Source organism: Labilibaculum sp. K2S (genome assembly GCF_030372765.1).
GTDB lineage: Bacteria > Bacteroidota > Bacteroidia > Bacteroidales > Marinifilaceae > Labilibaculum.
The window spans coordinates 1-115,343 of sequence record NZ_JAUCMW010000005.1 but is presented as its reverse complement, the minus strand read 5'-3'; the positions used below and the strand labels follow the sequence as shown (position 1 = coordinate 115,343).

The 115,343-nt window shown below is 36.5% G+C and carries 67 protein-coding genes (1 of these 67 running past the window's edge); 14 read left to right on the top strand and 53 right to left on the bottom strand.

What is annotated here, in order from left to right:
- From wecB to QUH73_RS08830, 6 genes are all read right to left on the bottom strand, one after another.
- A protein-coding gene (gene wecB / locus QUH73_RS08855; protein ID WP_289530080.1) for a non-hydrolyzing UDP-N-acetylglucosamine 2-epimerase crosses the window boundary here: on the bottom strand, nt 1–922 show its 5' portion. It extends 314 nt beyond the left edge of the window; only the first 922 of its 1,236 coding nucleotides appear in the window; the start codon lies at nt 920–922; its stop codon lies off the left edge, out of view.
- 94 nt (nt 923–1,016) lie between these two features.
- Complete coding sequence (wecC, locus tag QUH73_RS08850) at nt 1,017–2,291, bottom strand: UDP-N-acetyl-D-mannosamine dehydrogenase (RefSeq protein ID WP_289530079.1); 1,275 nt, start codon at nt 2,289–2,291, stop codon at nt 1,017–1,019.
- A 17-nt stretch (nt 2,292–2,308) separates the two neighbouring features.
- Complete coding sequence (locus QUH73_RS08845; protein WP_289530078.1) at nt 2,309–2,836, bottom strand: UpxY family transcription antiterminator; 528 nt, start codon at nt 2,834–2,836, stop codon at nt 2,309–2,311.
- Nucleotides 2,837–3,535: 699 nt separating this feature from the next.
- Nucleotides 3,536–5,806, bottom strand: a complete 2,271-nt coding sequence (locus tag QUH73_RS08840; RefSeq protein ID WP_289530077.1) for an NADP-dependent malic enzyme — start codon at nt 5,804–5,806, stop codon at nt 3,536–3,538.
- Nucleotides 5,807–6,704: 898 nt separating this feature from the next.
- Entirely contained in the window at nt 6,705–8,558 is a 1,854-nt protein-coding gene (locus QUH73_RS08835; RefSeq protein WP_289530076.1) for a hypothetical protein, read from the bottom strand.
- Nucleotides 8,548–9,333 (bottom strand): ion transporter, encoded by a 786-nt coding sequence (locus tag QUH73_RS08830; RefSeq protein WP_289530075.1) that lies wholly within the window; start codon nt 9,331–9,333, stop codon nt 8,548–8,550. The genes QUH73_RS08835 and QUH73_RS08830 overlap by 11 nt, the downstream gene beginning before the upstream one ends.
- 584 nt (nt 9,334–9,917) lie before the next feature.
- Here QUH73_RS08830 and QUH73_RS08825 point away from each other — a divergent pair.
- The gene (locus QUH73_RS08825; RefSeq protein ID WP_289530074.1) at nt 9,918–10,688 is read left to right on the top strand and encodes a hypothetical protein; all 771 of its coding nucleotides are present in this window, start codon (nt 9,918–9,920) and stop codon (nt 10,686–10,688) included.
- Between the two features lie 587 nt (nt 10,689–11,275).
- Here QUH73_RS08825 and QUH73_RS08820 read toward each other — a convergent pair.
- The 3 genes from QUH73_RS08820 to QUH73_RS08810 form a co-directional block, all read right to left on the bottom strand.
- Nucleotides 11,276–11,560 (bottom strand): hypothetical protein, encoded by a 285-nt coding sequence (locus QUH73_RS08820; protein WP_289530073.1) that lies wholly within the window; start codon nt 11,558–11,560, stop codon nt 11,276–11,278.
- Nucleotides 11,547–12,272: a hypothetical protein gene (locus tag QUH73_RS08815; protein ID WP_289530072.1), complete on the bottom strand. Its 726-nt coding sequence runs from the start codon at nt 12,270–12,272 to the stop codon at nt 11,547–11,549. Before QUH73_RS08815 ends, QUH73_RS08820 begins: the two co-directional genes overlap by 14 nt.
- A 114-nt stretch (nt 12,273–12,386) precedes the next feature.
- Nucleotides 12,387–14,036, bottom strand: coding sequence for a patatin-like phospholipase family protein (locus QUH73_RS08810; protein WP_289530071.1), 1,650 nt, complete (start codon nt 14,034–14,036; stop codon nt 12,387–12,389).
- A 1,107-nt stretch (nt 14,037–15,143) separates the two neighbouring features.
- On the opposite strand from QUH73_RS08810, the gene QUH73_RS08805 reads away from it, so the two are divergent.
- The gene (locus tag QUH73_RS08805; protein ID WP_289530070.1) at nt 15,144–15,515 is read left to right on the top strand and encodes an endonuclease domain-containing protein; all 372 of its coding nucleotides are present in this window, start codon (nt 15,144–15,146) and stop codon (nt 15,513–15,515) included.
- An 881-nt stretch (nt 15,516–16,396) separates the two neighbouring features.
- Here the strand turns inward: QUH73_RS08805 and yidC are convergent.
- The 4 genes from yidC to QUH73_RS08785 form a co-directional block, all read right to left on the bottom strand.
- Entirely contained in the window at nt 16,397–18,250 is a 1,854-nt protein-coding gene (yidC, locus tag QUH73_RS08800) for a membrane protein insertase YidC (RefSeq protein WP_289530069.1), read from the bottom strand.
- Between the two features lie 93 nt (nt 18,251–18,343).
- A complete protein-coding gene (locus tag QUH73_RS08795; RefSeq protein WP_289530068.1) occupies nt 18,344–19,948 on the bottom strand; it encodes a CTP synthase in 1,605 nt (534 codons plus the stop codon).
- A gap of 270 nt (nt 19,949–20,218) precedes the next feature.
- On the bottom strand, nt 20,219–22,255 hold the full coding sequence (locus tag QUH73_RS08790) for a DUF349 domain-containing protein (protein WP_289530067.1): 2,037 nt from the start codon (nt 22,253–22,255) through the stop codon (nt 20,219–20,221).
- Between the two features lie 315 nt (nt 22,256–22,570).
- Nucleotides 22,571–23,005: an Hsp20/alpha crystallin family protein gene (locus QUH73_RS08785; protein ID WP_289530066.1), complete on the bottom strand. Its 435-nt coding sequence runs from the start codon at nt 23,003–23,005 to the stop codon at nt 22,571–22,573.
- A 263-nt stretch (nt 23,006–23,268) separates the two neighbouring features.
- On the opposite strand from QUH73_RS08785, the gene trmD reads away from it, so the two are divergent.
- On the top strand, nt 23,269–23,946 hold the full coding sequence (trmD, locus tag QUH73_RS08780; protein ID WP_289530065.1) for a tRNA (guanosine(37)-N1)-methyltransferase TrmD: 678 nt from the start codon (nt 23,269–23,271) through the stop codon (nt 23,944–23,946).
- Nucleotides 23,947–23,987: 41 nt separating this feature from the next.
- On the opposite strand, the gene rbr is transcribed toward trmD, so the two are convergent.
- Nucleotides 23,988–24,566 (bottom strand): rubrerythrin, encoded by a 579-nt coding sequence (rbr, locus tag QUH73_RS08775; protein WP_289530064.1) that lies wholly within the window; start codon nt 24,564–24,566, stop codon nt 23,988–23,990.
- A gap of 536 nt (nt 24,567–25,102) precedes the next feature.
- Here rbr and QUH73_RS08770 point away from each other — a divergent pair.
- A complete protein-coding gene (locus QUH73_RS08770) occupies nt 25,103–25,855 on the top strand; it encodes a hypothetical protein (protein ID WP_289530063.1) in 753 nt (250 codons plus the stop codon).
- A 215-nt stretch (nt 25,856–26,070) separates the two neighbouring features.
- Here QUH73_RS08770 and QUH73_RS08765 read toward each other — a convergent pair whose 3' ends face one another.
- A complete protein-coding gene (locus QUH73_RS08765; RefSeq protein ID WP_289530062.1) occupies nt 26,071–26,724 on the bottom strand; it encodes a 7-carboxy-7-deazaguanine synthase QueE in 654 nt (217 codons plus the stop codon).
- A 220-nt stretch (nt 26,725–26,944) separates the two neighbouring features.
- Between QUH73_RS08765 and QUH73_RS08760 the strand changes: the two genes are divergently transcribed.
- Entirely contained in the window at nt 26,945–28,390 is a 1,446-nt protein-coding gene (locus QUH73_RS08760; RefSeq protein ID WP_289530061.1) for a bifunctional metallophosphatase/5'-nucleotidase, read from the top strand.
- A gap of 53 nt (nt 28,391–28,443) precedes the next feature.
- Here QUH73_RS08760 and QUH73_RS08755 read toward each other — a convergent pair whose 3' ends face one another.
- Entirely contained in the window at nt 28,444–29,355 is a 912-nt protein-coding gene (locus tag QUH73_RS08755) for a hypothetical protein (protein ID WP_289530060.1), read from the bottom strand.
- A 262-nt stretch (nt 29,356–29,617) separates the two neighbouring features.
- Here QUH73_RS08755 and QUH73_RS08750 point away from each other — a divergent pair, with 262 nt between their 5' ends.
- Complete coding sequence (locus QUH73_RS08750; protein ID WP_289530059.1) at nt 29,618–32,404, top strand: TonB-dependent receptor; 2,787 nt, start codon at nt 29,618–29,620, stop codon at nt 32,402–32,404.
- A gap of 18 nt (nt 32,405–32,422) precedes the next feature.
- A complete protein-coding gene (locus tag QUH73_RS08745; protein WP_289530058.1) occupies nt 32,423–33,556 on the top strand; it encodes a phytase in 1,134 nt (377 codons plus the stop codon).
- Nucleotides 33,557–33,590: 34 nt separating this feature from the next.
- On the opposite strand, the gene QUH73_RS08740 is transcribed toward QUH73_RS08745, so the two are convergent.
- Both QUH73_RS08740 and QUH73_RS08735 read right to left on the bottom strand, forming a co-directional pair.
- Nucleotides 33,591–36,968: a PAS domain S-box protein gene (locus QUH73_RS08740; protein WP_289530057.1), complete on the bottom strand. Its 3,378-nt coding sequence runs from the start codon at nt 36,966–36,968 to the stop codon at nt 33,591–33,593.
- A 105-nt stretch (nt 36,969–37,073) separates the two neighbouring features.
- A complete protein-coding gene (locus tag QUH73_RS08735) occupies nt 37,074–37,538 on the bottom strand; it encodes an Lrp/AsnC family transcriptional regulator (RefSeq protein WP_289530056.1) in 465 nt (154 codons plus the stop codon).
- Between the two features lie 188 nt (nt 37,539–37,726).
- Between QUH73_RS08735 and QUH73_RS08730 the strand changes: the two genes are divergently transcribed.
- Nucleotides 37,727–38,701, top strand: coding sequence for an NAD-dependent epimerase/dehydratase family protein (locus QUH73_RS08730; protein WP_289530055.1), 975 nt, complete (start codon nt 37,727–37,729; stop codon nt 38,699–38,701).
- A 160-nt stretch (nt 38,702–38,861) separates the two neighbouring features.
- Here QUH73_RS08730 and QUH73_RS08725 read toward each other — a convergent pair whose 3' ends face one another.
- The 3 genes from QUH73_RS08725 to QUH73_RS08715 are packed head-to-tail and all read right to left on the bottom strand — an operon-like array spanning nt 38,862 to nt 44,358.
- Nucleotides 38,862–41,681: an alpha/beta hydrolase family protein gene (locus QUH73_RS08725; protein WP_289530054.1), complete on the bottom strand. Its 2,820-nt coding sequence runs from the start codon at nt 41,679–41,681 to the stop codon at nt 38,862–38,864.
- Between the two features lie 35 nt (nt 41,682–41,716).
- Entirely contained in the window at nt 41,717–42,532 is an 816-nt protein-coding gene (gene cysQ / locus QUH73_RS08720; protein ID WP_289530053.1) for a 3'(2'),5'-bisphosphate nucleotidase CysQ, read from the bottom strand.
- A gap of 44 nt (nt 42,533–42,576) precedes the next feature.
- Nucleotides 42,577–44,358, bottom strand: coding sequence for an SLC13 family permease (locus QUH73_RS08715; RefSeq protein WP_289530052.1), 1,782 nt, complete (start codon nt 44,356–44,358; stop codon nt 42,577–42,579).
- Nucleotides 44,359–44,544: 186 nt separating this feature from the next.
- Between QUH73_RS08715 and QUH73_RS08710 the strand changes: the two genes are divergently transcribed.
- Nucleotides 44,545–45,114: a DUF2284 domain-containing protein gene (locus QUH73_RS08710; protein ID WP_289530051.1), complete on the top strand. Its 570-nt coding sequence runs from the start codon at nt 44,545–44,547 to the stop codon at nt 45,112–45,114.
- 56 nt (nt 45,115–45,170) lie between these two features.
- Here the strand turns inward: QUH73_RS08710 and QUH73_RS08705 are convergent, their stop codons facing one another.
- From QUH73_RS08705 to QUH73_RS08690, 4 genes are all read right to left on the bottom strand, one after another.
- Complete coding sequence (locus tag QUH73_RS08705; protein ID WP_289530050.1) at nt 45,171–45,728, bottom strand: HDIG domain-containing metalloprotein; 558 nt, start codon at nt 45,726–45,728, stop codon at nt 45,171–45,173.
- Nucleotides 45,706–46,947 (bottom strand): isocitrate/isopropylmalate dehydrogenase family protein, encoded by a 1,242-nt coding sequence (locus QUH73_RS08700; protein WP_289530049.1) that lies wholly within the window; start codon nt 46,945–46,947, stop codon nt 45,706–45,708. The genes QUH73_RS08705 and QUH73_RS08700 overlap by 23 nt, the downstream gene beginning before the upstream one ends.
- 308 nt (nt 46,948–47,255) lie before the next feature.
- On the bottom strand, nt 47,256–48,038 hold the full coding sequence (locus tag QUH73_RS08695) for a toxin-antitoxin system YwqK family antitoxin (protein WP_289530048.1): 783 nt from the start codon (nt 48,036–48,038) through the stop codon (nt 47,256–47,258).
- Nucleotides 48,039–48,099: 61 nt separating this feature from the next.
- Nucleotides 48,100–51,363 carry a UvrD-helicase domain-containing protein gene (locus QUH73_RS08690; RefSeq protein ID WP_289530047.1) on the bottom strand — a complete coding sequence of 1,088 codons (3,264 nt, stop codon included), beginning with the start codon at nt 51,361–51,363 and terminating at the stop codon, nt 48,100–48,102.
- Between the two features lie 378 nt (nt 51,364–51,741).
- Here QUH73_RS08690 and QUH73_RS08685 point away from each other — a divergent pair, with 378 nt between their 5' ends.
- Together QUH73_RS08685 and QUH73_RS08680 are read left to right on the top strand one after the other, a co-directional pair.
- Entirely contained in the window at nt 51,742–55,638 is a 3,897-nt protein-coding gene (locus tag QUH73_RS08685) for a fibronectin type III domain-containing protein (protein WP_289530046.1), read from the top strand.
- A gap of 173 nt (nt 55,639–55,811) precedes the next feature.
- Nucleotides 55,812–56,210, top strand: coding sequence for a DUF6146 family protein (locus tag QUH73_RS08680; RefSeq protein ID WP_289530045.1), 399 nt, complete (start codon nt 55,812–55,814; stop codon nt 56,208–56,210).
- A 78-nt stretch (nt 56,211–56,288) separates the two neighbouring features.
- Here the strand turns inward: QUH73_RS08680 and QUH73_RS08675 are convergent, their stop codons facing one another.
- A complete protein-coding gene (locus QUH73_RS08675) occupies nt 56,289–57,173 on the bottom strand; it encodes a DUF3078 domain-containing protein (protein ID WP_289530044.1) in 885 nt (294 codons plus the stop codon).
- A 207-nt stretch (nt 57,174–57,380) separates the two neighbouring features.
- On the opposite strand from QUH73_RS08675, the gene mnmA reads away from it, so the two are divergent.
- Complete coding sequence (gene mnmA, locus QUH73_RS08670) at nt 57,381–58,553, top strand: tRNA 2-thiouridine(34) synthase MnmA (RefSeq protein ID WP_289530043.1); 1,173 nt, start codon at nt 57,381–57,383, stop codon at nt 58,551–58,553.
- A gap of 74 nt (nt 58,554–58,627) precedes the next feature.
- On the opposite strand, the gene QUH73_RS08665 is transcribed toward mnmA, so the two are convergent.
- The 8 genes from QUH73_RS08665 to QUH73_RS08630 form a co-directional block, all read right to left on the bottom strand.
- Nucleotides 58,628–60,727: a C13 family peptidase gene (locus QUH73_RS08665; RefSeq protein WP_289530042.1), complete on the bottom strand. Its 2,100-nt coding sequence runs from the start codon at nt 60,725–60,727 to the stop codon at nt 58,628–58,630.
- A 338-nt stretch (nt 60,728–61,065) separates the two neighbouring features.
- Nucleotides 61,066–61,731, bottom strand: a complete 666-nt coding sequence (locus QUH73_RS08660) for a hypothetical protein (protein ID WP_289530041.1) — start codon at nt 61,729–61,731, stop codon at nt 61,066–61,068.
- Nucleotides 61,732–62,235: 504 nt separating this feature from the next.
- Complete coding sequence (locus QUH73_RS08655) at nt 62,236–64,068, bottom strand: LTA synthase family protein (RefSeq protein ID WP_289530040.1); 1,833 nt, start codon at nt 64,066–64,068, stop codon at nt 62,236–62,238.
- Nucleotides 64,069–64,107: 39 nt separating this feature from the next.
- Complete coding sequence (locus QUH73_RS08650; protein ID WP_289530039.1) at nt 64,108–64,782, bottom strand: phosphatase PAP2 family protein; 675 nt, start codon at nt 64,780–64,782, stop codon at nt 64,108–64,110.
- A 19-nt stretch (nt 64,783–64,801) separates the two neighbouring features.
- A complete protein-coding gene (locus tag QUH73_RS08645; RefSeq protein ID WP_289530038.1) occupies nt 64,802–65,668 on the bottom strand; it encodes a diacylglycerol/lipid kinase family protein in 867 nt (288 codons plus the stop codon).
- A gap of 89 nt (nt 65,669–65,757) precedes the next feature.
- Nucleotides 65,758–66,480: a nucleotidyltransferase family protein gene (locus tag QUH73_RS08640; RefSeq protein WP_289530037.1), complete on the bottom strand. Its 723-nt coding sequence runs from the start codon at nt 66,478–66,480 to the stop codon at nt 65,758–65,760.
- A gap of 178 nt (nt 66,481–66,658) precedes the next feature.
- Nucleotides 66,659–68,098: a RapZ C-terminal domain-containing protein gene (locus tag QUH73_RS08635; RefSeq protein WP_289530036.1), complete on the bottom strand. Its 1,440-nt coding sequence runs from the start codon at nt 68,096–68,098 to the stop codon at nt 66,659–66,661.
- A gap of 129 nt (nt 68,099–68,227) precedes the next feature.
- A complete protein-coding gene (locus QUH73_RS08630; RefSeq protein ID WP_289530035.1) occupies nt 68,228–68,908 on the bottom strand; it encodes a DUF554 domain-containing protein in 681 nt (226 codons plus the stop codon).
- A gap of 302 nt (nt 68,909–69,210) precedes the next feature.
- On the opposite strand from QUH73_RS08630, the gene QUH73_RS08625 reads away from it, so the two are divergent.
- A complete protein-coding gene (locus tag QUH73_RS08625; protein WP_289530034.1) occupies nt 69,211–70,620 on the top strand; it encodes a M64 family metallopeptidase in 1,410 nt (469 codons plus the stop codon).
- A 189-nt stretch (nt 70,621–70,809) separates the two neighbouring features.
- Here the strand turns inward: QUH73_RS08625 and QUH73_RS08620 are convergent, their stop codons facing one another.
- The 9 genes from QUH73_RS08620 to QUH73_RS08580 all read right to left on the bottom strand — a co-directional run bounded on the left by QUH73_RS08620 (nt 70,810) and on the right by QUH73_RS08580 (nt 90,336).
- On the bottom strand, nt 70,810–72,159 hold the full coding sequence (locus QUH73_RS08620) for a BNR repeat-containing protein (protein ID WP_289530033.1): 1,350 nt from the start codon (nt 72,157–72,159) through the stop codon (nt 70,810–70,812).
- Between the two features lie 102 nt (nt 72,160–72,261).
- Nucleotides 72,262–73,428: a glycoside hydrolase family 88/105 protein gene (locus QUH73_RS08615; protein ID WP_289530032.1), complete on the bottom strand. Its 1,167-nt coding sequence runs from the start codon at nt 73,426–73,428 to the stop codon at nt 72,262–72,264.
- 109 nt (nt 73,429–73,537) lie between these two features.
- Nucleotides 73,538–76,663, bottom strand: a complete 3,126-nt coding sequence (locus tag QUH73_RS08610) for a glycoside hydrolase family 2 TIM barrel-domain containing protein (RefSeq protein WP_289530031.1) — start codon at nt 76,661–76,663, stop codon at nt 73,538–73,540.
- Between the two features lie 201 nt (nt 76,664–76,864).
- A complete protein-coding gene (locus QUH73_RS08605) occupies nt 76,865–77,740 on the bottom strand; it encodes a discoidin domain-containing protein (protein WP_289530030.1) in 876 nt (291 codons plus the stop codon).
- Nucleotides 77,741–77,868: 128 nt separating this feature from the next.
- Entirely contained in the window at nt 77,869–79,551 is a 1,683-nt protein-coding gene (locus tag QUH73_RS08600) for a RagB/SusD family nutrient uptake outer membrane protein (protein WP_289530029.1), read from the bottom strand.
- A gap of 28 nt (nt 79,552–79,579) precedes the next feature.
- The gene (locus tag QUH73_RS08595; RefSeq protein ID WP_289530028.1) at nt 79,580–82,579 is read right to left on the bottom strand and encodes a SusC/RagA family TonB-linked outer membrane protein; all 3,000 of its coding nucleotides are present in this window, start codon (nt 82,577–82,579) and stop codon (nt 79,580–79,582) included.
- Nucleotides 82,580–82,611: 32 nt separating this feature from the next.
- On the bottom strand, nt 82,612–84,495 hold the full coding sequence (locus tag QUH73_RS08590; RefSeq protein WP_289530027.1) for a RagB/SusD family nutrient uptake outer membrane protein: 1,884 nt from the start codon (nt 84,493–84,495) through the stop codon (nt 82,612–82,614).
- Nucleotides 84,496–84,514: 19 nt separating this feature from the next.
- On the bottom strand, nt 84,515–87,724 hold the full coding sequence (locus tag QUH73_RS08585) for a SusC/RagA family TonB-linked outer membrane protein (protein ID WP_289530026.1): 3,210 nt from the start codon (nt 87,722–87,724) through the stop codon (nt 84,515–84,517).
- Between the two features lie 83 nt (nt 87,725–87,807).
- Nucleotides 87,808–90,336, bottom strand: coding sequence for a family 43 glycosylhydrolase (locus QUH73_RS08580; protein ID WP_289530025.1), 2,529 nt, complete (start codon nt 90,334–90,336; stop codon nt 87,808–87,810).
- A gap of 353 nt (nt 90,337–90,689) precedes the next feature.
- Between QUH73_RS08580 and QUH73_RS08575 the strand changes: the two genes are divergently transcribed.
- Nucleotides 90,690–94,745 carry a hybrid sensor histidine kinase/response regulator transcription factor gene (locus QUH73_RS08575; RefSeq protein WP_289530024.1) on the top strand — a complete coding sequence of 1,352 codons (4,056 nt, stop codon included), beginning with the start codon at nt 90,690–90,692 and terminating at the stop codon, nt 94,743–94,745.
- Between the two features lie 714 nt (nt 94,746–95,459).
- On the opposite strand, the gene QUH73_RS08570 is transcribed toward QUH73_RS08575, so the two are convergent.
- From QUH73_RS08570 to QUH73_RS08525, 10 genes are all read right to left on the bottom strand, one after another.
- Nucleotides 95,460–97,799: a beta-galactosidase gene (locus QUH73_RS08570; RefSeq protein ID WP_289530023.1), complete on the bottom strand. Its 2,340-nt coding sequence runs from the start codon at nt 97,797–97,799 to the stop codon at nt 95,460–95,462.
- 34 nt (nt 97,800–97,833) lie between these two features.
- The gene (locus QUH73_RS08565; protein ID WP_289530022.1) at nt 97,834–100,008 is read right to left on the bottom strand and encodes a family 43 glycosylhydrolase; all 2,175 of its coding nucleotides are present in this window, start codon (nt 100,006–100,008) and stop codon (nt 97,834–97,836) included.
- A 17-nt stretch (nt 100,009–100,025) separates the two neighbouring features.
- Nucleotides 100,026–101,987, bottom strand: coding sequence for an alpha-L-arabinofuranosidase C-terminal domain-containing protein (locus tag QUH73_RS08560; protein WP_289530021.1), 1,962 nt, complete (start codon nt 101,985–101,987; stop codon nt 100,026–100,028).
- Nucleotides 101,988–102,004: 17 nt separating this feature from the next.
- A complete protein-coding gene (locus QUH73_RS08555) occupies nt 102,005–104,596 on the bottom strand; it encodes an alpha-L-arabinofuranosidase C-terminal domain-containing protein (RefSeq protein ID WP_289530020.1) in 2,592 nt (863 codons plus the stop codon).
- A gap of 25 nt (nt 104,597–104,621) precedes the next feature.
- Nucleotides 104,622–105,992, bottom strand: a complete 1,371-nt coding sequence (locus QUH73_RS08550) for a glycoside hydrolase family 27 protein (RefSeq protein WP_289530019.1) — start codon at nt 105,990–105,992, stop codon at nt 104,622–104,624.
- A gap of 749 nt (nt 105,993–106,741) precedes the next feature.
- Nucleotides 106,742–108,358 carry an alpha-L-fucosidase gene (locus QUH73_RS08545; protein WP_289530018.1) on the bottom strand — a complete coding sequence of 539 codons (1,617 nt, stop codon included), beginning with the start codon at nt 108,356–108,358 and terminating at the stop codon, nt 106,742–106,744.
- A gap of 148 nt (nt 108,359–108,506) precedes the next feature.
- Entirely contained in the window at nt 108,507–110,057 is a 1,551-nt protein-coding gene (locus QUH73_RS08540; protein ID WP_289530017.1) for a RagB/SusD family nutrient uptake outer membrane protein, read from the bottom strand.
- Nucleotides 110,058–110,069: 12 nt separating this feature from the next.
- A complete protein-coding gene (locus QUH73_RS08535; protein WP_289530016.1) occupies nt 110,070–113,399 on the bottom strand; it encodes a TonB-dependent receptor in 3,330 nt (1,109 codons plus the stop codon).
- A 129-nt stretch (nt 113,400–113,528) separates the two neighbouring features.
- The gene (locus QUH73_RS08530) at nt 113,529–114,572 is read right to left on the bottom strand and encodes a FecR family protein (RefSeq protein WP_289530015.1); all 1,044 of its coding nucleotides are present in this window, start codon (nt 114,570–114,572) and stop codon (nt 113,529–113,531) included.
- 94 nt (nt 114,573–114,666) lie between these two features.
- On the bottom strand, nt 114,667–115,343 hold a 677-nt coding region (locus tag QUH73_RS08525; RefSeq protein ID WP_289530014.1), incomplete at its 5' end, for an RNA polymerase sigma factor.

The following is a 115,343-nucleotide window of genomic DNA, read 5'->3' as shown; positions in this document are numbered from 1 at the left end:
AAACAAACGGCAAATAGTCAATCGGATCAATCAGGAAGATGTTTTTCGCACCGACTCCTCCGTTCACCGGATTTTTACCCAAAATATCGTAAACCGGTTTCTGCACATTCGGATTCAAATGAACCGGATACACAAAATCAACATCAGGATATTTCCCGGCTAAAGTTTTAATTGATTCGCAGATATTTAAAAATCCTCTCCCGAAATTTTCCCGGCGATGTCCGGTTATCAAAACCATTTTTCGCGCACGGTATACCCAGTCGGCCACTAAACTGGTAGGAATTCCTTTGGCCTGCAGCACATTAATAATATCCATTACCACCCGCGACGAACGGTGAATTTTGGTGAGGGTCAACTGCAAAGCATCGATAACGGTATTGCCGGTAACAACAATTCTGTTTTTGCTGATTCCTTCATCCATCAGGTTTTTTTGAGCCATAAGGGTAGGTGCAAAATGCCATTGTGCCAACCTTCCGGTAATTTGACGATTGCCCTCTTCGGGCCACGGCGAATACAAATTATTGGTTCGCAGACCTGCTTCGACATGCCCAACCGCTATTTGCTGATAGTACGCCGCCAAAGCCGTTGTTGAGGAAGTGGATGTATCTCCGTGAACCAATACCAAATCGGGACTGGCTTCTTTCAGCACATCACGCATTCCAATAAGCACCCTACTGGTAATATCGTATAAATCCTGACCGGACTTCATGATTTCAAGATCGTAATCGGGTTGAATATCAAACAAATCCAAAACCTGATCGAGCATTTCGCGATGTTGCCCGGTTACGCAAACAATCGTCTCAAAATCATCGGGATACTTCTGAAATTCTTTTACTAGCGGTGCCATTTTTATGGCTTCGGGGCGGGTTCCAAAAACCAATAGCACCCTGTATTTTCCATTCCCGTTCATAATTCGGTTCATTTAAAAGTGAATATTTTTTTACTGTTCCGCTCCTAAAAATGTGGTTGCTGATGAGCGGTACATTGGTTAGCAGCAACTAGTATGTAGTTACTGTTTACTGATGCTTCGAAGCTTTTACAACTACTGCTGCAGGTACAGCTTCACAATCTTCAGTTTGCTTGTTGGTTACGCCGCAAAAATCCAAAATCAACTTGCCCTTTGTTTTGGGCAGCGAATAAAATTCATTGTGTGCAACCAAATAAACTACCATATCGGCTGCATCAAAAGCATTTTTATAATCGGAGAGTTCATATTCAGGATGTGAATCAATATTTGGTTCAACAAGCAGGATTCCATTCTGCTCAGATCCAATTACTTTTTGCGCAATATATTTGGCAGGCGATTCACGCAAATCATCAATATTTGGCTTGAATGCCATTCCCATTAAGGCAATTTTTGGTTCGTATCCATGTTTCAGCTGAAATTGCAGACTGGCATTCTTAATTTTCTCAACACACCAAAAAGCCTTGTAATTGTTTATTTCTCTGGCTTTTCCAATGATCTGACTTTCCAAGGGATACTCCGAAACAATAAAGTAAGGATCAACAGCAATGCAGTGTCCTCCTACTCCGCAGCCGGGAGTTAAAATAGTTACCCGTGGATGCCTGTTTGCCAATTCAATCAACTCCCAAACATCAATACCTGCCTTATCGCAAATAATTGAAAGCTCGTTGGCAAAAGCAATTTGTACATCGCGGGATGAATTCTCAACCAATTTGCACATTTCAGCAGTTTTTGAATTGGTCCGGTGCAATTCTCCGATCACAAATTTTTGAAAGAATTCGCAGGCCCGTTCCGTCGATTCTTCATTAATACCACCAATTACCCGGTCGTTGTGTTCCAATTCATAAATAATATTGCCGGGCAGTACCCGTTCCGGACAATAAGCAATAAAAATTGTTCCTTCCAGATCCGGACGTTTTGAATAAATCAAATCTCTTACCTTGCCGGTTGTTCCTACCGGAGATGTTGATTCAATTATGAACAAATCCCCCGCCTTCAGTAAAGGAATAACAGCATTGCTTGCAGCAAGCACATAGGAAATGTCCGGTTCATGATTTCCTTTAAAAGGAGTGGGTACGGCAACAGTATACACATCGGCTTCAACGGGTTGCAGGTGAGCGCTTAAATAACCATCCTCCACCACTCTTTTTACCAAATCATCCAAATCGGGCTCAACAATAATAATCCGGCCATCGTTCACGGCTTCAACTACCTTCGGATTTACATCCACTCCATGAACTCTCATACCGCTGTTTGCAATAAGAGCAGCCGTAGGCAGGCCAATATACCCCATACCTATTGTGGTAACTATTTCCATTTTATTCATAAGATTCATCGGAATTTTTAGTGCATAACTGGTTGAACTTGTTTAATGGTATCCAGACTGATGTCTGTATAAACACAAGTTCCCAAAGAATCGAAGCGGATAACAATCCGATTCTTCCCTTTTATTTGTGAGATTTCGCCTTGAATGCCTTTTAGAGGACCTGCAACAACTTCAACTAACTCTCCTTTTTCCAGATGATCAGAACAAAGATCGACCTTGCGGTTTTTATCTTCTAAAAAAAGTCGAAGTGCTTCAATTTGTTGTTCGGGTATAGACACAGCTTTGCCACCGAAAGTTACATACCTAACTGCAAAACCGGAGTTAATTACATTGTAGTATTCTCTTTCGCTGACTTTCACAAATAAATAGGACCGCAAAAGGGGTTCTTCCACCCATTTCGTACGATCACTCCATTGTCGAAGCTCTTTTTGTAAAGGAAGATAGCACTCGATATTTTTCGAGCACAATTCTTGATAAAGTCTCTTTTCAGCCCGCGATCGGGTATAGATCGCATGCCAAAAGTAGGGCCTTTTGATGGCTTGCATGTTGGTTGAGTTAAGGTTGACAAGTGAATATCAGATCTGCAGGAAAATAGATGATAGTTGGTTGAAGACTATATGTATCTACTCTCGTGGAGGAGCGGTTTTCTATCGAATATGGCACAGCTTCGCTTCCTCGGTCACAGAAAGATGTTGTACCGTTATCTTTTTACATCTAATAATTCATCGAAAAGTAAAACTTTCGAAAAGCAATGATTTTGTTCATCAAAGAGAATCAGACTGCTTTTTTTCTTTAATACCATTCAATATACTCTCTGAACGGCAAATAAAATGTCGGGAGTTTTTTACTAATGAACAAATTTGGAGGATCTTTACTTAGAAAGAATCTAAACAATTTTGGTAAGGGGAGGCTATTAACTGACTAACGCATCTTTTTACCTGATATCCAATAGATAAGAAAAACTAAACAAATCTGCTTTGTTTAGTTTATTTTAATATCCAGTTTTCGCATCCCGATAGAATCCTGTATTGGTAATCTTAAACAAAGCGATTTCAGTCGCTTCCATGCATGGATTGAATAAAGAAAAAAAAAGTTATTTGTCGATCATTCATCCAATAAATGAATCGATTAATGGAAAAAGCTTCAGCCGAAAATCCTAAAATATTCAACTGAAGCTTCGCACTTATTTTGCATTTTGTTCCTTGCAGTACTAGTTACTTGTTCCTTTTTACTTGAAGTACTTGTCACTTGTTACTGTCCTGCGCATCCACCACAGCAATAGTAACCAAATTCACCAATTCGCGAACCGAACTTTCCAGGGGAACAATGTGAATTGATTTATTCATTCCCAGTAAAATCGGCCCGATTGCTTCTGCTCCCCCCAGCTCCTGCATTATTTTGTAAGCAATATTGCCACTGCTCAAATTGGGGAAAATAATCGTATTTACTTTCCGGTTCCCCAACTTCGAGAACGGAAACATTTTGGTTCTAAGTTCGTTATTCAACGCAAAATTCATCTGAATATCACCATCCGCAATAAGATCTGGATGATCGCGATGCAGAATCTTTACAGCCTCCTGCACCCTCACCGGACTTCCCTCACGTATCGATCCAAAATTGGAGTAGGAAACCAATGCAATTACCGGTTCGATATTGAATTTGCGAACCGCTTCGGCAGTTAGTAAGGTAGTATCGACCAAAGTTTGTGCCTCGGGCCGGGGATTCACCGTTGTGTCAGAGAAAAAGATGGGCCCCTTCTTGGTCATCATTAAATACATGCCGGCAATGTGATTGATTTCGGGTTTAATACCAACGGTTTGAATTGCGGGTCGAATGGCATCAGAATATTTCGAAGTCGATCCGCTGATAAAAGCATCCGCCTCTCCCATTTCAACCATCATCGCACCAAAATAATTGCGATTGGTCATTTTATCGAGAGCCTCCGAATAGGTTAAGCCCTTTCGGCTGCGTTTATGAAACAATACCTTTGCATATTCCTCTCTTCGGGTTCTTTCCTCTGCTCCCCGCCAATTAATAATCGGTGCATTTCCCAAATCCAGATCATTTTCCTGAATTAATTTTTCGATGTATTCCGTATTCCCCAGTAAAATAGGCTGAGCAATGCCTTCGTGCAATACCGTTTGAGCTGCTTTCAGAACCTTAAAATTAGTTCCCTCGGCAAATACCACCCGTTTCGGATTCCGCCTGGCTTTATCGGTTAAAGCCCTCATTAGTTTATTGTCGCGGCCCAAACGCTCTTCCAATTGCAGTTTATAAGCCTCCCAATTGGTAATGGGAGCGTGCGCTATGCCCGAATCCATTGCCGCTTTGGCAACTGCCGGAGCAACAACGGTTAGTAAACGCGGATCGAGAGGTTTCGGGATGATGTAATCAACACCAAAATTTAAATTCAATTTTCCGTAAGCGATATTTACCATATCGGGTACATCCTCTTTTGCCAAATCGGCCAAAGCCCGCACGGCAGCAATCTTCATGGCCTCGTTAATGGCCGTTGCTTTTACATCCAGTGCGCCGCGAAAAATGAACGGGAAACCCAGCACGTTGTTTACCTGGTTGGGATGATCGGACCGGCCGGTAGCCATAATTAAATCCTTACGGGTTTCCATGGCCAAATCGTAATCAATTTCGGGATTTGGATTGGCCATGGCGAAAACAATCGGCCTGGCGGCCATCGACATAATCATTTCGGGCGTAAGCACATCGGCTACCGATAAGCCCAAAAACATATCTGCCCCTACTAAGGCTTCCTTTAGTGTGCGAACATTTTTACGGGTAGCAAATTCCTTTTTAATAACACTTAAATCGCTGCGCGACTCGTGAATGGCACCCTTGCTGTCGACCATCACAATGTTCTCTTTTTTTATGCCCAACGAAATATACAGGCGTGTGCAGGCCACTGCAGCGGCTCCGGCTCCGTTTACCACCAGTTGAATATCACCCAATTTTTTGTTCTGAATTTCGGCTGCATTCAGCAAGCCTGCGGCCGAAATAATGGCCGTTCCGTGCTGATCGTCGTGCATTACGGGAATTGTCAATTCCTTTTTTAGCCGGTCTTCAATCTCGAAACACTCCGGTGCTTTTATGTCTTCCAAATTAATACCGCCAAAGGTGGGGGCAATTCCCTTCACAATCTTCACAAACTCATCCACATCTTTGGTATCTACCTCAATATCGAACACATCGATATCGGCAAAAACCTTGAACAGCAATCCCTTTCCCTCCATTACCGGCTTGCCGGCCTCAGGACCAATATCGCCCAGGCCCAAAACGGCCGTTCCGTTCGAGATTACCGCTACCAAATTTCCTTTTGCGGTGTACTTGTACACATCCTCAGGGTTCTTCTCAATAGCCAAACAGGGTACGGCTACACCCGGCGTGTAGGCCAGCGATAAATCCAATTGGGTGGAATGGGGTTTGGTAGGTACTACTTCAATTTTTCCGGGGCGTGTGCCTTCGTGATAACTAAGCGCATCTTCTTTGGTAAATTTAGCCATTGCTAATTTGATTTAGGAAATGAGATTGTTTATTGCGTATGAGAAGAGGGCTAAAAGACGGAAGCCTTTGCGGAACTTATTGCAATATACCCAACTTCACTGACTTATACACCAGAGTTTTACACCCTATAATTTCCGCCAAAATTTACTTAGAAGAAAGCTAAATAGGGAAAAACAAAACACCTCTCCCTACTCTTTACAAAATATAAAACCTCAACTGGTCCTTTTACAAAACACCTCTCCCTAACCTATCCGGTTTAAAAACCACAACCAAACCGTCCAGATCAAAATACCTCTCCCTAACCCTCTCCTGGAGGAGAGGGAACTGAAAATACGCAATCAGGAGAATGCCCCCCCTTCTACTTTAGGAGAAGGGGCTGGGGGATGAGGTGTTAAACCAGAAAATATTCATTCGGAAATCAAAAAATCTCTGTTTGGTATTTTCGAAATACCTCACCCTTTCCTACAGGAGAGGGAACTGAAAATGCGCAATCAGGAGAATGCCCCCCTTCTACTTTAGGAGAAAGGGCTGGGGAATGAGGTGTTAAACCAGAAAATATTCATTCGGAAATCAAAAAATCTCTGTTTGGCATTTTCGAAATACCTCACCCTTTCCTACAGGATAGGGAACTGCAGAACCACCGTCAGGGGTTGGAACCGCTGACAGGATACTATTCAAAAGGGGTATTCGCTCAATTTGGCTGAGATTGCCACAGCCTCATGCTTCGGCTTCGCAATGACAGTTTGAATGATGGCGGATATTCTCAGATGAAGGCATAAAAAAATCTCCTCGGGTGGGAGGAGATTCTTTTATCAAACAGGTAAATCCATAAAATCATATCAGATTAATTGAAACTATTCCTAAGTTGAAAACCTAATGAACCTGAGTAATTAAAGCTTATTTGCTTATCGCTTTTAAAATACGCTCTTCTTTAATCAAAACATCTTTCATTAATAGCTGAAATGGAAATTGCGGATGTCTGGAATTCTTAAATCCTTCTAAAATATTTACTAGTGAACTGGCAGTAATTAAAGACAAATTGATATCAAACTGAAGATCACAATCATTCACAAAATCATCGCTAAAGTCAGGAGCTACTAAAAGAGACTTAACGACATTCAATCCGCTACTATTAGCCAAATCCACATAAGATTTAATCTGTCTTGAAACCGAACTAAATTTATTGTATCCACTCTCCTTTACTGTTTTGCACTCAACAACAATGACATCATTACCCCCTAAATTAAGGATAATATCAATTTTATTTTTTGCGGTATTTATCGTCTTTTTTAAATTTTCATCAACATTAAATCCCAACTTCTCGAAAATAGTTTTAGTGATGTCTTCAAATTTTAATCCTAATTCACTTTCTTTTATAAATATTCCATTCTCCTTTAAAACAGTTAAATCCCGAGAACCAATCGATTCATAATTTTCAATCATTAAATTTTCAGCATCCATATATGCGTCCAAAATGTTTATTATTAGGTCTCCTCTGGATTTTAAATTATGTGTAGCAATAAATGCTTTAATTTCATCAATTGGAAGTATATCAAGAATATCCCTTGGTTTTATATTGTAATCCAATAACGTACTACTGTTGATTACAGTATCCTCATGCATTTCAAATTCCTTTAATACCAATTGTTTAAATGTCTTTAGAGTAACATCCAGATCAACAAGTAATTTCTCATAACCTTCAATTGAAATACCAACCTTGTCTTCTTTTTCAAGTTCCTCAAAATAAGAAATTATATTCTGAATCTTTTCTTCAACAGTTACTCCTTTTAATGGCAAATCTATTTTCAATCCATTATCCCAAATCTCGCTTAAAAATTTCTTTTTATCAGTTAAACTAGTGTTATCCTTATATAGCTCATTCCCTAGTAAATTTGAAAATGAAATACCTTCATTTATAATTTGTTTGATCTTTAACTCGTAATCAGATTCTTTAATATCTATATTGTGTTTGCGACATATAAAATTAATTTGTGGTTCCTTAAATGTTTTTAAGACACGACGAAAATACTTATCAGCAATTTCCTTTTTCCTAATTTTACGAAGAACTCTCACAACTTCATCCGCAACATAAACCAAATTATTCTTTTTTGAAAAGAAGATCAATCCAATATTTTTAAGAAATGTTATTACATTATCAATTGCTACTTTTTGAGGAGGAATAATTAAATAATTTATCAGCTTAACTTCTTCCTGAGATAATTCCAATTGATGAGTCAATGTCACCAAAATAGAAAGTTCATCATTTGTTATTTTTAAATCTCTATTATTTTCCGCATCATTGTTATAGGCCGTTGCAACACACGCTTTATATATGTTGTAATCCCGTTTTCGTTTATCATCAATTTCAGATTTATCTGATTCTAATTGAGATTTTAAAATTTGAGTTCTTTTTTTAATTTTAGCAATCTCAATTTCATATAAGTGAGCAAACCAGTCTTGTCTTAAAATACCGTTTCCATCTTTAATTATGATATCAATAAGTATGTCTAATTGGGACGTTGTATTGACAAATTCGGCATTTACTGTCTCTGCAAACTCATTTTCAATTAAATTAAACACTTTAGCAAGATTTATACTATCTGCATTTTTTAAATCGTAGCTAATATCCGAAAGGATTTTGTCGATTTCCTTACTATTTTTAGGACTACCTGATTTAATATTGTCAATAATTTTCAAAAATGAGTTCTTCTCTAAAGAATTAACGTTTTCTAAAATTTTTTCAAGTTTCATTATCTTCGAGTTTTTTTAATATTTCGGTCATCTTTATATTTAGTCCATCTATTTTCTTTTCAATACTATCGTTATTATCACTTACCATTGCATCAACAAAAATTGAATTAACAAGAGAAAGACCTATAATACCTCCAGTTATTACAACAAAAATGAAATAGAGGTAAATAAAAAACGAAACTGATTTTGGGTAGTTCCTGGCAATTAATTCTGGTATTTCAAACCAACCTTCAACTGTGAAAATCTTGAATGTTGAATAAAGAGAAACCGTTGGATCGCTAAAATAATCTGTTCCACTATTTTGAAATAGATAAAATGATAAGATACCAATGATGAAAATGTAAATAACAAAACCTAAAAGAACAAAAACAGATGCTTTTAATGCTCGTTGTACACCCGAAACTAATTGATCTACATCAGGTATGAATTTGAAAAAACGAAAAGCTTTAAAAACTCTTAATATCCTGAATACTAAAAGAAAACTAACATCAAAAATATTAATCTGAAGTAGAAATGAAATTAGAGCTGGAACAGAAAGTGAAATCAAGATAAAATCAACCCGATTCCAATTTGAATTAAAATATCCATTTATCCCAAATTCTTTGAATTTGATGAATAATTCTAAAATAAAAAGTATTGTTATAAAGTTATCTGTGATAGATAAAACTAAATTTTGTTGATCTGAAGATGAATAACCACCTATAAAAAGGATAATAGCATTTATCAGAATCAGACCTAGAATAAATTTATCGTTTAAAAATAGCTTTCTAATCATTTTTTATAGTGCTTCCAACTTTATTTTTACAATAAAATTGGCCTAAGTTTAATTTTATTTATTTCTTCTCATTCAGTATAGTTCTATACATCTAATATTTCTTCGCAACCCCTAAAGTAATCATATTTAAAACACATCAAAAGCTCACCGCCTTATTCATTTTCAATTAAAAGAAGACAAGTTGTTCCCAACTGCAAAGCATCCTGTTTTACCGGCGCAGCAAAGCAAGCACACAAGCAATTATTACTTTCGTTGATAAAATAAATCTCTTAATCAGAAGGAACAGGCCACTAATCACGAGCACAAAGAATTCGCACCGAAAACCCATTAATCATATTTTTCACGTTTTTTAACATTTTATATTCAATATGCCTGCATCCCTACTGTTTACTGAGGGTGCCGCAAGTTGACACTTTTCAGGATCATAATAATTGTGTGGTTTTCTGCACAAAGCGTTTTTACGTTTAACTTAAATTTTCTACTTTCAAAGCTGTTTTATCAAAAAACCCTTCGGGTTTAGCACCGAACAGAACAAAACATCAGTAAAAAAATTATTATTTTATTTACCCTTAAACCGAAAAAACATGTCGGAACAAGAAAATTACGACAGCAGCCTGGAGGAAATACAAGCTTCTGTAAAAAATGAAGAGATTAAACATTGCAGCATGCCTGTTGGGATGTATATCGCAGAAATTAAATCGATTATTCATGTGGCAAAGCAAGACCTGCCACAACTGATTTCTGTTGGCTATCAGTCCGAAAAACTGGAAAAACTGGAAATTTTAACGGGCGCTTTAACTGTTGCTTTATCGATATGGGCAACAGAGGCTACAAGCAAAGCCGAAGCTCTAAAAAAATGGCAGGAAAATGCACCGGCCATGCATGATCTGATTCGTGATTTATATGATAACATGAGGTTTGCCTTCCGAAACCATAACGATTTAATCCAAATTTTGGATGAAATTAATGAAGGCGATTCGAATTCCGATTCGGTGATGGATCTGGCGAAACTGGGCAGACTGGGTAATAATCATGCCGAACTTTTAACGGCAATTGGTTATGAAATGACGCAGTGCAGCAAAGCCTTGAGCGAATCGGAACGAATGGGCGCTATACTGGCCGAAGTGAATGGCTCTTTTTATGTTGATGATGAGAAGAAAGTGATACGCGACAAGTCGTACACTTTGGTAAAACGATATGCTGATGAATTGAAAGATTACGGGAAATTTGTTTTCCGAAAAGATGAAGATCATGCTCAGCTTTATACCAGCAAATATCTTCGCAACAAAAAATCGGAGTACCGAAAAAACAAAGAAAATGCAGCCGCTGACATCCCCGAAGAGACTATCAGTTGAATTGGATGATGAGAATTGCAGAAGGGAATCGGGAGGTTCCCTTTTTTATGCATGGCCACAGGGAAATTGCATCCTGCAAACCAAAAGCAATATCTGATTTTCTGTCTTGGAGGTTCTGATGTATGTCTTGGAAGCCCTTCCCTGTGTCTTGGAGCTTCTGCATCTTGTCTTGGAGTAAAGCTCACTGTGTCTTGGAGCATCTTCTGATTGTCTTGGCGAAGGAACCTTCTGTCTTGGAGCCGCCTCTGATTGTCTTGGAAAAGAACGGGAGCTATTATAACTGCCACGCAAAAGCGCGTGAGTGCCTAAATGCTCTGGCGGTGGTAAAATTACAAAAACAATTTCGGAGCAGGTAAAACCATCGTGAAGATGTGAAATCACTGACAAGGTCTTATTCAAACGGGGATTCACCCAATTTGAAAGGGATTGCCACTGCCTTATGCTTCGGCTTCGCAATAACGGCCTGGTTCTGTTCTCCCTTTTTTAAGGGAATCCCGAAAGTTTTCGGGACGATGGACAGGGTGAAATCCATTCAAACAGAACCGCCGTCGGGATGCAAAGCCGTTACTCACCGGCCTGTTAACAGGCTACAGTAAAGCGGCGAACTGTGGTATTTTCTTTGCAATTTTAACCGCAACATCTCCCAATTCTTTAATGTTATGGATTAATTGGGCTTGTGACAGATTGTCTTTCGATGCTTGATCAACCACATTTATAAGATCCAAATATATTTGTGAATCGGTGGTTTTAGGTACAAGAGCATCAATTTCTTCTTTCGATAATCCTTTTAATTCATTTAATTCCTGTTGGTATTTGCCGGTAAAAGCTGCATCAGCTTCAGCAAATAAATCATCAAATTTATTTTTCGCCATTGCTTTGTTTTTTATTGGTTATCTCTTTTATCTGATTCGTTATTTTCTGGATTTGTTTGTAGGCATCATCGCTTTGGGCATCGATTTTTTTCCCCGCTTCAACAGCCTTCTCAACCTGTTCCGAAACTTTCACCAATGAATTTGTAAGCAGACTGTCTGCCCCCTCCAAACCAATCATTGAAAGTGCTTCCTGCTGTGTTCCTTTTAATTTTCGCAACGACTGCAGGTAAGCTGTAATGGTATGATTGGCAGTAAGCGCATTTTCGTACGACTGATTGATTGATTTGGTAATTTCGGAATGCTGCTGTTTTATTGGCAGCAACAATTCATTTCTTTTACCGGATATCTGATTTTGAGCCGCTTCAAGAAATTCCTGCATATCATTAATTGCAGCTTTCGATTCTTCTTCTCCTTCTTGTTTTCCTGCCAGCTCAATTACACTGTATAAACATGGTTTTCCGTCCTTGTAATCCTGCAACTGACTTTTTAATGCATAATGAATTACAAAAGGAACATAAACATCATCAACAAAAGAATTAATATCATTTTCAATTTTTTTGAAATAGAGATCTGTAATATTGTTGTGCGATTGATGCAATATCTGCAGATCGCTGCCGAGGGTTTGAGATAATAGTACTGTCTCTTTTGGAATTGAGGCACAGGCGGTAAACAGAAACAATACTGCCAGTACTCCTATATTTTTCACTCTCATCATTTGGGTTTGTTTGTTTTGAAACTATTTAATTTGATAATTGCGGGCGGATACCTTTCGTGAATTTTTGACTTTCATTAAATCGCATCTGCCATTTAAGCGGGTGATAAATTGCTACACCATAAACAATGGATTCTTATTAAATTCTTTCCAATCTTTTTCGAGCAGCTTGTACATGTCATCTATTTCTTTCGAAGAGATATCACTCTCCTTCAGCTCCAAAATATAATTCATCAGGTTGTAGCAAGTGGTAAACTGACCGCATGCTATGAGAGAATCCATTCTGTCGGTAGAGACATCCTCTTTATCCCACCACAATGATGTTGGAGCTTCCGAGGCTATTAATGCAACCTGCTTCAGCTGCTTTCCAGGCTGGGTGATTTGTATCTTGTGCTTAAAATTGTTTTTGTACAATGTTTCTTTGCCATTCAGTTTATACACTGTAGATGTGATGATTTTATTTTTCAATTCCTCTTTGGAGTAAATCAAATTGTAATTTAACCGTCTGATTTGTTTCAGGAAAACATCACTTACCATTTTAACCCCCGATGTAGCTCTTTCAATCAGCATTCTTTTCACCAAATCAATATCCAATCTCTGAAAAGACATCACTTCGTCCAACAACTCCTCCGGAACATTTTTCGCGAATAGCGACATCACTTTTTTCAGCACATCACTCTTTAGATGCCCTGCCGCAAAACCGATTAAGGATAAACAAAAACCGATACCTGTTACTACTCCCCCTAACACATAGATGGATGGCCAGGCTCTCCCCTTAATCAATTCCAAAGAATTAATCAGCATCAAAACAATACCTGCCAACAGAGTTGCCCAATATGCCCAGTGAAACCGGAAGTAGTTTAGCCATTTCAGCACCATTTTCTGAACTGTTACCTGGGAAGAATCGGTAGAAGAATCGCCCAGCCAGGGAACCATTTTATAACTCCCCACATCGTTCACAATAATTAAATCCAATGATTTATCACGTTTCCTTTCCATGGATTTATTGATGTTCATCATGCTGCCAATCCCTTGATTATCGACGATTCCTCCATCCATGATACCAACACCTTTGGCAAATATGCCCAGCCTTTTTAAAGCTTTATAGTCTAAATCAGTCCTGTCTTTAAAGTAATCATCAGGAAATAGTAATGGTTCAAAACCTATCGGAAAACATGATGATGACGCTACAATATCTGCAAGGTCAATCTTTCCGTTCATCTTATTTAGCTCAGCACAATTCAATGGATTGTTTCCAAACTTTCCGGTACTTTGAAACCGAAAGGCCAATCCGAAAGAGAAATCAGTAGCATTAAAACATACATGCTTTAAATTTAAAGAGGTCATATTTTTAAACATTTCAAATTTCCCCTTGAATATATCAAGATCGGAATAGGCAAGCGCGAAGGCATTGATTAATGATCTTTTCTTGTACGAACAGTTCTTCCAGACTGAATTATCCTCCAATTTTGAAATGGCATTTTCGAGCAGCCGGTCTGCCCCGGGAGTAAATGTTGAATAAAAGCTGTCGTAAAAAGAATCGAATTTGAAATTGGAATCCTGAACTGCTTTTGCATAAGCCACTGCCAGCAACGTGCCGCCACTAACCGAACTAATGGCCTCAACATTGCTAAGGAGCGGCTTTTTCTTAAATTCTATTTTATTTAAATAAGATATTACTCCCAATGAAAAAAACGTGGCCCGGTATCCTCCACCACTAAAGCAAAGTCCAATACTTTCAAAAGCTTCAAATTTAGTTTCCATGCTTGTTTGTTTTTGATTTTAACAGATATAGTTTGTTTCGTGTTTCACAAATAATCAGGGGACAACATTTGGCTGTATTCAGTTTTCCCGTTTGTAAAATAGGCTATGAACGCAATCAAGTGATCCATACAACACCATTTATCCCGGTTCTCATTCAAATTAGTTTCGCTTTAAAGATATTGCTCAAACCAGTCTAAGGTGATTCATTTTTAGCAATACTTAAGTTAATCATATTTAATACAACCAAAAAAAATAATTCTTATTCCTCCTCACTTAAAAAAAGATGACTGACTCTTAATAACCACATCTCCTATCTAACGATACAAACAAATAACAATCAGCATTAACTATCGTGTTTATTTACAGAATAAATCATTTCATCTCAAATAACGAGATACTTACCTGTAAATAGTGAATTCACTATCGAATACCAGCTAATCATATTTTACATTTTTTTTTAATGATTTATATTCAACGAATCTACATCACCACGGTTTACTTAGGGGACCGCAACCTGACACATTTTAAAATCATAACAAATAAACAATCTTCGATTAAAGCGTTTTTTATATTCAACTTAAACTTCCTGTATTCTATCGTTTATTTATTGAATAACACACCTCACACCAAGCTTTCCAGACTAAAGCACCACCCTAGCCTATCCAGATTAAAGCACCTCTCCCTAACCCTCTCCTGAAGGAGAGGGAACTGATATACGTAATCAGGAAAGTGCACCGAGAGATGAGGTCTTAAACCAGAAAAGTATTTCATTTTCAAAATCGAAGCTTTTCCAAATAAAATACCGCACCCTAACCTTCCAGATTAAAATACCTCTCCCTAGCCCTCTCCTGAAGGAGAGGGAACTGTAAACCCACAATTAAGAGAATGAACCGAGGGATGAGGTCTTAAACCAGAAAAGTATTTCATTTTCAAAATCGAAGCTTTTCCAAATAAAAAACCACACACCAAACCTTCCAGATCAAAATACCTCTCCCTAACCCTCTCCTGAAGGAGAGGGAACTGTAAACACACAATTAAGAGAATGAACCGAGGGATGAGGTCTTATGAACAATAATCATTAAATTACACAATCCTAAATTTTATGAAATGGTAGATTACAAAGAATGCTTATTTTATGACGCTTCCCCCGAAATTCATCGTCGGGCAAAAGAATTGAGAAGAAACATGACTGAATCTGAGAAACTACTTTGGTCGGAAATCAGAAATAGAAAAATAAATGGTTTAAAATTCAGAAGGCAACATCCTATCAACATCTTCATTGCTGATTTTTATTGCCATGAAATAAAACTGGTAATAGAGCTTGATGGTAATATTCACGATTCTGAAGAGAACAAAGAATATGATCAAGGAAGAACAGCAGAATTAGGATATTTAGGAGTAAAAGTTATTCGGTTTGCAAATGAAGAGGTAATGAATTCAATGAATACAGTTTTGGCAAAAATAAAAACGTTCTGTTAGCAAGAGTCTTCTTAATTTCTCTGAAACACCTCAATCAAATCCTCTACTTATTACAAGACCTCTCCCTTTTCCAAATAAAACACCACACCAAACCTTCCAGATTAAAACACCTCTCCCTAGCCCTCTCCTGAAGGAGAGGGAACTGTAAACACACAATTAAGAGAATGAACCGAGGGATGAGGTCTTAAACCAGAAAAGTATTTCATTTTCAAAATCGAAGCTTTTCCAAATAAAATACCTCTCCCTAACCTTCCAGATTAAAATACCTCTCCCTAGCCCTCTCCTGAAGGAGAGGGAACTGTAAACACACAATTAAGAGAATGAACCGAGGGATAAGGTCTTAAACCAGAAAAGTATTTCATTTTCAAAATCGAAGCCTTTCCAAATAAAAAACCACACACCAAACCTTCCAAATAAAATACCTCACCCTAACCTTCCAGATTAAAACACCTCACCCTAGCCCTCTCCTTCAGGAGAGGGAATTGCACATGCGCAATCAGGGGAATGCTCCCCTTCTACTTTAGGAGAAGGGGCTGGGGGATGAGGTCTTAAACCAGAAAAGTATTTCATTTTCAAAATCGAAGCCTTTCCAAATAAAATACCGCACCCTAACCTTCCAGATTAAAGCACCTCTCCCTAGCCCTCTCCTTCAGGAGAGGGAACTGTAAATACACAATTAAGAGAATGAACCGAGGGATGAGGTCTTAAACCAGAAAAGTATTTCATTTTCAAAATCGAAGCTTTTCCAAATAAAATACCGCACCAAACCTTCCAGATTAAAGCACCTCACCCTAGCCCTCTCCTGAAGGAGAGGGAACTGCAAAACAAAAAAAAAGAGCTCCAATACTGGAGCTCTTTCTATATATCAATGTTATATGATCTTATTTTTTGCCTCTTTGTTTTGCGGCTTCTTCCAAACGTTGTTGGAATTTCGATTTCTTAACCGGCTTTTTCTTATTTGCTTCCAACATGGCCAATACTTTATCGTCATCAACCATAAATTTACGAATGGCTATGGTTTGAAGAACAGTAAATAAAGTTGCAATAAAGTAGTAGTAAGAAAGACCTGATGCGTAGTTATTGAACCATCCTAAGAACATTACCGGCATTAAATACATCATGTATTTCATACCCGGCATCTGATTCGAGGATTGCATTTGTCCGTTCATACTGGTGTACACTAAGTTGGTACCTGCCATCAACAAACAGAACAAACTTACGTGATCGCCATACCAAGGAATATTCCAAGGCAATGTTAAGATAGAATCGTATGATGACAAATCCTTTGCCCAAAGAAAACTTTGCTGACGCAATTCGAATGATGCAGGGAAAAAGCGGAACAAGGCAATCAGGAATGGGAACTGTACCAACATTGGCAAACATCCCCCCATTGGGTTTACTCCTGCTTTTTTATACAAAGCCATGGTTGCCTGCTGGCGTTCCATTGCTTTATCTTTCGGAATTTTCTCATTAATCGCATCAATCTGAGGTTTCAACACCTTCATTTTTGCTGTAGACATGTACGACTTGTAAGTCAATGGAGCCAAAAGCAACTTAATGATGATGGTTAAAATCAGGATAATGATTCCGTAATTACTAATAAATCCTTCCAAAAAGTTAAAGATTGGAATCACGAAATACCTGTTTATCCATCCAAATATCGACCAGCCTAAATTAATCAGCTTATGCAATTGGATATCATGACCATCTAAATTCTTACCGTACTCACGTAAAGTATTGAATTTATTGGGGCCAAAATAGAATTTCATTGGATGTGTTTCCAATTGTGTTCCTTCATATGGCAATGAAATTTCGGCAGAGAAATTCTTTAAAATTGGAGAATTTTCATCCATATCAACAGATTTCAACTTCACTCCTTTAAAAGCGTCATCAGCAATTAAAACAGATGAGAAAAACTGTTGCTTAAATCCAATCCACTTTACTTTTGTAGCTAAATCTTCTTCTTTATCCCCTGTAATAGACAAATTATCAACTTCATCTTCGAAAAATTTGTAGTACAAAGCTGTGTATTGGTTTTCGAACTTGCGTCCTTTTTCCTGTCTTGGGATATCTTCCTGCCAATTGAAAGTAACGAAATTTGAATTGCGTGAAATCACATCCTGCATTCCTACCAGATTCACAGTAAAATCAACCATGTAAGAATCGGAAGCCAAAGTATATTTATACTCAATGTACTTATCATCTCCAACCATCAATCTCATACTAACCCCTTTTTCCGAGGTAGCCGCATTTACAGAAGTGGCACCATTTGCTTCAACAAAAAACAAGTCCTGAGTACTCATCGGCTTGTTTTCGGAATAGAAGGTTAATCCAAACTTGCTGTTTTTCTCAGCCCATAATAACAATGGCAAAGAATCGTGAGTTTGGAATTCCTTCAACTGAACATTCTGAATTCGTCCCCCTCTGGTATTCAGAGTTAGCTTTACCAATTTATTCTCAAGAGTAATGAATTCTTCCTTCTGATTTACCGCACCTGAAAAAGCACCATAGGTTTCTTTCGTTGCAACAGTGTCCTCTTTTACTTCAGCATATTGAGTCTTTAAGCCTTCCAGTCTGGCTGCTTCGATCTCTTCATTGTGCAAGCGATCAACCCGCGCAATTGAGTCTCTGGTGTTTATGGCCTTGATTTCCTCTTCAGATGGCTTTGTCAGGTAAGTATACCCAATCAAAATCGCTCCGATGATCAACAAGCCAAAAATCGAATTTCTATCCATTTTATATTTTTTTAAATCTTATGTTCTTAAAAGTAACAAGTACTTATGCTGCTTAAAACACCTCCTGGAAGGTTCTTAACATTAATGATGCTCTTATTTTTCCTCCATTGCCACTTTCACAAACTCTACGAATAAAGGATGTGGCTTGATAACAGTACTCTTGTATTCCGGGTGAAATTGTACCCCAACGAACCATTTGTGTCCTTCCAACTCAACAACTTCAACCAATCCTGTATCAGGATTCATTCCAGTCGCTTTCATTCCGGCTGCTTCGTATTGCTCTAAATACTCATTGTTAAATTCGTAACGGTGACGATGACGTTCTGATATTTCCTTTTGTCCGTATGCTTTTAATGCTTTCGAACCATCTTTCAAAATACAATCGTAAGCACCCAAACGCATCGTTCCGCCTTTTTCAGTTACGTTTTTCTGTTCTTCCATAAGGTCGATTACCGGATAAGGAGATTTAGGATTCATCTCTAAGGAATCAGCATCTTCCAACTTTAATACGTTACGGGCAAATTCAATTACCGAAACCTGCATGCCTAAACAAATTCCAAGGAAGGGAATATTGTTTTCGCGGGCATATTTAGTGGCCAAAATCTTTCCTTCTATACCTCTATGACCAAAACCCGGAGCAACTAAAATTCCTTTTAGGTCTTTCAGTTCTTCCTGATAATTTTTATCAGTCAATTTTTCGGAATGAATCCACTGAATATTTACTTTGCATTCGTTTACCGAACCCGCATGTAAAAACGACTCTGCAATTGATTTATATGCATCATGTAACTCAACGTATTTTCCTACCAAACCAATTTTAACTTCTGATTTTGGGTTTTGTAAACGATTCAGAAATTTAGTCCATTCAATTAATTTAGGCTCTTTTCTTAAATCCAAACCAAGCTTTTCGCAAACAATTACATCGAGTTTTTCCTCTCTCATTTTCAAAGGAACCTCGTAAATTGTTTTCACATCAATCGACTGAATAACTGCATTTGGTTCAACATTACAAAACAATGCTACCTTTCTACGAACATCAGTAGGCAATTCGTGTTCTGTACGTAACACCAAAACTTCCGGCTGTACTCCAGTTTCCAACAATGATTTTACAGAATGCTGAGTAGGTTTGGTTTTTAGTTCGCCCGAAGCAGCAAGGTATGGTACCAATGTTAAGTGAATTACAATAGCATCGCGCCCCAACTCCCATTTTAACTGACGAACAGCTTCGATATATGGTAAAGATTCAATATCTCCAACAGTACCACCAATTTCAGTAATTACTACATCAAATTTATGCTTGGAACCAAGCATTTTGATGTTTCTCTTAATTTCGTCGGTAATATGAGGAATGATTTGAACTGTCTTTCCTAAAAAATCTCCTTTTCTTTCCTTATTAATAACGTTACGATAAATTCTACCTGTTGTAACATTATTAGCCTGAGAGGTAGGAATGTTGGTAAAACGCTCGTAATGTCCCAAATCCAAATCGGTTTCAGCCCCATCATCGGTTACAAAACATTCTCCATGCTCGTAAGGATTTAATGTACCCGGGTCTACATTTAAATAAGGATCCAGTTTCTGATTGGTAACAGAATAACCTCTGGCCTGTAACAATTTAGCCAATGATGATGCTATTATTCCTTTTCCTAATGAGGAGGTTACCCCACCTGTAACGAAGATGTATTTGGTTGTTGACACTTGCTGAACGTTTTATGAATTATTAAAGGTGCAAAAGTAGTTAATTTATGCATTTTTAGGAAACTATTTCCATGTTTCGCAAGATCAAATTTAGAGAATCAGACTTTTCAGATAGTTTCCAGATAACAAAAAAGAAAACACAAACGTTTTACTCTTCCTTAAATTCGACTAAAACACACTTGACAGTTAGATCTTTAAATGCTTTTGTGTTCAATCAAAAAATCCTCCACTTTAAAAATGGAGGATGATATTTATTCCGATCAATTTATTCTACGAAACCAATCCATCAATAACTTTCAATTTTTCCTGAAGAAGTTTCAAGTTCTGTTTTCCTTTTTCGATTTTCTCTTCAATTTCCTGAACTATAGAATCAGATGTTTTTGAGGCAGAAAAGAATCCAACGTTATTTTCCCATAAGCCTATATCAGTTTCCAATTGCTTAATTTTTCCGGCAATTTTATTTCTCTCACCAATAATTTTGTCTTCGGAATGATTCATGCTTAGGAAATTATCAATTTTCGATTGAAATTTCTGAACTTCCTTATCCCCTGTTTCCAAGTCCATCTTGTCGTAAACAGCATTTAATGCTCTTCTAAAATCCTCCTGAATTTTATCTTTCTTCTTAAAAGGAACATGACCTATTTGTGTCCATTCTTTCTGAAATTCGCGAAGTGCTGCCAAATTCTCATCATCATCCTCGCTTAATTGGAAATTTTGAATCTTGTCAATCACTTCCTCTTTACGTTTCAAATTTTCAGTATGATCAGTATCTACATGATCAAAATGTTTCGATTTATCACTGAAGAACTTATCACATGCGGCTCTGAACCGAACCCACAATTCTTCTGAAATCTTCCGGGGCACCGGCCCTATCTTTTTCCATTCTTTTTGGATAGCGATTAATTTATCTGTTGTTTCTTTCCAATCGGTACTGTCCTGAAGACTCTCAGCAAGCTCGCACAATTCAGTTTTCTTCTCCAAATTATCCCCAAGCTTATCCTTCAGTTTCAAATAAAACTTACGTTTTTTATCAAAGTACAGATCGCAGGCACTTCTAAATCGCTGATAGATTTTATTATTGTCTTTTTTAGGTGCAAAACCAATCGTTCGCCACTCTTTTTGCAATTCCAAAATCTCCTTAGAGCTTGCATTCCAATCTTTATGAGATTCAATATTTGAATTAGCAATTAATTCCACTTTATCACACAGAACCTCTTTTTTCTCAAGATTCGTTTTTTGCTCTGACTTTAAGCCTTCGTAAAATTCCTGGTGATTTCGGTTAATTATTGTTGTGGCCTCCTTAAATCGTTCCCAAATCTCTTCTTTTTGTTCACGGGGAACCGGTCCAATCTCTCTCCACTGTTCGTGATATTTTTGCAATGTATTAAAAGCCTTCACTACCGAAGGGTCTTCCAATAATTCTTCAGCCTCCTCGCACAAACGAACCTTAGCTGCCAAATTCTTTTTTAAATCGAGATCGCGCAACTCTTTATTAATTTTTATATAATCGTAAAAATTCTCGACATGATGATGATAATTATCCCACAAATCTTTAAGAGCTGCCTGCGGAACCATACCTGTTTCGTGCCATTTTTTCTGCAAATCTCTAAATTCCTGAAAAGTTTTATCAAAAGCTTCTTTTCTATTTACCAGATCCTTTATGTCCTCAATTATCTGATACTTAATCTGTAAATTGGCCTCCTTTTCCTCTTCCAGATTTCGGGTTTGAACAATCCGGCTCCCTCTATAATCATGAAGCAATTCCTTCATTTTCAGCTCCAATTCATCTGTTCCGAAATCAAATTCCTCCTCTTTCCCCCCTTCTTCCAAAAATTTCTTTTGGGCTTCAGCAACCTCTTCATTGTGCTTTTTATAAAAATTGTGTTTTATTACATCCAGCTTGCCCTTTAAACCTTTCGCAGGTTTATGTTCCAACAAAAGAGTTAATCGGTCAACCAATTCACTTTTTTCCATTATTGTGTAATCGGGCTCTGCCTGCACTTCAACTACCTCTTTCTGATCATCAGAAACACCAACAGGAGTTTCCTCCACCACTTCAGCCTCAGAAATATCTTCATCTTCTTTGACTTCTATTTCGGAAACCGTCCTTTCTGATTTTATTTCCTCATTTATTATTTCGGAAGATTCCTTTTCATCTTTAGGAGTCTCCGTCATTACAGGCTGATCATCTGAAGTTTTTTCTTCAACAGATTCATTCTCATGAGAATCACTACCTACTTCAGGTGTTTCTAAATTTTCATTCGCTTCATTCTCATGTGAGAGGTTCGATAGATCTTTTGCTTTCATGTAGTTTGCATTAGATTAGCAACTCAATAATTTAAGTGCCTTGTTAACAATACAATTTTCAAAGGAATTTTAGGTTCATTCCTTACGAATTTAACTAATTAAGTGTTAATCCTCAAAGATTTTCAACATTTTTCTTTTCCTTACAAAACAAAGAGGTTCATGCAGTACATGAACCCCTCAACGAAAACCAACAAATTAACGAATCTAACATTTTTGTTTTATTTGTAAAACAAATAATTCATGCAACAGATTATAACCTCCTGCCCCAACATTTCCAAATGCAGACAAAAACCCAAACACAATCTGAAATTTTAATTACTGAATTGTAATTTCCTTAATTTTCGGCTCTTCTACCTTCGCTTTTGGAAGACTTACAAACAGAATTCCATCCCGCACTTCTGCAGAAATATTTTCCTGATCTATTCCTTCCGAAAGCTTAAAAGTTCTCTCCAATTTAGTTGCACTAAATTCCTTTCTTAAATAAGTTCTATCTTCAACTTCCTCTTTCTCTCCGGTGATTTTTAAAAAACCATCTTCTACCTTTATCACCACATCTTTTTTTGCAAAGCCCGGGATAAGCATTTCGATCACGAACCTTTCCTTTTCATCTACAACATTCGTGCGTGGATTCAAAGAAACACCTCTTTGTTCTGAATTTTGCAAACTCCCTTTTGTTTCTCTAAACAATTGATCCATTATTTGATTTGTGAAAAAATCGTTTGTTCCTTTTGAGTATCTTAAAATTGTCATAACGTTTACTTTTTATAAATTAATACTATGCTTTTCCGGGCTCCGGAACCCAGAATTCATTTTCATCCTGTTATTTCCAAAGTTTATACCAACAGATATTTTCCTGATTAATGACAGAGAAACTCATAAAACATCCGCCAACTTGTCTGATTTAGAATGAAACACGATGTCATATTGTCCTGTTTTAGAAATTACATGTATCGTATTTCAAATTCTCTTGCAAGCCAAGCTTGGGTTGCATACTTTTACACAAAATTTAAAAAATGAGAATCGATATACTTACGGTTGTTCCAGAGTTGCTGGAAAGTCCACTTAATCACTCCATAATTCAGAGAGCAAAGGATAATGGCATTGCCGAAATCCATATCCACAACATTCGTGACTATTCTGAAGACAAGCACAAAAAGGTTGATGATTATGCATTTAGCGGTGGAGCGGGAATGGTTATGAGACTAGAACCAATCGTTAAAGCAATTGAATTTTTAACGGCTCAGAGAGCCTACGACGAAATCATTTTTACCACACCCGATGGTGATCTTTACGATCAGAAAACAGCAAATACCTTATCGACAAAAGAAAATATAATGATCCTTTGCGGGCATTATAAAGGGATTGACCAACGAATTCGTGATCATTTTATCACTAAAGAAATTTCGATTGGCGATTTTGTTTTAACCGGAGGGGAATTAGCTGCCGCCATTATCGCAGACAGCGTAATCAGACTTATTCCTGGCGCTATGGGCGATGAAACTTCAGCTCTCACAGATTCATTCCAAGACAATCTGCTTTCTCCACCTCTCTACACTCGTCCTGCAGAATTCAGAGGATGGAAGGTGCCGGATATATTAATATCGGGAGACCACAAGAAAATTGAAAAATGGCAAGAAGAACAAGCCTACGAAAGGACAAGGCGATTGCGTCCAAATCTGTTGAAAGAGTAAAAAAAAGAGACTCTAACGAGTCTCTTTTCACATATAATATACTAGTAGTTTTCTCCCTTAATCTCAAAATACGCCTGAGGATGTTCGCATGCAGGACAATTCTTTGGTGCTTTTTTGCCTTCGTGAACGTATCCGCACTTTCTACAGTACCACTTTTCATTTTCTTCCTTTTCGAAAACTGAACCTTCTTTCAAATTAGCCAATAGTTTCAAGTACCTCTCTTCGTGCACCTGCTCAACCTTAGCAATCAATTTAAAAGCCGAAGCTACTTTCTTGAAACCTTCTTCTTCAGCAATACGAGCAAATTCAGGATACAACTCAGTATATTCTTCATTTTCTCCATTTGCAGCAGCTTGTAAATTTTCGGCTGTAGTTCCCACTTTTCCTGCAGGATATGAAGCAGTAATTTCTACATCTCCTCCTTCTAAAAAGCTAAAGAATCGCTTTGCATGCTGCATTTCCTGCTCTGCTGTTTCCAAAAACAAGGCTGCAATCTGTTCATACCCTTCTGTTTTTGCCTGTTTGGCAAAATAGGTATATCTGCCTCTTGCCTGAGATTCTCCTGCAAAGGCTTTCAATAAATTTTTCTCTGTTTGAGTTCCTTTAATCGATTTTTCCATTGTTTCTATTTGTTGAATATAATTTCACAATACGAATATCTTGATTTTTAACAAGACACAATAAAAATTCCTGTTAAAACATCATTATTTATAATCAATAAAAAATAAGACTACCCAAAACTTCAATTTTAGACCTGCACCACAACGAACCCGAATTTAAGTACCATATACTTAAACTTAATTAACACATTCCTCTGAACATCATCAACAGCTAATCAATTTTAATCTTAAAAGCACCCCATGATCGATTAAAATGTTTTTTTTCAACAGCACCCCCTCATTTAAAACCTTTGCATTGAAAAAAGTGTGTTTTTTTCAACAAACACCTCTTTTTAAAATAGCAATTCTAATTTTTTTTCATACTTTTGAAATCGAAACCCCTTCATAATTAGGGTTAGGATAGAAATTAGTTGATTCAAGCCAACACCACCCCCTTCAAAAGAGGGGGTGGGTTAGCGAAATTGACAAAACAATTAGAAACCACATTTTATTCATATTAACTATTTACCACATTTATTAATCTAAAATCTATTACTATGTTGAAAGCAAGAAAATTTTTCGCATTACTTATAGGTACTCTTGTTGTAACAGGAAGCCTGTTTGCACAGGAAGAATCAGGAAAAGGAGAAATTTCGTTTGGTGCAGACTTAATGAACAGATATGTATGGAGAGGAACTCAATTTTCAACAGGCCCGGTAATCCAGCCTTCTGTTGAATACAGCAATGGTGGTTTCGCTCTTGGCGCTTGGGGATCTTACGCACAGAATGGTGCCGACGGAGCTGAAGCTGATCTTTATGCATCCTACACTTTTGCAGATGATTTATTCACTGCTACTGTTACTGACTATTTTTTCCCAACCGATGGAATTGCTGTTAACAACAGTTATTTTGATTACAAAAAAGCATCTACCGGACATATCATGGAAGCTACTTTAGCTTTTAACGGGAGTGACGGATTTCCAATTAGCATTTTAGCTGCCATGAATTTCTGGGGTGCCGATCAAGATGCAAATGGTGATCAGCAAAACTCACTTTATATCGAATTGGGCTATGGCTTTAAATATAACGAAGTAGCTATTGATTTATTTGCAGGCTTTACTCCAATTGACGCTGACGAATCGAAAGGTGAATCAGGCTTTTACGGAAACACAGCAGGTTTTGTAAATATGGGATTCACTGCATCAAAAGAAATTGCAATTACCGAAAAATTCTCTTTACCAGTATCAGCTTCTGTTATCGCTAACCCAATGGCAGAAAATCTATTCCTGGTATTCGGAGTTTCGTTCTAACTACCTAACCACACTAACCCAAAGTGAAGCTTCTTTGGAAGCTGGTAAAAAGGCAATCAGACTTTCTGATTGCCTTTTTCTATTTTATTGTCCTATACTAAATAGTCGTCAAGAAAAAATAATTCAATTAACTTTTCGAATTGTATTTCTTCATCAAAACAAAAAAAAGCTGAATTAATAAATGATTCAGCTTTTTGAATATCCTATATTGCCCGTTACGGTATTCTCATAAACTTATGAGCCTGCAAAGAAATATTCCATTTTGGATTGTTCTTTACGTATTCTACAATTGGTTTTACATTGTGAACATACTGACTCCACTCCGACTGCAAATACAACAAACAATCATCTCCTACATTTTTTGATAACTCCTCAGCCCATTCAAAATCTTTTTCCAAATCGAAAATGATAACTTTCAGCTCATTTGCTTTTTCATAAGAAGATGGTACAGGTAATTTATTTCGCTTAGGCGATAAACAAATCCAATCCCACTCTCCACTTATCTCATATGCACCAGAAGTTTCCAGGAAATTTTCAATATTGTGCTTCTTTAACTCAGTACATAAAGGTTCCAAGTTGTACAGTGAAGGTTCTCCTCCTGTAACAACAACGGCTTTGGCTGGCGATTCAACAGCTTTTCGAACAACTTCTTCAACTGAAATCAGGCGATGTTCTGCGGGATTCCATGAAATCTTACTGTCGCACCACCGGCAACCGATATCACATCCTCCAATACGAATAAAATAAGCTGGCTTTCCCGTGTGATATCCTTCACCCTGTATGGTATAGAAATCCTCAACCAGAGGCAAATCTGTTCCTTTATCGAATATTTCTTTGTACTTGTCTTTCAAATCGTTCTTCTTAACCAATGATAAAATCCTAATTTTTTGGTTGTTCAGTAAACTGGGCTACAAAATTACACGCTTTTTAAGGATTTCAAAATCAAATAGGAATATTATTTAAACTGATTCTCATTTAGACAACTAATTAAAAATATATTCTTTTCCGATACAGACATTATGATTAAATCTGATTTTTGATAATTTTACAATTCTGGCAAATAATTAAACTTACTGATCAAATCACACAATGAAAAACATTAAATTCTTACTTCTCTACCTACTTATTCTCGTATTTTCGTCTTGTTCCAAAGACAGTAATTCACCAAACAAACCTGCTGATTCCGCACCAAAAGAATTGACCATTTTTTGCGTAAACGATGTGCACGGACAGTTGGATAATTTTGCAAAAATTAAACAAATTGTTGACAAAGAGAGAGAATCAACCAATGTAATCGTAGTTTCCGGTGGTGATATTTTCTCAGGCAATCCAACCGTAGACAATCATCCTGATAAAGGATCCCCAATGATTGATGTAATGAATAAAATTGGGTTTGATGTTGCTGTTTTGGGGAATCACGAGTTTGATTACGGGACCGAAATTCTAAAAGACCGAATGGAACAGTCCAATTTTGCCTGGATTTGTGCAAATGTGGACAAGGGAACTACGGATATTCCTGAGCCATTTGAATACAAAAACATTACCAAAGAAAATATCAAAATAACTTTCCTGGGTTTAATTGAAACCAATGGAAAAAAAGATGCAACAATCCCATCAACTCATCCATGGAGAGTTAAACAATTTCATTTCGACCGGCCTGAAGATATTGTTTCTCTCTATTCAAACGTTAAAAATGACGAGGAGTCAGATTTATATATTGCTCTTAGTCACTTAGGATACAATGGCAATGACCAAATATTGGGAGACGTTCAGCTTGCCAATAAGTTTCCCTATTTCGATTTAATTATTGGCGGGCATAGTCACGATAAAATTAACACTGCTGTAAATGGAATACCAATTTATCAGGCAGGCAGCAATCTAAATTATCTTGGAAAAATAGCTGTTACCATTGTCAATAAAAAAATAGAATCAATTACCAACGAACTAATTAATTTAAATACATATCAAGAATATGATTCTGAATTAAAAACAACAATTGATGGATACAACGATCAAGACTATCTAACAGATGTAATTGGTAATTCAAAAAGAGATCACAATACAAGTATGGTTGGCTGTTTTTATACAGATGCATTACGAATTCAAATGGGTGTTGATGTTTGTTTTCAGAATACTGGTGGAATTCGGTCAAACTTAAACGAAGGCAATATCACCAAAAGAGAAATTTACGAAATTACTCCTTTTAGCAACGGAACGGTTATTTATGACATGACGGTTCTTGACATTAAAAAATTTCTGGCAGGAAGCGGATCAGGATTTTACTATTCAGGCATTCAGATTCAACAGGCTGATCAAGAAATTGAAATAAGAAATATGCAAGGGCAAAGATTATCTGATGACACGATACTAAAACTTGGACTAAACGATTACATTCCGGCAGTATATGACAAATACTTCCCTGAATCTGGTCAAATCCAAAACATGACAGATGCAGAAACTCTGATTTCCTATTTGCAAAACATTAATAATCAGGTTGATTATCCTGTTTGCGACCGTTACTTTAGAATGAAATAATTGTTTTAAAAACAATAAAATACAAAATGATCAAGGTAATAACTTTGGTCATTTTAGTTTTTCATCCACTGCTCGTACTCTACTTTATAAATGGATTGTGGCAATTTAGTTTGCTCTGTCGAGATATACAAGGAGTCATTCTCACCAAAAACAATACCTTCAGTTTGTGCTCCACCAAGAGGACTCAGATCTATGCGCAAACTTTTTCCTTCGAAAAAGTTAGTGCCCTCAAATTCAGAAAACAAGACCAAATAACTAAGATAATCTTTATAACCAACTAAAGCCAGCAGTTTTCCGTCAGAGCTAATATCAGCTCCGGTTACCAGCATATCAACGTTAAACTCTGCCTTAACCTGTAATTTATAAACTCCAATATTTTTTGAAGATGAATACATTCTGGTTTTATAATTGGCCCAGTTTTTCGTGAAAAAGAAAAGAGAATCTCCGTATGATAAAAAAGCTTCGCAGTCGAAATCATGCTTTTGTAAGTGCTTGGTAAAATCCTCCTGATCAGCCCATTCAATCCCAATCACATCAGCCTCTGCTTTAGAAAATTCAGAAATACCCATGTCCTCTTTTTTTAATCTTAATACACGCAAATTTTTACGATTACCAAAATTATTACCAAAATCCCCAATATAAATGTAGTTCTGATCTGCAGCCAAGTCTTCCCAATCAATGTTTTTGGCATTAGTGATTTCAAACTCTTTTTTAATTACTCCATCCATATCGTAGGCATACAACACAGGTTCACAATCACTATCATTGTTTACCCAGAACAAATTCTTGTACCACATCAACCCCGACTGCTCATTCACTTTAACCGACAGAGAATCGGAAACTAAAACGGGTTGATAAACAATTGAAGCATTAGAAACCTTCAATTGTTCATTAATTGATTTGTTGGAACGACAAGCCCCTAAAAGCAGAAATGAGAATAAACAGGAATAGAATAAGTTTTTCACGATATAATAAATATTAGAACAGAACAAATCTGTTTAAAATTAATGGATTCTCAAAATTAGAATTGATATCCATAATTCTCCTGCCCCTTACAACCACAAACGGATAACATTCTCTTAATAAACGTATTTTTCATTTCACTATAAGTTTACAAAAGAATTATACTAAGCTAATCCTTCCCCATAAATCAAAACCTAGTTTTGAGTGTTTAAAAATCCAAGGAAAAATGTCTAATGACCTAATCAATAAATTAAAATCTTAAAAATGAAAACATTATTTATTACTTTAAATCTCTTTGTTCTACTTTTATTTTCGGCCACAAGCACTATTGCCGAAAACAATAATGCAATTAACGTAAATAGAACAGCGACAATAACCGGTCGTGTTATCGATTCTGACGACTACCCATTGCCAGGGGCAACATTAGTATTAAAAGAGACAAACCAAGGTGTTGCCTCAGACAACAACGGAGTTTACCGCATCAACAATATCACCCCAGGAGAATACACTCTTAAAATTTCGTACATCGGTTATGAAAGTGTTGAGAAAAAAATAGTATTTGAAGAATCAACTACCCTTACCGAAAACTTTACTCTTTCGGAAGGTGTTGCATTGCAGGAAGTTGTGGTTCAAGGACTATTGAAAGAACAATCACGTGCTTTGAATCAGCAAAAAAGCAACGTAAACATTACCAATATCGTTTCTTCCGATCAGGTTGGACAGTTTCCTGATAATAATATAGGAGATGCTCTAAAAAGAATACCAGGTATTAACGTTGAGTACGATCAAGGTGAAGCCCGGTTTGGTCACATTCGCGGTACTGCTTCAGAATACAATTCTGTCACCATTAATGGCGATCGTATCCCTTCTGCTGAAGCAGGAATTCGATCAGTACAGCTGGATCTTGTTCCATCGGATATGATTCAAACTGTTGAGGTAAACAAAGTGATAACCCCGGATATGGAGGCTGATGCAATTGGTGGTTCGGTAAACCTTATCACCCGATCGAATCCTTTTAAACAACAAATTTCGGCACGTGTTGGAACCGGATATAATTTTTTAAGTGATGATCCTCAATTAATTCTTTCGGCTCTATACGGCAACCGCTTTAAAACAGGAACACAATCAAATCTTGGTATGGTATTCTCTGCCTCATACCAAGACAATCAACTGGGATCGGACAATATCGAAGCTGAGTGGGAAAAAGATGACAGGGGAGCTATCTACACATCCGATTTTCAAATTAGAACCTATTACGTTCAACGAATTCGTCAAAGCTATTCTTCTTCTTTTGATTACAATTTTAACCCAAATCATAAAATCGAATTCAAAGCCATTTATAATCACAGAAAAGACTGGGAAAACCGTTTTCGTTTGCAGTACAAAGACATTGAGCAAAAAGATGGAAACTGGATTACGGAAGTTCGTCGCCAGACTAAAGGCGGAACCAATAAAAACCGCAGACTGGAAGATCAGCAGACAATGAACTTTGCTTTAAATGGAGAACACCATTTAGGAACTATTGAAATTGACTGGAAAGGTAGTTATTCTAAGGCTTCTGAAGATCGCCCCAATGAACGTTACATTACTTTACGGGCTAAGAAAGTTGCGATTACACCTAATTTCACGAATACTGAAAAACCAATGTTTTCAGTAAACGATCCTCAATTAGCAGATTTAAGCAGTGAATTTGGTTTAAAAGAACTGACAGAACAATTTCAATACACAGAGGATATTGATAAAAATTTAAAAATTGATATCAAATTTCCAATCCTTAGCGGAAAAAACAAGAACATTATTCAAACCGGTTTCAGATTAAAAAGCAAGGAGAAAAATAGAAATAATAGCTTTAACGATATTGAGCCAAATGATGAAAACAGCTTTGTAAATAATGCCTTAAATAATCAGTATGATGCCAGTAAAAGTGATTTTATGGCTGGAGATTATTCTGCCGGACACTTTGTATCTAAACAATTTCTTGGAGGATTAAATTTCGATAATCAGTATAGCCAAACCCGAAATATTGAAGAGGAAGCCGGTAACTTTGAAGCAAAAGAAGATGTTTACGCCGGATATGTTCGTTTGGATCAGGATTTTGGGAAAAAACTTAAAATGATTTTTGGTCTTCGTGCAGAACAAACAAAATTAAAATATTCCGGTAGAATTTTGGAAATACCTGAAGTTGGCGATCCGACTATCAGCACTACTGCAAAAGAAAAGAACGACTATACCAATATTCTTCCAAGTGTAATTGCAAAATTGTCGCTATCCGAAAATACAAAACTAAAACTAGCCTGGACAAACTCTATTTCTCGCCCGAAATACTACGATTTGGTTCCCCATAGCAAAATTAAACTGGAAGATAATGAAATTGAAATAGGAAATCCTAAACTGGATCCAACAAACTCAATGAACTTTGATGTAATGGCTGAGCATTACTACTCAAATGTTGGACTACTTTCCGGTGGTTTCTTTTACAAATCGTTAAGTGATATTTCGAACACCATTGAACGCAGAGATTTCAGCTATAGCGGGAAGACCTGGGACAAATTCTACCAACCTATTAATGTTGGTGATGCTGACCTTTATGGTTTTGAGTTTGCTTTTCAAAGACAATTGGATTTTCTACCAGGCTTCTTAAGTGATATGGGATTTTATGCCAACTATACCTACACCCATTCCAAAATGAAAAACGTGAATATTTCGGGTAGAGAAAATGAAAATTTATCGATAGTAGGAACACCAGAAAACAACGTTAATTTATCTTTATTTTACGAAGGTAAAAAACTAAATGTACGTTTATCATTACAATATGCTGATGATTTTATTGATGAGTGGGGAGAATCTGCATTTTACGACAGCTACTATGATAAAGTAACACATATGGATGTAAGCGCTGGCTACAACATCAATTCCAATTTCAGCATTTTCGCATCGGTAAACAACATCTTAAACGAACCTTTACGCTACTACCAAGGAGACAAGAGTCACACCAAACAAGCTGAATACTACGGTGCTAAAGCGAATATTGGTTTAAAAATGAATTTCTAAGCAAAAACAAATTTTATTATGCACAAAAGACCAAATACAATAGTTCTACTAGGGATAACTGCATTGCTCCTAATTGCCTGTTCATGCGATCGCTCAAGCGAAGGTTCAAGAAAAGCTTCTTTACTGATTGCAAAAGTTACTGAAGCAGACGGCGAAACGGATGCACTGAAAAATAGATTGGCAACAGAAGATGCTGCTGATGATCCTGCAATATGGGTAAACAATGACTCTCCGGAACAAAGCAGAATTATAGGTACAGATAAAAAAGGCGGTTTGGCAGTATATGATTTAGATGGCAATGAACTATTTTACTATGCAGATGGTAATATGAATAATGTTGACATCCGTCAAAACATTCAAAACGGACAGGATTTAATCGATATTGCAGCCTGTTCGAACCGAAGCTCAAACACTCTGGATTTCTACAGCATCGAAAAAGACGGCAGTTTACATCAATTTGAAAATGCCATTCCTGTTGAGATGAAGGATGAAGTTTACGGTTTTTGCCTGTCTAAAAATCAGGATCAACTTTACGCCTTTGTAAACAGCACTTTTGGAAATATTGAACAGTGGGAAATCATGCCGGAAGGCAAAAAGATTTCCGCAAAATTGGTTCGGCGACTAAAACTTGCCAGTAAAACCGAAGGAATGGTTTCCGACGACGAGGCAGGTATACTTTTTATAGGAGAGGAAGCCAAAGGAATTTGGAAAATATCAATAGATCCAAACAGTACGAAAGGATTTGAGCTTCTTTCTCAGAGTACGGTAGAACAAAACGAAAACATTTATGAGGACATCGAAGGTTTGTGCATTTACAAGCAATCGAACGGATCCGGATACTTAATTGCCTCCAGTCAGGGAAACTATTCTTATGCTGTATTTGAAAGAAAAGCACCTCACAACTATTTAGGTAGTTTTAGAATTGGTGATGGAGTGATTGATGGTGCAGAAGAAACAGACGGTATTGAGGCAATTAATCTCAATCTCGGAGAGAAATTCCCGGCAGGGATGTTTGTTGTTCAGGATGGATTCAATAAAAAGAATGAAAAATCAGTTGCCCAAAACTTCAAAATGGTACGATGGGAAAAAATCGCAAATCTTTTCGAGCCAAAACTAAATATTGACACTCAATGCATTATTACCGGTAAATAAAAAACAAAAGAGCAGGCCTTTAAAAATCTGCTCTTTATTTTTTCTTCTCCGATATAATCGGAGGCTGAAGAAACTCATACAAAACCTGATATAAGACATCTTTATCGATTGGTTTTGAAATATATCCCTTAAAACCTTTCTCCAACATCTTCTTTCTATCTTCTTTCAAAGCATATGCAGTTTGCGCAATTATCGGAATATTTGGTTTCAGCTTTAATATCTGTTTTGATGCTCTATACCCATCCATAACCGGCATTTTAACGTCCATCAATATTAAATCAACATCTGTTTTATCTTCTATAATTTTTACGGCCTCCATTCCATTTTTTGCCCAGATCACTTTAGCAGAAGTGGGTGTTAAAATTTCATATAACAGCAGATAATTAATTTCAACATCCTCAACAACAAGAATAGTTTCGTTCTTCAATAAAGGTGGTACAAGTCCGGTTTCCAAGCTCTTAATTTTTCTAATTTGTGAATGAACCACATTTCTTAATCTGAAATAGAAAATCGATCCTTTTCCCTTCTCTGATGAAAGCCACAATTCACCATCCAGCAAATTCGAAATCTCTTTACAAATTGCCAAGCCTAAACCGACACCTGATTGCATACCCAAACCGGTTTCTTCAATCTGTCGGAAAATATCGAAAATAATTTTTGTATGCTCGGGTAAAATACCAATTCCAGTATCCGACACATAGAAGGTAACATCTGATCCTTCAACCTGATACCCGTATGAAATTATTCCAGACTGTGTATACTTTATTGCATTATTCAAGAGGTTGGTTATTAACTGTATCAATTTTGTTTTATCCGAATTCAAATACAAATTTTCATCATCAGGAGTACATTTTAACCGCGAAGTTAGATTCGGCTTATTGCTCTTATGTATCTCTGAATTTACATATTGTTGTAATGTTAAAAACAACTCAGACAAAGAAAAATCCTCTTTTTTAACTTTAGCCTCTTTAGCCTGAAGAAGCGATACATCGAATATCGATTCGATTATTTTCAACAAATGCTGCCCGCTTAACTTGATGATCTCATTGCGTTTTACTATTTTATCAATGGAAGACTTAGAGTTCACCAATCCACTAAATCCTATAATAGCATTTAAAGGAGTTCTTAATTCATGAGACATAGATGCCAAAAATGTAGATTTCAGCTGATCACTTTCTTCAGCCTTTTCTTTTGCAAATATGAGTTCCTGCTCGAATTTTTTCCGGCTGATTACACCAGCCAGCACATCAGCAAAAGTATAGAGTAAATTGATGTCTTCCGAATCCCATTCTTTATCATGAAAAACGGAATCGAAACCTACAAAACCTAATAAGGACTCATGTGATAATATTGGAAGAACTAATAATGATTTAAGATCGGAATGAAAATTAGCAATCTTTTTCTGTATTGCTTTTGAAGAAAGTTTAGATGAAGGAAAATAAAGGTGTTCGCGTTGATTAAACTTCTCAATCCACCAATTGAAATCTTCAACAACCAAATTCTTCGAAATCTCTTTCATAGAAACAACACAATCCCTACACCATTCGTGAGTATTATTTAATGAAACTCTATTTTCCTCAAACAAAAACACATAACTTCTATCTGTATTCGTAAATTCACCAATATTCTTTAATGCACGATCAATTAACTGATCTACATCACTTAAGGATGAACCAATAAAATCGGCAGAAATATCAATTAGTAATTTTTCTATTTCTGTTTTGTGCTTTAACCGGGCCTCTGATATCTTCCGATAACCTACATCCCGAACAATAGATTGAACGAATCTGGTTCCATTTAAATCAATTAAATTAGAATTAATCACAACAGGAATAATTTCACCCGATTTGGTTAGATGATTCGTTTCAAAAGAGACTTTTCCTTTATTTCGCAAAACCTCTCTTATGGTATTTATCTCGTTGTCTGAATGTTCGTTTTTTAATCTTAAATTTACCGGAGTGAGTTGATAAAACTCTTCCCTGGAATAACCATAACGCTTAATGGCAGCATCATTAACTTCAACAAAGTTGTGGAATTTAGATTCATCCCATGGACGAACAAAAACAGCATCGTTTAAAGAATTAAAGAGTATTCTAAACTTGTTTTCGCTTTGTATTAAATTCTGCTCAGCAATCTTACTATCAGTAACATCAGCAATGTATCCTTCAATAAATAAAGGCCGGTTATTTTTATCCTTTATAGTGATTCCTTGCTCAAAAACCCATTTAAGAATCCCGTCTTTACTAATGATTCTATACTCAATTGTAAATCTTTTATTTTTTGAACTTGCTTCATTTACAACTTGTGCAACAAAATCCCGGTCTTCGGGATGTATTATATCATTATAGGCAACATGAGAATTATAATTTAGCTCTTCGGTCGTATAACCCGTTAAGCTAAAGCCTCCCTGACTAACGTATAACATGGTCCAGGACTCATCCGCCAAACATCTGTAAACCATACCTGTAAGATTACCCATTAAAGTTGATAACCTTCTGGTAGCCTCGATGGATTTATGCTGCAATTTTTTTTGCTCTGTTACATTCCTTACAATTGCAGTAATTTCTCTTTCCCCACTGCTGCTTATTCTGAACTCAAAATAACAAACTCCTCTATTGTCTATTCTATACCGATAATCAAAAACCTGCACCTTTCCGGTATCCAAGGCCGCCTCCATATAATGTGCAAACTCACGAGTCAAATTCTCCTCAAATGCTTTTCGGATATCTAAACCAACAATTGATTCTTCATTTTGGAATAAACCTTTCTCCTCTCCATAAAGATCAATTACTTTTCCATCTCTTGATATTCTTAAAATTAAATCAGGAATTGTTTCCAGCAAGGCATTTGCTTTTGCCTCACTTTCTTTCAAACGTTTCTCTGCTGCTAACCTTTCGGTAATATCTTCAAATAAGGTAAAGACTTCTTTGCTCAATCCGGTCTCCTTATTCATTAAAGGTGTTGCAGTAATATTAATCCAGATGTACGCTTGTTTTTGAGGATTATATACGCCAAGTATAGAATTAGTCACCTCTTTCCCTGTAGTCAGGGCAATTTTTGCGGGGTGTGTTTCCTTGGTCATTAAAGAACCATCTGCAAGGATATTCTTTATTCTTGGTTCAAAGCTTTCAATATTGAGTAAAAATTCCTTTTCAACACCTAATATTTTTGACGCAGAAGGATTTGCATAAATTATTTTCCCATCCTGATTTCGAATTATTATTCCCTGATTTGTAGCATTATAAAGAAGATCAGTCCTATTAACGATATTCGTTTTTTCGAGGCTTTGAGAGTAACGGTCTCTTTCCCTTAATTCATCAACTTGCTTTTCCAACTCAGCAATTCTTTCCTTATATTCGGAAAGTATTCTTTCGAATGCATCAGAGGACATATGTTGATTGTTATCAGGCATAAATTAAGATGTTACTTAATAAAACCAAAATAGTATATCACAAGTTACTAAAACAACATCAGGAATTTATCAGAAACAGATATAAATTATTTGATTTAAAAACCGCTAGCGTATATAATACTCAGACGTTTGCTTTATTTCCTTAATTACAAATGTACTATTCAACACCCCAATATTCTTAATTTTGGACAGTTTGTACCGAACAAACTCATGATACTCTTCCAAGCTTTGAACATGTATTTTAAGAATGAAATCGACCTGTCCGGCAACATGATAACACTCCTGTACTTCCTGTAAATCCTGAATTTGCTCTTCAAATTCATCAATAAAAGCTTCATTGTGATATCGCATGGAAACCTGACACATTGCAGTAACACTTCTCCCTATTCTCGTTTTATCGAGAATTGCTACATACTTTTTAATAAACCCTTGATTCTCCAGTCTTCTAATTCTTTCATAAACTGGTGACACTGTCAGACTTAGCATCGACGCAATTTCCTTGGCTGTCTTTTTTGAATCGTTCTGAAGCAGCCTCAGAATCGTTTTATCTGTTTGATCTAAATTCTCCATATCAGAAAAAATTACTCCTTTTATAACGTTTGCATAATCGACTCAAGCAAAATAAATGGCCAAATCTTATATTTTCAATAATTATTACTTAATTATTTGGGAAATATATGAAATAATATGGAAACAGCTTTACTTTGCTAGCAAATAAAACGGTTACACATCACAAAATACCAACTCGATAAGACCAAATGAAAAAGGATGTAATTTTAGTTATTGGAGCAAACGGACAGATAGGTTCGGTTCTTACAAAAACTCTTCAAGACAAATTTGGAGTAGATTTTGTTGTTGCCTCTGATTTGAGAAACGATCCTAATTTCGAAGGTATCTTTGAAGTGATTGATGCTACAGATTTTGAACAAATTCAATCTGTTGTAACAAAATATAGCGTAAATCAAATTTATCATCTGGCTGCTATTTTATCGGCTAAGGGTGAACAGGCTCCATTGGCCACCTGGGATATCAATATGAAAACCCTTTTCAATGTTTTGGAAGTTGCACGATTGAATAATCTGGATAAAGTATTCTATCCAAGTTCAATTGCTGTGTTTGGAGACGAAGCCGATATGAATAACACATCTCAAGATGCATTTTTAAATCCTGCAACGGTTTATGGAATCAGTAAAGCATCTGGTGAGAACTGGGCACAATATTACTTTTTACGTTACGGATTAGATGTCCGGTCGCTGCGTTACCCTGGAATTATTGGCTACCAATCTTTACCAGGTGGCGGCACAACCGATTATGCTGTAGATATTTATCACAAAGCAGTTCTAAAAGAAGAATTTACATGCTTCTTAAATGATGAATGTGAATTGCCAATGATATTTATGGATGATGCCATTCGAGCAACTATCGAATTAATGGATGCTCCCAAAGAATCAATCAAAGTTAGAACATCCTATAACCTTGCGGGCATTAGCTTTTCTCCTGCCGATGCAGCAGAATCAATCCAGAAGATTTATCCTGATTTCAAAATTAAATACGAAGCCGATTTCAGACAGGATATTGCCTCGAAATGGCCAAACTCAATTGATGATTCGAAGGCAAAAGAAGATTGGAACTGGAAACCTGAATATGATTTGGAAGCGATAACCAACACAATGATTGAGAAACTAGGAGAACAATACAAAGCAGAACAAATAAAACTTGAAAATATAGGTTAACTACCGAAGTAAAACAACAACAAACACACCAACAAACACTAATTCGAACGCCTCTTTTCCATCCGGAATTGAGGCGTTTTTTCAATGTCCTAATTGAGAAAACATACAAGCAAAAAATGCGCCCCTGTCAGGACGCATTTAAAATAAACTATTTCTTTATCTATTTCACTAAATCGTAACCGTCAGTAGTTCCTTTTTTAACAGCAGGAATACCATCAACCATCCATTCAGGAGCTGGTTTTCCTTTCAGATAATAGTCAAAAAACTGCATTGTTCTGATTGATAAATCAACTCTGTTTGGTCGCTTTTTCAAATTATGATCCTCATCATTATAAGACAACAGCCAACATGGTTTTTGCAAACGACGCATCGCTACAAACAATTCAATTCCCTGATACCAAGGTACTGCACCATCATGATCATTGTGCATCATTAATAAGGGAGTTTCAATTTTGGGAGCAAAAAATATCGGTGAATTCTCAATGTATTGCAATGTGCTGTTCCAAAGAGTTCCTCCAATACGGCTTTGTGTATGCTCGTATTGAAACATTCTGCTCATACCTGTTCCCCAACGAATTCCTCCATATGCCGATGTCATATTGGATACAGGAGCCCCGGCCATTGCACATTTAAACAAATTTGTTCTGGTTACCAAATAAGCAATTTGATATCCGCCCCAGCTTTGACCTTGCAAACCAATGTTTTCCTTGTCGATAAAAGAATAACGATCCATCATGCTCAGAGTTCCCGTTACAACAGCACTATATGCACATTCGCCTGGATAACCGACTTTATGATAGGTGATATCAGGCATAAAAATCAGGTAATCATTACTCACACAATAGCTGGGGTTGATAATTGACCAATTGGGTTGTGGCACGTGGTGACGATGCAATGCATCGGAACTTCTCTCGTAAAAATAAACCAACATTGGATATTTCTTATTGGGATCGAAATTCTCCGGCTTGTACAATAAACCTTGCAACTCCTCACCATCACCTGAAGTCCATTTCACCAATTCAACATCGCCCCACAGGTAATTTTTCTGCTGTGGATTCGCATCCGATACTTGTTTTGGATCAGAAAACCTCATGTTTCCAGTCCATAAGTTTGGATAATCTTTAAAAGTAGATCGTTTCCATATCAATTGATTTGCATTTTTTGCTTTCAGAGGAGTATTGAAACCTGCATCCTCAAAAAGCAATTTTTCAGGTTCTTCCTCTTGCTGTAAGCGATAAAAACCCGATTTCTTAGTGAACTCATGAAACGCACTCAAAAGAACCGGCTTTTTTAAATCAATAAATAGTTCTTCTTCATTCAATTTCACATAATCAAAACGAATCTTATTTCTACGACCGAAACTATTGGTAATATTTTCCGAACCTTTCACTCCTGTCGGATCCAACTTCCAAAAATCATATCGATCACTTATAATTACATCTTCATCTCCCTTTGTCCATCCCACTACTCCATATGGACTGGGATCGCTCGGAGTATCATGAATTTCATCGTAAAAATTAGCTTTTATCTTCTTTGTTAAGGCTACAGTTTTTCGATTATCAATCTCATACGAATACCAAATACTATCCTGAGTTTCGAACCAGATCAAGTACTTCTGAGCAGGAGAAATATTCACGCGTGAATTTTTCTTTTCCAACACCAAGTCTTTCTTTCCCGTTTTTGTGTCTACCACATAGTAATCGGAATACCAATCCTCCCACGAAGTCAATTGCTGATATGGCAATGATGAGGATCCAAGTGCTAATTTTGAATTTCCATCATCATACAATTTCACTTCAGGTAAATTTTCATTTCCCAATTGCAAAACTTTATTTTCCAATGGATTATACACGGCTAACCAAGTTCTTTTCTTCTCTTTTTCGGCTTGTACTTTCTGTTGAGGCTGCAGCAAAGGATCTTTCCAGTTCCATACATCAACATGATATTTTTCCTCGTCAAGCAGAGTATCTTTTGGCTCATTAATCGGTCTGGGAGCTACTCCAAAAAACAATTTCTCTCCATTTTTTGAGAAATATATTTCGCCATTCTCGCTTACCGTCCAATCTTTCTGAATATCCTTACTTAAGGTATCCACCAACACCTTTAGGGCGTTAAGTTTTATATTTTGATAGTATAAAACAAAAGTTTTATTCTCGAGAGTATCAGCAGAAAAAATAAAAGAAAGCTGATCACCATTAGGTGCTAAAGATGTTTTCTTTGCAATTCCTTCTTTTTCGAATACAGTTTTAACCTGCTCCTTATTAGCAGTAAACCAATTCACCTTCGAGGTTTGAATACTATCCCCTTCAATCTGAACAAAAGAAACAGCATTTCCATTTTCCGATAAGGCATAATCAGAAACATCTTTGTATCGATACTCTTTTCCCGACAGGAAATTTAAGATTACGAGCTCTCCTTTTTCAATCTTCTCTTTGTCCTTACTCCCCTTTTCACCTTTAGTTTTCTTTTCTGGTTTTTCAATTGAATCGCCAACCAACGAATCCATTTTTTCCTTAGGCATCTTCAATAAAAATGCCATCCAATTTCCTTTTTCCTTAGGCATCTTAAACGATTCCAATTCCGGAAATCGAAGAATTCTGTCTGCCATTAAATTCCAAATCCCTAATGAATCTTTTGGTAAATCCTTCTTCTCAATCTTCTTCACCTTTGCTTGTCGAATGGTATCGAACTGAGCTTTAATATTGAAACTTAAAATTTCACTTTCCGGAGAAAATTTCGCATTGTATCCACGGGAAACCGAATCCAATTTACCAGCACTTACCTGATACAGATAAAGATACCCATCTCCTTTTTGAGGATTCACCTCATAAGTAATCCATTCTCCATTGGCAGATATCTGTTGATTTTTAAGATTATTCCAATGATCATAATCGGCATGACTTAATGGAATTTTATTTGTTTGTGCCATTAAGCTGCCAATAAACAGACAAAGCAATATGGCAAGTATTGATTTTTTCATTCCCTAAATTTGTTGTGTTTGTATGTATTGTTTGTTTAGTATTCTCTTTTGCAGATGAACCAAGGATTTAAAAGGTCTTCCTTGTTGTATGATATTTCCTCATCGGAATTTAGATGTAAAACCTTTCCTCCTGAAGCCGATACTATCGCATGCCCTGCAGCAATATCCCATTCCATTGTAGGAGCATACCGAGGGTAAACCTCAGCCTCCCCTTCTGCAATCATACAAAGTTTTAAAGAGCTCCCCTTTGAAATTAACTCAACATTATCATGTTCCTCTTGCAGCTTCGAAATAAAATCTTTCGTTTCCTGACTCATGTGAGAACGGGATCCCACCACCCGAATAGATTTTCGATCCTGAGAAAGCGGAAGTGTTTTGGATTCACCAATTAATTGATCAAAATCACCAGACCAATCTACAATATCATCCATTCTAAATGCTCCCAATTCCTTATCAGAAAAATACAATTGCTTATAAACAGGTACATAAATAATCCCCGCAATGGATGTTCCATTTTCTATCAAAGCAATATTCACCGTAAATTCATCATTCCTTTTTATGAATTCTTTCGTGCCATCAAGAGGGTCAACAATCCAACAATATTCCCAGTTTTTTCTAATTTCGAAGCCCAAATGTTCTCCTTCCTCACTTAAAACAGGTAAACCGAGCTCATCCAATATCGACACAATAGCTTGATGTGCTCTTTGATCAGCAATTGTTAACGGACTGTTATCTGATTTAATCTTGATCTCAAAATCTTTGGAATTATAGACCTCCAATATCTCTTTCCCGGCTTTTAACGATGCTGTTATCGCCGCAAAAAGAAGTTCTTTTCTTTTACTAAAATTCATAGGTTTTTATACTTAACGATCCCTAAGGATTGTGGAATTATCAATTAATAAAAATAGATGTATGACAGTATTAATACAGTAACCAGCATATAAATAATGGTCAGAGGAAATCCGATTTTGAAGAAATCTTTAAAGGTATATCCACCTGGTCCGTATACCATTAAGTTGGTTTGATAACCAATTGGAGTCATGAAATTTGCAGCTGCTGCAAATGCTACGACCAAAACAAAAGGTTCCGGATTTAGATGAAGATTCAAGGCTATTGTGAGCGAAATAGGGAATACAATAGCAACGGCAGCCTTATTGGTGATATAAGCTGCAAGTACAGATGTAATCAAATAAATTCCGAACAAGACACCAACTCTTCCCAATGGAATAAATACTGATATCAACAGGTCGGCAATTATATCTGCTAAACCTGATTTTATCATGGCAGTACCAAATGCCAAGGCAAGAGAAATAATTAAAGCCAAATTAAAATCAACCCTTGATGCAATATCCTTAGGATTAGAAATTTTCAAAGCCAGAATAACAATAATCATCACAATTAAAGTCATGAATAAAGGCACAATTTTTAGGGCTGACAAGACAACAGCCAACACCGTTCCTCCAAGTAGTAACCATATTTTATAAGCTTCCTGCTTTCTGAATTCTTTAACTTTCGATATAAAATAAAAATCCTGAACCAAATGAGAACGATCAACAAAATCGTCTCCCCCTAAAAGCAATAGTACATCGCCGGCGCGAAGTTTTACTTCGCCAATTTTCCCACTTACTTTACCTCCATTTCGATGAATTCCAATAACTGCAGCATCAAAATGACCTCTGAAGTTTGCCTCCTTAACTGTTTTGGATATCAAGGTTGAGTTATGAGAAATTACAATTTCAACAACCTCTATGTGCTTTTTATGCGTTAACATTCCAACAGTTGGAAGGGTTAATCCTGAATTAGGAAGCACCAAATCAGCAATTGTTTCGGTATCGCCTGCGAACAATAAACGATCGCCTTCTTCCAGTCTGTATTCATGCGAAACTGCAGCAATTCTTACATCGCCCCGGTTGATCTGAAAAAGGTAAAGACCTTTCAAATTTCTTAAATCAGCCTCTTCAATTGATTTTCCAATTAAACCGGAATTGGATTTAACATGCGCTTCAACGATGTACTTTCGCGAATTTTCAGAAAACTCACCCAATACATCCTCTTTTTCCGGCAACCACTTTTTGCTTACAATCAAAAGGTAAATTGATCCAATAAACATCATTGGAATACCAACATATGCAAAGCTGAACATGTCAAGTGAATCCAATGCAGGTATAATCTTCTGATCGATTACCATACCATTTACAATCAAGTTTGTTGATGTACCAATTAGAGTTATACATCCACCTAAAATAGCTGCGTATGATAATGGAATTAAGAGTTTTGAAGGAGAAATATTGTTGCGTTTACTCCAATTATGCACATATGGCATCATTACAGCAACAAGAGGTGTATTATTTAAAAAAGCTGAAAAAGCTCCCACTAGAAATATCATGCGTGCCATGAATTGCCGATAAGTAGTGGCTTTTTGAAATACCTTATCAAATAGGGTTTCAACAATACCCAAATCCCTGATAATATCTCCAATCAACAGGAGCATTAAAATGACAAAAACCTGATCATTAGCAAATCCACTAAGTATTTCTGAAGGAGTAAGAATCCCAAAAATCCCAAGAACAACAACTCCAATCAGGAAAGTAAAAGCAGGGCCAACCCATTCTTTATAGAATGATATCAGAATAAAAACCAACACGATTAATACAACGATCGCATCAAATGAGAGCATAGACAGGGTTTTGGATTGAGTTTAAGCTACGAAGATACAAAAATACTGTAAGCTGAAAGCTCATTTTTAAATCCTTTGCACCCCTGAATTATTAAACAGTTAAAATTTATGCCAATAAACCTTAAAAGCTGATAGCTGCCACCAATCAAAACAACTAAATTTACAACTTCTAAAAACAATTCGAATATGAAGAATTACAAAACGGGCAACTTGGAAAAACAGCTTAACAACTCTCCAATAACGATTCACTTTAAGCATCTTGAACTTAAAACAAATGAGATTTTATCCTACTTAAACCCAAAAGAATTTAATGCTTATTGTAAAAATGGCTGCCCGAACCATTCTCAAAAATGGACCTGCCCTCCCAATTGCCCGGCCTTTACTATTTATGCTCAGGATTATCCAAATATATCTCTTTATTTATTTTACACATCTCCTCATCAATTTGGAAAAATTGAAGACAAAGCCTTGCATGCATACAATTTTATTAAAGAAGAACTGCAAACCTATCTTCGGGAAATTGAGCCGGCGAATGGAAAAATGATTGCGGCAAATAGTTGTGAGCTTTGCACTACCTGTGGACTTGTTTTTGGAAAGGAATGTCATATCCCCGAAAAAATGCGTTACAATTTGGTTGCCTTTGGTTTTAATGTAAACAAAATAATGACCGATCTGTTTCAACATGAACTACAATGGGCTTCGAAAGATCAAATACCTGATTTTGTAAGCAGTGTTGGAGCCATATTAAAAAAATAGCTCCGGCAAATTTAGTTAGCCGGAGTTTATTTCCATGATTTTTATTTCGTATAAAACTACACTTTTAATCTTTCTTTAAAAGGCAGGAAGGTCATGAAATCGGCATGATGAACAATGTAAGCTTCGGTGCTTCTTTTCACCATATTTCCTTCTCCTGCATGCGTAGCTATAATGTGGCAAACCTCGGGTGGAATGCCACACTCCTCGGCCAATGAAACTCCTGAAAACGGATGCCGGATGTATTTCCCATATGTGCCCTGAACTGCATTATCTTCCTCATCCAAAACATATTCCAACAACTTACCTACGTCACAAAGTATGGCTCCGGAAAGTAAAACATTCATATCCACAAGCAACTCGTCTTTAAAAAAAGAATTCATTTTTTCACCGCTTTCTTTTGCTATATGTACTACGCATTGCTTGTGATCCATAAAACTCACTTTAAGATCCGGTCCACATAAAAGGGTAAAAGGAATTCGTTGAAGATCTTCAGCGGACAGTACACTTCTTTCCAAAGCAATCTCCCATACCGTAGTCGTCTTTTCTCTTAGCTCCTCATCTTCAATCCAATTGAGTTCGGGCCACAATTCCTTAACTATTTTTCTCATATTCATAATCAGGATTGTTGGAATATTTCGTTTTTAACTTTTCAATAATAATATCTGCCATTTGCTGAGTTGATGCAGCACCATTAGCAAGCACATCGGTACTGCCTGTCATCTTCATCATATCGTAGGTTTGTACCTTTCCCTCTTCAATCACTTCAGCAACCGCTTTTCTAATTCTTGCAGCTATTTCCTTTTCTTCCAGGTACTCCAACATCATACAAGCTGATTCTACCATAGCAATAGGATTTACTATGGAAATAGGATAATCGGCATATTTGGGAGCAGAACCATGAGTTGGCTCAAATACAGCAATTCCTTCATCAGACATTTGTGCACTGCAGGCAAAGCCTAAACCTCCAATAAGCCCGGCAAATCCATCAGACACAATATCTCCAAACATATTCCCCGCGACAATCACTCCGTAATTTTCAGGATTTTTGGTCAACCACATCATTTGAGCATCAATGTTTGTGTTCCAAAGTTCAATTTCAGGGAATTTTTTCTTCTGAATTTCCTGTGCCAACTTGAACATCATTCCTGAAGTCTCGCGAATAACATTTGGTTTTTCGCAAAGCGTAACCGATTTATATCCATTATTTTTGGCGTACTCGAAAGCTGCCATTAAAATTCTGGTGGTACCGGTTCTCGTGAAAATTCTTGTGGAAATGGATAGATCTTCCCTTGGCACACTGCCAAAATTCTTCACAAACTTAGGATGTGAAGTTAGTGCGGCATAAACCGTATTATCGGGATTTGACCATTCTACCCCGCCATACAAACCCTCTGTGTTCTGTCTGAAAATTACAACATCAACTATTGGTTCTTCAATTGCTCCTCCTTTGCCTCTGCGGATAAAATTTAACGGATTTCCTTTATAGGTTTTACAGGGACGAATGCATATATCGAGGTTGAAGTACTGACGCAAACCTACAATTGGACTTGAGTACACCAATCCTTTATTTTGCAAAGCCGGAGCCAATTCATTCGCTGCATCATCCTTTGGTTTGGACGTTATGGCACCAAACAATCCTATTTTATGCTTTTTAAGCAGTTCAATCGTTCGCTTAGGCAGAGGATTCCCTTCCTTACACCAAAATTCCCAACCGATATCACCTACCACGTAATCTGCTTCAAATCCGGCAGAATTTAAGATCCTAATGGTTTCGTTAAGTACAACTTTGCCTATTCCATCACCGGGCATAGCAACAATAGTTCTCCTGGTCATAAGTTTCTGTTTTGTAAGTTTATACCAAATTAACATCAAAACATGCCTTATAAAATGTTTCTTTTTAGCTATATCTTCGTTAAAAAAGATGCATCGTAACATGGCTATGCTTTACTTTTTTGCCTCGATACAGCTAAAAATTAATTCATTTTATTTAAAGTCTATTTTGAAATTAAATTGGTATTAGTGTGATATATCACCTTAAATATACCAAATTACAATCATTTATCTTATGAGGAAAATCAGTGTTTATTTCAACAAAAAAAAAGCCCCAAAAAGGAGCTTTATATCAATAATAAAATTAATCTTTAGTTCGGATTTCGAATGGAAACAGGAACTATAATACTTAAAATCCGATCATTTTGATACGTGGTTTTTTCCACAGCCACAATAGAAATGTTCTTTTCAATATTAAAACCTTTAGAAATAGGAATTCTTAATTCGCCTACTCCTGCAGTGGTTTTCAATTCAACAAGACCTCGGGTACCAATTGGCAAAAATTTTCCATCGATTAATTTACCTTGATAAAATTGTACTTTATTCCGCCCATTGCTCAACCGGAATTTAAGAACATATTCCTCCTTTGTTTTTAAAAGATCAACTTTCTCCACTTTAATGTAAGGTTCCGACTTCTCCTTCCCTGTCTTGGCATACTCTTTCAAACCCACACAAAGCATATCATTTTTGTATAAAAGTTCAGATTTCAATTTCCCGTTTTCCCAGAATTTCTTCTGAAATCCATTCTTTTTTCCTTTCTCATAATTGGTTTCCCGATAAACTTTTCCATCCTTATAATACCATAAAACAGTACCGTGTTTCATCCCATCTACATAGGGTATATCATACTGTTTTTCACCTGTTTTATAAAAGGTTTCACTGATACCAACTTTTTTATTGTCTTTATACTCAACGTAGGATTTCAATTCCCCAGTTCCAAAATAATACTTTTTGATTCCATTTTTCACGTTTGACTTAACAGTGTCCTTTGTTTCAATCATCTTACTCTCTGCTTGTTCTTTCGATTTACCACTCAGAAAATCACAGGAATTAAGTAATAGCAAAACGCTAATCAGGAATGTAATGTTTTTCATTTGTTAGTTTTTTTGTTTGACCGTGCAAGGTAACAGGATTTCAATTTGAAAGCAATAATAATTATACTTCCTCTATTTCAGACAGTTTTCCATAGAGAACAAATGCTTTCACTTTTTCGAATCCTAGTTGTTGAATCAATTTCTTGTAAGCTAAAACCTGCTTTTTGTGACTATTCTCCTTATTCTTTCCGAACTTAAAATCGATAACAACCGCCTCTTTTCCTTTGTAAATAACTCTGTCTGGTCGCTGCACTTCCCCTTTGCCCAAAAGAATATCTCTTTCATTAACCACCGTCCAGTCTTTCGAAAACCATTCAGAAACAATTGGATCATTCAAAAGTTCTTTAGCAAAAAGTGAAACTTCTTTAGCTTGAATCTGATCCAGCTTCCCTTCAAATTGAAGTTGACTTACAGCTTTGTCAACGTCCTCTTTGTATTCTATCAGTTGAAACATCTGATGCAGAATATTTCCTCTGCTTACCGGTGAAAAGGTCTCCACCGATTCTGCTTCCGAAAAATCAAAATAATCTGCCGAATGCGCCCGTAACTTTAACCGATCATCGAGCAAAGAAGCAGGATACTCATTCCGCTTCTCCGTTGCTTTTTGCTGAACTTCGGAAACTCTGGTTTTCAATTCGCCCAATTCAAAATATTTACCTTCTTTGTTCCAATTCTGTGCTAAAGACACTATTTTATTTCCATTAAAATCCGAAGAATAGTTGTCTGAGTTTTCGAAGGCAAACAAAAGCAAGTCTGAAATATTTTTCAAATCTCTCTTGGCCGAAAGTGGTGAATAACTAATAAAAACCTCTTCGGCTCTGGTTTGGGCAACATACAAAAGATTCAGATTATCAATGTATGACTGCAATTTTTCAGTGAAATATTCCTGATAATAGATGGTTTCCTTTAAGCTGCTGCTGTATCGGACAGGAAGTATATCCAAAACATTAAAACCTTCTACTTTAGGCTGACACCAAAGTATGTTTGTGTGTCGTGCATTGTCCAAATCCCAATTGCAAAATGGTAAAATCACCACCTTAAACTCCAAACCTTTCGACTTGTGAATCGTCATGATTCGAATTGCATCCTGTTGATCTGAAACTGAGATTACTTCCTTATCCTTTCGTTCAGCCCAATAGTCCACAAAAGAATTCAAATCCGGAGCATCTGTCTTTGTAAATCCCAACACCAAATCCTGAAAAGCCTCTAAAAAAGGGAAGTCCTGAGCACGCTCATTCAATTTAAAAATATGAATTAATTTCTCAACCAAATCATACAAAGCCTGCCTTTTTAAAGCAGGAATATTGGCCGTAAATTCATCGGGAAAAACAAATTCAAATGTATTTTCATCTTTAGAAACTGTGTACAATTTATCCTTATCTTCCTGTTGCTGATTTTGAATGTAAACCTGATATTCCTGCTTTAAAAACCCAAGATTTATTTTATCATCAGGATATACAAAGTAGGTCAGTAAATGAGTCAAAAAACTAATAACAGAAGAATTCTTCAAATAGAGTGAATCGTTTGAGATCACATCGTAATTGACGCCTTCTTTTGCATTTTCGCTTGCGCGATACGCCATTAAAGTATCAGCAATCAGACCTCCTTCTTTTCCATTTCGAACCAATATGGAAATGTCTCTTGCCTGATAACCCATTTCCTGAAATTGCTCAATTCTCAATGGCAAATCTTCCAGCACCCTCTCAATCCAATCTGAATCAGTCTCTTTTTCAATAAAATGGGCTTTTACGTATCCAGGAAATTTTTCTTTACTTTCCGGAAAATGTTGATAAACGTCCTGATAAGCACCTGTAATTTTCTCCTGCTCCTCTGCTAATCCATCCGAAATATCGGCAGGAATAGAGGCATTGTATTCATTCTGCAAAATCTGCGCTCCAAGCGCAAACACCGAATTATTATAATTGATCACATTTTTAGAGCTTCGCCAATTGTAATTTAGGGTCATGCCATTCACACCTAAACCTTCAAAATCCTGATCCAATTGTTCCGATAATATTTTCCAGTCACCATTACGCCATCTGTAAATAGATTGTTTTACGTCTCCAACAACCAAAGAGTGATTCCCTTCGGCCAAAGAGTTTGTCACCAGTGGTCTGAAACTTTCCCACTGCATCGACGATGTATCCTGAAACTCATCAATCATGAAATGCTTGTAAACATTCCCGATTTTCTCATATATAAAAGGCGTGTCATTATCTCCAATAATGCTTCGGAGCAAACGACTCGCATCCGACAGGAGGAAAATATTTTCGCTCTCGGAAAACTCCTGGATTTTTTTTGACAAGTCTGTTAATATCCCCAAAGTATAAATATAACTCAAGGTTTTATCTGTTGATTTATACAACATCGACTGTTCATCGTAATGATTAACAGCCTTTTTCAATAGGTCATTCAAGCCCGAACTATATGCCTCACCTACGGCTTGTTTGGTTGAAGTACTTGCTTTCCCCGTAGTCCATTTTTCGGGAACATCAACAGCCGACCTGGCTCTGATTCCCGGATCCATTTTCCCTCCGTCTCCTAAACCCGATAGATAACCTGCAACACCTGATTTCCCGTATGCAAACTCAGTAATATCCAAAGCATGTTGAGCCAAAACCCTCCTTGTTTCGTCTCCTATTTTATTGAAAAACCCTTCAAAATCATCTTTTATCTCCTTTAAGATTTTACGATAGAAACTCAGGAAATTTTTATCAGAAAGTTTGTCAATTAATTTATCAGAGAAATTTTTAAAATCTTCTTTGAAAACTTCATTGCCAACGTCTAAAATTTCCTGTTTAAAATTCCAGTTTTTTCCTTCTCTGATTTTCGATTCTGCAAAATCGGTAAGCCATGATCTTAACTGCAGATCCTTATCTACATCAGTAAAAAGTAAATCAGCAGCCTCATTCAATACCCTTCGTTGATCCAGTTCAATATTATAACCCATTTGCAGGCCAATTTCCCGGGTGAAAGATCGTACCACTTTCTGGAAAAAACTATCAATGGTAGTGACAGAAAACCGGGAATAATCGTGAAGCAATCTGTTTAAAATTTCTTTTGCTCTGGAAATCAATTCAACAGAATTCAGATTGTGTTTTTCTTTTAATTCTTTGGCATAAGGCGAATCATCAGATTGTGACAAAAGATAAATTTCTTTTACAATTCTAGACTTCATCTCATCTGTAGCCTTGTTGGTAAAGGTAACAGCAAGAATACTTTTATAATTTAACGGATCATCAAAAACTAGATTTAGATACTCTTTGGTAAGCGTATAGGTCTTTCCTGACCCTGCAGAAGCTCGATATATGGAAAGTTCGGACATATTTTAATCTTTATTTAATCCGAAAATAGCAATAATAATTATGAGGTGAGAAGCAATGCAAAAATAAAATAATCATTTAGCTCCAAACCATCTTGCAATTCTAAATAATAAACAAATGCAATATTATTTATACTTAACCTAATAACAAATACAGTTTAATTTAAAACAACATTAAAAACATCAGGTAAAAATTCAAACATGCCAATTTATATGCAAAACAAAAGTCTTACCATCACAAATTTCAGAATAACATAAAAATATAATTACATGCAAATACAATAATATATTAGTTCATCATAACAAACAACTATTGACATCGTCTGTATTTTTACCTAACTTCTGCTTTATTATCAAAATATTCACTATAAACCATTAACTATGAAAAGAATCTTTACTCTTCTTCTTTGTTGTATTTTTATTATTTCCTCTGGATATTCCCAAAAACGGGAAATAGACAACGATGGAAAATACAAAGGAATTATTCGGATAAAATTCTCTCCAAAATCCGATAAAAAGGTAAACGAGCTACACCAGCTCCTAATCGACAGGAGTCAATTAAAAACCAAAAGTACTGAAGAATTTGTTCGCACCAACATCGCGAATCTTGACAAAGTAAACCAACAGTTTAAGGCAAATAAAATGCGTCGTGTGTTTCGTGATGCAGGTAAATTTGAGGCTAAGCACAGAGAATTTGGCCTGCACCTTTGGTACGAAGTGGAATTTAATACATCAACTCCGGTATCCCAACTCATAAAATCTTATCAGAATGTTGCTGAGGTTTCGATGGCTGAAGGAATTAACGCAACCAAACAAATTGAAGGTGTTAAACTTTCTGAAAGTAATGATATTCCTGTTCCAACTGCTCTTCCAGCAGGAACCAATGATCCCCGTTTTGTTGATCAGTGGCATTACGAAAATACAGGCCAGAACAATGGAACTCCAGGTGCAGATATCAGTTTATTGGAAGCCTGGCAGGTAGAGACAGGTAATCCGAACGTTATTGTAGCAATTGAAGATGGCGGTGTCGATTATGACCATGAAGATTTAGCCGCAAACATGTGGATAAACCCTGGTGAAATTGCCGGTAATGGTATTGACGATGATAACAATGGATATGTTGATGATATCTATGGATATAACTTTGCTGACAATACCGGTGACATTTACGTAGGTGATCACGGAACTCATGTTGCCGGAACAGTTGCCGCTGTATCCAACAATGGAATTGGAGTGAGTGGTATTGCAGGCGGAAGCGGAAACAATGACGGTGTAAAATTAATGTCTTGTAATGTTTTTAGTGCCTCAAGCGGTGGTTTTGCTGAAGCATACTCTTATGCGGCAGATAATGGAGCAGTTATTTCACAGAACAGTTGGAGTTATACTTCCCCTTATCAATACGACCAAGCTGTTCTTGATGGTATTGACTATTTTATTGCCAATGCAGGTGGTGCAAATGCTCCGATGAACGGCGGTATTGTAATTTTTGCTGCCGGTAATGACAACTCTCAAAGCAGATACTATCCTGCATACTACAGCAATGTACTTGCGGTTGCTTCTACCAATAAAAATGATGTGAAAGCGTACTATTCCAATTACGGAACATGGGTTGATATTGCTGCTCCTGGTGGAGAACTGGAAACAACTAATGAGGATCCTACGGCTGTTCTTAGTACTTTTCCCAATGACAATTACGGAGTATTTCAGGGAACTTCAATGGCTTGCCCGCATGTATCAGGAGTTGCTGCTCTTGTTGTTTCAAAATATGCAGGAAACATTACTCCTACCGAATTACGTGCCAAATTAGTGGACAACACCGACCCTATTGACGATTTAAATACTCGTTACGCCGGTAAACTTGGCAGTGGCAGATTAAATGCCTACAAGGCACTTACCGATGATAATTTACCATCTGTTCCTTCAGGCTTAACCGCCTCGAACGTAACTCAAACCAGCTTTAGTATTGGATGGAATGCCGTTAGTGGTGCAATTAGTTATGATGTTCAAATAAGAGAACAAGGTGGTGCATGGCAAACTATCAACACATCACAAATTACCTATGATTACTCTGGAGCTGTTGCCGAAACTACTTACGAATTTCAAGTAAGAGCAAACAATGATACAGGGTCAAGCAGTTATTCTGCAATTGCTTCTGTAGTAACCGAAGCAGCGCCAACTGTACCCGCTGCTCCGGCAAATCTTACCGCATCGAATATTACTTATAATTCATTTTCCATTAGCTGGGATGTTGTAACAGGTGCAACAGATTACGATCTTGATGTAAGACCTGCTGGAGGAACGTGGGCTACGGTAAATTTAAGCAACCCCAATTACGATTATACCGGACTTAATGCTGAAACAACTTATGAATTTCAGGTGAGAGCAAATAATTCCATTGGTTCAAGTGTTAATTCAAATTTGGTATCAGCAACTACCCTTGCTGCACCAACTGCCCCGAATGTACCAACGAATTTAACCGCTTCTGACATTACCTATAATTCATTCACCATTACATGGGATGTTACTGTTGGTGCTGTTGATTACGATTTAAATGTAAGACCTTCAGGTGGAACATGGAGTACTATAAATTTAAGTGGAACAAGCTATAATTACTCAGGTCTGGATGCTGAAACCAACTACGAGTTTCAAGTGAGAGCAAACAATTCTGTTGGTTCCAGTGATTATTCAAACATAGAAACCGCAACAACTCTTGTTGCTCCTTCGGCACCAGCAACACCAATTAATCTGGCTGCTTCAAACATTACCTATGATTCTTTCACCATTACCTGGGATGTTACTGCTGAAGCTGTTGATTACGATTTAAATGTAAGACCAGCAGGTGGAACATGGAGTACTATAAATTTAAGCACGACTACTTACAATTATACCGGACTAAATGCTGAAACAACTTATGAATTTCAGGTAAGAGCGAACAATTCTGTTGGTTCCAGTGACTATTCAAGTATTGTAAGTGCTGCTACATTAGTGGCTCCAACAGCTCCGGAAGCGCCATCAAACGTAATTGCATCAAACATTACCTACAACTCATTTACAATTAGTTGGGATGCTGTTACCGATGCTGATAATTACGATTTGGATATTCGTGTAACAGGAGGAGCATGGTCAAGCTTCAACACAAGCTTAACCACATATAATTACACCTCTGCCCTGGCTTCAACCAGCTACGAATTTCGGGTTCGATCGAATAATAATATTGGTTCTGGTGATTACTCGGCCATAGGATCATTAACAACAGATCTTATTCCAGTGCCGGAGATACCTACTGGATTAACTGCGTTGAATATTACATCTAATTCCTTTAGTTTAAGCTGGAATAGTATGGAATTCGCAGACAATTACGATCTTCAAATAAGAGAACAAGGTGGTAACTGGGAACTTTTCACCACATCGGCAACAAGTTTCGACTATTCAAGCGCAATAGCAGAAACAACCTACGAATATCAGGTTCTTGCCAGTAACAGTTCCGGATCAAGTGCTTATACTTCAATTCAATCAGTAACTACACTTGCAGAATCGACCACGCCTGATTATTGTGAATCCTACGGCCAGGATACCCGCTATGAATACATCGACTTGGTAGAGCTGGCGAATATGAATAATCCGTCGGGTGATGACGGTGGTTACGGCGACTATACCAATATGACTGCAAGCGTAAAACCAGGAAACAGCTATACTCTGAATTTCTCTCTAGGATACAAATCGAGGTCTTATACTGCGAACTGGAGAATATATATTGATTTTAACCGTGATGGTGAGTTTACCAGTAATGAAATAGTGGTTTCAGGTTATACTGCCAGTGCCGGAATTTCATCTTCCAACATAACAATTCCTGCGAATGCCGCAATTGGCAAAACCAGAATGAGGGTTATGCTAAAACACAGAAGAGCTGCGAAATCAGGATGTGAGATATTTAGTCAGGGAGAAGTTGAGGATTATACCGTAGACATTAGCAATACTGCTCCTGCTCTAGCAACTAAATCTTCTGGCTTAGCCTTCGGAAGTCCGCTTAGTGAAACTCCTCCTATCGAAGAATTAAAGCTGTATCCTAATCCCGCTAAGGATTTTGTAACCCTTTACATTCAAGGCAACATTCAATCAAAAGTGAGAATAAGCTCCTTAACAGGAAAAACAATTCAAATTATAACTCTTGATCAGGAAAGTAATACAATTGATATCTCAAATTTACCTTCAGGCATGTATTTTATCTCTATTGAAGATGGTGATGAAATTATCTCCAAAAAGCTAATTAAATTATAAATTCACTTCGAATTGTCATATTCAGGGACAGGTTTCACTACCTGTCCTTTTTTTATTCCTTAAAACAATGTAACAAATTAATAATCAAACACGTAATCATCATTACAGGTTCTAAATAACTGACTCTCTCATCACTGTGATTTTATCTGTTTGATCTCTTAATTAGTTTCATCATGAAAAAAATTACCTATCTATTTTTCATTCTTAGCATTGTTTATGGGTGTTCAACATATTCCGCATTCAAAACTCCTGTTCCTGTTCAGGATAACGAAAATGAAATTGCCGTAACGGATAGTGTCGAGTACGAATTACTGATTTTAGATACAGGATTCGAATCGTGGTTTGCAACCAGAAACATGATGGCAACGGCACATACAAATAACTATTACAAAAACTGGAATCAGATTTACATTTTGGAATGGAATCAGCAATACATGCAAGGAAATCCTTGTATAGATAATTATATAGAGTATGATCCTTTGGAAGATTATGGTTTGGATATTAATTACAAGCTGTACAATTACTTTCAATTTGTAGAAGAAAAAACCGGCATATCATTAGTTCGCCGATAAGAAAAGCGGAAGAATCAAAATAATGATTCTTCCGCTTTTTATTCATATAAGAATATACTCCTTATTAAACAGCTCAGCTTAAAATTTGTAGGCCAATCCGATTCCAATAATTTCCTTGAACTGAATTTTTGGACCTTTGTTTACGCCATCCTTATTCACATATTCAACATCATCATCGTAAACCAAAGAGGTATTAACTGTTGCTGTTAAAAAATCATTCACCTTCATGTTAATCATCACATCCCATAAAACATCAACATTTCCGAAGTTTTGAGAGTAATTTGTAAATAAACTCAAGCTACTCTTCAAATTTACATTTTCAACCAAATCCTTATTCAAAGCCAACTTGGTAAACGCACCAAACTCTCCTCTGAATTTATCGCCCGGATCAACACCAAAAGCACCGGCAGCAGATAATTCATCATCGTTAACAATCGTCATTTTTCCAGTAACAGGAGATAAATAAGCCGAAAACACATCATTTGGCTTGTAATCCATACCCAAAGAAAGAGTAAGATATGCCGGAGCCAAAAAGTTGGATACTTTCACATCTGGTTCTCCTTCGGTATTTGAATAATTGTAGCCCTTTGCAAATTGTGTTTTAAAATCCAACAAAGCACTGTAATACCATTCACCACCATTCTTATGTCCGTATTTGGTTGTGAAATCAATTTTATCAATACTTTTGCGCATGCCTTGATCGCCTTGTTTAACCATTCCGTATTCAAGGTTTAATGTGTTTTCCCAACTGTTTTTTCCTTTATTATAATTTGAAAACAAATTTAGCTGCGCATTAGTGGAAATAGCATTATCGCCACCACCAGACCAATTTGTTAAAGATGTTTGAGAAAAAGACAGAGATGCCTGACCTCCTTTTTTCCAGTAAGAAGTATCTTGTGTTTCCTGTGCGAAAACAAATATAGCTGCGCAAATCAGCAGCAAAGTAAAGCTTAGTTTTTTCATATTTTTAACTTTTTATTATTCTAAATAAATGCGGATTTATAAAATAGACCCCATACATAACACGATATCGAAATTAATTTATTTTTTTATCAGAAAAAAATACATAACTAAATTTAGGTGTTAAATTACAGGCAATTCGTCAGGCACAATTGGCACTAAGCCAAAAATTGAATACTTTTGCTGGCTGAAAAGAAGGAGAAATTACGAATGAAGAAAAAAGTTGTTATCGGATTGTCGGGAGGAGTGGATTCCAGTGTTGCTGCGCATTTACTAATTGAGCAGGGATATGAGGTGGAAGCGCTTTTTATGCAGAACTGGAACGATACGGTTGGGTTAAAATCCGAAGAATGTCCATTTGAAGAAGATGTACTATTTGCTCAAATGGTGGCTAAAAAATTGGGAATTCCATTTCATTTTGTGGATTTAAGTGTGGAATACCGTGCAAAAGTAATTGATTACATGTTTTCGGAATATGAAAAGGGACGTACTCCCAATCCGGATGTACTTTGTAATCGCGAAATAAAGTTTGATGTATTCCTGAAAAAAGCATTGGAGCTGGGAGCTGATTATGTGGCTACCGGACACTACTGCCAAAAGGAAACCATTATAAAAGATGGCAAAGAGATTTATCGCCTACTCGCCGGAGCAGACAATAATAAGGATCAGTCTTATTTCCTTTGTCAATTATCGCAGGAACAATTGTCAAAAGCGATGTTTCCGATCGGACACATTATAAAACCTGAGGTTCGGGAAATTGCCCGCCGCGAAAAAATGGCCTCTGCCGAGAAAAAAGATTCTCAGGGCATTTGCTTTGTGGGTAAGGTTGACCTTCCGGTTTTTTTGCAGCAAAAGCTGAAAGCCATGAAGGGACAGATTATTGAAATTATGGCCGATAAGGCAGATGAGATCATCCCAAAATCGAATGCTTTGGCAGATATTTCCGCTCCTTATCAATTTAAACCGGAACATGGAACTGTTGTTGGTGAACACAACGGAGCCCATTTCTTTACTGTGGGTCAGCGAAAAGGCCTAAATGTTGGCGGAAAAAAAGAGCCTTTGTTTGTGATTGGAACCAATGTGGTAAAAAACATTGTGTACGTAGGCATGGGACACGGTCATCCGTTGCTAACCCGCAAGGCTTTATTTATTCCTAAAAAAGAAGTGCATTGGATTCGTGAAGATTTAAGGCCAACTGAAGAATGCGAAAGAAGATACGATATCAGAATAAGATACCGACAGCCTTTGCAAAAAGGAACCATCTATTTCAAACAAGAAGGTTTGTACATACTGTTTGATGAGCCACAAAGAGCTGTTGTTTCAGGACAATTTGCCGCCTGGTACGATGAAGGGGAACTGATTGGTTCGGGAGTTATTGACTAAGGAATCAAGCAAGTATATAAAATAGGCTAGCCTTACTGTATAAAGCTAGCCTATTTTTATTTGCAAAAAAATTGTTATCGCTTAATTATCAATTGTTGTTTGTGAACTTCACCGTTTATAAATACAAGTAAGAAGTAAGTTCCCTCGGGAAGACTATTGGTTGGAATTTGTAATCTTTTATCACAAGATTTCATCTGTTTTACCAGACCTTTACTTTCATGCCAAATTTGAATTTCATACTCATCCATATTTTGTGATAACTCATTGTATGGAATACTAATTGTAGATTTGGAGTTCTTCTGAACATCTGATAATTCGTTGCTCGAATATAAGTTGAGCTCTGTATATTCGTTCGCCGGATTTGGAAAAATAGCCATATACATTCCTCCGCTACCTCCACAAGAATAGCGAGAGGGTCTATTGATAACTCCATATTCACAATCCCAACCTGAAACACTAACAGGCTTACACAAGATATCTTCTCCACAGCTATTAGAGGCTACAAATGTCACATATCCATCTCCGTTATTAATGGGACTAACAAATAACTGATAACCATTCGAAGTGCTGATATCATTAAATTGAAGACCTACTACCCAACGTGTTGAAGATTCACCCTCAATCATTCCTAAGTAATCGTAGATATGCATACTGTTACAGCTGACAGAACTACTACCTGAGATATTACCATCAAGTTCAGGTTTCCCCACCCAAACTTCTTTCCGTGGTAAAGTTACATCACCGCAATCACCATTAATGGTAGCCTCAATCCAACCACTACCACTACTTGTTGAAGAATAAGGACTAGTACTTACACTACTTCCAGTATTACCTGATGGAAAAATAATGTTAGAACTGGAAGTCCAAGTTGCGGACGCTCCTGGAGGTAAATTATTCAGATTATATGTATTTCCCGAATTACAGACTAGTTTAGAACCATTAAGATTCCAAACATAAGGATCTAAACTTGTCATACATCCTAAATTTCCTGAAGTTGAATCATACTGAGGATGCTCAATTTGCTCATCATTACTCTCAGCATAAATAAATGCTTCTTCCATTGAAATCCAACCATCATTATTACTATCAGCATCCACTGCTGTTCCTTCAGGAGTTATACCTGCAATTGCAGAAATCCAATGATATACAAATTCATTATAAGTAAACGCTCCTCTTGAAAAAGAATTTTCATCGGCTCTACATGCTGTTGCAATAGTCCTATTTTCGAATGTTAAATCATCAATAAAACCGCCACTATGACACTGTTCCATAACAATATTGAATCTACCTGCATTCACTTTATTTAATTCTATTGCAAACTCATCATCACGCATTGTCTCATTCCATAAATTAATAAAAACATTATTTCCTGATTCCAATCCACCATGATCTGTTGTAAATACAAACAGGTGATCATCTCGATTCAATTTACCTCCTAAAACAGTAAATACTTGGCGAATATTAGCTTTTGTAGCAGCATACTGAACATCATTATCTCCATCCCCATCCAAATCCAAAGGCGATGAATCATAACTATTACTTCCAATACGTCTATCTGATGCTGAACTAGTACCGTCCGCTAATAACACATAAATATGATCATCAAGATATCCATACACATCAACAAGTGCTGAATAAATAGCTGAGCAATCATTCCAATACCTTTCGTAATTGTTATATTTATCCATACCACCACTAATTATTACCGCATAATCATTATTAGTCGATGCAACCCTTGTTGATTTTAGTAATGGTTTAGAAAAATCAAAAAGTTTTCCTTTCTCAGGAGTCTTTTCAACATAAATAATATCCATATCGCCAAGATTTGGAGGAAAATCACTTTTAATTGATTTAATTTCTCCTGTTTTGCAATCAACAAAAATATATTGACATGGGTGTCCCCAACTTTGATAAGGCATTAAATCAACAAAGAAAAACCAACTAGCACTCTTAGGTGTGTAGATTTCTCTAATTTCTTCGAGTTTTTGTCTTTTTGCTATTAACTCTTTTTTAGCATAGATTATTTTACCTTCTGGATGACCATTAAACACCTGTCTTAGTGTCAATTGCCAGGCTTCATTCCTATCAATTTTTTTGACATTTTGCGCCATTAATATGTCGCCTTGCGCAAGTATAAAAAGTAAAAAAAATAGTACTCTGTAAAACTTTTTCATATTCAAATTATTTAACTAATTAATCTTTTTTTTTATCAAACACCACCGGCAAGCTTACAAAGCACATTTTTGTTTTGTGAAGCTATGCATGTAAGCTTACAAAGCCTGTTTTTGTTTTGAAAAGTATGCCATGTTATCTTACATGCACTATTTTTATTTTTAGAAATAGGCTATGTTATCTTACAAAGCCTATTTTCATTTTGGAAAGTATGCCATGTAATGTTACATGAGCCATTTTTACTTTTGAAAGTATGCCGTGCAAGCTTGCAAGAGATATTTTGCTTTTTAAAAGTATGCCATGTCAACTTACACAGCATACTTTTCTTTTTTAGGAGAGCTTATGCTTCAACAACTGCCACTTCTTCCTCAATTTTTTTTCGAGAAACAGCTTTCGGAAACAGACGGTTGGCGAAAGTTTTGCCAAACATCTTTATGGCGTCGAGGTAATTGAATTCGTATTGCCTGCGCAAGTTGGCCTGAGCCACTTCTTCGTTGGCAACAGCAGTTCTTACTTTGGTATTGGCTTGCTGCAGGGCGGAGATAGACGTACGCACTTTGGTTATGGCTTCGCTTAAAAGAGGCAATTGAGCAACCAAAACATGTTCTTCTCCCAACGATTTAATGCGCTCTTTTATTTCTTCTGCTGCATCTACCTTTTTTGTGATCGGAAAGCGAAGAATAGTGGAATATCCTCCATTGGGAAATAATAGCTTATGAACCGGGCGACCAGGATTTTCTCTGTCGTATTGCTTGGCTGTATCCGATATGGTTCTGATCCGATCATCCAATCCACCCGAATTAAACACCAAATCATCATAAGTGTTGTCGTGCAATAGTTTTTCCTTTTTGGTTTCGCTGCTTTTTGTTTCCAAATCGATAATAAAAGGATCAATTACACCAGCCAATTCTGTGGCTCCTTTTGTTTGTTTGCATCTTCGGGAATGACGAAGCGCACTGTTTATATGCACTTCGGAGGACATAGCATCATTTAATTTTCCTGCCATTGTTATTTGATTTAAATTATTAATAAAATCTCACCAAGGTGAGTGAATTGTAATCCCAATCTCTTAATTCGATCCATCTCACGCCTCTTTACTCTTACAAATAATCTTTATCCTCCTTCACCGCGACATACCCACTAATTATTTTTATGATCACCCATAAACTTAACACATCTTTATTTAACATGCAAATATGTAAATCAAATATTAATTCCAAATTATCCGTTTAAACGAAATAAGAATCAATTCACCATCAATTAAAAGACATTCAGCACACATCAACATCAGAGAAACAAGCCATATGCAATACCAAATCCACATCAAAACTCATCTTGTAAAATATTTCCTTTAGATTCATAATCAAGTCATAGCCTGACATGGCCGGCTTGTTTATAGTCAGAGCATGACAGGCTTAAGACGGTAAACAGATTTTTTGAAATTAAGCTGGTATAAGGCACAAAAAAAGCCGTTCAGATCGAACGGCTTTTTTGTTTGCTGTATGGCTTACTATCTAGCCCGAAAATCTTCATTCAAGTACTGCAGTAAGGCTTTCCAGTTTTCTCTGTTGTTGGCACTTTCACCTTCTTCATGAATGTATTTATTCGAAGTTAAATCGAATACACTTCTTTCCTTTTCGTCGATGTAACCGAAACCGTTGTTGTAATCAAAATAGGCATATCCTTTCTGATCTGCTGCCAGTAAATCTTTTCCAAAAATAAACTCATCGGCATTTATATCCAACTGAGACAAGAGGGTATTCGCCATATCCGGCTGACATCCAAATTTGTCAATAACAAGATCCTTTTGATTTAAAGCACCACCTAACCACAACATGGGTATCTGATACTTTATAAAATCACTTGGCACACTTTTATCAATATATCTGGTGCCATGATCGGCAACCAATATCAATATGGTATTCTCCCAGGCTTCTGTTTTCTTGAAATCAGCAATGAATTTACCCAAACATTTATCGGTATAATTAACCGAATTTAAGAATCGCTCATCTTCGCTGTTTCCTTTAATCACCTTTTCCATAGGAACATCAAATGGCTCATGACTGCTTAAGGTGAAATATACTTTAAAGAATGGCTTCGTTTCCAATTTAATATCCTTTAGTAATCTTTCAAATACATATTCATCATGCACGCCCCATTTTGAATTGTATAAATCCTCCGAAAAATCGAACATGGTAACCAATCGATCAAAGCCGGTATTCATGAGATATGAATTTATATTCGCAAAACGAATATCGCCGCCATAATAGAATGCTGAAGAGTAATTTTGCTTCGTAAACTTCCGGCATAAACTTGGAATGCTTTGAGTTTTCTTGGTATAAGAAATAACACTGCGCTTTGGCAAGGATGGATATCCGCTCAGCAATCCAACAATTCCGATTTTTGAACGATCGCCAATTGCATAAAAATTAGAAAACAAAACGCCTTCTTTGGTCAATTCATCGAAATTAGGCGTTGCCCCCTGATATCCTCCCAATGAACCAATTGCCTTACTGGTAAAACTCTCGAGCATCACCACAACAACATTAGGTTTCTTCCCCTTAATCACCTGCAACCGTTCAGAATCAGGATTGCATTTTAATCCGGCAATCGTACTTTTCAACTGATCTTCCTTTAGGAACTTAAACAGTTTCCCATCTGTTCCAATCTTCTTTAATGAGTAAGAAAAGTTCCATACCGGATTTACCGCTACATGGTTCGCAAAAGTACTTTGCGAAAAATACACAAAACCTACATTCATAGGAGCAATACCAAACCCTCCCCTTATCGGGATAATCATACCGGCGGTAATGAATAACAGAACGGGAATCCATTTGTAGTTGATTGGTTTGATCTTTTCAAGGTTTACAATTACAAACTTTCGTAAACAAATGTATGAGGCCGTTGATGTAAGAATGAATAGAACAAACAGCAGTAAATGTGTTGAAAGCGTAGTTGAAGCCATCGCTTCCTTTGGTGTTTTCAGATAACTTAAAACTGTTGCATCTAAATGAAAGCCCCAATTTCGATACAACTCCAAATTAGGAATCAAAATCATGATGAAAATAAGACCAACTACCGAATAGATAACGGTAAACAGACCTTTTAACTTTTTCGCCGGTAACCAGAAAGTTACAGTCAAAATCAGTCCGCTCAAAAGAAGAATATATCCCATTAAGGATAAATCGTGACGGGCACCTGAAACGAATGCCTTTGCTATTTCGAAGAAAGATTGCCCCTCGAGTAAATCCCATTGATACAAAACAAATATGAATCGAAAAACAAAGAAAAACACCAACCAAAACAATCCGGCTGACAGTAAATAAAACAATCTATTTCTCATGAAATCATTCAATTAATCAACTAAAAAAAATCTTATCTGTTATTTTAAGATGTAAAAAACCGACAAGAGCATTACTATAATTTGCAGACTGCCCAACAGTGCAATTTGATGAATCCCCGCAATAGGATGAGTTCGTTGCTCCGGTTTGCAAATTAAACTTGGTTTAGAATATTTTTGCAGTAATGAATACACAAAATAGGCTGATAAAGTTCCTATTAATGCGCCAACAATTATATCTCCGGGATAATGAACCCCCAAATAAATTCGCGAATAAGATACCAAAACTGCCCAGAAAATTACAAATACACTTGTTACCCGATTCTTAAACAACAAGGAAATAAACACCGCCAAGCCAAATGAATTTGATGCATGCGATGATGCAAAACCATATTTTCCGCCCGTATATCCTTTTACAATATGCACTAAATGACTAAATGATGGATCTCTGGAAGGTCTGAATCGTTTAAAAATAGGTTTAAACACTCCCGAAGCAATTTGATCGCTTAAAACAATTACAAGAAGTATGCTTAGGATGATTAAAGCTCCTTTTCGCCAGCCAAATGTGTTGATTACAGCTGCAACTATCACAAAATAGAATACAAACCAAATTACTTTCCCCGATATCAACATCATGAATGTATCCCAAAAAGGATTGTGCTGGCCATTGAAAAACAACAGCAATTCTTTGTCTAAACTAAGCAACCAATCTAACATGCTTCTCTATTTTATAATGTTACATTTTCACCACTTCAATCTGTTTCAAAATTTCAATACTTAGAGTCTCCTCCAATTTTTTTGGCTCACCATCTACATGATAAGTTTCAGAATTTGAATCAATTACCAAACTGGCCGCTTTTACAAACTGTACATATTTTGAGTTCTTCAACTTTCCTAAAAACAAACGAACTACGAAGTTTGGCACCACATAAAAAGGAATTTTTTTTATCAAAACCAAATCGAACAAGCCATCGTTGTAGACAGCCTTTGGAGCAATCAAAGCATTGTTCCCAAATTGTCGGGTATTTGCAATGTTGATCATATGATATTTCCCCTCAATAACAGAACCATTAACATTTACTTTCGCTTGTATGGGTTTGTATTTTAAAAGCGCTTGAATAGTGCAATACACATAGGTCTTCAGTCCTCGCGCAGGCATCTTTTCAAATTCAGTTGCCACATAACTATCAAAACCCAAACCAGCCATATTACCGCATAGTTCATTGTTTATCTTAAAGACATCAACCTTTTCCGTTCCTCCTTTTAAAATTTGATCCAGTAATTTTTTAATATCACCATCAAAACCTAACTCCCGGGCAAAACCATTGCCTGAGCCATTAGGCAAAACAGCCAATTTTAGTTTGGGATATTTAATCAAATATTTAAGTGTAGTATTAATCGTACCATCGCCTCCACAAATGATCAGTACTTTGTATTTTTCCGCTTTATCGGTCAAAAAAACATCAAATTCCTCCAACGAATTACTGATAAAATAATCTACTTTAGGAGCAAGCTCTTTAAATTTCTCAAGAATTTTACCCGAATTAGTACCAGAGTGAGGATTAATCACAAAAATGATATCCTGTAAGTTTATTTTTTCCATATCTACTATTGAAGCACGGCACTGTATTTTCTGTCAATCAGAAGCAAGCATTTTTCCGTCTTAATTATTTTGTGCCAAAAATAAACAAATTATTTTAGATGTTTCTGTGCCCAGGCCAAATCCTCAGGTTTACCAAGGTCTGTCCAGATTTTGGAGTCGTCTTTAAAAGCCAGAATCTTTTCATTCTTTGCCAACCGCAAATATAAATCGATAATGGAAAATTTACCTTCCTCTGTAATTAAGGGAAATAGCTTCGGACTAATCAAATGAATTCCACTAAAAGCCAATGCTTCAGACTCATTCATCTCTTCCCGGGCGACTTTAATCTCTCCGGTTTTGCAGTTCTTCCAACCTGTCAGCTGATTATTCTTACTAAAATACAAGTATCTGCTGCTGGTTCTTTCCCGCATAACCATACTTACCAATGCCCCGGTTTGTTCATGGAAATTGATTAATTCAGTTAAATCCAAGGAAGAAAAAATATCTACATTGTAGATTAAAACGGGCGCATCAGGAATAAATAAATCAACGGCTTTCTTTAATCCACCTCCTGTATCCAGTAGTTCTTCGCGTTCGTCTGAAATACGGATATCAACACCAAAATTGTTATTCTTTTGGAGAAAACCCTCAATCATATCTGCATAATGATGCACGTTAATAACGATACGATCGACCTTAAGTTCAATTAATTTTAAAATTACTCTTTCCAAAAGAGGTGCTCCTGCCAACTCAACCAATGCTTTTGGTTTCGAATCGGTATAAGGTCTTAAGCGGGTACCCAGACCTGCAGCAAAAATCATTGCATTCAACATCTTTTCAATTATCAGTGAACAGTTATCAGTAAGCAGTTATTACTTTTTCTTTTTCGCATCACACAAACTCTTGGCTTTTTTAGCCACCCGATTGCATTTTTTGCAAACAAAATTCTCCGAATTGCATACTTTTTCTGCGTATTCCTTCGGTGATAATTTACAACGTTTATTGCCCATATTAACTTCCCTCTATTTCTCGTTCAATGTGCCTTAAACTGATATTCACATCAAACTTTTCCCGTAAATGCTTTGCCAAACTCTCTGCCGAAAAAACGGAACGATGTCTTCCTCCGGTACAGCCAAAGTTCACCTGTAAATTGGCGAAATTTCGACTGATGTATTTATCAACACTCATGTCGACAATACTATACACTGAACCTAAAAACTCATCCATTTCGCTGCGCTCCTTGAAAAAGTCAATTACCGGCTGATCTTTTCCTGTCATCTCAACATATTCCTGATATCTCCCCGGATTATGAATGGCTCTGCAATCGAAAACAAAACCTCCGCCATTGGTTGTTTTGTCTAATGGAATTCCTCTTCGGTACGAAAAACTATTTATTTCAACATGAAGTTTTGGTTTTTCTTCCTTACCTACACTTTTCAAAAAATCTGAAGAAATAACTGCTTTTAGTGCTTTCACCAATTCAGGCAATTCAACAGGAATACTCATTCGTCCCAATATGGTTTCCAAATTTTTTAATGCGAATGGAATCGATTTTAAGAAATGATCCTTTCTTTCGTAAAAACCCCTAAAACCATAAGCTCCCATTGCCTGCATGATGCGAACCAACACATATCCCTGAAAGAAGGAAGTGAAAGCTTTTGGATCTACTGTCTGTACTTTTTGAATCTCCTTTAGATAAAAGGCTAACAGTTCATCCCGGACATCCTGTGGAAGATCTGCCTTAGCATCATATAATAAGGAAGCCAAATCGTATTGCAAGGCTCCTCTTCTTCCTCCCTGATAATCGATAAACCATGGTTCCCCATTTACCAGCATGATATTTCTTGACTGAAAATCCCGATACAAAAAATAATCACGGGGAGCATCCAACAAGTAATCCGAGAATTTTTGAAAATCATTCTCGAGCAACTGTTCATCGAATGGAATTTTAGCCAATTTTAAAAAGTAATATTTAAAATAGTGCAAATCCCAAATCATAGATTGCTTATCGAAACTATCCCGAGGATAACAAACGGTATAATCCAATCCATTTTCTCCTTCGAGTTGAAAACGTATCAATTGAGAAATGATCTTTTTATAAATCTGCACCAAATCGTTGGCAAAACCTTCTCCTACTCTTAAATGCAGAATATAATCGAACAGAGTTGTATTGCCTAAATCCTGTAAAAGATAGATATCCTGTTCGTTGTTTTCGCAGTAAATTTCCGGAACCGAAAGACCTTTTTCTGCAAAAAACCTACTAAAACTAAGAAAAGCAGCATTCTCTTTTTTATCAGCATTAAAAGCTCCTAATACCGTTCTCTTTTCTCCTACTAACCGGATGTATTCGCGATAGGAACCTGATTGAGGTAAAATTTCCGTTTCAATTACTCTGTCATCAGCCCATTCTTCAAATAACTGAATTAGAGCAGTTTTTATTTCTTCTTTCAAATCGTATGTATTTTGATTGCCTAAAGCGTTTTCTTCTGATTACAAATCTACGAAAAGATCTTATACCGACTGGTATATGCAGCTCTTCTAATCTTTCAAAAACCTATTCGTACAAATATCAAACTTATTCTAAGTTAAAAAGATATAGCACAGCAGCACTTCCACTAATAAGGCGGGAAGCATATTTAGAACCTTAATTTTTTTTATTTCTAAAATACTAATGCCTAATCCGATGATTAAAACGCCGCCAACTCCTGCCATTTCGGTGATTATGGCTTCCGGTATTACTTCTCCAAACAAAGCTGCCAACAAGGTTAATCCTCCCTGATAAATCAGCAAAGGAATTACCGAAAATAAAACTCCAACTCCCATAACTGCAGCTAAAGCCACAGCCGAGAATCCATCCATCATCGATTTGGTTAACAGCAGAGTCGGCTCCTTGCCCATTCCCTCTTCCATGCTTCCTAAAATAGTCATTGCACCCAAACAAAACAGCATAAATGACGTAACGAATCCGGTTGAAAATTTATCATCCTTACTTCCTATTTTCCGTTTCAACAACTCGCTCAGGTACTCAACCCGATCCTCTAAACGTAAAAACTCGCCAATTAATGATCCAACCACCAAACTGAACACCATCAACAACAACTCATTCGCTTTTAGAGCCATGCTCACACCAAGGTAGAGTGTAAAAATACCAATGGCTTGAAAAACAATTTTAAACATTCGATCGGGAATCCTGGTCCGAAACAAAAGTCCCAAACTTCCCCCTATCAATATGGCAATTACATTAACCAGTGTTCCTATCATAAAATGATTTTATTTTTGAAAAACTAAATTTAAAAGAAAAACAGGAAAGTCAACGGTCTGAAACAAAAAAAATGTGTAGAATAAAACGATACAGGAATAGAATTCTTTCATTTCTATTCAGATATGACAATATGCATATTTCCGACTACAGAAAAACACTATCTTGTTGCATCTTTAAAACTATAAAAAACAAAATATTATGAAGCGTCCATGCGTGATTTTAACACACAGGAGGATGTTTATTCCAGCTTGGTAATCCCGAATTCGGGACCATCTGACCATAAAATAAAAAAGATAAACAGATGAAAAAGATTTTTGTATTTACCCTTATGCTAATTGGTGTCTCCTTCGCATCAATGGCTCAATATGATGATTATTTCACAAGCGCTGTTATGCGACTTGATTATAATCACGTAGGGAATTCAGGAGAGGAACACTTCGCCTTCGATCAAATGGTAAATGATGGTGAATGGCCTGGCAGTAAAACCGTACTAATCGACAAACTGAATTTGGGGAAATATTGTTTCGAAGTAAAAGATCCAATAACAGGTAAGCTGCTTTATTCCAGAGGATTTTCAAGCATCTACGGCGAATGGGAAACTACATCCGAGGCAAAAACAGAATGGGGAAGTTTTCAGGAATCACTTCGTTTTCCATGGCCAAAAAATGAAGTAGATATCACTGTATTTAAACGCAATATTAATAATGGTTTTGATCCTGTATGGACCTATAAAGTAGATCCAAAGCATTACCGTTCTTTCTCCAGCCCAGTGAAAAATCATTATAACACTATTGATCTGGTTGTGAACGGTAAACCAGAAAATCAGGTTGACATTGTAGTTTTGGGAGAAGGATACGCCAAGGAAGATATGGGTAAATTTAAAATGGACGCACAACGTTTTGCGGAAGTTCTTTTAAGTACAGAACCATACGCTTCTTTTAAGGATAAATTTTCGATCAGAGCTGTGGAAACACCATCTCCCGATTCAGGAGTAAATCATCCTCATCAGGATATACATAAACGTTCGGCACTTTCGGTTACTTACGGCGCTTTCGATTCGGAACGATACGCTTTAGGTTTCGACAACAAAACAATTCGCAATGCGGCCGCCGCAGTTCCTTACGAATTTACAGCTATTTTAATGAATGATTCTATTTATGGCGGTGGTGGTATCTACAACTTGTATATCACAGCTGCCGTTGACAATGCTTTTCAGGAATATTTATTCGTACATGAATTCGGGCACCATTTTGCAGACTTAGCTGATGAATACTACACTTCGGCAACAGCTTATGAAATGGATGCCAAACATTTGGAACCTTGGGAATTAAATGTAACTGCGAATACAAATCCTGAAACTATAAAGTGGAAGGATATTGTAACACCAGGCACTCCAATACCAACTCCCTGGGAAAAGGAGAAGTATGATGAACACAGTATTGCTGTTCAGAAAAAGCGAGTTGAGCTAAGAAAAGCAAAGGTTGATGAAAAAATAATGGAAGATTTCTTTATGAAACAAAGATCGTGGGATGATGAGCTTTTAGCAAACATGGAATACAGCGGTAAAGTTGGCGCTTTTGAAGGAGCTCAATACAAGTCAACGGGCTTATATCGAAGTGCTCCCAACTGCATCATGTTTACCCGTCACGATAAATTTTGTCCGGCTTGTCAACGGGCAATTAAGCTGATTATCGATCAGAACACGAAGTAAAACAAAAACACAGATAATAATAATAATAAAGAGGATGTCAAAAAATGAACTGCACCCAAAAAGTTAGACACAACATTTTGGGTGCAGTTCATTTTTTGACATCCTCTTTTGTAACATTTCTGAAGCAATACCCACTTTGCTCGTCTGCAATTCATTAAAATGAAAGAAACAATGCTTTTTTTAACGTATTTACTTTCTAAGTTTTACAGGCACAGAATCACATTTTAAATACCTCTCAATTTTCTTTACTTCCAGAACATTTACCATTTGAGGTTCATAATCAGCCTTTCCTTCTCCATCAATCTGCTCCACCTTTTGTACAAAAAGATTAATTATTCCTTTATTCTTCCACAATTCTGTATCGAATGATGGCTCCCATGATCCCACCGAAAAGTCAGTCAAATCAACCACTTTCCAATTTCCTTGCTCCGATGTATTCCCAATTGCCATCGACACCTTAGCCCCTCTTTCTTCATCTCTAAAAATCAGATAAAAGGTGGATGTTTTATGCTTTGTTTTTGCTAAAATTTGAGGTCGGGAAATAGGAATACGTTTGGTACCGGCTCCCTTTAATGAAAAGGGTGTTTTCCTGAAGTTTAGATTAATTGTATTCCATTTGCCATTAGTACAACTAACAATATGATACTGTGGAATATCTGAATTCTGTTCGCGCCAATAGCTTGCAATAACAGGCTGTCCGCGTTCATCAGTTGTCATTGATGTTTGATTTATCAGCTCGCTGTTTTGAGGTATATGTGAGGCATATTCCGCTGTGGTGGCTGTAATGGGAAGTGAGTATGTTTGGCCTTGAGAATTTTCCCAGCTTATTCCTCCATCTTTGGACCGTGCATAGCACAAATCATGATTGGAAGCTACATCGGGAGATTCGCGCCATACCCAAGAAACATGAATATCTCCCTGGCTATCAACACAAGCCTGCCAGTAAGCATTTCGCTGCCCTTCTCCATCAATTAGGTTACTTTGTATTTGAACCCATGTTTTAGTTTTACGATCATAGGAATTCATCGCTAAATTCCCTTTTCCGGATTGCCCGTCACGAAACATGAATATAAGATTGCCATTGGGCATCCTAAAAAATTGCGGATAAGTTACATTCGTTTCATTACTACCGGTCATTTCCTTTTCAGGACCCAACTGCAATGAATAGGGTTTTATGCTTTTGGCATATCGTAATGGATTCCCATGAAGATCCCAGGCAACATGAAGATAACCATCACCATCCAGCATAATACTAATGCAATTGTGCGCATCGTTTACATTCCCTTTGTAAGAGGTGGTATAGGTTGTAAATTGATCCGATTTACTCTTTCTCTTCCCCAATTCTAAAAATCCTTCAGAATTATAGTAAGCTATAAACTGTATACCGTTCTGAGTAACCAACGAATTCTGCCTGAATACAACTGCATTAACCGAATTTTCAGACCATCCCTTCGAGACAGGAATTACCTTCTGAGCACAAATATTACAACTCGTAAGTAAAAGAAAAACACTTAATAAGGATATATAATAACGGAACATTCAATCAAATTTAATTGTCATTTTTAATAAAAGTAAAAATACGATTTATATTAAAAATCCCCGCCTGATAGATAAATCATAACAGGCAGGGAATTGTTTGTATTAATCTTCAATAAATGTTACCAATTCAGAAGCTGCTAAAAGAAATGCACCAACCCCAAAATTTGATGTTGAATTTTCATCAACCTGCTGACCAGGAATCGCTCTTTCACCAATAGGCTGAACATATCCTATCGTTCCATCATCCTGCAAAGCAACCGTGGATAAATAAGTCCAGGATTTAGCAACCACAGGGCTGTATTGCTCTTTAGAAAGAATTCCATTGTTCATCCCCCATAAAAAGCCATATGTAAAAAATGCGGTTCCACTGGTTTCAGGACCTGGCGCATGCTCTGCATCAAAAATACTGCGGGTCCAATAACCTTCTTGCTGTTGAGCATCTTTTAAAGTTGATGCCATTTTTTTATAAACATCAATAAATTCAGCTTTATGTGCATAACTATCCGGCATATCCTGAATGATTTTTGCTAATCCGGCAAATACCCATCCATCACCTCTTGCCCAAAAGTCTTTTAATCCATTAACAGATTTGTGTTTTGGATATACATATTTTGCATCTCTAAAAAACAATCCGGTTTCTTCATCGTACATAATGCTTTGCGCATATTTAAAGTATTCGTATAACTTCTCCAGATAAAGTTCATTATTGGTCACTTTATAAAGTTTAGTCATAACAGGCATTACCATATACAAACCATCGGCCCACCACCAATAATCGTTATTTTCTGTGCTCATTTCATATTCCATTACTTCGATGGCACGAGCTATTTTCAAAGAATCCTTTTCCTCAGAAAGATTATATAAGTCGATATAGGTTTGAAAACAAATTTGCCAATCGCCAAACAACACAAACTCATGTGATTCTCCATATGTATATTTCCAATTCGCCTTATCATCTGATTTTGCACCTTTCCATTCATTTTTATTCGCCCAAGACTCAGAATAAGCTTTATATTTCTCTATTCCTGTAAGCTTATAAGCCGCAATATTGCCAGTATGGTAAGCTGCATTGTCCCAAAAAGAACATCCAGATTCTTGATGGGTCAATTGCCAATGATCATTTACCTTTTTGATAATTGAAACGACATCATTTTTTTTAATTTCAGATAAAGTTGCTGCATTATCCTTACTCTTTGAACCTGTGGCAGAACAAGCAACAAACAATGCTGCAAGCCCTATCAGTAAAATGTTCTTACTCTTAAATTTCATAATACTTCTAAATGAATTATTCCAGATAATACAATTATCTTCTACAAAAATTTCTACTTAAAGTTGTCTCCCATATTTGCAAGCAGATATGGGAGATCAAACAATAGGTTTAATTCGCCTTTTCTACGGCACTAATTGTATAACTATAGCTATACGTATTATCCAATAATAAATATGGTTTATGCGGATAACGTCCCCAACTATCATCACCTCCTAATCCCCGTTGTTTAAAATCAACATTCAGATAAACCTGATGACGAGGTGTAACATCACTTGGATGTCTTTGTTTTTTAGTTAAACCTGAATCAAGATCTTCTACCGGGCTATGAGACACTTTCACGCTTAAAGGCTGTAATCCTTTAATTTCTAATCCTATTCCCTTGTTATTTGTCAATGTTAACCACCTTACATCCGTTTTGTTTCCATTCTCCTGAGGTCTGATATAATCAACTTGCTGTTCAGCTACAGTACTTGAATAGATTCCAATAAAACTTGAAGTATTTCTATCCGAATAATTTTCCCAGGGACCTCTGCCATAATAGCTAAACTGATCAAACTGATTATCTAATTTTAACTGCATACCAAAGCGGGGAATTTCCGGAAGTCCCTCTCTGCCTGCAACCCATTTAACATCTACTTTGATTTTGCCATCTGCATACACGGTATAAGTTAATTGATATGGGCTTGCAACGTCATTTAACCACAAGTCAGACTCAACCGTAACAAAATGATCCGTTTGCGTTACTTTTATATCTTTTACGGTTCTGTTTTGTCCGGCATTTCGCCATATATTTAATTTCGAAGGCATTCCATTTCCAAAATCGTTATCGGTTGAAGCTCTCCAAAAATCAGGTTCAACACTTCCATTCAACAAATTTGTTTCTTTGTATTGATATCCTGACAACAAACCACTCCATTTATCGATAGTAATCTTACTATTTGAAGCTGATATCACAATCCGGTTGTTTTTGTCCTCATAGGAGATATCTCCTGTTACTGCATGCTCTTTTTCGAAATAATCATTGCCTTTAAAAACAAATTGTTCCCTTGCAATCTCAAATCCAACGGGAAGTAAAGCTTCTTCTTTTGCCGTAAAAGCATAAATATCCAATGTATATTCTGTTCCTTTTGATGGAACTATTTTAGGAAGCTTTAATTTAACTTCTTTTGATTCCCCGGCATTTAAAGAGACTTTAAACGGAGCTTCTGCACTAATCTCACCATTCTTTTTCAGTATCCATTTAAAAGCATATTCTTTTAAATTTCGAGTTAGAAATCGATTCTGAATGGTTACAATACCATTTTCAATATCTTGATTAAAAAATAATATGTCCTGATATACTTTTTTAACTTCCTCTAAACCTGGATGCGGTATTCTATCAGGAGAAACAAGACCGTTAGCACAAAAATTTTCATCATTTGTATATTTGTAACCTCCAATATCTCCTCCATAAGCCCAGTAATCTCTACCTGAATCATCTGTTGCCTGCAATCCCTGATCTACCCAATCCCAAATGAAACCGCCCTGCATTTGCTTGCTTGAATTGATAATATCAAAATACTCCTGAAAATTCCCGTTACTATTCCCCATTGCATGCGAATATTCGCACATGATATAAGGTCGGGTAACATCTGTACGCTCAGCATATTTCTTCATACTTTCCACGCCTGGGTACATTGGGCAAACAATATCTGTATTCCGATTCTGTCCAGCCTGCTCAAACTGAACCATACGAGTTGGATCTGCCTTTTTCAACCAATCGTAAATGTCATAAAAGACAGGGCCGTTTCCGCATTCGTTACCCATGCTCCAAATAATTACTGATGGATGGTTTTTATCACGTTGAAATAAACGTTCCACTCTGTCTTTGTGCGCCGCCGCCCACTCTGGTGAGTATGCAGGATGTACATCTTTATTGAACCAACTTTGCCATTCTGCACCCATCGCATGGCTCTCTATATTTGCCTCATCGACTAAAAACAGTCCGTACTCGTCGCATAATTTATACCACAAAAGACTTTGAGGATAATGACTCATACGCACCGCGTTAATGTTATGCTGTTTCATGAGTTTGATATCTTTCAACATCGTTTCTTTATCAACAACATGCCCATTGTATGCATTGTGCTCGTGTAAATTAACACCACGCACCAAAACGGGCTTTCCGTTAATCATTACCTGAGCATCTTTAATCTCTACATTTCTGAAACCAACTTTACACGATGTTGCTTCAATTAACTTTCCATCACGATCCGATAATGTAATTAGAAGAGTGTATAAATTTGGCGTTTCATTACTCCATTGCAACGGTTTATCTACTTTCTCTTTTATCTGAATCTGTTGTTGACTCTCACTTTTCAGTTCAACTGAAGAGCTGGTCAATAGAATTTGTTTGCCTGCTTTATTAATCAGATTCACATTTACATGCACTAACTTTGTTTCGGAAAGCTTATTCGCAAGATCAATATCTACATCCAGTACTCCATTTTTATAATTTGCATCCAAACCTGCTTTTGCAAAAAAGTCTGCAATACGAATTTGATCCGGACTATACATGTAAATACTTCGGTCGAAGCCGGATAGCCTCCAAAAATCCTGATCTTCCAAATAAGATCCATCACTCCAGCGATAAGCCTCTATGGCTATGTTGTTTTCACCTTTTCTAACGTATTTTGTGATATCAAACTCGGTAGGACTTTTGGTATTTTGACTATATCCAACCTTTTGTCCGTTTACCCACACATACATAGCCGCGGCTCCACTCTCAAAATGAATATACACTCTGCGGTTTTTCCACCCTTCCGGTAATGTAAAATTTCGCTTATAACTTCCTACCGGATTGTGACTGTGATCGATAAATGGAGGATTCTTAGGGAAAGGATAGTTAATATTAGTATAAATAGGAGTACCATACCCATTCAACTCCCAATTTCCCGGTACCGGCATCTCACCCCAATCCGAAGTATCATATTCTTCTGTATAAAAATCCTTTGGTTTGTCTTCTGGTTTATACACCCAGTTAAATTTCCAAATTCCATTTAATGACAAATACCAATCTGATTGTTGATAATCATCAGCAATAGCTACCTCCTTACTTTGATACGGCAAAAAAGTAGCTCTGGCCACTTCCTTATTAATGCCAAAAACCTGTGGATTTTCCCAATCGTTAATTTGCCCTGTTGTCAATTGAACCTGCATCAATCCTAACAGGAATATTAAAACATATTTCTTCATTATTATTTTATTAAATCTTCAAAACACACCTATTCATCTTTCTACACCTGCACTCCTTACTTTCTCTTAGTAAAGAGTTAAAAAAAAGTGAATTCAAAAAACAATCCAACGTTCCAGCCTTATAAAAAGTGTCCCCTCATAACCATAAAAAGCCCACTGTTATAAATCAATATAACAGTAGGCTGATAATACAAATTTTAACTACAACTCAGGATCGTATGTATCAATATCGACATCATACAATACAAATTCCGCTAAATTAAAATAATTTCTATTATTGAAAGTTTCTAAACAATTATATCTAAAATGAGAGAACGTACGACCAGGTCTAAAAATTTCAGAAGTATAATCAGCACCTCCTGCAGAAGGTAATCCTGAAGAAATAGTTTCAACAGTTTCCCAGTTAACTCCGTCATTACTAATTTGAATCTCTACTATTTTTGGCGCCTCCTGAGACCATGCTCTGTTCACCAAATAAAACTGAAAATCGTCAATAGGTTCATTCAGATCAATCTGAATATACTGAGGCATTGGTATCTGCGGAGAGCTCCATCGAGTATGAAAAAAAGAACTTGAATTACCGTCAATTAAATTGGCAATAGGTCCTTCCTTTGGTTCTTGGTTATTCGTACTCAATTGAGATGCTTCCATCTCTATTTTAGTTGCTGTAATGGTTTCTGTTGCTGGAGCAATACCAGATTTAGCCACTACATTTATTTTATCACTTCCTTGTCCTTTTTTATTAAATGCCTGAAATGCAAATTCATAATCTCCATATTTAGCTCTTGTATTATCAATTAATATAGAATCAGCATAAACAGATACTACTTCGAATACCCTTTTCTCAGTTAAATAATCATAATAACTAACCTGAAGATAATAATAGCTGGAATCCAAAGGGACATTCCATTTTAGTAAAATTTGACCCGGTAAGGCCTCCGGGATAACAGACTCAACATTAGTTGGAAGGTCATTTCCATTCGCTGTATCCTCAAAAACCTCAAATTTCTCATCACAACTGCTAAAAAAAGCAGCTACAAGAAATATTGCTGCATATATAAACGATTGTTGTTTCATATAATTATAATTTGTTTTTAGTTGCTATATGGAACTTACCATGCTGGAATAATCATCCCCTTGTGTGTAAAAATCACTTTGATATGGACGTTTCATATTGATACTAGTTTATGATTTTATACTTAGCACTACCATCCTGTATTTTGAGTTAGATTTGGATTCTTCCTAATTTCAGAATCTGGAATAGGAAAAAAATACATTTTGTTATCCCAAGATCTTTCTTTCTCAAATCTGCTGTATTTAAAAGATTCATCCTCTTTTTGTTCTATCTTCATACAGGTAACACTTTTTAAAACTTCTCCCTCTTTCCATCGTCTTACATCCCAAAACCGATGTCCTTCAAAGGCCAATTCAACCATGCGCTCATTTTTATATTTGGCTTCAAACTCAACATTTGTTAAACCAGCAGACAAAGAAGGCATGTTCACATCTGATCGATGGCGGATTACATTTACTGCATCAACAGCAGAAATATCAAAATCAGCACTTGTTGCATCAGGAGAGCCCAAATAATGATACACAGCTTCGGCATAATTTAAGTAAAATTCACCCAAGCGATATGTAATCCATGAATGGCGCTTGTCCGTCACATGACTTGAACGCAAATCTACAGAAGCATCCACATATTTTTTTAGATAGTAACCTGTAGTTGAAGCTCCTGAAATAGGTGAACCATTTGCTCCTCCTTCAAAAATCTGCAATTCAGAATTGTTGTAAGTAGGCCAGCCAGTATCTCCATTTTTAGCAACAGTCATATTAAAACGCGGATCTCTCCCTTCATAGGGCTTATTAGAATTGTATCCACTACCATCTTCATTCCATAATAATCCGGTAGATTTCATTTCATAAGCATCCACTAAAGTTTGAGTAGGACAATTACCTGAATTTCCCCCTTCAACTCCAATAGGAAAGTTATAAGACTCCAAAGAATTTAATGAACCTACCCTGCGAACGAATATCATTTCTGAATTTTTATAATTATCTGTTCCCCATAAATCAGAGTATTTTCCCAATACGATACCGTATTGGGAACAGGAATCTATTACGGCCTTATTCGCCAAAGCAGCCTTATACCATAAAGACGATTCATTGCTCGTATTGAAAAGTGAACTTGCTTGATAAAGAAGTGTACGAGCTTTCAATGCCAATACCGAAGCTCTGCTAACACGACCAGTCTCTGTGTAAGATAAGTCCTCATATGTAACAGGTAAATTATTCACAATACTATCGCACTCAGCAACGATAAAATCAAATATTTCTGACTTATCGGTGCGAAAAACTGAATTAGCTTCATCTTCCGTTAGCACTTTTGTTACCAAGGGAACATCACCATATTGTCTCACAAGATTAAAATAAAAATAAGCTCTCAAAAAACGCACTTCATATTGGTAACGCTCATATCGTTCCATTTGTTCATTATAATCTTGATTGTATTTAAAGTCAGAGAACGTTTGCCCCTCTGAAGCATCCAGATAAAGATTGACAGCACGAATAGCTTCGTAACTCTTATTCCATGTATTTGATTTAGCATTACTGGCACTCCACGCTCCATTATAAAAATCATGAATATCAGAAGAAGTCCACACATAATCAGACTCATCGGAGGCCGAGGATAACATAGCACCTCCATAATCTCCGAAATCATAATCGAGATAATTATAAATATTGGAAACAAAGCTCATCGTACGACTGAAGCTTGAAAACACTTGCTCTTCATCTAAACTAACAAATTCGTCATAGTTCATTTCATCTTCACACGCATTAAACGTTATGAGAAAACCTAAAGCAATTAATATATATTTAATTTTCATAATTCGAAACAATTTAAATAATGAATTATTAAAACCCAATGGCTAAACCTACATTTATTGAACGAGTCATCGGGTATGCCACTCCTACAGATTCAGGGTCTGACAAATTGATATTATCAATGCAGAGCAAATCAATACCACGCACATAAAATTTAGCTGATTTCAATCTCAGTTTTGAAAGATAAGTTTCAGCCAATTTATAGTATATTTCACAGTTTCTTAGTTTCAGAAAAGATGCATCTGCAAGCCATACTGAGTTCGTCTGAAAGTTATTTTCATTGCTTTCTGTTGTTAAGCGAGGATACTTTGCAGATGGATTTTCCGGTGTCCAGCGATTATTATAATAATGCTCAGAAATAGTCGAATTATCAACCAATGGCCTATACACACTTTGTGTATTCAATATTGCAGTATATCGCTCTACCCCTTGAAAAGTAGCACTAAGACCTAAACCTTTCCATTCAAAACCCAAATCGAAAGAATAATAAATTTCAGGAACGTTAGTATTATAGCCCATCGCCACATTATCGTAGTCATTAATTACGCCATCATTATTTTGATCTTTAAACTTAATATCTCCGGGTTTTACTTCATTAAATTGCTGAGCCGGACTATTAGCTATATCGGCCTGATCAACAAAGAATCCTATAGCCTGAAGTCCAAAAATCTGATCGACTGATTTTCCTGTCTGTCTCAAATATTCATAGGCTTTTGGTTCCTCAAGCATTTCCTTTACTTTATTTTTAGCTAAAGTAAATTTACCGCCCAAAGATATTTTAAAGTCACCCAATTGTTTATTATAATTTACCCCGGTTTCCAGTCCCCAACTATCAACAATACCTGCATTTGTATAAGGCGATGATATTCCCAGAACAGCAGAATTTGCTCCTCCGGCCGATACCCAAATATCCTTTCTTTTTTCAAAGTAAGTATCAGCTGTAATAACCATACCATTTAATATACCAACATCTAGACCTAGATTATATTTTATCGCTTTTTCACGACTGGTATTGGTTGAAGCTAAACGTCCTTCCCACACACCACCATAATCGGAATAACTTCCTCCTAAAGGATATGAGCCACCGTTGCCAAAACTTTGCTCCCAATAATCTTCAGTTGGAATATAATCGGTATTTATAATACCCCAGGAAGCTCTTAATTTAAGAAAATCAACAGGCTTCACATTTTTCATAAAATTCTCATTTGAGATAATCCATGCTGCAGAAACTGTTGGTGAAAATCCCCATTTTTCGCCGGGGGCTAATTTATTAGAACCTGAAGTTGCCAAAGTAAGGTCAGCCACATAACGATTGTTATAAACGTAATGTATATATCCCGCAACATTTTGACGATAGTAAGTATGGTTTTGACTATTTTTCACATGATGCTCATACGAATACATTAAAGACGAAAAAATCTTGTTTTTTCCTGATTCCTTTTGGTAATCTACATTTGCAAACAAGTTTGAATGACGATCCTGCCAATCTAATTTGCTCCCAAACTCAATACCACTATCGGCTCCTGCAGAATAAATAGAAACATCAGATGGTTTACCATCTACCCAACTGACAACATTCTCGCTGGCATAGGCATAATTTTTAGTGTGTCCTTCCCAATAAGCCGCAACATTATCATATCCTGCACGTAACGAAGCACTTAAACCTTCTGTAATTGAATTAAGATCCTGCGTTAATCTTACATCAGCATATAACGAACGAGTATGTCCTTTAGAGTATCCTCTAGCCTGTGTTAATGCAACAGGGTTCATATTACTTCCCCAAGTTTCACTTCCACCCCATATTCCATCACTTGTTTTTATTGGAAAAGCAGCAGATGGAGTTGTATATAACTTGGATATTAAATTATCAGATCCCAGCCCGGGACGTGAAAATTCATTTAACACTCCCATAAGATTAACCTGAACTGTAGTTGTTGAGCTTACATCAATATCCAAATTGGTTCGAATATTACCTTTTGAATACTTCATTTGAGTGGAATATCCATCGTTTACATCAGAATTATCAATAAACCCCTGATTTCCCTGCAAGTTAAGCATAGTAAAATAACGTACTTTTTTACCACCTCCACGAAAATTCACATTATACATATTTGAACAGCCATTCTCGCGAAACACTTCGTCCATCCAATCAATATTCGGATACAAATTTGGATATTCTCCACTTTTAAAAGCACCAAGTTCATTTTCAGAATACCTAGCTGATTTACCATCGTTGCTCAATGCTTCATTTACGGCACTTGCATATGTATATGAATCTGCAAACTTTGGCAGGCGTGACTGCCAGTTAAAGGCATGATCATAACTAACATTTATTTCGCTGGTCTGGTATTTACCTCGCAAAGTGGTGATTGAAAGGACTCCATTAATACCTTTATAGCCATACAATGCAACAGCTGCAGCATCACGCAATACCGATACCGATTCAACCTCTTCGGGTACAACGTATTGAATGTCCCGCTCTATTCCATCAACCACAACTAAAATATCGTTATTTGATAAGGTCTGTAAGCCCCTGATTGACAGAGTAGCTCCTGTATCCCAAACAGCTCCGCTATTTTGCATCGCTGTTAGTCCCAATGCATTACCATATAATGCATTGGACACACTAAACGCAGAACGCTGATTTACTTGCTCATGAGTAGTTAACGAAACAGCTCCTGTAGACTCCCCAATTGTTTGATGAATTCCATAACCTAATTCTACTGCTTCAGAGAAAAAATCCATCTGTATTGTTATAGATTCCCCGTTTTTAACGGAAACCTTTTTAAATCCATTATTTGAGGTTTGAACAACTAAGGCTGCTGAATCTTGAACAAAAATATTAAACTCACCATTAGTATTTGTATATACTTTATTTTCCGGATTACTTTCGATGGAAACAACAGCTCCTGAAACTGGATTTCCATTCCGATCAATAATTTTTCCTGTTGTGTCTCCTGTTTGCGACCATCCTTTCATGGTCAAAAACACAAACAAGCTCAGTATGATATATCTATATTGTATTCGCATAATCATCTTTTTTAATGTGCAGTTTTGATTTATCACCATCCCGGATTTTGTGTTAACCCATAATCTTTATTCACTTCTTCGGGAGGAAAAGCTGACAAGTACCATTTTGGAGAAAAACTTGTCCACCAAGATCGGGTTGCATTTGTTAATTCAAAAACTTCATAGGTAAACTCGCTAGGACGATCGCCTCTTGTATCTGAACTTTTATCAGACCATGAATCTTCTATTCCATCAGCTCTATAAATTCTTAAACCATGAAGTTGCTTGGAAAAAAGATCCGCCCTTTTATTACGGGTCATATCAAAAAGACGCACATCTTCTAAACCTAATTCACAAGCCCGTTCTCTAAGAATTTCTTCCATTAGTACACTTTCACTAAACATATTTTTATCAGGATTTGATTCTACCAATCCTTTTAGTCCAACCCGGGCTCTAACTTCATCCACTTTAGCAATTGCTTCCCCAAAATTTCCGGTTTTCATTAACGCTTCGGCATATGTTAGATATAATTCCGATAAACGAAGGTATGGCCAAAGGGTTGGCTCATTTAAGTTATCTGAAAAATCAAGTACGTATTTGAAATTTGCATAACCTGTAGCGTATTGTCCGGTTTCTTGCGCCGGATTTTGCTGAGCTTCACGACCACCTACCCACAATTCTGCTTGACGTCCTTGATATTTAGCCCCATTGACCAAAGCTGTTTCATACAAGCGGGGGTCTCTATTTGTAAACATATCTGATACATGATCAGTCCAATTGAAAGCAGTTCCATCTGCCATAGGAAACATTTCTATAAATTCCTGCGTTGGAGTAAAAGCCCCATTTTTGCAAGATTGCGGGAAGTAATAATTCCATTGGTTGTTACTACCATAGGTATAACGTATGCGCGTTGAAATTAACATTTCAGGGTTATCACTGCCACTTCCCCGTGTAAAATAAGCAGATCGGAAAGCGTCTCGATAATCATCAACATCAGTTCCCGATGCCTGTACTAAAGAATAAACTCCATTATGGCTTAATTCCTGAAAAAAGCTGGTACAAGCAGACAAACATTCATCCCATAATTCCGATTTATATCCTCCATACCAAACTTGTAGGTTAGTTACTGCATCTTGGGTTCCTTCAGTACAATAAGGCTCACTATCATTAAATAAAGGACTGGCCGCAAATAATAAAACTTTACATTTTAAACCCATTGCAGATGCTGATGTAAAACGACCATCCCAATTTGAGATATCTTCAGCATCTAACGACCATGGCAAAACTTTTGCCGCTTCATCCAATAATCCAGTCATAAACAGAACTGTGGAATCCACCGTAGCACGTTTGGTATAATAAGCTGCTTCATCGCTGCTAACTTCAAATGCATGATCAACAATAGGTAAACCTCCATAATGACGAAACAAGTCAAAATATCTTGATGCAATAATTACTTTTGCTTCGGCTTTCAATCTTTCTTTTTCATCCGTTCCCATATCAGGTACATTATCGACATTTTCAATAAATAACCAAGCCTGACGAACGGCTTCCCATACCTCCTCTTTTGTGAAACCAAAACGGGTAGCATCACTCGATTCTTCGGTACCAGCACTATAACTTCCCGAATAATAGCTCCTATTAACTCCGTCCCAACTTAAATGGCTATGCCAACAGTCAGACAAAGTTTCGAACATTCCCATATTCATTTTATTATCAATACTATTCCAATAAACTGGCAATCCATAATACAGTTTACTATATGTATTCCACAAAAAACGCCGTGAATATTCTGCATTACTAAATATCGTATCCTGAGTAACATCAACACCTGGTTGCTTTTCTAAAAAGTCATCTCCAACTGTTACATCATCAACACATGAAACAACTGTTAATGTGCCAATTACAAATGACACAAGTAATAATTTTATATTTTTCATAGTAGTATACATTAAAGAATTAAAAAGCCAATTTCAATCCTAGATTTATCACCCTTGTTAATGGATACGCTGGTCGGGAACTCGTTTTTGATTCCGGATCACCTAACTTAAATTTTGAAAATGTAAGTAAGTTATAACCACTAAGATATAAGCGACAATTGTCTATACCAGCTCTTTGAAACACCGGAAGATTTAACTTATAGCCTATTTCAATATTTTTCAACCGCAGGTAGCTGGCATCAACTAAAAATAAATCAGAACTTTGATAATTATTTGTTTTATGAGCAAGAGTAGCACGTGGTAATTTTGCTGTTGAAGCGGTTTCCGGAGTCCAACGCTGTTTGTATTGATACGATAACAAACCTTTTGTATTAGTATCTCCCATCGGATTACGAAATGTTTCCTGAAGTAAGCGGGAAGTATTCCAAGCACCAGTCCATTGCATACTAAAATCCAGGTTCTTCCATGAAAAGCCAAGATTCATACCTGCCACATATTCCGGATTATTAGTATAACCAGCTTTTGTTACATCATCCGAATCAATTGTTCCGTCTTTATTTAAATCAACATAAACAACATCTCCCGGCTCTAAACCTCCAGCGTGTACGGCAATATCCTGCCCATATTGAGCTTTATACCGGTCATTAGCTGTTTCATCATAGAAACCCCAGAATTTACGAATGATATTAGATCCCACTGGTCTGCCAGTTTGCCTCATATAATCTTCATTGGGCTTAACTTCTCCCTTTTCAATAATTTTATTTTTTGCAAATGAGAGGTTCGTGTTCACCCAATATTTAAAATTTTCGCCTATCTCATCATTCCATTTCAAGGCAATTTCATAACCATGACTATCAACCACCCCCATATTTATAACTGGCAAAGAAACGCCTACAATATTAGGTGTAGTTTCAGACTTCACTAAAATATCTTCTCTGTGCTCACTAAATACATCTACAGATACTTTAAAACGCTCATTTAAGAATGCCAAATCAATACCATAATTTTGCTTGTAAGCTTTTTCCCATGTTACATCTTTATTCGATTTTGAACTTTCATAGGCTCCCGGTTGATCTGAACCTACATTTGTTCCAAAATTATACCCACTTCCACCAAGAACATAGGAATCAGGAATGTACATAAATCGTTGCTGCGTATCTCCTATATAGTATTTATCATTACCTACAACTCCATAAGAACCTCTTAATTTCATGTAATTAATGACATTTTTAAATTCCTTCATGAAATTTTCTTCAGATACAACCCAAGCTAAAGATCCAGCAGGAAAGAATCCATATCGCTTAGCACGTGCAAAATTTTCGGATCCATTGTATCCAACATTAAACTCTGCCATATAGCGAGTACTCCAATCGTATGTTATACGACCAACCATCCCTACATAGCCTGATGGAATATCGGTATATTGTTTTGGATAATATTTTTTAGATTGAGTGTACAAAGCTAGAGCGCCAATAGTATGCTTTCCATATTTACGATCGTAGTTAACACTTGCTTCAGCATACCAATTACGTCCTTTATCAAAACTTTCACCATAATTCAGTTCAGCGTCATCCCCACTTTTCTTATATTCAATTCCCCCATCACTTGTCTTAACCGGAGTATAAAAAGGAGTGGATGAACTTCTGGTTTTTGTATGATAAAATGTGCTGTTATAGGATCCTTTTACTTTAAAAAATAAACCTTCTGTAACAAAATCAAGTTCCTGCTTTAAAGCCAAATCAACATTAAGAACATTGGTTGATTTAGCATTAAATCCTTTTCCATAGTAAGGAGAAAGTCCATCACTACCGGCATCTGGCAAATAATCAGTATTTGTCACAACCCTTTTGCCATCAACTATACCTGCACCACCGAAAGGAGTTGCCCAATAAAGCTGGCGAAATAACTGATTCTGATCTTCGTTAGAAATCGGCGTGTTTTTATCTTCAATACGGCCACCTAAATTTAGAGTTAACAGAGTGCTTTCTGAAATATCATAATCAAGGTTTGCACGGTAATTATATCGTTTGAAATCAAAATTAAAATCGTAGCCCGAATCAAAAGTTTTAAATAAACCTTCTTGTGTAAAAGCTCCTAAAGAAACGAAATATCTTATTTTCTCAGCTCCTCCAGAGATATTTACATTATGCTGAGTTTGAATTGCTCCCTTCTTTAATAATAGATCAAGCCAATCTACATCCGGATATAGTATTGGATCAGAATGTGTTTTGAAAGCTTCCAGAACATCAGGCTGAAATTTATAACTACCAGCGCTCACACCATCGTTAGCCTGCGCTTCATTATAATAACTTGCATATTCATAACTGTCTGCAAATTCAAGTAATTTTGTAGGCATTTGATAACCAGTAGAAGATGAAAAAGATATTTTAGCCTTTCCTTCTTTTCCTCGTTTGGTAGTAATTAATATAACACCATTGGCTCCACGCACACCAAATACAGCTGTTGCTGAAGCATCTTTTAAAATAGTAATGCTTTCTATCTCATTCGGATCTAACTGAGAAAACTCACGTTCAACACCATCTACCTGAATCAAAGGAGACGAATTATTCAATGTCGTTACACCTCTAATATAAATCTCAGCATCATCAGCTCCCGGTTCTCCGGAATATTGTACCGATGACAATCCTGTTACCGAACCAGATAATGCATTAGACAAAGATCCTGTTGGAGTTTTTAATAATTGCTCACCTGAAATTGTAGACACAGCTCCAGTAATTGTGGTCTTTTTTTGCGAACCATAGGCAATGGCAACCACCTCATCCAGATCAATGCTTGATTCTTCCATTACAACATCAATCGTAAGTTTGTTTCCAATAGCCATCTCCTTTTCAAGCATCCCCACAAAAGAATAAACCAGAAGCTCTGCTTCTGCTGGAATACTTATAGCATAATAACCATTAATATCAGTGGTTACACCAATGAATGTACCTTTAACAAATACATTAACACCAGGTATTCCCATTCCACTCTTGTCTTTAACAGATCCTTTAATCTCCTTTTTTTTCTGGACTTCCAGCGACGAATTTTCATACAGAGAGGGTTTGTTATTATCAGATAACAGCTGATACCCCTCACCTTGGGGATTATGATCATCCGTCCATCCGGTAAGTATTGTTGCAAAAACAAAAAGATTAGTCAACGTTAATCGCAACAAGGTTTTTGTACTGCTTCCCAAAGGAAACCAATACCTTGTAAATCGTTTTTCCATAAATTAAAATTTTTACTTAGTAAATTATTTATTCAACTATCTTAAAACCAGCAACAGGAACACCAACAGTTCTCATTTCCAGTTTAGTCAAAAACATATTTATCCCATTCTTTTGCCCATTTAATGATTGGCTTCCCGTTCTCAAACAAAATTGGCAACCAAACATAACGGCCATCCGAGTGATTCTTAGGATTCCATCTGTCAGCCATAAAAATGAATGATTTTTTTTCTCCATATACAGGAAATATACAGGTGCTTTGCGATGAAAAAGTCGATTCCGATCCTTCTCCACGACAGGGATTCCCAAGAGTTTTCCATGGCCCCCAAATGGATGAAGCTACAGCTGAACGTGCTGCATTAGGCGCCCATCCTGTACATCCTGATGTGATTAAGTAATATTTACCCTCATTTTTAAACAAAGCAGGAGCCTCATTATGCCCGCCAGGAAATAAACGAACATACTTACCTGTATAATTCAAATAATCATTAGTTAACTCTGCAATATGAATGGTTAAATTATCTTCGGAAGAATAGATGTGATATGCTTTTCCATCATCATCTACAAACAATGTCATATCCCTCGACATCTGCCCACCCTCAAAGTCCCGTCGCACAAATAGGCCATTTACAATAGCTGCATGCCATTCGGGAGTCCACCATTCTTTAAAATCATCAGCCGCCAAACTTGATGTTCGTTGATCTTGATTCATATTTACAGGCCATATACCAGCATTTGGTCTTACTGATTTCACAAATTTATAAGGTCCCTTCACATCATCACTTATTGCTATTCCTACTTGCGCTGCGCGATAACCTTGCCCTTTTAATTCCAGATGGAAATACATGACAAATTGCTTTGTAACAGCATTATAAATTACTTTAGGGCGTTCAATAGTACACCCTTTTGCAATTGGACTTAATTTGTTATTTTCCACAACAGATAAAGCCACACCCTCATTTTTCCAATGATACAAATCACCGGAAGAATAACACCTTACCCCAACCAATGCCTGACTGGTATTCGCACTCTTGTGTTCTCCAAACCAATAATATTTTCCTTGATAAGAAAGAATACCTCCTCCATGTGCATTGATATGATTTCCTTGATCATCTAACCATAATTCGCCAGGATGAAAAGATTGGTACTTTTGTTCCGGCTCATCAAATAATTTCTTTAATCTCAAAATTTTTGCTTCTATAGATTTGGCTTGCAGAACCTTACTAATATTCTTTTTTGAAATAGCAAGATCTGTTCCTTGAGGTTGATTTTTAAAATCTCCCAAAAATGAGTTCCCGATGAAGGAAGTGTTAATATCTCCACCAAAGTCAAATTTGCTTTTTACACCACTGTCAGCATAAAATATATTGTTTTTAAATTGAGTATTTTCCGGCCATTTATTCCCCCAATTTCCCATTTTTAACATCCGCGAATCAATGGAATCATTTTCTTTTGGATATTGTATAATCAAGTTGTTAGAAATCATTGTATTTTTAACAGGCCCTGTTATATGTACAACTGGTGTAAACCACCCACTTTGTTTGGTCGGGTAATTTCTTATTCCATCATTTACACTAATATTATAACGAACAGTAGATTTTAGAGTGCCTTTGTTCCAGCTCTTCCCAAGAGAATTTCCATCGTTACATACTAATAAAAATCCACCCGCATTATCATGACTATAATTATATTGAATAACAGTATTTTGACAATTGTAATCTGAGTCAAATCCTTGTCCATCCCATTTGGCATTATGCCCACTTACTTCGTTATACTGGATAATTGTGTTATCACAACTCCATGGCCAAATACCTGCTGCGGCTTCGTTTGGTGATAAAATGTCAGGACAATTGCGCATAACATTATATTCTATTACAGCACCATCACATCCTATAGGTACAATTCCATCACCGGGGACACTTTCAATCAGGTTGTGTGATATAAGAATTTTTAAATTTGGATACCATTTATCCCGACTAGCATAACCCCCAGAATAAATACCATTCCTTCCACAATTTACGATGTGACAATTTTGTATTGTTAGTCCTACAAATCTTGATTTTACTTTAGAACCTTTATTCTCCCAGAAAATACCTCCTCCAGCACCTTCTTCTTTCACTAAACTTCCATTTACATCTCTAATTACCAAATCATCTAATGTTACATCAAAACGTTCACCAGAATCTTCAGCTTTTATATAAACGCCTACTCTGCCAGCTGCTCTATTTTCTCCGTTATTTGTTATTTCAAGCTGAGATACTTTACAATAGGCTGGGTTATTTAATAACAGTGTATATTTTTTATGACCTGCTCCATTAATTTGGGGAAAAGGAAGCGACATATCTCCATAAGCTCCAACCACAATTAATGCCCCTTTTTTCCCTTCCAAATTAAGAGCTAACTGCCCATCAAAAACGGAACCTCTTTTGAAAAGAATAGAATCACCAGCATTAAATTGTAAAAGATTTACATTTTTTAAACTACGCCAGGGTTTCGAAAGATTCACCCCTTTATTTAAATCGTTTCCGCTACGGGAATCAATATAATAACTCGATGAAAATGCAATATTCTCAAACAAACAAAGAGATATAATAATAAGTGCTATTCGCCTCATATTTGAACCAACTATATTTTTAGGAAAAATTAACATTGCAAATATGTCTATCTTTGTCAGGATAAAAGTTGAAAGATCATTCCGAATGGGGGAGAATTCATTCAAAGCTTAATTTCAGAGGCTTTCAGATGTAAAAAGACAGATATTTAATCCTTTTTGAATGATTATTCACCTTAAAAAACCAGATAAGAATCGTATTATCAATTTTCAATTAAGAATATACTTCACCTCTAGTTTCCCGTATCGTAACAGCATCGTAATATTTAATCAGGGGAATTTGACATTAATTAACAGAGGAGAAAAGTTCTATAAATTACATATCGCTTATTCATAAGAGTAAAATAAACGCAACCATGAAATTTAAAATACTAACATTATCATTCCTGATATTATTATATGTTTCTAACAATCATGTGAAATCGCAGAATATTTCAGTTTCTCAACTGCCAATAATGGATCAATTACCCTCCAATTCTGTTCATCGAATTTTTCAGGATAGCGAAGGCTATATCTGGTTTGGAACTCCCGAAGGATTGTGCAGATATGATGGCTATAGAATAAAAATTTTTAGATCAGACATTTATTCTCCAAACTTATTTGCCAGTAACGAGATTTCCTGCATCGCTGAAGATAACAACGATAACCTTTGGATAGGAACGAATGAAGGCTTAAGTATCCTAAACAGAAATACCTATCAAATTAAAACTCATCCTGATAGTATATTACAATCGATGGCAATTCGTGATATATTAATTGGCAGTGACAGTACCATTTGGGTTGGAGCATCAAATGTTGTGTACAGATACAATCCTGATTTTTCAAGAAAAAAAAGATATACGCATAATCAGAATGACTCAAAATCAATTCCTAATGGCGGAATTAATAAACTTTTTGAAGATTCATATCATAATATCTGGTTAACGCTATGGGAAGAAGGATTACATAAATATGATACGGAAAGTGATCGATTTATCCAATACCCTAAAATTGGACGTACAAACAATCCATTTAAAATATTTCAGGATAATCAGAATAATTACTGGATAGGTACCTGGAATGATGGCTTGTATCAATTTACCCCTAATGCAAAAAATAATGATTTGTATACACAAATAACAATTCCTAAGACGAATTATTCTGAGGAAGAAGAAACCTTCTTTAGCTTTGCTCAGGATGATAATGCTGAATATATTTGGTCAATGTCTATGTCTGGATTGAGTACATATATGTATGACAAATTAGGTGATCTTATTCCTGTTAACACACAAGAATTACTTAAAAATACCAACAATATTTTTAGTGAAATTATAAAAGACAGAGATGGTAGTTTATGGATTGGAGCCTTTAGCGAAGGGGTGTTTAAAATTGATTTTGACAAACCTGCAATTAATAATTTCCCAATAGATGTTCTTAATAACAAAAGTAACATAGCACCCTCTTTCACCTCATTATGTGTTGATAACAATAAAGATATTTGGGTAAACCAAAATAGGTTAGGTCTATTTATATATTCACCAGAAACAAAAACAATTAAATATTTCACAGAATTCGAAAAATTAAAAAACATACCGGAATTACTCAAAACAAATAACATCATCTATATTTCAAGCCTCAATGAAATATGGATATCCAATACTAAGAACACCAAAATTCTTAAAATCAAAAAAAAAGGATCTGATATTACGTCTTTAAAAGAGACGTTTCTAAATAACAGCTTTAACAATCCCGGTCTAATTAATCTTATTTTTGAAGATAATAAGTCTAATATCTGGATAGGTACCAATAAAGTCCTGTTTGTTCAACCAAGAGGATCTGAAGATATGTTTATGGTAACCCAAAACATAGGTTCAATAAATGCAATAACCCAGGATACAAATGACAACTTATGGATAAGTTCTAATGATAAAGGAATTTATAAAATAGCTATACCTCAAATACTATCAAAAGATAAAATTTCAAATTTAGCTGTTGAAAAAATTCAAAGTAAATTATTGAGTGACCATATACAATCAATTACCGCAGACCATAGTGAAAATGTTTGGATTGGTACTAAAGAAGGTAGTTTAATTGCATACAATGCTACTGATAAATCGTTTACAAACAGAACTGTAGATTGCGGATTAAAAGGAGAGGCTATTTTAGATATTATTTCAGACAAATACAATAATATTTGGATTACTACATATAAAAGAATAATAGAATTTAATCCAAGAAACAATGCCTATTTTGTCTATTCAGCCTCCGATGGAGTTCAAATCAATTCACATCTAAAAGGATCATTCTGTAAAACAACTGATTTAAAATATATATACATAGGTGGAAACAGAGGATACTCACGTTTTATCCCTTCGGAAAATTTAAACTCCCCACTAACTAAAGTTCAAACAAGAATTACAGATATAAAAGTACAGAACAAATCGATTCTTAGCCAGAATAATAAAGTTAAATTCGATCTCAAAAATAAATCTCTTATTTTAAGTCCTGAGGATAAAAACATTGAAATTTATTTCTCTACTCTCGATTACATAAATGCAAAAAAAATAAAGTATGCCTATAAATTGGAAGGAGTAGATAACGATTGGATTTACGCTAAAAACGACAGACAATTTGCGGTTTACAATCAATTAAAAAAAGGCAATTATACCTTCTGCATAAAAGCTACTGATGCTCATAATCTGTGGAGTAATAATATCACTAAACTTACAATTTACCGTAAACCGGCATTCTACGAAACCAACTTGGCATACTTCCTCTATTTTTCAATTTTCGCTTTTGGAATATTCCTGCTTTTCAAAATAATTCTGGGTAGAAGTAAATTAAAAAATGAAGTGAAAATCACCCAAATAGAGAAAAGTAAATCTGAGGAAATCACCCAAACCAAACTAAAATATTTCACAAATATTTCTCATGATCTATTAACACCCTTAACGATAATTAATTGCTTGATAGATGACATTGAAACGACGGTTCAAAAAAACATGCCCGAATTTGGAATTATACGATCGAACATTATCAGACTCAAAAGATTACTTCAGCAAATACTTGATTACAGAAAAGTAGAGGGTGGTAAAATGGAATTACGTGTTGCAAAGGCGGACATTTCATCCTTTATAAATGATATCTGTTACAACCACTTTATACCAATGTTTGATAAAAAAAATATTCTATTTGAATTAAATTCAACACCTCAAGAAATAAACGCCTATTTTGATGCCGATAAAATGGATAAAATCCTGTTTAATCTTCTATCAAATGCTTTTAAATATACTCCTAGAGATGGAAAAATTATTGTTAAGCTTAATCATCTCATCAAAGAAAACACAGAATTTATTTCGATTAAAGTATCAGATACAGGCATAGGAATTCAACCCGAAGATATTGAACATATCTTTCAACGGTTTTATAATAACAAAACAACTGATGTTAGCGAAACAAATGGAATTGGCTTATCGCTAACAAAAGATTTAGTAGAACTTCACCATGGGAAAATATCCGTTGACAGCATACCAAAAACAGGTTCCACATTTTGTGTAGCGATTCCTATTGATAAAAAAAGTTATACAATTGAAGAAATATATCCGGAAGCTCAAAGTTTAGATTTAAATGATATAGATGATAAACTTCAGGAATATCCCGAAATATCTTCAAAAATCAGCAACATAAATATCTTGGTGGTTGAAGACAATATTGAATTACTTGAAATAATTCAAAAACGTTTGCTCAGATCTTATAATGTATTAACGGCCCAAAATGGTTTAGAAGCTATTGAACTTGTAAAATCAACGGATATAGATATAATTATTAGTGACGTAATGATGCCGGAAATGGATGGCCTCGAGTTGTGCCGAACACTAAAAAACAATATAGAGACAAATCATATTTCGATTATTCTTCTTACTGCCAAAAACAGCATAGATGATCGTATTGAATGTTATAATGCCGGAGCAAATGCCTACATCTCCAAACCTTTTGAAATAAATGTATTGCAGGCACGAATCCAGAATTTCACTTTGCAAAAGAAACAGCAACAGCAAGATTTTAAATCAAATCAAGAAATAAATATCTCTTCATTAGATTATCCATCAATGGATGAACAATTTTTAAAAAATGCCATTCTCATTATTGAAAAGAACTTAACGGAAGCAGAGTTTGACATCAACTCTTTTGCCGGACAACTTAACCTGTCAAAATCCACCCTTTATCGGAAAATGAAAACTATAACCGGTCTTTCTCCTATTGAATTCATAAGAAATATAAAGCTAAAGCATGCCTCCAAAATGCTAAAATCAAGTCACATTAGCATTTCCGAAGTAGCTTATTCTGTAGGTTTCTCTGATCCTAAATATTTTGCGTCCTGCTTTAAAGCGGAGTTCAACATCACGCCAAGTGAATTTCAAAAAAAACAGTAATACCGATTGTGACTTATCCTGAAATAGTTTGACACAGAATTATGAACATTCTCCTTTTTCCTCAAACAGATGCTCTGTTCAGTTCTGAAAATGGTATTTTCTTCTCCGTGTACCCCTGTGTCCTTTGTGGTCAGCTCTATTTAATTTCTGCTGTTAATCTCTGATTTTCAGTGCGCGGAGAACACAGAGTAGCACAGAGAGTGAATTGATTGATCCCAGTTGTCCCTAATTTGCAGGAATGCTGGCTTCATTTTTCCTTTTAATTTACGAATTATAGAATTGTTGCTGATCTTATTAATGCATCAGAATATAAAATAACATCTATTGCGTAATAAATATATAAGTCAGATGAATAGATTATATAATCTGCGAATTAAATTATAATATCAGCTGTAAGAATAATTATATCAGATGACATCTAATGTATTATTTTATTCAGCAGAAGAAAGAATTTTATCATCTGATGATGTAACTTAATAAAATAATTATTGTGATGATTTAGCGGAGCACTTTAATTTATCTGCGGAAGAAAACAATTATTAGGTGAATATATAAAAATGAAACAAAATCAGACTTTCTTCGTGGTGCTGGTATTCATTTAGTTCTGAGAACTCACTTTCGTTTATCCATATACACGAGGAAAAAATAAAACCATTATTCCAGCTAAGGAATAGTGGTTTTTTTACTGTTCTTAATCTTGTGTTCTTTCTGCTTTTATAACTTAAACCTCGTTTGCTTTAGATACACTTTATAATCTTTTATCATACCCGGTTTTCCCTCTTCGGCACGAGGTAAGTACCAAAAGCCTGTAACAAGCTTTTCTTCGCCCAAATCAATTACAATCTGATGTGGAAAACCTGCTTTAGTTGCGGAGTAATTCGTATGCCATATGGTTGATTCCTGCAAATCGAATACATTGCTTGCTGCATTATTGGCCACATCTAATTCTTCACTGTCGGCATATATTACTTTCCAATGCTGGCGCGATAAGGGTTTGCCATCTTCACCAAGAATTTCCAGTTCGGCAATGGAAGCAAAATTATCTCCTCCAAAGGCGTTCAAAGCTTCCAAACAAAAGTAACGGGTACTTGTTTGTTTAGTAAAATCAATATGCTGCCAACCATTTCCTTTTGTAAACGAAGCCTTATAAATCGGCGTCTCATTCGCTAAATCAAGAGTTTCTCCAGGTTTACGGGAAGCATAAGCTCCATTTCCTTTCAAAACATCTAATATTGGTTGACGTAATCCTTGGGTTTTAGCTTCTAAAGGCGATGCCAAATCGAAAACAATCACTTCATTTTCACCCTCTTTTAACCAACATCCCGGAACATAAAGTGTTTGTTGCGGACCAATTTCCCAATAGCGACCAATGGCATGACCATTCACCCAGGCCAAGCCCTTGCTCCAGCTACTCATATCAAGAAAGGTATCTCCCTTTTTATTAACTATAAACGTTCCTTTGTAAAAAGCAGGTTGTTTTTCAGAATTTGTCAGCTTGGTATAATGTTTGCTTTTGGCAAAACTGTAATCGGTAGGAATACTATATACCTGCCAGTTTTTTAGCGACTTTACTTCCTTATCCGATTTTATCTCAACCTTCTCCGTGATCCCTTTCCAGTCGTAAATCCCTTTGCCAAAATTCATCCGTCCCATGGCCTCAACTAAAATATCGAGAACGGCACCTTCTTTTACAGGAGGCAATAAAATAGTATTTTCTCCTCTTAGCCGGCTAAGAGTTGCTATTTTTTTACCATCGATAAAAACTTGCGTCCAGTCATGAGCTTCAGTTATCACCAGAGATTGCTGTTTATCCGATTTTTCAAGCGTAGTGCGATATAAAATACTTCCCCACCCCTGATCAAAAAACTCCATTGATTTAATGTCTTCACTCATTTTTGCTTCAGGAAGATTATCAAACAAAAGTGCTGTTTCATCCAATTCAAAAGCTGGAATACTAATGGTTGGAATAGAATCAGGTATTTCACTTAGCGACTCGCCTTCTGGTAAGTATTTTTCCAATAATTTTCTGACTTCGAAATATTTGGGGGTTGTTCTTCCCGATTCGCTAATTGGTGCATCGTAATCGTATGAGGTACATGTTGGAGAAAAATTAGGAAAATTAGCACCACTCCAATGTTCGAAACTGGTTCCTCCGTGAGTCATGTATAAACTAAACGAAATGTTTTGATCCAACATTTCCTGCAATCCATTAACCAAATCGGCAGCACTTCGGGTTTCATGTTTTGCTCCCCAATGATCAAACCAGCCTGACCAAAATTCACTGCACATAAGCGGTGTATTGGGACGAAGTTCTTTCAGTTTTTTAAACTGTTCATTAATATTAGCTCCTGTCCCAAAATTAACAGTCCACAGCAAATCATCCAAGGCATTATTCTGGAAGTTGGAACTCCAATCGCATTGAAACAATGGGATATCATTAAATCCAGCTCCTTTAACGATATCACGGATAGCTTGAATGTAAGGTTTATCAGTTCCAAAAGAGCCGTACTCATTTTCAACTTGTACCATTAATATATTTCCTCCTTTGGTAATCTGGAGGTCGGCCAGCTGTTTTCCAACTTCGTTTATAAATAGTTTTGCCCTTTCCATAAAATAAGGATCTTGCTCGCGAAGCTTAATATCCTTTTTCTTTAGCAACCACCAGGGTAAACCTCCCATTTCCCATTCGGCACAGACATAAGGCCCGGGACGGACTATTACATACATCCCGTTCTTTTGAGCCAAACGACAAAATTCTGCCACATCGTTATTTCCTGTAAAATTGTATTTACCCTCTTCAGGTTCATGAATGTTCCAGAAAACATACAAACAAATTGTATTCATGCCTAGAGCCTTACTCATCTTGATGCGTTGCTCCCAATATTCTTTCGGAATGCGGGGATAATGCATTTCGGCCGCCTTAACAACAAATGGTTTCCCGTTAAGCAGAAATGTTTTATCTCCAACTTCAAATGTTCCTTCACTTTTTTGAGGCGAACAAGCATTCAGTAAGAATGTGAACAAAAGGATCGTATATAAAAATAATTTCTTCATGATGTGAATTATTCAATAATTAAACACTCAGCAATTAATTCATATTAACAGCATCTATACCTGAAAGGGTCGGTTTTACTTCTTTTATACTTCCATCGGCATTAAATTCCAATTTGTCTATACACACTTCGCGGTGAAATCCACCGGCTCCTCCCATTGTTATGCCTTTAGGACGGGTAAAACGATGATATACCAAATACCATTCGTCTTTGCCCGGAATTTGAATGGCTGAATTATGTCCTGTGGCATAAATCTCCTGATCTTTATCTTGTCGGATTACAATGTTATTTTCTGGAATCGTCAATTTTCCCACTGGTGAATCTGAAGTTGCATAACGCACTTTGTAATTCGGACTTCGGGTATCATCTTCCGACCACATAAAATAGTAGGTTCCATTGCGATAAATTACGTAACTGCCTTCTCGATAGGTGTTATCAACATTCATCAATTTTGTGGTTTTTTCGTTGATAGAAACCATATCATCATTCAGTTCGGCTGCTGCCATATAACCATTCCCCCAATACAGGTAACTTTTGCCGGTTTTTGGATCGGTAAATACATCGGGATCAATTTCCTGCCCATTTGTAATTCCTTTTGGCTTTTTATCAATTAATGCTTTTCCACTGTCAACAAACGGCCCAGTAGGGTTATCGGCCACAGCCACACCTATTTTTTGTGCTGCAGTAAAATAATAGAAATACTTGTACTGTCCGTCGATTTTCTTTTCGACAATACAGGGTGCCCAGGCATTTCTATTGGCCCAGCTAACATCTTTTTTTAGGTCAATAATAACACCTTCGTCGGTCCAGTCAACTAAATTATCGGATGAAAACACGCTGAATTGATAACCCGACCAATTATTGAAACCATCACTTGTAGGATAGATGTAATATTTGCCGGTTTTTTCAGCATACAGAATGTCAGGATCGGCTTTGTATCCTTCTAAAACCGGGTTGTGATCTTCCGAAACCGATACCTCGAAGTTTTGGCTTTCTTTTCCATCAATTTTAAACGTGTATTTCACCGATCCTTTCGAGAAATCCTGTGGCCCTTTGGGACTATAAGAGATTCCTGAAAAGGTTTTGAATTCTGGATCGAAATGATTCAAATCTGCTCCGGTTTTTACAGGCAAATAGATTGTTTTATCTTCACTTTTAAAACAGACATTGTTTTTCTTCAGCATTGGAGATTTGGCATCAACCAGTAAATCGTCGTAATTGCTGTAAGTTGATACCAGTAATTTTAATTCTTTATCAGTAATTGGCATCACCGTACCATGTCTTGGGTGAAAGTTCATCGAAATATCCTGATCGATTACAGTAAACACCTCAAAATCAGAACTTTTTGTAAACTGATAACGTCCAAGTCCATATACATCGTACATCAATATCCACTCATTGGAATTATTTAATTTAAATACACCGGAACCTTCAACATTTTCCGTTTCTCTGTCCACTCTATCTGTATTTACGAACTCATAACCTTCAGTCAATTTATCTGAAACAGCCAATTTAATTCCAGGGTCACCACTTTCCGATTTATGGAATAAATAAAACTTACCATCCTTTTTAATGATATCTGCATCAATACAGGCATTGTTTGTAGGATTATAAAACAGCTGTTTAGGGGCTTCTTCCAAAGCCGTAAAATCGCTGTTGGCGTAGGCGTAATAAATTATATCAGGACCATCTTTCTGAATCATCGAAAAATAAACCATGTATTTGCCGGCTTCTTCATCGTATATGGTTTGCGGAGCCCAAACTCGCCACACATCGCCAAATTGATCAGGAAAAGCTTTGGGAATATTCACCACTGAAGAAGTCCAATTAATTAAATCAGTAGATTTCATCAGTACCATAGCATAGTTTTTCCAACCCATTTCCGGCACATACAAATCCGTAGCTACCATGTAAAAAGTTTTACCATCGGCACCTCGAAGTATATGCGGATCGCGTACTCCTCCAGTTTCACATATTTTTGCATTATCTAAAACCGGTTTATTATTATTTAGGGCCCGATAATGAAATCCATCTTCGCTCACGGCAAAATGAATGGCTTCTTCGCCGGGAGCATTGCCTGTAAAATAGGCAAATAAATAGGCACTGGTATCATTTCCTGCTTTATCAGAGCTACAGCCAAATAAGACACTGAATACAAAAAAACAGAGTCCGGAAATTAATATCATGTGCTTTTTTGATTTTGAAAACATATATTGCGATTTTAGATTTATTGTTTAATTTTTAGACGGCACACGTAAAAAGCATTCCCCATTACCGAAAGTTTAAAGCTGTCTTTCTCTGAGGAAATTGAATAATTGCCCGGCACAATTGCCAAAGGAGCTGCCAATGTATTTTGTGAGTCAGGATTGTTGGAATGCAGACAAGTTATCTTCACCTCTTTGTCTTCAAACGATTTTTTTAATCCATCCAATTTGATATTTACATCGTGATTAAGAGAAGATATATTTACCACTTTAACAATTATCTCTGAGTTTTCCTTATCCAATACGGCACTTGCATACAGACTATCTTGTCCAGTAATGTTTTCATCCTTTGATGTTATTGAAAGTACGTTTGTTCCTGCATTTTTAGCATACATTTTTTGAACGTAATAATTTGGAGTGCAAACAGCAGAAAGATTATCGAACCATATCATATCCGGACGCCATTGCCAGGCATCAACATGGGCAAATAACGGAGCGTAAGTTGCCATGTGAACGATATCCGCATTTCGCTCCAACCCTGTCATAAATGCCGCTTCAGCCAATGCTGCACGCAAATTATTTGCCTTATCCGTATCGTGTGCTGCATATTCACCGGCAAAAACTTTTGGCCCTTTTCGGTCATATGCATCATATCTCTTTGCATTCTTATAAAACCATTCAGGATTTTTGTAATAATGCTCATCAACAAGATCGACTTTTAATTCTTTCATTTTAGGCCACAGGTATTCGAACTGCTTGCCGTCAGAAGAAGGACCGGAGCCACCAACGATCTTAATTTCAGGATGTTTTTCCCGAATTACTTCCACAAATTTCTCCAGTCGCTCTACATATACATCTCCCCATTGCTCATTGCCAATAGCAATCATTTTCAAATTAAATGGTTCGGGATGTCCCATTTCTGCACGTACTTTTCCCCATTTAGTACTAACTCCCCCATTGGCAAATTCAATTAAATCGACAGCATCCTGAATATATGAATCAAGGCTGTCAACCGCAACGCACTCTTTACTTTCGTACTGACAAGCCAAACCGCAGCTTAACACTGGCAAAGGTTCTGCTCCAATATCCTCACTCAACAAAAAGTATTCAAAAAAGCCTAAACCGTAGCTTTGATAGTAATCTGGAAAGAAATGATATTTGAAAGTATAAAACCACCTGTTGATATTCAAAGGTCTGTTCTCAGCAGGGCCAACACTATTTTTCCATTGATAACGGGTTTTTAAGGTATTTCCCTCAACAATACATCCACCTGGAAAACGTAAAACGCCCGGGTGCAGGTCATATAATGCCTGAGCAAGATCCTTGCGCAATCCATTTTTCCTGTCTTTCCATGTTTCTTTCGGAAATAGAGAAATGTGATCTACATCAACTGTCCCTACTGTTTCTAAAATAAATCGGATTTTACCTTTTGCTTCAGTTTCTTTAGCTTTTATTGTACACGTATATTTTTTCCAGGTATTTCCTTGTACTAAAATTTCACTGGTTCCAATTGCAACATTGCCGGCATTTAGTAATTCTAACTTAAATTTATTTTCTTCATTGTTAATTGATCTCGCATAAAAGGAAAAAAGATATTCATCATACTGATGAAATCCAATACCTGTGAAACCATTATTTTCGAGTCCGGTACCTGTTCTAAGACCTTTTTCGTTAAAACGGACATAATTTGGGTTTTTATCAAAACAAGGCGATTCCTGCTGAACTTTTACATCACCAAAAGGGATCCACCCTAAAAAGGGATGATCAAACTCGAAAGAACGATTTTTAATCAACTCTGCATACAATCCACCATCGGCACCAAAGTTGATATCTTCGAAAAATACACCATACATTTCAGGCTGTATTTCTGCACCAACATTCTTTACATCAATCACAAAATTATTCTGAGCGAAGATCGAAAAATATGGTAGAATGAAAAGTGATATAAATATCAACGGCCTTTTAATCTGTTTTTTTAATTTCATTTTAGTAAATATTATTTTTATTCTGATTTAATTCGGATGATAGAGAAGGAGTACGCAGGTATCTGATAATTAAACTGTTTATTGATAACCATTGAACTTTTTACCGGTGTGCAGTTTTCGTTGATAAGTTCACCCTTTAAAATGGTTACAACTGCTTCTGTTTCTTTTATCTGAAGTGGTTCCAAATTAATCGTTGAGTTCACTTCAACCGGCAACAGGTTAGTTAGTTTCAAAATGTAATCACCTGTTTTACTATCGTGCACCAGTGATGAAATTATTCGTTTTTTTAGTTCCTTCCGGTTATCAGACAAAGTGATTGTTGAAGGAATATATTCATCACCTGAATTTTGACCATAAAGCTTTTGTACGTAATAATCGACCGTGGGCTTCACTTCTGTGTTGTTGAAATAAATCAGGTCCGGATTCCATTGTGTATGTCCTTCTTTGGCCAGTAATGGTGCAAAAGATGTCATGCTAACCACATCGCCGTTACGCTCAACGTTACTCAGGTGCAATGCTTCGCAAAGTGCTGTTTCAATATTCATTTTACGACCAGCTATGTGTGCTGCATATTCTCCTAAATAAACTTTGGATTTAGAACGGTCATATTTGTCGTAATAGTTTTGATTATTTAAAAACCAACCCGGAGACTGATAGTAGTGTTCATCTACCATTGGAACATTTAATTTTGTTGCCAATTCCCATCCTTCTCTGTAATCGGTGCCCATGTATGTTGGACCAACAGTGCCAATTACCGTGATTTCAGGATATTTTTCCTGTATGGCTTTGTAAATCATAGTGAAACGCTCCTCGAAAATATCAGTAATCAGATCTTCATTTCCAATTCCAATGTATTTCAGATTAAAAGGCTGAGGATGGCCGGCTTCAGCTCTTCGTTTTCCCCACTTGGTATTTTTATCCCCATTGGCCCATTCAATCAGGTCGAGAATTTCCTGCACATAATCACCCATGTCGCACATTGGAATACCGCCTTGTTGTCCATCTCCTCCGGTTGCGGAGTTCTGACAAGATACGCCTGCAGCCAGAACCGGCAATGGTTCAGCACCAATATCTTCGCAATACTGAAAATATTCAAAATAGCCCAAGCCTGCAGTTTGATGATACCCCCAGATATTCCGTTGTGGCATCCGGGCTTCCAGCGGGCCAATCGTGTTTTTCCAGCGATAGATGTTGTTGAGACCGTCGCCATGGGCCACACAACCACCTGGGAAACGGATGAAGCGAGGATGAATATCGGCAATTGTTTGAGCCAAATCTGCCCGCAAGCCGTTCTTTCGCCCTTTGAATGTGTTTTTTGGAAAAAGCGATACCATATCCAATGCCACTTTGCCAATAAATTGCGGAACTATTTCCAAATGAGTTTTATCACAACCACCATTTGCTGTAATCACAAATTCCTGTTTTTTCCAATCAGCACCAATGCTTTTGCTGGAAGCTTCAGCATATACTTTCCCATTTTCATCGGCCAAACGAATCAGCAATTTGCCTTTAGCCCCATCCAATCCTCGAACAAAAACAGAAAAATTGTATTTGTCACCGGCTTTCACAGGAATACCATCAAAACCTTCGTTAACCAAGGCTTCACCCTGCTTTTTAATCGATAAAACAGCGTAGTGTTTTTGATTGAAGTGGATTGGAGTAACCGTATCAATAATGAAGCTATTTTTATCACCGGTGAAATTCCATGCTGTGGTACTATTCCAATTCTTGTCATGCCCTTCTCTATCACTTAGAGCATATTCAAATCCACGGTTTTGAATTAATTCGGCATACAAACCACCGTCAGCAGCATAATTGATGTCTTCAAAAAATATTCCAATCAATAAATCGCTAATGGCCTTGCTTTTTCCCGAATCTATGGAAATTTCAGCATTCAGCGCTTTTAACGATTTGAATCGTTGAGAATCTTCACTCAGACTTTCATTTCTTTGTTGTTCATGGTACTGACTCCATTCATAATGTTTAATCAAACCATCAATTGTTTTCCATGATGTTTTTTGAATGATACCTGTTTGTTTTTCTCCATCAATCATAACAACAACGCGGTCGTTTAAACGATCACTTTCGCTTCCTTCAACTGTCTTTGTATAGGTTTTAAAATCTGTAGTCGTTGTTTTATATACTTTTTGATTTCCATCCTGATCGCTCAGCCAGCTAATCAGATAATTTCCTGAGCCAGTCTGAAAGGACACTTCCGGTAAAAGAACATTACCTTCATCCATTACATATGGATAGGCTTGTCTGCCCCAAGTGAATAAATCGCTGGTGGCCGCATGTGCAAATTGCCCAACCTCCTTATTTAAATTCCATATACAATGCCACAGTTTGTCTTTACCTTTTAAAAGGTAAGGAGTTATTAATTTTTTTTGAACTCCCCAACGTCCAAAATCACTAAAAAGGAACCGATGTTCCGGACCAATGCCATGCCAGTTTTTTTTATCGGTACTCCAGGCATAATGCAATCCGTTGTGTCCGTTATTTTTAGCTGTAGCATAAGAAAACACATAAGCTGAATCGGGCTCGTTAGCGAACACGGTCTTAAATAACGATAAAACAATCAGACTTAGCAATAAATAAAATCGTTTCATGGTGTATTCTATTTCTGTTTTGAAATTATTTTACTGTCTTAAATTTGAACAATCCACAAGCATGGGTCGCTAATTCGCGACTAAATGTATCCGAAGTCGTGTTACTTTCTTCGCCCGTCCACAAATTAATCACCTTACAATTTGAGTCTACACCAATTTCATTTAGCTCAACAGCAACTTCCATAAGAGAATCCGAAATATTGAAAAGGGCAAGATAAATATCACCGGTAATGGAATTTTTAGAAGTAATGGCAAGCTTTCCATCCTTTTGAAAAAGCTGACGTACATTACTCCCATCGCGGTGCATTTCCAACACTTCTTTATTGGTCAGCAAGGAAAGTGTAAACTCATCATTACTTGGAAGATCACCTCCAAACATTAAGGGTGATTTGAAAATTGTGAACAAAGTCATTAATGTGTATTGCTCATCCTTGCTCAAACGGGTCATGCGGTCATTTCCGCGTTCCCCGCGAATAGAGATGCGTCCCAATGGTATCATATCACAATCGGGCCAGGTTCCAGGTGCAATGTAAGGATACCATTTTTGGCAAATATCCATTAGATGAGTGATGTGCGGCCAGGTATCCCAAACATCATCAACCATTCGCCACATATTGGCATGATTACGCACATGTTCCCCTGCTTCAATGGGTGTTTCGCCCGGTGAAGTACTGAGGATAATCGGACGGTCACACTGGTCAATTGCATTGCGAATCAGTTCAATTTCTCCTTGATGATACGGACGTGACAAGTCATCAATTTTAATAAAATCGACACCCCATTCGGCATATAATTCAAAAATTGAGTTGTAATATTCCTGTGCACCTGATTTATCTGCTGTAATCGTATAATTGTCCTTCAACCATTTGCACTGCAGTTCTGTAGAATAAATCTGGTCTGCTGTAATCCCATCTGTTCCTTTAATCGGTAATTTATTTTCTACAGCCACTTTCGGTATACCACGCATGATATGAATCCCAAATTTTAAGCCTTTATTGTGAATGTAGTTTGCTAGTTCTTTAAATCCTTTACCGTCTTTTGCTGAAGGAAATCGGTTTACGGCTGGTTGATAACGTCCGTATTCGTCAATCACATAGTGTGGATCTGTTTGGTTATATCCTCCTGCTTTGTCATTTTCGACAAACCAGCGAATGTCCACCACAATGTATTCCCAACCATAAGCTTTTAGCTTTTCGGCCATATAGCTGGCATTGGCTTTCACTTCATGTTCTTCTACTGTTGGACCATAACAATCCCAACTGTTCCAACCCATAGGCGGAGTTTGCGCCCAGGTTTTAAATTCGTCTTTGTTGAAGGTTTTAATTGTCTTTTTAGGTTGGCAGGAAGTAAAGAAAGCCAGTATAAAAACAGATAAGAAAAAAATAGATGATCTCATTTCAATTTTGGGTTTAGGTTTAGGTTTTATTTAAATTGTAAGGCTCAAAAATAAGAGTACAAAATACGTTTTTCGTGGTATTTGTACAACTTTCTACGATATTCTTCTGAATAAATTAAAAAGGCAATACACAGATTTGAATAGTCGTTTGAATATGCCATATCTGTTATATTTGTCTATGCCTAAATATTCCAATATCGAAATAAAAGAAGAATTGTAAAAACTAAAAACTCTCTTTCGGAAATCAAAAGAATTTCAAGGAAGACAGCGTTTGTAATCACTTATTCTAAGTAAAGAGAAGAAGTTTAAACGAAGAAAAGATCTGTCTAATCATTTATGCATTGGATTATCTACTCTAAAAAACTATACAATAGCGCATTAGAAAAATAGTTTAGCTTTTTTCATTACCATTTAATACAGGCGGACATCCAAAGTCACCTATAAGTGAAGAGTTAAATCAGGCTTTATATGTGAAGGTTCACAATTGTTCAAATCTATTTTTGAGTTATATTGAAGCAGTAGAATGGATGAAGAAAAAATTTTATAAATCAGTTGAATTTACTTTCTTGGTAAATATTTAGTTTTAACATGAAAACGCCAAATACTGCAAGGCATTTTCAAAAACAAACACCTTAATTTTAAAAGCTTAGAAAGCCCTATCTTTGACGTTTTCTTATCAGAAATTTGAAAAAAAAAATTTTCTCAAGCACTATTTAAATAATACTTATATTTTTGAAATAGATTGAAAATCAAAAAATCTTTAACACTAAAGGTGCATCCATTTCTGATTTAGAAGGAAGTTTAACTACTAAACCTTCATTATCGAATTTATAAGAAACGATATCTCCCCCCAACATTTTAACATTATTAAAATTATCAATGTAGTATGGACAATTTAAAGCCAATGACTTGATTCGTATCTCATTATCATTTTCAGGCCAATCCATTACTACTGCGTACAAAGCATCTCCTTTCTTAGTAAATCTTATATCTTTTGATGAATAGGCTACCCCCTTTCCTTCGTTAAATCCCTGCGAATTAATCGGATTGGCACTCTCGGCTTTGGGTCCTTCACCATAAATATGCCATGGCCGCGTTTCATAAATACATTCGCTATTAATTTTCATCCAAGCTGTAATACCCTCAACAACTTTTAACTCCTTTTCATCAATAGAACCATCTCCTCTTACTGGAATATTAAGAAGAAGGTTCCCGTTTTTACTCACGATATCTACTAATATCTGCATAACCGTTTTTGCTGACTTATAATGGCCTCTGTCATAAACTCCTCTATCGTAATGCCAACCTCCAATACATGTACACGACTGCCATGGTTTTTCCTGAATTTTATCCGGAGCTCCACGCTCAACATCCCATACCATACATTCTTTTTGTTCATCAGTCAATATCTTACCAAATAATACAGCTTCCAGATCACCATCATGCTGTTTCATATTTGAATTATAATAATGAGCTGCGATATCCAAACCCACGTTGCTTACCGGCCATAAAGGCAATGCGGTATCATCAAAATAAATCAGATCTGGATCGTACTTATTAATCATATCAACTGTACGATTGTAAAAATTGAGGCAATATTCTTCAGAAGGAAGAGTTGCTCCGTTTTCCCACCCCCACTGATTGTGAATTCTACCAATATCCTCACTTCCTTCGCTCAATGGGTGATTTTGCACATACAATTTCTGAGGATCAAGACCTTCCCACCACATCCCTTTTCCGTCCTTTTTCGTCAATTTCCCATCATAAGAAACACCGGCATATTCTCCGATAGTATCAGATAGTTGTGCGGTTTCATACCATCGCCATGCATGTGCAGAATGAATACTCACACCAAATGGTAAATTGTTATTTTTGGCTGCTTTAGCCCAACCATCTAGAATGTCTTTTTTAGGTCCTACATTAACAGAATTCCATTCCTGATATTTACTATCCCACAAATCAAGGTTATCGTGGTGGTTTCCCATAGCAAAGAAATATTTTGCGCCAGCTAGTTTATAAAGAGCAACCAACTTTTCTGGATCCCATTTTTCTGCTTTCCATTTATGTATTACATCTTTAAAACCAAATTCAGTTGGATGTCCATAGTGTTCTTTATGAAAATTATATTGGTCATGCCCTTGCACATACATATGCCGGGCATACCAATCGCCTGCTTCCGGTTGACATTGAGGTCCCCAATGCGCCCAAATACCAAATTTGGCATCGCGAAACCATTCCGGAGTTTTATATTGCTTTAACGATTTCCAGTTGGCTTCAAATTTTCCTGTTTGCATCTTCTCCTTGTTTTTCTTCGAACAAGAAAGAATTGATAAAACAATTACTAATACTAGAGTTGTGTTTTTCATTGTATTAATTTAAGAAGAAAAATGTTGTAAAGTAATTTGATCTTCTTTTCAATTATATATTTATATTCGTTTTTAGAACTGGTATTCAATTTAAAAGAGGCTATCGGAATACTATTGGATAGCCTCTTTTCCTTACTAATTGATATTTTTAATACCCGGGATTATTCGGGAGCAAATTTTCATTAATGTCAATGTCTCCTTGAGGTATTGGCCACAACCAACCCTTGGCTGCATTAAAGTTTATGGTAGTTATTTTAATTTGTTCAAACACCCATAGGGTAGGATCTGAAGGATCGGACAATTTCGATTTGTCATAACCATACACATCATGTACTAAGGATTCATCTTTCCAACGCAGCATATCTGCGTATCGTGTTCCCTCCATGCAGAATTCAACTCTCCTTTCATGTCTCAATATTTGACGAAGTTGAGTTTGGTTAAGCCCGGTTCCTTCAACAGATTCAACAGTAGGCATTCCCACTCTTGCACGAACAGCATCAATCAGGTCATAAATTTCCTGATCTGTACTACCAGATTCTATTAACGCTTCAGCACGCATCAGACAGATGTCTGCATATCTCATCAAGATCGTATTCAGGGTACTGGTGTTCACGTCGGCAATTCCATACTCTGCATACTTGCGTGGTTTGGCGCCACAAGGGTATTCAGCATAACTGGCAGGAATAAAAGTAGCATCGCCATATGTTGAACCTGGCAGAACCACAGTAATAGCAAGTCTTGGATCTCTGTTTGTATAAGGATCCTGATCGTTGTAACCGGACGTAACATCTGTAATAGCCTGACCATTAACCATATAATATGAATTAATCATATCGGCTGTAATGTTCGACGTTTGCCAGGTACCCAGAACAAATGGCTCTGCCGGCCATGGTTGGGATTGATTTGTTGTGTATTGAATATCAAAAATAACTTCACTATTATTTTCATTGGCTTCTGTGAAAAGACCAGAGTAGTCTGGGAAAAAATCATAAACCTCAAGATCCATAACATCCTTAGCTGCCTGAGCAGCAGCATCCCATTGTTCATTATAAAGCAAGATTTTTGCTTTATAGGCCAATGCTGCACCTTTTGTCGCACGTCCTACCTCAGAATAAGATTTTGGTAATACAGAGATAGCATCAGTAAAATCAGAAAGAATTTGAGTAAGAACTTCACTTTTAGCATTTCGTGACACATAAGCTTCATCAAGTGTCAGCACCTCGGTTATAAGTGGCACATCTCCAAAATAAGTAATTAAATCAGAATAGGCATAAGCTCGTAAAAATTTTGCTTCCGCCACCATCTGAGTTCGCACTTCGTCGCTTACCGAAGCTGTACTGATATCTTTCATAAATTGATTTGCCCTGGTAAGGATTTTATAATCTTGTTGCCATTTTGCATTCGGAGCCCAACTGTTTGAATTGGTACTCCATGAGCCAATTTCATTTGAACCCTGCCATGCCGCCTGGCAATAACCGTTATCCGACATAAATTCAAACTGATAAAAATGAGTCGGTGTGGCATTTGGCTGAATGGCATTGTAAATACCCATTAGTGCCATTTTAGCCTGGGTTTCGTTTTTATAGAATGTGGTAGGGGACAACCTATCAAGAGGCGTTTTATCTAGAAGATCGTCTGAGCAACCAAACAAAACTGATAAAAGAAAAAATATAGTAATGATTTTATTTGTATTTTTCATCGTTAGGATCTTTTAAAAGTTAACATTTATACCCATAGTCATCACACGAACCTGAGGAAAAGCCTCAGCTCTGGTTTGATCAACTTTTTGCTCAGGATCAAAACCTTTAAAATTCGTGATGGTAAAAGCATTTTGGATACTCCCATAAATTCGTACGGAACCTAATCCGATTCGGGAAACAATTTCAGGACTAAGGGTATACCCCAATTCAATATTCTTCAAACGGAGGTAGGATGCATCTTCCACATAGAAAGACGAATGAACATTCGTACGATACTCATCTAAAGTTACCCGTGGCATAGTGTTGGATGGATTTTCAGGTGTCCATCTGTCTTTCCACCATGAGCCTAGATTGGCAACACCGCTAAATGGCGTAGCAATTTCATAATAAAAATAGCCATCAATGCCTTGTACACCTTGAAAGAATGCACTAAAATCAAATTGTTTCCATTCCAAATTTAGGTTCAACGAATAAGTAAGATCCGGGAACTGTTTACCAATTACTGTTCTGTCGTTATTCTGATCTACAACGCCATCGCCGTTAAGGTCTTTAAACTTAATGTCTCCCGGTTGCGCAACATAGTTTGAAACAGAAACAACACCAGGCTTTAAAGTATACGTACTTCCATCATAGTCAAAATCAGAGACCTGATAAATTCCATCCATCTTGTAGCCATAAAATGAATTAATGGCGTCCCCCACTTTTTGAGCCTTGGGAGAAGTAAGTTTCTCCGGATCCATTTTTGTAATTTTACTTACAACGTGAGACGCGTTAAACGTAGTACGGAACTTAAGACCATTTGAAAACGTTTTCCGGTAGGTTAAAGAAGCTTCAATTCCCTTATTCTGAACTTCACCGGCATTTACAAAAGGTGGATTCAATTGCATAGTCCATGGAATTTGCCGATCTAAAAGTAAACCTTTTGTTTTTTTGTCAAAATAATCAACGGTCAGTTCCATGCCATTTCTCAATGTCATATCTATACCAAAATTCAATTGTTCTGATGTTTCCCATGATAAATCTTTATTGATCATATCTTCTAAAGCCACACCTGAATACAGGGCACCTCCAAGCGAATAATCTTTACCTGACTGCAAGATATCACTCCCGTTATAATAGTTTGGTATTTTCTCATTTCCAAGCTGTCCCCAAGAGGCACGTAGCTTCAAGAAATTAAGCCAATCAGCATCTTGCATAAAATCTTCTTTCGAAATAATCCAACCGCCTGAAAAAGATGGAAACGTTCCCCACTGATTTCCTGAAGCAAATCGCGAAGATCCATCTCTTCTAATGTTAGCTTCAAACAAGTACTTGTTATCAAATACATAATTTATACGCCCGAAGTAGGATCGCAAGCCAAGGTCGTAACTTCCGGCATTATTTTTCTGAGTAGCAGCATCACCAAGATTGAGTACTCGCTGGTCATTGTTAACAAAGTTTTTTCGATAGCCACTTTGCCAATCGTAAGTAAACTCTTCTTCAGAATAACCGGCCAACAATTTTAACTCATGCTTTCCAAATGTTTTGCTGTATTTCAATAAAGAAGTCAACATTGTCTGAACATCTGTATCATTACGAACATCCAAATCTGATGATTCTGTTTTTGAACTTCCGTCCTTATTTGCTAATACTACATTCGCATTAAAACGGTTCCCGTTTGATGTAACAACATTATATCCATATGTTACCTGCGCACTTAAATCTTTAGCAATTTCATATTCAGCTTCAACCTGCCCACTAAAATTATAGCGTTTCGTTTCTGCTGTACTACCAGTTTTAATTTCGGCATAAGGATTTAATTCCCCGTTTACGCTCATATACTCTCCATCTGCGTTTTTAAGGGGATATATTGGGGCGAGTGTGGCATACCATGTAGCATTCCAAACACTGGTAGGCTCACCTTTAACACCAAGGTTACCAGCCAATTTAGTAGACAGCCTTAATTTTTTATCTTTTAAGAAAAAAGCATCTATGTTCGAACGAAAATCGGTCTTTTTGTAACTGGTTGCTACCATAATACCATCTTGATTTAAATGCCCAAGCATAAACGCGTACTGCACATTTTCATTACCACCAGACATATTTACACGATGATTCTGTGTATTTGCCTGACCATAGTACACTTTAAAATAATCAATATCAGGATACATTGGATCATTGTGTGCAGCATACTTTTGAATATCTTCATCGGTGTAATTTGGAACACTCCCTGAATTTGCCGATGCCTCATTACGAAGTGTGGCATATTCTACCGAATTTAAAACACTTGGCAAACGGGTTGCTTTCTGTACGCCAAAATAGCCGTTATAGCTCACTTTCATCTTGCCGGCAGTTCCTATTTTTGTGCTAATCAAAATAACTCCATTGGCAGCCCTGTTTCCATAAATGGAAGAAGATGCTGCATCTTTTAATACTGATATTGATTCAATGTCTGTTGCATTAACATCAGACATATTGCCAGGAAATCCATCAATCAGTACCAATGGTGAATTATCAGTCCATGTTCCAACACCTCTAATCGAAATAACCGCATTATCATCGCCCGGTTTTCCAGAACTTTGCAAAGCATATACACCAGAAACAGTACCTTGCAAAGCCAAACTGGCGTTAGTCAGAGGCCTACTTTCCATATCCCCCATCTGAACACTTCCAACGGCACCAGTCAGGTTTGCTTTTTTCTGTGTTCCATAGCCAACCGCTATCACTTCATTCAACCCAATTGATTCTTCTTCCAATGTAACATTAACGTTTGCACTTCCATCAAAAGAAATCTCTTGTGATTTCATTCCAATAAATGAATACACAAGAATTGCGTCAGTTGGGACATTTAAAAGAACATAATTTCCGTCAATGTCGCTTATTGTACCATTTGTAGTACCTTTTACAAGTACAGTTGCTCCTGGTAATGGAATGCCGGAAGAGTCTTTGATTTTTCCGGAAACAGACTTTTGTTGCAAGTTGTTTCTTTCTTTGATCTCTTGAGAAGTTAATAAGATGTGGCGATCGAGAATCGAATAAGAAACATCAGTATCTTCAAATAGTTTATCCAATACCTGATCAATCTTGATTTCTTCAACCTGGATATCTACCTTTCGGCTAACATCAATTAAGTCATTGTTATACATAAAAAAGTACTCCGAGTTACTTTCTATTTGGTCGATAACTTCTTCCACACTTACATTCGTCATGTCTAATGATATTTTAGTCAGTTGAGCGTAAGATTTAATCGCGAACGTTTGCGATACAGAAACTAATAAGATAAAAATGGTAAAACGCATAATCTTAAGCATTTTTAACAAGCTGATGTCTTCCAGCAACCTGTAGGTTTTGTTTTTTTTCATAAATTTGTAATTAACGGATTTACTACTTCTTAAAGTTAAATTCTAATTAATCGACAGGGCAGGTAGTGCAAATACCTCCCTGTTTTTTTTCATAACATTGTCATAGGCATTTTTTTTAGGTTTTATATTCTATTTTAACCACATTTCTATTTTCTTTTTTAAGAAAGTGCTGTCTGATTGTTGTATTCTTTTGTGAATTTTATACTGTATGGGAGCCACAGTTGATAACATTTTACAAATATCTTCGAGATTTTCATCCTCAAATGTAGCCCTGAATATTGAGGCTTTCAACGCATCGCCATGAAGAATTATTTCCGCATTATATCTTCGTCCCAGTCTTTTTGCTATTTCTTCCATGGTCGCATTTTTAAATACCAGCAATCCATCCTTCCAACTTGTGTAGCTTTTTGCGTCAATACTTGATTTGACAAGTTGATTTGTTGATCTGTTATAGATCAGTTGTTCGTTAGGATCAAGTTCCTCCTTCACACTTTCATCTTTGCCAAGCACAATTACTTTTCCTCTTTCCAAGATTACGCCTGAAGTTATATCATCATCATATGCATTCACATTAAACTGAGTGCCAACTACCTTAACATCAAAATAGGGTGTCAGTACCTTAAATCCATCCGAATCGATATGCACAACATCAAACCAGGCTTCACCGGACATCTCAACTTTCCGATTCTGTGCAAAATTGACTGGATATTTAATGGAAGAATTGCTGTTTAGCCATCCTTGAGTTCCATCCGGCAACTGAAATTTCACTCTGGATCCAATTGGCGAATGAATTTCAGCCCAGGATTCAATCTTTCCATGAGAATTAATTGAAACGTACGATAAAACACCAATGGTAATTAAAGCAGGAATCAATAAAACAACGGCAATTTTTGAGAATACATTGTAAAACGACTGAAAGACACTTTCTTTTATTTTGCCCGTACTGTTTATATGATCATGCAAGCGATTCAAAATTCCAGCCAAACGTTCCTTGTTATCCTCACTAGATTTAGTTTCATTCCACTCCTCTTCCATATGTTTCTTCAACTCTTCATGATCCTCTTCATTTTTAAAATAAGAGGATATGGATAAATAGTCATTGAATGAATATTTACCCGATAAAAAGCGATTTAATTTTTCCCTATTTGTTTGCATGATATCTATAATGTCCATTTAAGCGAAATATCCACTATCCGAAAAGGCAAAAAAAATGATAAAAAATTCAACAATACACATATAACCCTAAATATCAATGGATTAAATTTCATTAAATCGAAACAAAAAAAGCAAAAAAGAGTGCTCCAGCCAATTTTCTTTTTGAAAGTTCTTTTAAAATTTGCTTCTGGGCTGAAGCTAGCTGATTTTCTACGGTATTAGGAGAGATTTCAAGTTCTTCGGCAATTTGTTTAATTGAAAGCCCGTAATACTTTCTTTTGATAAAAATCTCTTTACGCCTTTTTGGCAAAGCATCAATAATTAGCTCCACTTTTTCAAGAAGAAATTTATAATCTATGGTTTTATCCAGATTGTTTTCCTCTTTAAGCAATGAATAAATCAAATCATCTTTAAAAGCATTATCCTTAGATTTTTTGATGAAGTATTTCTTAATAATATTATAGGCTATTGTGAAAATATAAGCATTGAAAGAATGTTCTGGTTTTAAACCATCTCTTTTATCCCAAATATACAGAAACACTTCCTGAACAACCTCTTCGGCTTCTTCACTTGACTTTAAATATTTAACAGAGAATTTGAATAAACGTGAAGAATACTTTTTAAATAAATCATCAAATGCATTTGCATCTCCTCTCTTCAATTTTTTCACAGAATGATAATCTATATGTTGAATTGATGAGCTCATGATTTGCTGATTAATTTTCAAAGTACAGTGTGTATTTCGGTGTATATGTGCCACCCATTTCGGTGATGTTGTGCCACTAAAAA

What these genes read in the sequence shown, in the direction of transcription:
- QUH73_RS08815 (WP_289530072.1), bottom strand. Translation starts at nt 12,272, where the DNA reads ATGAGAGTGAAAAATATAGGAGTACTGGCAGTATTGTTTCTGTTTACC.
- QUH73_RS08570 (WP_289530023.1), bottom strand. Translation starts at nt 97,799, where the DNA reads ATGAAGAAATTATTTTTATATACGATCCTTTTGTTCACATTCTTACTG.
- QUH73_RS08585 (WP_289530026.1), bottom strand. Translation starts at nt 87,724, where the DNA reads ATGGAAAAACGATTTACAAGGTATTGGTTTCCTTTGGGAAGCAGTACA.
- QUH73_RS08555 (WP_289530020.1), bottom strand. Translation starts at nt 104,596, where the DNA reads ATGAAACGATTTTATTTATTGCTAAGTCTGATTGTTTTATCGTTATTT.
- wecC (WP_289530079.1), bottom strand. Translation starts at nt 2,291, where the DNA reads ATGAATAAAATGGAAATAGTTACCACAATAGGTATGGGGTATATTGGC.
- QUH73_RS08805 (WP_289530070.1), top strand. Translation starts at nt 15,144, where the DNA reads ATGGTAGATTACAAAGAATGCTTATTTTATGACGCTTCCCCCGAAATT.
- QUH73_RS08845 (WP_289530078.1), bottom strand. Translation starts at nt 2,836, where the DNA reads ATGCAAGCCATCAAAAGGCCCTACTTTTGGCATGCGATCTATACCCGA.
- QUH73_RS08760 (WP_289530061.1), top strand. Translation starts at nt 26,945, where the DNA reads ATGAAAAACATTAAATTCTTACTTCTCTACCTACTTATTCTCGTATTT.
- QUH73_RS08690 (WP_289530047.1), bottom strand. Translation starts at nt 51,363, where the DNA reads ATGTCCGAACTTTCCATATATCGAGCTTCTGCAGGGTCAGGAAAGACC.
- QUH73_RS08660 (WP_289530041.1), bottom strand. Translation starts at nt 61,731, where the DNA reads ATGGCAGGAAAATTAAATGATGCTATGTCCTCCGAAGTGCATATAAAC.
- QUH73_RS08700 (WP_289530049.1), bottom strand. Translation starts at nt 46,947, where the DNA reads ATGACCAGGAGAACTATTGTTGCTATGCCCGGTGATGGAATAGGCAAA.
- QUH73_RS08550 (WP_289530019.1), bottom strand. Translation starts at nt 105,992, where the DNA reads ATGAGATCATCTATTTTTTTCTTATCTGTTTTTATACTGGCTTTCTTT.
- QUH73_RS08745 (WP_289530058.1), top strand. Translation starts at nt 32,423, where the DNA reads ATGCACAAAAGACCAAATACAATAGTTCTACTAGGGATAACTGCATTG.
- QUH73_RS08835 (WP_289530076.1), bottom strand. Translation starts at nt 8,558, where the DNA reads ATGAAACTTGAAAAAATTTTAGAAAACGTTAATTCTTTAGAGAAGAAC.
- QUH73_RS08825 (WP_289530074.1), top strand. Translation starts at nt 9,918, where the DNA reads ATGTCGGAACAAGAAAATTACGACAGCAGCCTGGAGGAAATACAAGCT.
- QUH73_RS08655 (WP_289530040.1), bottom strand. Translation starts at nt 64,068, where the DNA reads ATGAGAAATAGATTGTTTTATTTACTGTCAGCCGGATTGTTTTGGTTG.
- QUH73_RS08595 (WP_289530028.1), bottom strand. Translation starts at nt 82,579, where the DNA reads ATGCGAATACAATATAGATATATCATACTGAGCTTGTTTGTGTTTTTG.
- QUH73_RS08565 (WP_289530022.1), bottom strand. Translation starts at nt 100,008, where the DNA reads ATGTTTTCAAAATCAAAAAAGCACATGATATTAATTTCCGGACTCTGT.
- QUH73_RS08715 (WP_289530052.1), bottom strand. Translation starts at nt 44,358, where the DNA reads ATGCTCTCATTTGATGCGATCGTTGTATTAATCGTGTTGGTTTTTATT.
- QUH73_RS08535 (WP_289530016.1), bottom strand. Translation starts at nt 113,399, where the DNA reads ATGAAAAAAAACAAAACCTACAGGTTGCTGGAAGACATCAGCTTGTTA.
- QUH73_RS08810 (WP_289530071.1), bottom strand. Translation starts at nt 14,036, where the DNA reads ATGGAAACTAAATTTGAAGCTTTTGAAAGTATTGGACTTTGCTTTAGT.
- QUH73_RS08770 (WP_289530063.1), top strand. Translation starts at nt 25,103, where the DNA reads ATGTTGAAAGCAAGAAAATTTTTCGCATTACTTATAGGTACTCTTGTT.
- QUH73_RS08640 (WP_289530037.1), bottom strand. Translation starts at nt 66,480, where the DNA reads ATGTTGAATGCAATGATTTTTGCTGCAGGTCTGGGTACCCGCTTAAGA.
- trmD (WP_289530065.1), top strand. Translation starts at nt 23,269, where the DNA reads ATGAGAATCGATATACTTACGGTTGTTCCAGAGTTGCTGGAAAGTCCA.
- QUH73_RS08620 (WP_289530033.1), bottom strand. Translation starts at nt 72,159, where the DNA reads ATGTTCCGTTATTATATATCCTTATTAAGTGTTTTTCTTTTACTTACG.
- QUH73_RS08730 (WP_289530055.1), top strand. Translation starts at nt 37,727, where the DNA reads ATGAAAAAGGATGTAATTTTAGTTATTGGAGCAAACGGACAGATAGGT.
- QUH73_RS08630 (WP_289530035.1), bottom strand. Translation starts at nt 68,908, where the DNA reads ATGATAGGAACACTGGTTAATGTAATTGCCATATTGATAGGGGGAAGT.
- QUH73_RS08785 (WP_289530066.1), bottom strand. Translation starts at nt 23,005, where the DNA reads ATGACAATTTTAAGATACTCAAAAGGAACAAACGATTTTTTCACAAAT.
- QUH73_RS08605 (WP_289530030.1), bottom strand. Translation starts at nt 77,740, where the DNA reads ATGAAACAACAATCGTTTATATATGCAGCAATATTTCTTGTAGCTGCT.
- QUH73_RS08750 (WP_289530059.1), top strand. Translation starts at nt 29,618, where the DNA reads ATGAAAACATTATTTATTACTTTAAATCTCTTTGTTCTACTTTTATTT.
- QUH73_RS08680 (WP_289530045.1), top strand. Translation starts at nt 55,812, where the DNA reads ATGAAAAAAATTACCTATCTATTTTTCATTCTTAGCATTGTTTATGGG.
- QUH73_RS08600 (WP_289530029.1), bottom strand. Translation starts at nt 79,551, where the DNA reads ATGAAAATTAAATATATATTAATTGCTTTAGGTTTTCTCATAACGTTT.
- QUH73_RS08575 (WP_289530024.1), top strand. Translation starts at nt 90,690, where the DNA reads ATGAAATTTAAAATACTAACATTATCATTCCTGATATTATTATATGTT.
- QUH73_RS08545 (WP_289530018.1), bottom strand. Translation starts at nt 108,358, where the DNA reads ATGAAAAACACAACTCTAGTATTAGTAATTGTTTTATCAATTCTTTCT.
- QUH73_RS08580 (WP_289530025.1), bottom strand. Translation starts at nt 90,336, where the DNA reads ATGAGGCGAATAGCACTTATTATTATATCTCTTTGTTTGTTTGAGAAT.
- QUH73_RS08625 (WP_289530034.1), top strand. Translation starts at nt 69,211, where the DNA reads ATGAAAAAGATTTTTGTATTTACCCTTATGCTAATTGGTGTCTCCTTC.
- QUH73_RS08645 (WP_289530038.1), bottom strand. Translation starts at nt 65,668, where the DNA reads ATGGAAAAAATAAACTTACAGGATATCATTTTTGTGATTAATCCTCAC.
- QUH73_RS08650 (WP_289530039.1), bottom strand. Translation starts at nt 64,782, where the DNA reads ATGTTAGATTGGTTGCTTAGTTTAGACAAAGAATTGCTGTTGTTTTTC.
- QUH73_RS08665 (WP_289530042.1), bottom strand. Translation starts at nt 60,727, where the DNA reads ATGAAAAAGTTTTACAGAGTACTATTTTTTTTACTTTTTATACTTGCG.
- QUH73_RS08540 (WP_289530017.1), bottom strand. Translation starts at nt 110,057, where the DNA reads ATGAAAAATACAAATAAAATCATTACTATATTTTTTCTTTTATCAGTT.
- QUH73_RS08675 (WP_289530044.1), bottom strand. Translation starts at nt 57,173, where the DNA reads ATGAAAAAACTAAGCTTTACTTTGCTGCTGATTTGCGCAGCTATATTT.
- QUH73_RS08735 (WP_289530056.1), bottom strand. Translation starts at nt 37,538, where the DNA reads ATGGAGAATTTAGATCAAACAGATAAAACGATTCTGAGGCTGCTTCAG.
- yidC (WP_289530069.1), bottom strand. Translation starts at nt 18,250, where the DNA reads ATGGATAGAAATTCGATTTTTGGCTTGTTGATCATCGGAGCGATTTTG.
- QUH73_RS08695 (WP_289530048.1), bottom strand. Translation starts at nt 48,038, where the DNA reads ATGAAAAACATTACATTCCTGATTAGCGTTTTGCTATTACTTAATTCC.
- cysQ (WP_289530053.1), bottom strand. Translation starts at nt 42,532, where the DNA reads ATGAATTTTAGTAAAAGAAAAGAACTTCTTTTTGCGGCGATAACAGCA.
- QUH73_RS08725 (WP_289530054.1), bottom strand. Translation starts at nt 41,681, where the DNA reads ATGAAAAAATCAATACTTGCCATATTGCTTTGTCTGTTTATTGGCAGC.
- mnmA (WP_289530043.1), top strand. Translation starts at nt 57,381, where the DNA reads ATGAAGAAAAAAGTTGTTATCGGATTGTCGGGAGGAGTGGATTCCAGT.
- QUH73_RS08610 (WP_289530031.1), bottom strand. Translation starts at nt 76,663, where the DNA reads ATGAAGAAATATGTTTTAATATTCCTGTTAGGATTGATGCAGGTTCAA.
- QUH73_RS08530 (WP_289530015.1), bottom strand. Translation starts at nt 114,572, where the DNA reads ATGGACATTATAGATATCATGCAAACAAATAGGGAAAAATTAAATCGC.
- QUH73_RS08615 (WP_289530032.1), bottom strand. Translation starts at nt 73,428, where the DNA reads ATGAAATTTAAGAGTAAGAACATTTTACTGATAGGGCTTGCAGCATTG.
- QUH73_RS08820 (WP_289530073.1), bottom strand. Translation starts at nt 11,560, where the DNA reads ATGGCGAAAAATAAATTTGATGATTTATTTGCTGAAGCTGATGCAGCT.
- QUH73_RS08710 (WP_289530051.1), top strand. Translation starts at nt 44,545, where the DNA reads ATGAAGAATTACAAAACGGGCAACTTGGAAAAACAGCTTAACAACTCT.
- QUH73_RS08830 (WP_289530075.1), bottom strand. Translation starts at nt 9,333, where the DNA reads ATGATTAGAAAGCTATTTTTAAACGATAAATTTATTCTAGGTCTGATT.
- QUH73_RS08590 (WP_289530027.1), bottom strand. Translation starts at nt 84,495, where the DNA reads ATGAAAAATATAAAATTATTACTTGTGTCATTTGTAATTGGCACATTA.
- QUH73_RS08705 (WP_289530050.1), bottom strand. Translation starts at nt 45,728, where the DNA reads ATGAATATGAGAAAAATAGTTAAGGAATTGTGGCCCGAACTCAATTGG.
- QUH73_RS08790 (WP_289530067.1), bottom strand. Translation starts at nt 22,255, where the DNA reads ATGAAAGCAAAAGATCTATCGAACCTCTCACATGAGAATGAAGCGAAT.
- QUH73_RS08840 (WP_289530077.1), bottom strand. Translation starts at nt 5,806, where the DNA reads ATGGCTAAATTTACCAAAGAAGATGCGCTTAGTTATCACGAAGGCACA.
- QUH73_RS08560 (WP_289530021.1), bottom strand. Translation starts at nt 101,987, where the DNA reads ATGAAATTAAAAAAACAGATTAAAAGGCCGTTGATATTTATATCACTT.
- QUH73_RS08685 (WP_289530046.1), top strand. Translation starts at nt 51,742, where the DNA reads ATGAAAAGAATCTTTACTCTTCTTCTTTGTTGTATTTTTATTATTTCC.
- rbr (WP_289530064.1), bottom strand. Translation starts at nt 24,566, where the DNA reads ATGGAAAAATCGATTAAAGGAACTCAAACAGAGAAAAATTTATTGAAA.
- QUH73_RS08740 (WP_289530057.1), bottom strand. Translation starts at nt 36,968, where the DNA reads ATGCCTGATAACAATCAACATATGTCCTCTGATGCATTCGAAAGAATA.